Source organism: Novipirellula artificiosorum (genome assembly GCF_007860135.1).
In the GTDB taxonomy this organism is placed as follows: domain Bacteria; phylum Planctomycetota; class Planctomycetia; order Pirellulales; family Pirellulaceae; genus Novipirellula_A; species Novipirellula_A artificiosorum.
In genome coordinates, this window is sequence record NZ_SJPV01000006.1 from 173,015 (window position 1) to 288,357 (window position 115,343).

A 115,343-nucleotide genomic window follows, 5' to 3' on the forward strand; every position below is an offset into this window, starting at 1 on the left:
CCAATCGCTGGGACTGTTTTTTTAGTTTTTCCACTTCTTCGCGTCGAACGAAAAATCCATCGGCTTGCAGCATTTCGCCTGTGGCTTGATCACCGAAACCGGGTGACAGTGACATCAACTGATAGCCAAGCTGCTGCATCGATTCGATCGCTTGTTGCCAGGTTTCCGCACCTTGGTAAAGAGGACGCATGGACAGTTCCATCTGTATGGCCACCACCCGGTCGAGACAGCCCGATGCACCTGCGATGACCTGATGCTCATGGCCCTGCACATCAAGCTTCAAATAGCAGCGATCGCCCGCTTTCCAGTACTGGTCATACAGGCCGTCAAGTCGCCGCACTTCGACCTCGCAGGTATCGACATAGGCGGCACTTGGCGCCGCATTGACGTGAGCGTCCAGCATCGGCTGCAGCGAGCTGCTCTGTGAATTGCCGGCAACATTGAGTGTGGCGGTCGTGTTTTCAGCCCCTAAGGCAATCGGCTCCACTTGCCAATCCCCGAAACTCCATCGGTTTAGTTTTAGCTTTTCAAATGCAGACGGTAGCGGCTCAAACGAAACAATCCGGCCGCGGTAGCCTGTGCGAATCAGTTCACGGGCGTATTGGCCTTTGTTTGCACCGACATCCAAGACCAAGTTGATGCCGTATCGCTGCATCAAGCTGGAAAAACCGCTGGCCCTCGACATCCGGTTACGGACGCGAAGATAGGCATTGCGGATCGGTACTTTGGCAAAATAGATGTCGGCCATTTGAAGGCATCCTCGGTTTCGACGGTTTTGTTGAGCTGGGGACGAGAATAGCCCGAAAGACAGGTCCACGGAAAGAGAGATATTTTGCTGTCATTTTCCGGCCTTTTTGCAGGTGGCCGATTGGTTTCAAGGGGATCAACAACCACCGTCGACTGCTGCTACAATTCGTGCGATCCGTCTTAATTCCACGACCTCCTCCAACAATCTCGTCAACACTGTGAACGAATCGGTTGCCAAACGCATGACGGAATTGCGGGAAAAAATCCGCAGACTCGACCATTTGTACTACCTGGAAGCCAAGCCGGAAGTGTCGGATCTGGAGTATGACCGACTGCTCGAGCAGCTCAGGCAACTCGAAATCGAACATCCCCATTTGGCCTCTGCGGATTCGCCAACGCAGCGCATTGGGGACGCCCCCGTCCCTCATTTGGTTCAGGTGCCCCACGCGGTCCCGATGCTATCGATTGACAATACCTATAGCCGCGAGGAGTTGAAGGCCTACTTTGATCGGACCGAGAAAGCACTTGGCGGGCCAACCGAGTGGGTCATGGAATACAAGATCGATGGCGTCGCCGCGTCGATTCGATATGAAAACGGCACACTTGCGGTCGCGTTAACCCGCGGCAACGGTCAAGTCGGTGACGACATTACCCACAACGTCCGCACGATCCGCGACCTACCGCTACGATTGCTCGGAAACGACCCACCAGCCGTCTTGGAGGTTCGCGGTGAGGTGTACATGACCAACGCCGATTTGGCCGATTTGAATCTGCGTCAATCCGAAGCGGGATCCGAAGCGTACAAGAACACGCGAAATGTGACGGCAGGTACGATTCGGTTGCTTGATCCGGCCATCGCGGCGCAGCGCAATCTGAAGTTCTTTTGTCATGGTGTGGGTGAAACGGATGGCCTGAACGTCCAAGACCATATCGGATTCCTGCGTGCAGTTCGCAAATGGGGCATCCCTCCAACGCCCGAAGTTCAGCTGCTGAAGAACTCAGCGGATGCTTTGAAAGCGGTTGCCGTCCTCGAAGAAGCGATGCCCGATTTGCCGTTTGAGGTTGACGGGATCGTTTTCAAAGTGAATCGATTTGATCAGCGCGACGAACTTGGTATTCGCAGCAAGAGCCCTCGATGGTTGATTGCGTACAAGTTCGAGCGATATGAAGCGACGACGGTCTTGGAATCGATCAGCGTTCAGGTTGGAAAGACGGGAACGATTACTCCGGTTGCTCATTTGCAACCCGTTGAAATTGCCGAGACGACGGTTTCGCGGGCATCACTCCATAACGCCGACGAGATTGAACGTTTGGATGTCCGCGAGGGCGACGTGGTGGTGGTTGAGAAAGCGGGTAAGATCATCCCCAAGGTCGTGCGTGTTGAGAAGCACGAACGGAAACAGGAGTTGCCGCCATTTGAGTTTCCAACCCATTGCCCTGAGTGTGGAACCGAATTGGTTCGTGACGAAGGAGGCGTCTACATTCGCTGCCCCAGTCCAACCTGTCCGGCTCAGCTGCGTCAACGGTTGATCTACTTTGGCAGTCGCCCTGGAATGGAGATTGATGGACTCGGCGAAGAGTTTGTGGATCTCTTGATGGGTCGCGATGTTGTTTCGAGCTATGCCGATTTGTATCGGCTGACGGTCGACCAGATTGCCAAGCTCCATTGGCTGAAACCGCGGAAAGGGAAAGACGGCACCCTGATCGACGTGCAAGTCGGCAACAAGAATGCCGAGAACTTGATCGCCGGAATCGAAGCAAGTCGGTCGCGGGGGCTGGCACGAGTGTTATCGTCGATCTCGATCCGTCATGTCGGCCCACGCGTGGCGCAGTTAATCACTCGCCAATATCCGACACTGGCAAAGCTGCGCAGCGCATCCGCAGCGGATTTGGCAGCGATTCACGAGATTGGTGACGCGATCGCGAACAGTCTGTACGAGTTCTTGCACAGCGATTATGGAGCTGCCGTGCTCGACGCATTGGATGATGCAAACGTCGACCTGACGCAGCCGAATACCGATCCCGAGCAAGGCGAAGGCCCTTTGGCGGGAAAAACGCTTGTCGTTACCGGCACGTTAGCTCACTATAAAAGGGACGAAATCAAATCCCTGATTGAAAAACTCGGTGGTCGGGCGGCAAGTACCGTCAGCAAGAATACGGATTTTGTGGTGGCGGGCGAAAAGGCTGGAAGCAAGCTAGCAAAGGCAGAGAAATTGGGAGTAACCGTATTGACCGAAGAGGAATTCAAAGCCCTTCTGGAACGGGAAGGATGAGGAACGGAATCGTTGCGAAACATCTCATTCGGTCACAACCTGGAAGGTTGAACTCCAATACCCCATGACGGATCTGTCGAAAAAGAACGATGCGCCCTCACCCGATGACCTCGGGTTCGATCATGCTGCGATCAAGGTCAAGACGTTCCCGCAAATCCCGGGAGTCTATTTGATGAAGGACGCCGCAGGACGAGTCATCTATGTTGGCAAAGCCAAGAACCTGCGCAGTCGGGCCAGCAGCTACTTTCTCAAAGCTGCAGCGGAAGACCAGCGAACCGCTCCGTGGGTAGGCGAAATTGCCGACATCGATTATGTCGAATGCGACAGCGAAGTCGATGCATTGTTGATGGAATCGCGACTGATCAAAGACATTCAACCCAAACACAACAAGGATTTGAAAGACGACAAGACATTCCCTTACTTGATGATCACGACACGAGACGAGTTTCCACGGGTTGAGGTAACGCGTGAACCGCGTGAAAAGGGCGTGAAGCTTTACGGACCCTTTCCAAGTGCTGGTTCGCTGCGAGGTGCCATTCAGGTGCTTCAGCGGATCTTTAAGTTCCGTACCTGCACCCTCGACATCAGCGAATCCGATGAACGTTGGAAGTGGTTTCGCCCCTGTTTGTTGGCGAGCATCCATCAATGCACGGCACCGTGCAATTTCCGTATCGGCAAAGAAGACTACCGTCGAGACATTCGCCGCTTGCAGACCTTCATGGAAGGTGGCAAGAAACGGCTACTCAAAGAAATGCATGACGAGATGATTTCGGCCAGCAAATCACTCGAGTTCGAGCGTGCCGCAGTGCTGCGTGATGAGATTGGGATGCTCGAGCGATTAGAAGACCGCGGTGAATTGGACACTCATGTTCAGCCCGAGGTTTTTTACATCGATCCCCAAAAGGGACTGACGGGACTTCGCAAAGTGCTTGGGCTGGCTGAAACACCACGGATCATTGAAGGGATGGACATTGCACATTTAGGCGGTGGTGAAACGGTCGCCAGCTTGGTTCAATTCATTGATGGGTTGCCCTTCAAACCGGGCTATCGGCGGTTTCGGATTCAAAACGTGGATGGAATCGATGATTTCCGCAGTATGTACGAAGTCGTTTCCCGTCGTTTTCGGCGACTCTCAGACGAGGGGGATTCGTTTCCGGATATCTTGTTGATCGACGGTGGCAAGGGCCAATTGAATGCCGCCATGGCAGCATTTCGCGACCAAGACATCTCTCCGCCGACGGTCATTTCCCTGGCGAAACGAGACGAAGAAATTTTTCGACCTGGCGAATCCGAACCGATTCGGTTGAGCAAGAGTGCCTATGCGCTTCGTTTGCTGCAATACGTCCGCGACGAGTCCCACCGCTTTGCCCAGCATTATCACCATCTTTTGCGTTCAAAATCGAGTTTTAAGTAGTCTAATCGATGCCACGAGGCGAGCCTTTTGCGTGGCAAACGTGTCGTCTTAGCAGCGTCTGGGAAACGAGCCACGGTGGCCGTGCCGCCCTACGATTTTGGTCGCGGACGACTATAATCAGTTTGACTCCCCTTTCCCTATCTGATTCGGAGACACCCCACAAAATCGTGCGAGAACAAAATAAACTTCGTGGTGATTCGCCAGAGCGAAGCATCTTGGCTCGGCTGATTATGCCTGACCAAACGGTCGAGGCCGATCCGCTGGAGGAACTTCATGGGCTGGCCATCACCGCAGGGACGCAAGTTGTTGATGAACTGGTTCAGCGGCGATCGACTCCTGAGTCTTCCACCTTCTTTGGAAAAGGGAAAGTCGAAGAGCTTCGCTTGATGGTCGAGCGGCACGATGCGGACGTGGTCATTTTCGATAACGATCTTTCGCCGGCTCAAGTGCGAAACTTGGAAAAAGCGACGGGTGTCAAGGTGCTCGTCCGCACCGAATTGATCCTCGATATTTTTGCTGCGGGCGCGAGGACTCACGAATCGCGGCTGGCGATCGAATTGGCTCAACTCGAGTATTCTCTGCCACGCTTGAAACGGATGTGGACCCACCTGTCACGCCAAGCGATGGGCGTTGGAATGCGTGGCCCGGGGGAAAAACAGTTGGAAGTGGACCGCCGATTGGCTCAGAAACGGATTTTCGACTTGAAGCAGGAGCTCGGCAAGGTCGAACGTCGGCGCGAACAACAAGTCGCCGCGCGAAACGAAGCGCCAACGGTCTCGATTGTTGGCTACACCAATGCGGGCAAGAGCACGCTGATGAATGCGTTGACGGAAGCCAACGTGCTGGCGAAAGACAAGTTGTTTGCGACACTCGATACACGGACTCGTCGCTGGCAATTGCCCGGATGGGGCGTGGTCCTGCTTAGCGATACCGTTGGGTTCATTCGTGATTTGCCTCACTCGTTGGTTGCCAGTTTTAAGTCAACCCTTGAAGAAACTCGTCAGGCCGACTTGCTGCTACACGTTGCCGACGCAAGCAGTCCGACGGTGTTTGAACAGATTAGCGCTGTTTACAGCGTGCTAAAAGAGCTGGAAATCGAAGAAAAGAACACGCTGCTGGTGCTCAACAAGATTGACGCCATCCAGAATCCCGCCGTGCTCAATCGCGTCTTGGATCGATACCCCAATGCGATTCCCGTCAGCGCCATGAGTAAAAAGGGTATCGGGTTACTCGAGGAGGCCGTGGGCGAAGCACTCGGCCGCGAGTTCTACGACATTGAAGTCGATGTTCATCCAGGCGATGGAAAGCTGTTGGCCTATTTGTCGGCCAAAGGCGAAGTCTTGTCGCGAGAATATGGGGAAGAGAAGGTCACGGTCCATTTGCGGATTCCCGCAGGAGCCATGGGAGTGGTTCGCCGCGGCGCCGTGGAGATCCGCCCGGCCCCCGGTTCACATCATGCCTGCGACGAATTGTCGCTCGAGACCTCCTCGGTTTCGGGAACGGCCCAATAAGGTGTCGGCACTCGTATTCCGACTCAGCTTGAATTGTGGGTAGGCGTTCGAAGTAGGGCCGGTTCCCACCGGCCAAATCACTTGAGAGTGTGGCAGGTAGGAATCGGCCCTTCCCGAAAATTGAGCTGCGGCGGAATACGAGGCCTACCAGCGTGTTGGTCACCCAATCGGCGAAGCCAATCGTGTATCATGCGTTCTTGTTTGTCAGGATGTCCATCCTGACCAGGGTGCGGAGGACGGCCGAAACGACGGACGTACGCTTCTGCGCCGCCCTTCGCGAATCATCTACGAAAGATCGTGCTCATGATGCCCCTCCGTGAATCCAACCCAACGCGGTCGCTTTGGCGAACAGGACCGTTCGGGAATCCACTGGTCCGGATGCTTCCCTTTGCATTGATGTTGATCCCGTTTGTTTCTCGGGTCATGGTGGCAGCCGAATCCCCAGAGCGTCCCAACATCGTCTACATCCTATCCGATGACATGGGATTCTCGGATATTGGTCCGTATGGAGGCGAAATCGAAACGCCTCATTTGGCGACCTTAGCTGAAAGCGGTCTCCGGTTCACGCAGTTCTACAACACCGCTCGCTGCTGTCCAACTCGAGCGAGTTTGATAACGGGTCTGTACCCTCACCAAGCGGGTGTCGGTCACATGATGGAAGATCGTGGCGTGGATGGATATCGCGGCAACTTGAATCGCAATTGTGTCACGATTCCCGAAGCTCTGAAATCCGCGGATTATCAGTCCTACATGGCAGGAAAATGGCACGTCACTTCTGTCACGCGTCCGCAATCCGAAGCCGACAAATACAATTGGCCCATGCAACGCGGCTTCGATCGATTCTACGGAACGATTCATGGCGCCGGCAGCTTTTTTGATCCCAATACACTGACTCGCAACAACCAATACATCTCGCCCTTTGCAGATCCCGAGTACCCGCCCAGCCAATGGCCCGGTGAAACCTATTACTACACCGACGCCATTGCGGATCATGCGTCGCGTTTTATCAAAGACCATCACATGCAAGCCGGCGACAAGCCATTCTTTCTATATGTCGCCTTCACCGCAGCCCACTGGCCCATGCATGCTCTTCCAAACGACATCGCCAAATACGAAGGACGCTACGACGCAGGCTATGATGCGATCCGCGATGCTCGCTATCAACGCATGATCGAGATGGGATTGATTGATCGCAACAGCACCGTGAATTGGCCCATTTCGCAAAAGTGGAAAGAGACGGACTTTTGGGATTGGGACAAACGAAACATGGAGGTCTACGCGGCAATGATCGATTGCATGGATCGCGGGATCGGCCGAATCGTGGAATCCCTCAAATCGACTGGCCAATACGACAACACGTTGATCTGCTTCTTGCAAGACAATGGTGGCTGCGCCGAAGGGTACGGCCGAGGTGGCAAAGGGGGGCCGCGAGCCGACCAGCCTTCGTTACCGGTCCAAGCAGCAGGGTTTTTGCAACCCGACATGACCCCCAAGCAGTCTCGTGACGGGTATCCGATGCGAACCGGCAAGGGGTCGATGGCTGGCCCAGCGGACACGGCGATTGGTTACGGACGCGGTTGGGCAACGGTTTCGAACACACCTTTCCGCGAATACAAACATTGGACGCATGAAGGGGGCATCTCGACGCCGCTGATCGCCGTTTGGCCGAACAAGATCAAACGTCATGGCGAATTGGAATCGACGCCTGGCCATTTGATCGACTTGATGGCGACCGCGGTTGACGTCGCAGGTGTGGAGTACCCGAAAACCTATCATGACGGCAAATCCATTAAGCCGATGGAAGGCGAAAGCTTGGTGCCGCTGTTCGAAGGGAAACCGCTGCAACGCGAAGCGATCTACTGGGAACATGAAGGAAACCGCGCCATCCGCATCGGTGACTACAAATTGGTCGCGATGGGAGCCAAAGGCGAATGGGAACTTTATGACATTGCCAAGGACCGTAGCGAACAGCACGACTTGAGTGACGAAATGCCAGAGCGAGTCTCAAAGATGGCCAAACAATGGCAAGCCTATGCCGAACGAGCCAATGTGTTACCGCTCAATCCCAAGAAAGGAAAATAGTCTCGTGAAGGAAGGAACGAATCGATCGCGGATCGACAGACCGGTTGGCTTTCTATTCGCAGTGTGTTTGCTAGGGATCTGCCCCGTCAACGCGTCAGCGACAGAAGATTGGGTCGAAATGCTCAGTGGCGTGAAAGCCAAAGGCAAAGTCACAAGCATTCGGCAAGCGGAAAAGGAATTCGACTTTGAAGTGACCCTCGGCAACCAAACTCGTGTCAATACGTTTGCGTTTTCGCAAGTGCATGCGGTCACGATTGACGGGAAACGCCATGTGCTGACGGAGAAGCACGCGGTGCGTGGTGAAACTCGCGTCATTCGCTCGGAATCGGAATTATTGGCATTGATCGATTCAGCCGGTCGCACGCCCCCGGATTGGTTTGCGTCAACGCCCTTGGACTATCCCAACACACTCGATGTATCTTGGCCAATGCGGCCACCGAATCGCCAGTGGAACAATCAAGCCAATGTTGGCCAATATTTGTGGGACATCATCTATCCGAATCCTTCGCGATGGAGATCAGGCACACGACTGGTTCACCATGAGATGACGTTGCACAAGCATTCGCCCGAGCTTCTGGCGCGCGACATGCAAACCTTGGGACGAATGTATTTTCAGCTTTTCCAAGACTACCCGCGGGCGGCGTTTTGGCTTCGTCAACTCCATCCACTGCCGAACAACAATCTAAAGATCGAGTTGGCTGAGTGTTATTGGCGACTCGGTTGTGAGTCGATGGCGATGGAACTGCTCGCGGCCTCTCCGCTTCCCGTTCAAGCAATCAAACTGCTTGGTGACATGGGACAAACGGATCGAGCGATCCAATTGGGCAAGTCGGCACTGTCAACATCACAAGCTCACGCGGCGTGCATGTTGGCGGGGGATGCTTGTCGGCAGGCGGGGCGGTACCCGGACGCGATTCAGTTTTACGAGCAAGTCCTGAGTTTGCCGCACTTTCGAAATCCTGCGGTGACCGATCGATTCCACAGTCGTGCCAAAGACAGTATCGAGGCGATTCGGTTGGTTGACCAAGCGGACGTTCGCAACGTCGCTGATGGCACCTATCGCGACAGCAGCATTGGCTACACAGGTCCCGTCGACGTCGAAGTGGTCGTTTCGGACCATCGAATCGACGACATTCGTGTTACCCGCCATACCGAAAAACAGTTCTATGCAGCGTTGACGGACACGCCCAAGCAGATCCTCGCAAAGCAATCGGTCCAAGGGATTGACGGGACGACCGGTGCAACGATTACCTCACAGGCGATCGTTAATGCGACCGCAAAGGCATTGGCCAAAGGGAATCCAAAGTGAACCGAAGGAATCGAACGATTCGGCTGAATTGGTTTCTTCCCGCTTTGCGAAAACGACGTGCTGGCCGCTCGAATCCTTGCACATGGTTGCCGACGGAAAACGCAAAACGTTTTCTTCCAGCATCTTGGTTCTCGGACACCGAGCGTGGGCGAGCGGGAAAAATTCGTCAATGGCTTCGGCGCCTTGGCCCCACTGTGGCAGCGTCTCCTGCGCGTCGCGTGACACAAGCCGCTTGCTTTTTGCTTTTTCTGTTTTTGTTCTTCTACGTCTGCTGGCCCTACGATGCAAAACTACAAACATCAGGCCGGCACTCGACCCACTGGACTCTTTCGGAACTCAACGCCGATGGTACGGTGACATGGCAGCGCGAAGAAATCCCTTCCTGGCTACGAGAGACGAAGGACTTGGTTTATGTGATCGATGGCGCCGCAGCCAATGATCAACAGGGATTTCTTGGTGGCTTCACGAAGGGAAATCTGATTGAAAACGGACTCACCCTTCAGCCCCTTGAAGCCTTGTCAGCCGACCGGTTGAGTCAGATGTTGGTAAGCCCAGGACCTTGGACGCTTGCCGAAACGTCTCCTGTCGCTTGGCCGTCACATTACGCCGACCACCTCCATCAAAAAGAGCGTTTGCCGGCCGAGTTGTTTCTGTCGATCGATCCGCTGGTTAGCCTCTCCACCGCGATCGCGTCGCGCAGTTGGGTCGGGTCGTTGGCTTGTGCCGCAATTCTGTTGGTGATTTGCATCTTCATTCCTCGCGGTTTCTGTGGTTACCTCTGTCCACTCGGTACGTTGATCGATCTATTTGATTGGTCCGTCGGTTCGCGTCTTTCCCGGTTTCGGATCGAAGCGGACGGATGGTGGGTTCACATCAAGTACTACCTGCTTCTTGGGACGCTCCTCTGTGCCGTGTTTGGCGTCCTTGTGTCGGGTTATGTTGCAGCGATTCCTGTGATCACGCGAGGCATGCTGTTGTTGGGCGACCCGCTACAAACGGGAACCCTGCGTGGTTGGCATCAGGTCCCAGCGATTCATGGGGGCCACCTCCTTTCCATCGCGTTGTTTTTCGGTGTCTTTGCGCTGGGATTCCTGCGGCCACGCTTTTGGTGCAAATACGTTTGCCCCAGCGGGGCCGTCTTCTCCCTTGGCAATCTCGTTCGGCTGACCGAGCGGAAGGTGGAATCGAGTTGCATTCACTGTGACAAGTGCGTTGAGATCTGTCCGTTTGACGCAATCAAGCCTGACTTCACGACTCGCACGACGGATTGCACCCTCTGTCAGAGCTGTGGTGGGGTGTGCCCGGTTCACGCAATCAAGTTTGTGGCACGCGGTGATGAGACCCAATTAAAGCTGGCGAATGATCCAGCGACGAATGAAACCGCGATCGGACGACGGGGCTTTCTTTCACTGGCAGCCGGAACTACCGCGGCCGCGGTGGGCAGTGGAATCCTTGTCCATTCGATCGGAAGCGGCGGTTCTACCTTGGCTGGTTTGGCGGAACCGCGACCGGTTCGCCCACCTGGCAGCGTGCCCGAAGCAGAGTTTCTGCAAATGTGCATTCGCTGCGGTGAGTGTTTTAAGGCATGCCCGAATCATGTCTTACAGCTCGAAGGGTTCGAGCAAGGGCTCGCGGGGCTATGGGCCCCCTTGGTGAATGCGGATTGGGCAGGTTGCGAATCAAGCTGCAATGCCTGCGGCCAAGTCTGTCCCACGGGGGCGATCCGTGCTTTACCCATCGAAGAAAAACGGGTGGCAAGGATGGGGCTAGCGATTGTCAACGAATCGACCTGCCTGCCCATCGCCGGCATTGCCGCATGTCAATTGTGCGTCGATGAGTGCAACGCGGCCGGCTATCAGGCCATTGAGTTTACCCAAGTGCACACACAAGTCGACGACTTGGGTATGCCGATCGAAGGCAGCGGTTTCCTTGCCCCCGTTGTGTTAGCAGACCAATGCGTTGGATGCGGATTGTGCCAAACTCGGTGTCACGTCATCAACGTCAAACAAGCGGGCGTCTTGAAGAAATCGGCGATCGTGATCGCGGCAGGCGAAGGACGAGAAGATCGCTTGATCTCGGGGTCGTATCGGGAAAAACGCGACCAGGAAAGGACGCAACGTCAACGACGGGTTCAGGACGACGCCGGCGATTTTTTTGTGCCGTCTGACGAGTCGGAGAAACAAGAATCCGCCTCGCCGCAACCAGCCATCGATTTGGATGACCCGTTCGGATTAGGGCATCCCTCATCCTAGCCTAGGCTGGCGAGAGGCTTTGCGGCGCCACGCTATGGTTCTTCACCATCACCACTTCGCTGTAATCCGAATTAAAAACCATATCATCCATGTAGCTGGTGATCAGCATCATCCCACGGCATTGTTCGAGCTCGAACGATTCCGGCGTTCCCGGTGCCGGGTTGAAACGCGCGATGCGGCCTGGACCGTCATGGGAAACAGAGATTCGCGTATCCGCTTTGCCTACGGAGACCTTTAGGTGAACGAACCGTTTGCGAAAGGCTGGTGATTCAGCTTGCTCGGTCAATGCTTGTCGGCAAGCAGGATCGCCTGCGATGTACCCTGCAATTCGTGGATCCTCATCTTTCAATTCTAAATTTCCGTAGCTGATGGCATTGAACAGCGCACTGGCAACCGCCATTCCCACGCGGACCCGTTGAGTGGGATTCATTTCGTTGGCCGCGACGAGCGCCTCGATCACAAACTGAGAGGCGGGAGTGATCGCATCGAGTGTGTTCCCCAGCTTGTAGTAGAACTCGGGTGAACGCATTTGAGCTGCGAACGGTTCGTAAAATTGGTCGCTTCGTGCAAACGAGACCGTACGTCGAACCACGGGATTGAGTAGAACGTTGAGTGAGTTTTTTGGCACAAAGTTAGCGGCACCGAGCGCCAACGCGTCAACCGCCAAATCCTCGCTCCCGCGCGCCGTGACAACGACCGCGGGCAATTTCGGATAGTTTTCAACAATCGCTTGAACCAGCTCAAGTCCGTTCATCTCAGGCATCCGCAAATCCGTGACGACGACATCCGGCATGGCTTCAGCAATCAAGGCCATGCCCCGGCGTCCGTCTTCGGCACAACGTACCTCGTGAGCATCCTCTTCAAGCAACGTTTGCATCAGCATCATGTGAGTCGGGCTGTCTTCGCAGAGCAAGACACTAGCCATAGGAGCACTCTTTGTTTGAAATGAACCATCAATAAGAAAAAAACGGTGACCCCATGACGAAGAGGTCGTCCGGTTTTTAAGTTGTGACGAATACAGTGTTTAGGTATCCAACCACCCCTGCCCGCGCAGCGGGAGGGGTCGAGCGCAGCGAGGGGGAGGGCCGGTATGGAAACCGTGCTGGAATTTCATGCTGTCATCGCAGCCCGTTTTCCCTCTCCCTCGCTTAGGCTTGACCTCTCCCAGAGGGAGAGGTAAATCCTGTATGTCTTTTTCAATCAACAACTTAAAAACCGGACGACCTCCGAAAGGGAGGGGGCCATAAGTCTAAATTCTAACCCAAACGGGACCAGCGGGGGGAGTCATGCCCGCCAAAGCGATTCGATCAAGCGTTCCCATCAACCGTTTCTTGACGCAGCAGCTCGACGCACTCGCACCATTCGCTTGCCGTTCGCCTGAGTTGATCGACCTGGTTCGCAGTGATCGATTCCGGTGAATCCGCGTTCGCTTCGATGGTCGCGGCCAACGCGACGTCCTCATCAGGGGCGATGTAGCGCAGACAGGATTTGAGCGTATGGGCAGCGATCCGCAATGATTTGGTATTCCCGCTGGCCACGGCTTGTTCGAGATTGCGAACCAACATCGGAACCTCCTGCAGAAACGCGTCACACAGCGAGACCAGTGTGTCGGGCTGGTTTCCCGCATTGCGGCTGAGCTGATCTCGCCAGGAGGGGTCGCCCCGTCGTTGATCGTCCATCGATTTCTCCTTTTTCAAATTTCGCAAACGAACCTGTATTCTCTTTGCCAATCAAGCATCCCGCAAGCCGATGCCGATAATCCTCAAAGCCGTGTCGTTCGCTAATACAACCTGTCGTTGTGAACGACTGTCGACCCTACCACAGGGGCACTGCGACCTGATAACCCATCCAACCCTCATGACTGGCCCCTTTCGCTAATCGTTAAGGCTTCGTTGACCCGCGTTTTTTGACTGTGGCAAAACGTATCGTACCTTCAAAGTAGAAAGAGTGAGCGGATCGTAGTTCGTTCCGCTGCCAGCGTGAAAGCGTTTCCTGTGTTGGGATCGCCGGAATGGCTGGTCAGTTTCGCTCCTTCGACAAAGGCATACCGCTTGAGAAGGCGGGGCGCAAAGCCACGGGTCCGTGAGTGAATGGTGTTCGTTCTTCGTAGCGAGCACGGTTGCTTCAGGAAAGCCGAGCTGCCGGGGTGAACGAGGAGTCGAGAGCTTACGGGTTTTTTCGACGAATGGTTTACCAAGGAGCGTTAAACGAACGTCGGAGACGAGACTGCCCTTCGTTAGGGTCGTTTCACGTCGAATCGATCTTTACTTAGTTGTCGTCGTTGTGGGTCCCCCACCTAGACGATCCACATCTCACTCGCGAGGAGAGAGACATGAAGAGTTTTGCTGAAGGTATTGTTAACTTCCTGAAAGAAGAAGATGGCCCAACTGCGGTTGAATACGCTGTCATGCTTGCTTTGATCGTTGTCGTTTGCTTGGCAGCAGTTGGTACCATCGGTACGAACTCGAAAGCCAAGTTCGAAGAAGTCGGCACGGCAATCGGCGGTGGATCCTGATCCATTGCCGCTACTTCGGTAGTGGCCTGACCAACAGAATTCCACGCAGACTCTGGCATCGATCGCGCCCGCGGTCGGTGCCAGCTGCTTGGGTTCGCTTGTTTGATACGTGCCTGACGGCAAACACGCGGGATGCCAACCGACAAGCGGTGCTTGCATCTTCAAGAAATTACAAAATGTCCCGGATTGAGAGAGACGGGAGAACCTACCTATGAATTACCCACTGATTCCAGCCGACGCAGCAGCTTACGCTTGGCAACTTTCCTGTTGTTTCGTCACGTTGCTGTTTGCAATGTTCAGCTGGATGGTTGGCCCTCGCTAGTTGAAGCGAGGCATAAAACCGGTTTCCAAATCCAGCCACGCTCCTCGTGGCGCGACAGCAACCTAGCGAAGATCACCCGCTGACCCGCGGTTGCACTCCGATCGAATCGGCTCGCTCACCAAAGACCTTTACCGCACACCTTCACAGCAAACATTCTCGGGGAAGAACGACACATGGATACTCTGTTTCACGGCATGGCCGAACACTGGACGGTTTGGTTTGTTACCGTCGTTTTGATCATCGCTGCAGTGATTGATGGCGCGATTCTAAAGGTGCCAAACTGGTTAACGTTCCCCTTTATCCTCTGCGGCTGGGTTCACTGGACCCTGCAATCCGGGATTCACGGATTCGGTTTCAGCCTACTCGGCACCTTTGTTGGCATGATGTTGTTGTTGGTGCTCCGAAATGTCGGTGGCATGGGCGGCGGCGACGTGAAACTGCTCGCCGGCGTGGGCGCTTGGCTCGGAGCGATCGTCACGTTGTGGGCCTTCGCAGCGACTGCGATCGTCGGCGGGGTGATGGCGTTGTTTATGATTCTCGCCAGTGGCCAGTGGCACAAGCATTACGCGATGGCCCACCAGATCTTGCACGAATGGAAGACGGTTCGTAGCCCGTCGAAACTCTCCAAGATTGCTCGAGAGCGAAAACCGACCATGAAACTGCTGCCCTATGGGATTCCCATGGCCATCGGTTCGATTGCCTACTTCGCGATCGCCGGAATGCTGGTTTAGCAAAGCTTGTTGCTGGCTCTAGTGGACCGTCAAGGTTAAAACTGCGAGTTGGGACGTAGTGGGCTTCGCCAGAAGTCCCGAAGAACATTTGAGTGACGGATTTCTGGCGAAATCCACTACCCTAAAACTTAATGCTGACGGTCCACTAGCAACCGGCGACTGACTCAAGGGGTGTGTGATGCACCCCTTTTTCTGTGTGAAGAGACACCGTCTGGGGCAACCTGGTAGTCCGGGTCGTTCTAACGGGTTACAGCGGTCGTAACTCGCCGATCGTGCGGGTTGCAGCGGTGCCACTGTCTGCACCGAAAACCCCTATGAATCGGAACGATCCAACCGCGCTGAATCGAGCGTTGTTGTCTCCCTTCCGCCGTAGCGAACTGATCCCCACCATGGGACGTCTGAATTAGCCATGCGAAACAAATCACTCATTCTGTTACTCGCCATCGTATGCGGGACCGTTGCAGCCATCGGCATTAGTCAATGGATGCAGGCCCGAAATACGGGAGGTGGTTCAGCGCCGACGATCGAGATCTTTGTTGCCGCCAAGGCAATTGAGTTGGGCGAGGAAATTACGCCCGAAAAAATCCGTCTGGAACCGTGGCCAGCCGATCGGATTCCTGAGGGATCCGTCGGTGACTTGAAGACGCTCGAAGGCAAGTTTGCAAGACAAAAATTCTATGCTGGCGAAGCGGTCATGCCGGTCAAGTTAATGGACACCAACTCCGCAACGATCCCGAAAGGTTTCAGCGTGGTAGCAATGAAAGCGGACGTCGAGAATAGCATTTCCAACTTGGTCCAACCGGGTGACCGAGTCAACGTCATGGCTTACTTTACAAAAAGCGAACTGATTCCGCGAACCACGACCAAAACGGTCCTCAACGGCGTGCGGATTTTTGCGATTGACGGAAACACCGATCGAATCGTTGACGAGAATGAACGTCCCACAACGGCTCGCACCATCCAATTGCTGATCCATAGTGGTGACGTGGATGCATGGATCTCGGCGAATGAACTTGGAAAAATCCGTCTTAGCCTTGGCAATCCTGGTGACTATGACGCTGCGGTGGAGCAAGAAGGTCCCAGCGAAGCCGGCCAGGAATTCATGACGTGGTTGGCCGACTATCAAGCCGCTCAAGAAGCAAATCGCAATGCCGTTCAAGAACCCGTTGCACCGCAATCGCCCATCACTCCCGTCTCGAAGAAAAAGAAAAAAGATGGCTTCAAGATGATCAAAATGGTCGAAGGCCGCATGATTGAATACTGGATCGCCGAAAACGAGTTGCCGGTGATCTTGAACGATACCGGGGCGAAAGAGCAAACCGCCGCCGACGAGGAGTTGTCGGAAGAGAACCAACCACAACCCAACGGTCCGGCCGCCGGGCAGCCGATGACGCCGCCGGACTACCGCTACCTGAACGGTGAAGACAGCCCCTTCTTTCAGCCACCCGCTGAAGGCATGAGCTCGCCCAACGGATACTAGAATTCCTTAGAGAGAAACTGTAGCAATACCTGATCTCTCGCCCTTTTGAACCTGAACTGTTACCCGCAACGGCCTGATGAATCTCGGCAAAGCACGGATGCTTTGGCTTGGCTCAACATGGATAGGCCCTCGCAAGGATGCTTTCGCGATGGAAACGAACCGACTGACAGCCAAATTCGCTGCATCTTCGATGCTCGCATTTTGCTTTTTGGTGTCCAGCCCGCTGACAACGACCAACGGTGCTGAACCGGTCCGGTTGACGTCAAGTGAATCGACGGCGAGTCACAGCATCTCACAGTCGGTCGAACGGCTCGAAATGTTGGTCAAGAGTAGCCGTATCTTGACACTTGAAGAACGAATCCCCAAGTTTCAAGTACACAATGAAGAAGTGATTGGTGCGACACCGGTTTCGCAAAACCAAATTCAAGTCTTCGCAAAGACCCCCGGGACCACTCAGCTGAACCTGTGGGATACCAATGACAAGCTCTATACCGTCGATGTAACGGTCACGGCCGACGCGAGGGAAGTCGAAGGTATCTTGGCATCACAATTGCCTTATGCCTCGTTGAAAGTGATGCCAGTCAATGCCAGTGCGATCATTTCAGGTACGGTCACCAGCGTCGATGACGTCGATCGTGCCGTGGCAATCGTCGAACAGTTCTATCCAACCGTGGTCAACAACATTAAGGTCGTCGGTGTCCAGCAGGTGCTGCTGCACACCAAGATCATGGAAGTTTCGCGGACCAAGTTGCGCGATCTCGGTGTCGACTTGACCGTGCTCAGTAACGGCAATTTGTTGATGAACGCACCCGCAAACCTGGCCGATGTTCCCGCTTCGGCATTTGATGGTGTCGGAGCAGCGCGGCTGTTTGAAATCGCTTCCAAAACGGATGGGGCCAACGCACGAATCATGACGGGCAATTTTGATGCATTGATCAAGGCGCTTCGCCAAGATGACTTGCTAAAACTACTCGCCGAACCCACTGTCGTTGCAACCCATGGTCGTCCAGCAAGATTCATCGTGGGTGGGAAGGTCCCCTACATCGTTCCGACGGGGAATGGTGCCGTGACGGTGAACTATGAAGAGTATGGAACAGCCGTTGATTTTCTGCCGTTCGTGGTTGGCCCGGGTCGAATTCGATTGGAAGTCCGCCCGGAAGTTAGCGAAGTCGATACCGCTCGATCGATCATCCGTGACGGAACGCAAGTCTATGCGTTCACGCATCGCTACGTCGAAACCGCAGTGGAAATGCAAGCGGGGCAAACCTTCGCGATTGCGGGTCTGCTACAAAGCCGGACGGAATCGAAACGCCGAGCCACTCCGTTCTTTGGCGAACTGCCGTACATCGGATCCTTGTTCCGACGAGTGGAAGAACGACGCAACGACATCGAATTGCTCGTCACGGTCACTCCCGAAGTCGTCGCAGCCATGGATCCCTTTGAGGTGCCTTGTGGCGGACCGGGTTTGAGTACGGGCAATCCAACCGATTGCGAATTCTACGGCAAAGGATTCATCGAAGTGCCTAACTTGAAGGGCGATGGTACCTGCAACACTTTGAGTCAAGGCGGGTATTGTGCCGATCCGAATCAGGCCGGCTATCCAAGCCAAGGTGGCTACCCACAAGGTTACGATCAACAAGTGCTCGGCGGTCCTCTCTATCCCCCCGGAGCCATTGTCCCCGGAGCCGAACCGATGATTGTCGGCGATGGCGTCACCGTCGTGGCTCCGCAGAACTAGCTAAGCCGGACCGACCGTTTCGAATCGGTCCGATCCAAGCTGATTCTTCATGAATTCAACATCGGTAATAGAATTGCTATGAGTAACGTACTGAGAATTGCCCTCGTCGATCCCAACGACGCAACCCGAGAATCCTTGAAGGGGATGCTCGTGGGGTTAGACACAGTGTGGCTCGAGGCCGACTGTTCCCGCTACGAGTTCTATCCCGACATCATTGAGCAGACCGCGCCGGATGTCGGAGTCGTTGCCCTCGACGCGAATCCCGATAAAGCGATTGAGTTGATTCAGCGGTTGGCATCCGTTGCTCCTGAAACGGCGCTGCTTGCCGTCAGCGAGAATACCGATGGTCATCAGATCTTGAGAACCATTCGCGCGGGGGCCCGTGAATTCCTGACACTCCCGCTGACCCGTGAAGAGTTGGCCAGCACACTTGATCGAATCAGCCACCTCAAATACGGCAGCAGCGAAGGGGGAGCTCGAGTCTGCGAAGTGATTGCGGTTGCGGGTGCGACCGGAGGTGTCGGAACGACCAGCACGGCCGTCAATCTTGGCTGCGTGTTGGCTTCCGATCCACAAAACAGTGTCGCGCTGTTAGACCTTGATTTGGCGCTCGGTGACGCGGACGTGTTTCTCGATTCGATCCCGGACTATACCCTCGCCGATGTCGTCCAAAATGTTTCGCGGCTTGACATTCAGTTACTCAAGCGATCACTGACAAAACACACCAGCGGCTTGTACTTGCTGCCACGACCGGTGGAACTGCATGACACAGAGTCGATCAACGCCGAGAGCATTCGCAAGGTTATCGGCTTGCTCAAGGCGTCGTTCACCCACCTCGTCATCGACTTGTCGAAGACGTACAGCCAAGTGGATTTGGCCGCAATGGAAAATGCGACGCGAGTCTTGTTGGTCACGCAGTTGGATTTGCCCTGTCTGCGCAATGTGGTCCGGTTGATGATGAGTTTCGAAGAGCTGGATAACCTGCACGAAAAAGTCGAAATCGTCGTCAACCGCGCGGGCTTAGATTCGGGTCAGATTAGCTTAAAGAAAGCCAAGGAAACGCTCGGACGAGAGGTTTTTGCCTTGTTGCCAAACGATTATCGCACGATGGTCGAGGTTCGCAACAACGGTGTTCCGCTGATCACGCAGGCCCCCAAGGCTGCGATCACTCAGGCGATCCGCGACTTGGCTGCGAAACTGCAAGACCAGTTGGTGGTGCCAGACGAGAGTGAAGCCAGCCCTGAGAAAGCGGCGACAAGCAAGTGGAAAAAGTTTTGGCCAGGCACGGCGAAAGCAAAGTAGGGCCGCGAAAACGTTTTCCGAAGCTGCGGATAGGCTGTTAACGATTTTCAATCCAGTTCAGTAGCGTCCGTACCATCACTCCGGTTGCTCCGGCGTCACGGTGTGGTTTTGCTGAGTCGGCAAACGCGGGGCCCGCAATGTCGATGTGCACCCAAGGCGTGTCTCCGACAAACTGTTGCAGGAACTTGGCCGCCGTGATCGCGCCACCCCAGCGGCCTTCGCCAACGTTCTTGATGTCGGCAACCTTACTCTTGACCTTCTCGTCGTAAAGATCAAACATCGGCAATTGCCAGACAGGTTCCCCCTCCGATTGCGCTGCGGCCGAAAGCTGATCGCAAATCGATTGTTCGTTGGTCATCAAACCAGCAACTTCGGTCCCCAACGCAACCATGCAGGCCCCCGTGAGCGTTGCCAAATCGACCATCGCCGAAGGGGAAAACTGAACGGCGACATCAAGGGTGTCGGCCAAGACCACGCGCCCTTCGGCATCGGTGTTCAGAATCTCAATCGTGGTTCCCTTTCTGGTTTCAATCACATCGCCAAGTTTATAGCTATCGCCGCTGACCATATTCTCCGCCAACCCGCAGAGACCGATCACGTTGCGTTTGACCCCCAGTCGAGCAATTGCACTCATCACGCCCAACACCGTCGCGGCTCCCGCCATATCACATTTCATATCCGCCATGGACTCACTTGGCTTCAGTGACAGGCCACCACTGTCGAATGTGACTCCTTTGCCAACCAAGGCAATCGGCGGTTCGCTACCACCGCCATGATGCCGAAGGAGGACCAATCGCGGCGGCCGACTCGACCCCGATCCCACCGCCAGGATCGCGCGACACCCTTCCGCTTCCAATCTTGTTTCATCCCACACTTCAACCGACAAACCGACGTCGGCGGCGAGAGCCGTTGCGGCATTCGCAAAACTCTCGGGATAGAGTCTCGACGGCGGTTCGTTGACCCATCGACGTGTCTGCACCATCGAATCCCCCACGATCTTGCCACGCCGAATCGCCTCCTCGTCCAGCCCAGAGAACGCAAGGGTTTTCGGTACCAAGGCTTTGGGATCGGATTGATAGATCGCTTGGTTCTCGCAGGCGTTCAGCGCCCCGGCAACCAAGGCATCATGAGCGGAAGCATCAAAACACTCGGCCATCGCAAACTCGATTCGCCGCTGCAACGGATCGGCGAGAGCCCGTACCGCGGTCGCAGTCAGATCAAATGCATGCGATCGGGTCAGGTCCGCGAGCTTGCCAACTCCCACCATCAGTATGATGGGGGCCCCTGCGGAGAATGGGGAGACCAGCTTGTTGACTTCGCCGCATTTCGCATTGACCAACCCCCGTTCAACGAGCCGGTCGATCCAGCCGTCACCCCAGGCGTTGATTTCATGGAGCGTCGCCGTCCGATCTTCACCCTCGGCAAGACCAACGACCAACACGTCGGCGGACGACTCGGTAATCGATAACTCGAATCGCTCGATGCCGGGGGAAGGAAGGGGAGAGCTTTCAAGCATAGGATCGCAATCGTTCGAACCAGTGGAGCGGAAGTAAAAACGGGGTGGTTAGTCTAAGCCGCCAACGCCGGTTATCCTAGAGCGTTGCCGAAACGAAGCATAAAGCCCCTCCGAGAGTAAACTTTTGAAACACCGAAGCACCCGAGACGTGGTCGACGACTTGCGAGCCGCTGGCCGTTTGATCGAGGTCGATGACCCGGTGGATCCCAATCTCGAAATCGCTGAAATCCAACGCCGCGTGTACGCCAACGGTGGGCCGGCGGTCTTGTTCCGCAACGTCCATGGGACCCGTTTTCCGATGGCGGCCAACCTGTTTGGATCGCTCGAACAGGCCCGGTTTTTGTTTCGGCATACCTTAGAAGCGGTTCGTCGTTTGATTGAGATCAAAGTGGATCCCTCGGCGCTGCCGAAGCGTCCGTTTCGCTACGCCGCTCTGCCTTTGACGGCGCTGCACACCTTGCCGGCAAAAACGTCTCGCGGACCGGTGAAAACGCACTCCTGCAGTCTTTCCGACTTGCCAAGGCTGAAAAGTTGGCCCAAGGATGGCGGGGGATTCATCACCCTCCCCCAAGTGCTCAGTTGCGATCCAGTAGCGCCCGACGATTTGATGCGAACCAACTTGGGGATGTACCGAATTCAATTGTCAGGAAATGAATATGCGACGAACCAACAAGTAGGCCTGCACTACCAATTGCAGCGAGGCATCGGCGTTCATCATCGTTCGGCACTCAATCGTGGTGACAAGGTTCGGGTTGCCATCACGGTGGGCGGGGCCCCCGCGATGACCGTTGCGGCGGTCATGCCGTTGCCAGAAGGTCTTACCGAATTGATCTTTGCTGGCGCGCTTGCCGGACGACGCATTCGCATGATTCGTGGGGACCATGCACCGCTGTATGCCGATGCCGATTTCGCGATTCTTGGCAGCATTGACCCCCACCAAACCATGCCCGAGGGTCCGTTTGGCGACCACTTGGGTTACTACAGCCTGCAACACCCGGCTCCGGTCATGACGGTGGACCAGGTCTGGCATCGTGACGGCGCGATCTGGCCCTTCACGGTCGTCGGTCGACCGCCCCAAGAAGACACCACCTTTGGCCAACTGATCCACGAGCTCACCGACCCGATCATCCCCGACGTGATCCCAGGAGTGAAGGCCGTTCATGCCGTCGACGCTGCCGGCGTGCATCCCTTGTTGCTGGCGATCGGCAGCGAACGGTACATGCCGTTCCTGAATGCCTCGGAACCACAGGAGTTGCTGATTCAAGCCAACGCGATTTTGGGTAATGGTCAATTGTCGCTCGCCAAGTATCTGTGGATCACCGACGACCCCGACGGCAAGCTGGACATTCACGATGTCCAGCGGTTCTTGCAGCAGATGCTCCGGCGAGTCGATTGGCGTCGCGACTTGCATTTCTATACCAAGACCACGATCGACACGCTTGATTACAGCGGCACAGGATGGAACCGTGGCTCGAAAGTGGCGATCGCAGCATGTGGTCCAGCGATCCGAGAGCTCCCCTCACAGCTTCCAAGCGAGTATTCCCTGCCGGACGGGTTTGCCCAGCCGCGAGTGGTTTTTTCGGGCGTGTTGGCGGTCCAATCTCCCCGATTTGCCACTGACGAAAACCGTGCTGACATCGAACGGTTGGCCCATTGGATGCACCAAGATGATCGGCTCAATGAGTTTCCACTGGTCACGTTGGTCGACGACAGCCGTTTTGCCGCCGCGAACTTGGGCAATTGGCTGTGGACGACGTTCACTCGAAGCAATCCCGCGACCGACATTGAGGGTGTTCGGTCGGCGGTCGTTGACAAGCATTGGGGCTGCCACGGCCCGTTGCTGATCGATGCAAGAGTGAAACCTTGGCACGCACCCCCGTTGATCGAAGATGCTGCAACGACCGCGAAAGTCGATGCCCGCGCGACAAGAGGGGGACCGCTAGCAAAATACCTGTAGCCGCTGGCGGTATTCAGGCAGCTCAGGCTGCTTTCGAAAGTTGCAGCGTGACGCCTGTCGCTCGGGTTCGAGGGGATTTTCGATTATTCGTCTTTCTCCCAGCGATGCTCTTCCCCTAGACTGCCTGCTCGAAGGACTCGAGAGAATCAACCGAACCAGCGGGAGTTTACGGCATGGAAGCCGGATCAAAATTACGTCGTTGTCTGTTCGCAGTCACCATAGGGGTGCTGGGGACTTGGTTGGCTGGATCATCGGATGCCGCCGACTTTCGAACCCGAAATTTCATTATCCAGGCGCCCAACGCACAGCTTGCTCGCGCGGTTGGCGATGCGGCCGAGCGATACCGCAGCGATTTGGCCTCCTACTGGCTCGGCAATCCGCTGCCACCGTGGCCGACGCCCTGTCCGGTCCGCGTGGTCGCCGGTGCGAACTTGGCTGCCCAAGGGGTAACGACCTACAACCGCTCGCCGGTTCGCGATTTTCAAATGGAGGTCGTCGGCACGCCAGAACGCATTCTCGACAGCGTATTGCCACACGAAGTGACTCACACGATCTTGGCCACCCATTTTGGTCAACCGTTGCCTCGATGGGCCGATGAGGGAATTTGTACCACGGTCGAACATCGCTCCGAAAAACAGAAGCACGAGACCAAGCTGCGAGAATTTCTGCGAACGCAACGCGGAATTCCCATGAACAAGCTGTTCCTCTTGACCGAGTACCCTGGCGACGTGTTGCCAATGTATGCCCAAGGCTATTCGGTGTGCAGCTTTCTGATCGATCAGCAAGGGCCGCGTTCGTTTATCAACTTCTTGCATGATTACGTGCAGCACCGATCTTGGACCGCAAATATCCGCAAGCACTACGGGTACGAATCGCTCGCGGAGCTCCAAGACTATTGGCTTTCTTGGGTTGCCGCCGGCAGCGGTCCTTCGGCCCAATTTGCCAAGAACAACCAGAATCTCGCTTCGGATCCGAGCAAGGTTGCCTTGGCATCGGCCAATCCGGTCGTCCAGGCTCAACATCAGACGCCAGCCGAAGCGATCACTCGGTCGGTTGACGGCCCAGCGACGGCCTTGGCAAGCGCTCAGCCAACGGGATGGTACTTGCGGCAAAAAATGGGGGTTGCTGACGCTCCCGCGGGGACTCCTCCGGCAGCTGCTTCCGAGCCAGTGGCTTCAGGTCGCTTGGCATCGGAGGACCGACTCATGCCTCCATCGGTCCGCAACAGCACGCTGTATTCGGCCGCTCAGCCACAGCAGGAGCAATCGATGAGCCGGTCCGGAATCGCGTTTCGACCGGCCGTGGCGGAAAACGCAAAGGAAAATGCGACTGCCGTGAAACCGACGATTGATGCTGCCGATCTCCAATCGATCCGAATCGATGCGTTGCAGGGCCAAGCGGATCGGTGGTATCAAAAAAAGACCATTTGGCGATAGTTTTCCCTCCATTTGCTCACGATTTTTTCTCTGCGGGAATCCAAGAACCCTGTTTCTTGCGACTACCGCAATGCCGTCGAACATGCTATTTTCTTCAGTTCGAAGGTCCGCCGAGCGGATCGCCCCGACCACAAGCGGCTTGCTTCGGTCGTTGTTCCCCCATCTGAAATGACGTCAGGATTCATGGCTAAACCACAACATAAACTGAAAAAAGCGAATCACGGGCAGCGCCCCGCCAGTGCAAAAGCACGCAAGGCCAAACGCAAAAAGATCAAGACCTAATCCCCTTTCCGTTAGCACGAATCTGTGACGAAAAGCGACTTCATTTTCGATCTTGACCGCTTGGATTTCGAGAATCCCATCGCGGATACCGAGGCGATCCATAGGCTCATTCCGCAACGCTTTGAGATGGCGCAGGTCACCGCTATCCTGGCCGAGGATGTCGATCGCTTGGCGTGTGTTGGCTACAAGGATGTGACCGAAGACGAGTTTTGGATTCGCGGCCATATGCCCGGAATGCCGATCATGCCTGGTGTGATCCAGCTCGAGGCGGTGGCCCAGTTGGCGAGCTACTTTGCTCAACGGCACGATCTGCTGGGAACCGAAATGGTTGGCTTTGGTGGCCTCGATGAGGTCCGTTTTCGCGGCATTGTCAATCCAGGCGATTGTTTGATCTTGATGATCGAATTGATCAAGCTGCGCCGTGGAAGGATGATTGTGGCCCGATTCCAAGGAGCCGTCGACAATAAGTTGGTGATCGACGGGGTTTTGCGTGGCATCCCCATTCCGGTCGAGATGGTCAAGCAACAATTGGATCGCCGTCCCTAGGCTGAGCGTGCGATGCATCGCAACGCTCACTCGCGAACGATTTCGCTACGCTTTCCGCGAAACCACGGGGCTTTTTCGCTGCGGATAGAGCTCGCGACACAGCCCACATTTCATGCCATCGCAGCCTCGTGCGGTACAGTGTTCGCGGCCGTAGTAGATGATTTGAAGATGGAGATCGTTCCAGCATGCTTGCGGGAATAGCTTTTTCAAGTCTTGCTCGGTTTCGACGACGTTCTTTCCACGGGTCAATCCCCACCGCTGAGCAAGTCGATGAATATGGGTATCAACCGGAAATGCAGGCACACCGAACGCTTGAGCCATTACGACGCTGGCGGTCTTGTGTCCCACACCGGCAAGCGATTCGAGTTGTTCAAGGGTCCTCGGAACCTGACCGCCATGCTCATCGACCAGACGCTGCGAAAGCCGAGTCAGGTTCTTGGATTTCGAGTTGGATAGCCCAATCGGCCGAATGATTCGTAAGATTTCTTGCTCGCCAAGCTCCACCATTTGCTCCGCCGTCGCTGCGGCAGCAAACAATTCCGGCGTCACCTCATTCACCTTCTTGTCGGTGCACTGAGCGCTCAACAAAACCGCCACCAGCAAAGTAAACTCATCGGTGTGGTCCAGCGGGATCGGCGGATGAGGATACAATTCCCCAAGCCGCCGCAACACAAGATCGGCACGCTGCTGTTTGTTCACGGTTTTCGTGGTCCCATTCGCGAAGGCGTTCAATTAGCCCCGTGTCCTGGCGGGGCCCGTTCTGCAACGGACCCCGTTATCGTAGCGGACCCCGTTATCGTAGCGGACCCCGTTATCGTAGCGGACCCCGTTATCGTAGCGGACCCCGTTATCGTAGCGGACCCCGTTATCGTAGCGGACCCCGTTATCGTAGCGGACCCCGTCCCTCTGTCGATTCGGTGTGTCGAAAACCGTTTCCCAGATCCGTGATTGCTTGTCATACTTGGCTCATGAACCCAACTCCGAGACTGCCAGCCAGCCGATCCATTGAACTTCTTGCTCCAGCGGGTGATTGGGAATGTGCGCGTGCTGCCGTCGAGAACGGAGCCGATGCAATCTACTTTGGGCTCGATTGTGGCTTCAATGCTCGCGTGCGAGCTAAGAATTTTGGTCTTCCCGACCTTCCCGATCTAATGAGTTGGCTCCGCACGCGAGGTGTTCGCGGCTATGTAACGATGAACACGTTGGCATTCCCGTCGGAATTGCCCCCCCTTATCGGAGTGATTGAATCGGTCGCAGCTTCGGGGGTCGATGCCGTGTTGATTCAAGACTTTGGCGTCGCCAGGATCGTCCATGCGATCTGCCCCGAGCTCGAGATTCATGCGTCGACTCAAATGAGTCTTTCGAGTGCCGAAACCATCGAAGTCGCTTCCGACTTGGGGTTGTCGCGTGTGGTGCTGGCACGCGAGCTTTCGATCGCCGAAATCCGAAAGATCACGGCAGCGACCCACATGCCCGTGGAGTGCTTCATTCACGGCGCGTTGTGCGTCGCGTACAGTGGTCAGTGCTTGACGAGCGAATCACTTGGCGGTCGTAGCGCCAATCGTGGGCATTGTGCCCAAGCGTGTCGGTTGCCGTACGAACTTGTCGTGGATGGTGAAGACCGCGACCTCGGTGAAGTTCGCTATCTACTCAGCCCTCAAGACTTAGCGGGCTATGCCGCGATTCCCGACATGATCGATGCCGGGGTGGCTTCACTCAAAATCGAAGGTCGCTTGAAGACCGCAGAGTACGTCGCAAATATCACAGGTCACTACCGCACCGCGATTGATGATGCGATTCAGACCGGTGCGGTGCACGTCGACGATGTGGCACGCCGTGAGATGGAGTTGTCGTTTTCACGTGGCTTTTCTCCCGGTTGGATTGAGGGCAACGATCATAAACGACTTGTGCCCGGTGACCACAGCGCCAAACGAGGCATTCGACTGGGGGCGATTCTCGATTGCAAGTCCGACCGAATACTTGTTCACGTTGATGCTCCGGTAACACTTGGCGATGGATTGGCCATTGAAGTCCAGCAGGGAGAATTTCAAGGCGGCCGGATCTATTCGCTTGAAACGGGTCGTGGCCAACGATTCGATTCGGTCGAAGCTGACACCGACGTATGGATTGGATTTGGACGCGGTGAAATCGAGTGGCAACGGGTTCAGCGTGGTGATCTGGTTTTCAAAAACGATGATCCAAAGCTAAACCGTCGTTTGCGTCAGAGTTTCGCTGGCGAAGACCCGCAAAGTCGTCAACCGATCGACATGGTGATCGGTGCGGAGGCAGGAAAGACGCTGCAGCTCTCGGCGACGACAAGCGGTGGGATCACCGTTAGCGTCTCGGGCGACCAAGTGCTCGAAAAGGCGAACAAGCATCCTGCCAATGCAGCGAGGCTGCGAGAAAAAATGGAGCGACTCGGTGGGACCTCCTTTGAACTTCGCTCGCTCAAAGCAACAATCACAGGCGAACCGATGGTGCCGGCCAGTTTGCTGAATCAACTGCGACGGACTTTAACCGATGCGTTGACCCTGCGGCTGAGGCAACCGCCGGTTCGGACGATCGACGCCGAAGCGGGGCGTGTTTTGCTCGCCCCCCTGCCACGGTCGGTCGACGAAGTGATAACGCCATCCAAACCTCAGTTGGTTGTGCTGTGCCGAACGCTTGAGCAAATAGAGGCGGTCGCCTCTAGCGATGTCGATTGGATCTATACCGACCTGCATGATGTTCGCCACTATCGAGATGCAGTACAGATCGCGCACCAACACCATGCCAAGATTGGCATTGCGAACGTTCGGATTCAGAAACCAGGCGAAATGGGACTTTTGCGTGTCCTCCGGCGACTCGATGCGGATTGCTTTCTGGTTCGAAACTTGGCAGCGGTTGGCTACCTCAAAACACTTGGTAAACCGCTGGTGGCCGATTTCTCACTCAACACGGCTAACCATCGCTCGGCCGAGTGGTTGATGGACCTTGGTGTGCAGCGAGTGACCGCGTCGTATGACCTGAATCGTGATCAACTGATGGACTTGGTCGACTCAGCCCGGCCGACAGATTTGGAAATCGTGATCCACCAGCACATGCCCATGTTCCACATGGAGCATTGCGTTTTCTGTAGCGTGCTGTCGCCCGGCACCAACAAGACGAATTGTGGGCGCCCCTGTGATCGCCACGTCGTGACACTGCGAGATCGTGTCGGGGCGGAGCATCCGCTGCAAGCCGACGTCGCCTGTCGCAACACCCTGTACAATGCAACCGCGCAAAGCGGATCCGAGATCGTCGCCGATTTAATTCGCAAAGGCATTCGCTGGTTTCGCGTCGAGTTGCTCGAACAAAACGCGAAGGAATCGCAACAAACGATCGCGACCTACCGGCAACTGCTTGCGGGCGAATTGTCGGGCAGCGAAGTTTGGCGAAGATTGCAAGCAACCAACCGCCTCGGCGTGACCCGTGGAACCCTTGAATCAAAGCGGAATCCGCTTGCGATACTCTAAAACCGATGTTTCAAAAACGGTGAAGGGTGTCGTGTGACCGAACTGTGGTGATTTACAACGGATCAACTTTCAATAAATTGGATGGCTTCATGCTCAGCAGTACTGAGAATCAATCACAAACCCATGCAGCTGATTTGCTCGCCAAGCCTCCATCCCCTCACAAGTCTCGATTGATGAGCAAGACCATCAAAAGTCACTCCAAAGCGTCGCCAAAGGCTCACTCCACGATCCCTGTCGCACCCGATGCGGCGCTTCGTCAATGGTTGATACGAATCATTGTGCTGCTTGGCTTGGTGATCGTGTCGCTAGTGTTCGCGATGGCGTTGGGGATTTTTGATCGTGGAGGCGTTCAGATCGAAAGCCCAACGCTGCGAGCCATCCCTGATCGCTACGACGAGCAGCGGGTATTCGGTTACTTGGTCGATCTCTGCGAAATCGGTCCACGAGCCTCCGGTTCAACGGGGATGGAAAAACAACAAGCGATGCTAACCCAGTTTTTTCGCAATTGCGGCGCGGCGGTTCAGATGCAAACGTTTGAAATTCGCCATCCCCAAGATGGCTCGAACGTCGAACTTGGAAACCTGATGGCGCGATGGAATCCAGCGCAGCAGAACCGTTATCTGTTCTGCGCCCATTACGACACACGTCCGTTCCCAGATCAAGACCGTCGAAATCCAAGAGGAGTGTTTGTGGGGGCAAATGATGGAGCAAGCGGGACCGCAGCACTGATGGAATTGGCGAACCAGTTCGATGATTTGCCAACTGAGATCGGAGTCGACATCGTCCTCTTCGACGGCGAAGAATTTGTTTTTGAACAGGGACGAGATGACTACTTTCTGGGCTCGACTTTCTTCGCTGAGAAAATCGCTGCCGAAACCGATGAAAGTCCCTACGCCGCTGGAATCCTGCTCGATATGATTGGCGACAAGGAGCTGAAGATTTACTATGAAACCAACAGTCTGAAATACGCTCGCGATGTCGCCGTTGGAGTCTGGCGAGTCGCCAAGAAACTTGGGGTCCGAGCGTTTGTGGATCGGCCACGACACACCATCCAGGACGACCACCTTCCGTTGAACCAAATCGCCAAAATCCCTACCATCGACCTGATCGATTTTGATTACCCTCGCCCAGGGTTCGGAGCACCGGCCTATTGGCACACCGAGCAAGACATCCCCGAAAATTGCAGCGGAAAATCGATGGCTGCGGTCGTCTGGGTGCTCCACCAATGGCTGCTCGAGCAGCGATAGCATTGTCGAGACGGCGACATTTGATCACGGCCTTCCACTCGAATGCACCGTGGTTACACCTGATGGTTCCAGGGCATTTTGCTCAACAACATTCCCATGCCACAGGTGTTCGATAGACCTGCGAAGGTGAGCCCTGCACCCACAAAGATAAAAATCCCCGCGAAGTAGGAGTGAACCGTCAACGCCAAAACTGCACCGGCAAGAATCAGCGAGCCGGCAACGATTCGAACTTGGCGGTCTAACGAAATCGTCCGTCGGGTTGTCGACGTTTCACATTTTTCGGTATTCATGTTCGGTAGTATAGCGACACCCCCTCGATCTTCGTAGCCATGTCACTCGACTTGAAATGCGTCCGACGACCGGGAATCATACCTGCGGTCCTACCGGTTGTGGGGCTCCATCCGCCAAAACCATGGCGGGTGGGCTTTTCAAAAAATTATTAACTCGATATATCACTAGGATACGATATATAGGCCTGCGGGCCTCGGCGCGGGACGATTTGATCCGCTAGCAACCTCTTCGATTTAGGAATCAGCAAAATGGCAGTAAACAAGAGTGACCCTCGGACGATTGTGGTTGTTGGCGGAGTCGCAGGCGGCGCGTCAGCGGCAACCCGCGCTCGGCGCATGAACGAGCAGGCAGAGATCATTTTGCTGGAAAAGGATCGCGATGTTTCTTTTGCCAATTGTGGACTTCCCTATCACATCGGTGGGGAGATCGCGGATCGTTCGGCGTTGGTGGTCGCGTCGGCCGAATTTCTTCGGCGTCGCTTTCGGCTGGACGTTCGGACGCAACACGAGGTCATCGCGATCGATCGGTCCGAGAAGAAGGTGGAAGTGCGGCGAGCGGATACGGGTGAGTCGCTGTCGATCCCTTATGACAAGTTGATTCTCGCGCCTGGGGCATCCCCCCTTCACCCCCCGATTCCAGGTGCCGACGCCTCGAACGTCTTGACGCTTCGTAATCTCGACGACATGGACCGGATCAAAGCGATCGTCGATGCGGACTCGACCCGCCGAACGGTTGTGGTCGGCGCTGGATATGTTGGCCTCGAAATGGTCGAGCAATTGGTGGAACGAAGCATCGAGGTGTCGCTTGTTGAACTGCAACGGCAAGTTCTGCCGCTGCTTGACCCTGAAATGGCCGAACCGATCGCGGCAGAGGCCAGCGGAAAGGGGGTGCAGCTTTTTCTTGGCCGTGGGGTTTCCGAGATCGTCACCGATGAAAATGCGAGGGCAGTCGCGGTCATCCTGGGCGATGGCACGCGCATCGATACTGATTTAGTTGTGTTAGGGATCGGCGTTCGTCCGAACGTGAAGTTGGCAGTCGACGCTGGATTGGAACTTGGCGAAACCGGCGGGATCTTGACCAACGAGTTCATGCAGACGAGTGATCCCGAGATCTACGCCGTGGGCGATGCTTGTGAATACGTTTACGGCCCAACCGGAAAACGGATGCGAATTGCTCTTGCCGGCCCTGCCAATCGTGCCGGTCGCTTGGCCGGTCAACATGCGGCTACCGACCACAGCGATCCGATGCCGCCGGTTCAGGGGACTTCGGTGGTACGCGTGTTTGAGTGCAGCGCCGCCAGCACGGGGATGACGCGTGGTTTCGCAAAACGGTTTGGAATCGCCGCCAACAGCGTCACGATCATCGCCAAGCATCACGCTGGCTATTTCCCAGGTGCGGAAATGATGACCTTGAAATTGGTGTACGATCCTGAAACCGAAAAAATCCTTGGCGCCCAAGCCGTCGGTGGCGAAGGAGTCGACAAGCGAATCGACGTCATTGCAACCGCGATGCAATTTGGCGGTACGGTTCGGCAATTGGCAGGAGTCGATCTGTGTTACGCTCCGCCGTTTGGTTCGGCCAAGGATCCGGTGCATATGGCAGCCTTTGCGGCCTGCAACCAATTGGACCAAATCACAGAATTTGATGAGTTCGATGCGGACCTCACCGGCAAACAGGTCGTCGATGTTCGGACCCTTGGCGAAGTCGAAAAATCGCCTTTGGTCGAGGTCAGCAGCGTCATCCACATTCCGGTCGACGAGTTGCGTGATCGAATCTTGGAATTGGATTCTGCGATCGAAACCGTGGTCACCTGTGCGGTCGGAGTTCGCGGACACATCGCGGCGAGAATTCTGAAGCAAAGTGGATTCAATGTATCCAATCTGTCGGGCGGTGCAACCATTCGCAACCGCGCCATGAAAGAGTAGCTAGCCGAAAACCTTCTGCAAGATCACGACGTCGACCCAACGATCTTCCATCCGTCCAATGGCGCGTTGGGTGCCCACAAGCTCGTAGCCATGCCGGTAATGGAACGCGAGACTGCGTTGGTTGTTGGCGATGATTCGTGCCACCGCGTGGTGCAGGTTGCAGGTCACGCAGTGCCGATGAATCCGCTGTTGCAGTTGATCGGCAATCCCGCGACCTGCGACTTCCGCGATCATGTAGATCGCCGTTTCGCAACTGAAGCGGTACCCGTATCGTTCGCTGTAGCGACGCGCACAGGCCCAACCGACGATTTTGTCGTTCGTTTCCGCCACATACCATCCGTCGGGTGCTGATGCATTGATCCGGGTGCTGATCGCGCTGACCGTCTGGTGCGCACCATCAAACGTGGCTCCGCCCAGATCGACGTAGTGGTTGTAGATCGCAGCAACTTGCTCAGCGTCACGAGAGGTTGCTTTACGAATGGCGACGTTCGACTCGGAGGATTGCATCGCTGGAAGCCTTGCTCGTCAGGTGGTGAGAATGGAAAGGCCGTTTTGCTGGCACAGCCACGCGATCGCGCCGCGAATGCTTGCTTGATGCTCTTCATCGATCAGCCCATCGTGGCTAAGGCCGCGAAGAGGAACCAGTCGCTGAGGACCGCCATACACGGCGCGGATCCGTTGCTGCATCTCCGGTGGAACTAACGTATCACGCTCGCTTTGCAGGAATACCGCCGGCACGTGAACACGGGGTGCGGTGTGCAGTGCGTTCATCGAGGACGCCAATTGATCGACCACCGGATCGATCAGCCGACCGAGCGGATAGGCTGCAGCAACGCGGCGCACCACCTGATCAATCGGAGGCGGGTTTCGCAGCATCAATCCTGCGGGTGGCTGCTCCGCCACGGCGGCGACATGAAGCGCCGTGACGCAGCCGAGACTATTTCCACACAGCCAAATCGGCGGCAACGCATTGCGGTATCGCTCGGTAACTTGTTGGTAGAAATCGACGCTGGCATCGGCGATCCCTCCCAAGGTCGCACGACCGGCACTGCGACCATATCCGGGCGGGTTCCAAGTCCAAACGTGAACGCGGCGACGGTCCAACGATTCCGCAGGGAACGGCGTCGACCGCTCTGCACGACCGGCCGTTCCTGGGAACTTCAAGATCAGCAAATCCGCGGACTCGGTGGAATCGTCACGATGCGGGCCAAGAGGGCGATGCAAAAACGTTTCCAAGGGACCGCCACTCGTTGACAACATCACACGTTCTTGGGCACCGTGATCGACCCAATCACGCGTCGGCCGCAACACAAGTCGGTCGAGCAGGTAGCTTCGGAATCGATGGATTGGTCGATGCAACATGGCATTCCCAGGCGGTTGTCAATGAACGCGTTGTCCAGGCTTCGCGCCTTCGTCGACGCCAAGAATGAAAACCTCGGCACCGCCAGGGCCGGATGCAGCGACCATCCCTTCGCTCAGCCCAAATCGCATTTTGCGAGGTTTCAAATTGGCAACCATCACGACCAATCGACCAATCAGCTCCTCGGGTGGATAGGCAGCCTTGATTCCCGCAAACACTTGTCGACGTTCGGTCCCGCCAAGGCTGAGCGTCAGCTTGAGCAACTTATTCGCCTCAGGAACCTGCTCGGCATTCAGCACTCGAGCCACACGCAGGTCGACTTTCGCAAACTCTTCGATCGTGATTTCTTCCGCCAAAGGTTCCTCCTTGAGCGGCCCATCGCTATCCTCAAACGTCGGCAAATTTGCGGATGCCGCGTCGGCCGCGGCCAATTCCTTACTTTCTTCAATCATCTTTTCGATATCCTCGGGTTGAACTCGGTCCATCATTCGCTTGAATTTCGCCACCGGGGTTCCAAGTAGCGGTGTTTTACTCTGATCCCACGACGTGATCGGTTGTCCCAGTAGTTCGCCGCACTGGGTCGCCAGATCGGGTAACACGGGAGCAAGGTAGATCGCCAATTGGCGAAACAGGTTCAGTGCAATCGTGCAGACATCTCGCAATTCGTCAACGCGCTGGGGATCCTTTTTCATCTCCCACGGTTTGGAATGCTCGACGAAGGGGTTGGCGGCATCGGCGAGTTCCATGATCCGCCGCATCGCCCGGCTGAAGTCACACGCTTCGTAGGCCGCGGCAATTTCATCCCCCATTTGCGCGGCGGCCTCAAACATGCCATCGTCATCTGGATAGGTTTTCGACAAACCGGTCGCGTTGGCAAATTTACCGACACGGCTAGCCAAGTTCACCACCTTGCCAACCAGATCACTGTTGATTTTGTCTGTAAACTCTTCGATCCCAAGATCCAAATCTTCCACTCGAGGCGTCAATTTCGTCGCATAGAAGTAGCGCAGGTACGAGGGCTGGGAATGCTTCAGATACGTTTCCGCTGAGACCAGGGTACCGGTCGACTTGCTCATTTTCTCACCAGCAACGGTCAAGAAGCCGTGGATCCGCACTTTCGTCGGCAAGCTAAAGCCGGCGCTCTTCAGCATGCCCGGCCAAAACAACGTGTGAAAGTAAGTGATGTCCTTACCGATAAAGTGGTGGATCTCGCACTGATCGCTATTCCACCAATCTTCGAGCTTCTCACCGTTTGCATCGCACCACTGCTGGGTGCTGGCGATGTATCCAATCGGTGCGTCGAACCAGACGTACCAAAAATTGCCGGGCGAATCGGGAATCTCGAAACCAAAGTAGGGCCCCGGTCGGCTGATGTCCCAATCTCGCAACTCGTCGGCCAGAAAATGTCCCTTCAGATAATTTGCGGTTTCGCTTTGCAACGCATCACTGCTGTCGATCCATTCGGCAAGGAACGCATGTAGCTTCTCGAGTTCGACAAACAGATGGATCGCTTCGCGAAGTTCCGGCGTTGCACCACTGAGCGTGCTCTTGGGATCGACCAGATCGGTGGGGCTGTAGGTGTGCCCGCAAACACAATTGTCACCCGGTTGGTCGGCGCGTCCACATTTGGGACACGTTCCGCGAACGAAACGGTCGGCCAAGAACGTCTTGGCTTCGGGATCATAGAGCTGCTGAACCGGTCGCTCCGCGATCAAGTCGTTTTGCCGCAGCGATTCCCAGACCTTCGCGCAAACGGCCCGGTTTTCATCACTGTGGGTGCTGCCATAGTTGTCAAATTCGATCCCAAAGCCGGCGAAGTCCTGCTGATGCGATTTGCTCATCGCGGCGATCAGCTCTTCTTCGCTCCGCCCCTCTTTCCTCGCGCGAATCATGATCGCGGTGCCGTGCGTGTCATCCGCACAGATGTAGAGACAGCGGTTGCCCCGCAGTTTCTGGAATCGGACCCAAATGTCGGTTTGAATGTACTCGACCAAATGGCCGATGTGGATCGGACCGTTCGCGTACGGCAGAGCGCTGGTGACGAGAATTCGACGTGTCATCAAGGTCTTCGGGGAAAAATCGAAAAGGTGTTGGTAAAGTGGCTCGTTTTGGTGGGCTCGATTGTAGTGATGTTGCAGGTTTTCGGCGATCCCCGCAGCAGCCGGACCCGGCCGCGGGTCACAAAATCCGCTTGGGTGGCACCACGGCGTTCGACGTTAGCAGCCCACCGACGAGGCACATCGCGATCAAAACCGTGTGAAAGCCAAACTCGACGCCCTCGATCGTTTGATGGTCCAACAGCGCGCTGAGCGAGCGGTATCCGAACGCACCGGGTACCAAGACGATCATGGCCGGCGTCAACGCAATCAAAGCGGGGCGATTGCGAAGTCGAGCGTACAGATTGCTGCCGCAACCGACCGCAAGTGCTGCAGCAAACGATGCAACCTCCACGCCGTAGTACGGCAACACACTTCGGCTGACCAGGATGCCCAACATGGCGACGGCAACGATCACCGGCCACTGAGCCATGCGAGCCTGGAACACGATCGCGAACGCGATCGGGACCACAATCAATGCGATCCATTGCCACCAAACGGGTGTATCCGCTGGATGCTCTGGCAACACTCGCCAATTCGGCGCAAAACGCCAGGCAATGGCGACGCCAAGAAACAGCGTCATGAGCGACACCAGTGCTCCCGCCAAGCGAGCTACGCCAGCCGAAAGGTGGCCTACCGCCAACTCCGTCAAGGCGACCGTCAAACTCAAACCGGGGATCAACACAATCAAGCCCGCAAGCGTGACCAGCCGATCATCAAGCGGAACGATGAACCGAGCAATCGCCAACGAGACGACGGCCGCGACAAAACCCGCAACCGGTTGCAGCAAGCTGCGTTGGCGGCCCAATCCGCTTTGCACCCGTTCGATTCCCGCGACGCACAACCCAATCAATAACGCTGCGACGAGTTCGACGAGCGAACCGTGAAACAGCACCGCTAACGCAGCACAGCTGGCCGCGCAGGCTGCTGCGTACACCACAAAGGGATACGGCGGCGCGGACTGGTCGATCTGCTGAAGCTGATCCTTGGCTTGTTCGATGGAAATCTCTTTCCGTTCCAGCCGTTCAAGAACCTCGTCGGCTCGAAACAGCTTGTCGACATGCACTTCCCCCGAATCGACTCGACGTACCACCGTCGTCTCTTCGTCCGCATCCTTCATCGAAATGACGAGCGCTGTCGGCGTGTACAAGAACACCGACTCAATGCCGAGTGATGACGCGACCTTACACATCACTCGCTCAAGTCGATGCGATGGAGTTCCATAGCGATGCAGCAGCATCGCCGCGTCGAGTAGAAATGCTTTGGCGGCGGTGAGTTTCCCCGTTTCAGTCTCGCACAATTCGGACCGCCACATCATTCGAGAAGCGAGGAGAGGTCAAGGTCTTGTCACCACCCGGATGAGCAAATCGTTCGTCCTTGTCGATCTCTCCGGTCTTCGTGTTGACCCACTCCGCGCGGAACGAACCTTCCGGCAGCTCTACCACGACCTTCGCCTTGATATCCTCTTGTAGCAATGCATCCAGGTCTTTTGGCTTCGATGGGAGCGGAACGTGCAGGTAGACCGCATACGCCTTGTCATGCTGCACCAACGCTTGCGTGGTGAGTTTCGGCGTCACCTTCTTGATCCACGATGGGTTGGGTGTCATCTCGACAAAGTCAAACGAGGACAGAAATCGTTTCAAAATCCCAAGTTGTTGTCGCAACTCGACGCTGCCGCCCCCCGGTGATGTGTAATCGCGAAGCGTTCCGCTTGGGTGCTTGGCTGTAAACGAATAGTCCAGGTTGTTGTAGAGCGCGCCTCCGGCGAGCAGGAAATCCCAAGCTTCCGTCCGATACAGCACGTCGGCTTGGCCGCGGAAGCCGGTTTCGTTTTCGCCAATCACTTTGTTCAGTGCAGCGTTCATTGACACGGTGTCCGGCGGCACGCAGTAGTGGAAATTGAAAATCGAAACACCGGCGTGTGGGTTCTCTACCTTCTTACGACCATTGGCAACGTTCAAGGAGATCAAGTGTTTTTTGGGGAAGCCTTTCTCCGTTGCTTGGATCGTGTCGACGATTCGATTTTGCCACTCCATCGTCACACCACCAAAGTAAGGCTCATTGCAAACTTCGTAGTAGAGGTTGCCGAAATCCCGAAGCTCGGTGACGACCCATTTTGTGAATGCCACTTGCACGTCCGTTATCGCTGGGTGCTTCAGCGCATAGGCCTCCTCACGTGGGAAATCCCCAATGCCATTGACGTTGTTGGCGGCGTTCATCGGGCTGATCTTCCAAAGGTCATCGTTGTACAACGGACAAAACAACGTCAACTCCACCACGATGCCGCGCTGATCGGCCGCCGCCATCAATTCCTTCAATCGTTTGCTCCACGCCGGATTGAATTTTGTCAGGTCAAACTTGTTGCCGCCATCCACACCACCGGCAATCTCGCTTCGAGCCCAAGGGCAGTTGAAGCCTTCGGTCGACGGAGCCAACGGGTTATCGGTAATTCCAAACGCTTTGGCGTTTTCGCGATAGACACCGGAAAAGACGCGAGTGTGGTTGAGGCCGTGTTTTGCAAGCTCATCAAAATAGACCCCAAAATCGAAGTCGAGGTTCAGTAACGCTCCATAATGCTCCCCGGAGGTGATTAAGAATGCTGGCTCACCCTGATAAGAAAAATAGTGGGGATTGGCATCGCTCAGTGAGATAGGATCCGCTGCCTTGGTGTCAGCAAACAGTATGGCAACCAACACGAAGCAAAGGCCAGGACGAAGAGAATACATGGCGAGGACTCCAGGAGGGGAAAGACGATCGCGGGCGAAACACCAGCAACCGACTCGAAGCAGGCAGAGCGCACTTTATCGCATCACTCTAGCGGTCACAAGTAAGTCGCGGCTGTGCCATGGACCGACTGCTGTTTCGATTTCACGCCTGCCAGTGGAACGTCCTCGGAAGCATGCCGGGTTCTCCTAATCACAGCCGTTGAGGTAAACGTATAGGGATTCGATCACGCGGACAGCCGCGCAAGCTCTCCCTAACCCACCGTGACCCCATGTCTTCAGCAAACCGATACTACGCGGCGGCATGCCAACTGGATTTGCCCAACCCCAAGCATCGCGATCAGATCCGCTCACGCGTCGACCGGATGCTGGAAATGATCGACCATGCCGTGGTGGGGTACGAACCGTTTTTTGATGTTCGCTTGGTGGTCTTCCCAGAGTTTGCTCACGCCGCCCCGATCTATCCGTCCGCCGAGGAGTTGCTTGACCGGTTGGCAGTTCCCCTTCCGAATGACCATACCGATCGCTACCAGAAGAAAGCAAAAGAGCGAGGCATCTACATTCAAACAGGCACGTTCCTCGAGTCGGACGTAAAATGGCCCGGGCATGTGTTCAACACCACCTGTCTGATCGGACCCGATGGGATCTTGTCAAAGTACCGCAAAGTGCATCCTTGGTTGCCATGGGAAGTTCACACCAGTCCGCATGATTTGTTGCCAACCTATGACGAGCCGATGTTTCCGGTGGTGGAGACCGAAATTGGAAAGATCGGAGCCGCGATTTGCTATGATTGGCTTTTCCCAGAGGCGATTCGCGAGTTGGCACTTGCCGGGGCCGAGGTGCTCGTTCGGGTTTCCGCCTACATGGACCCCTGGGGTACGGCAGAACCGCTGGATTGGTGGACCTCGATCAATCGGGTTCGAGCGATTGAGAATCTGGCTTATGTGGTGGCCTGCAACCAAGCAGCCAGTTTGAAGAACTACCCGCCTTTCAGTTGGCCGGGCGGCAGCATGATGGTCGACTTTGACGGTCGAATTCTTGCACAAGCCAATCCGGGGCCAGGCGAGCAGATCACCGTCGGGCCGATCGATTTGGATGCGCTTCGCCATGAACGCCAGCGACGACGCGGGCACAACCTGCTTCAGCACCTGCGGCCGGAAGCGTATCGGTTGGGCGCGTTTCGTCCCTAAGCGGCGCCGTTCCCTAGCGGCAGCCTGCGGCAAAATGAAGCAATCCACATCACTGGCGGCGAAAACCGTCTTTTGTCGCCAACCAAATGAACTAAACTAGCGTATCGAAACTCATCACGCGGTTTGCGCCGTGATGTGCCTGTTGTGTGAGCAAGAATGCAAGTGGATGGAATCACCTCGCGGCGGGGAACATCGCACGGCGCCAATTCAATCATGGCAGTGCTTAGCCAGGAAAGGCTGCGGCCCATTGTCGCAGCCGTTATGCCGCACCACGCTTGCCCAAATGCCTGTTTCATTGAATCTCGCCCCCCTGCCGCTAGTCGTATGTTAAGTGAACCATGAAACGGATGCCTGTTGACCGTTTGTTGCTGCGTCCATTCACTCGATGGACACGTGCCGGTGCTGCTGCTTTCGTTGTGCTCGGCTGGCTGCCGTTTTGCCTTGCGGTTGACGATCCCGCGCCGCGAAACCCTCTGCGGCCAAGGCAGCCGTTGCCCGCTGAGATTTCCATCGGTCACCCCATCGTTTTCACCCTGTTACCGATCGGCGTCGGATTGGACGCTCCGAGCGAAACCCCTCAGCCGATTCCCGGCGATGCGGGCAAGATTGTGTTGCGAAATCCCGAGGGACAGCTGCAGATCTTGACGGCAGATTTCGAAAGCGCGTGTGATCCGTCGGTTTCGGCGGATGGGCAAAGGCTGCTGTTTGCTGGCCGCGTCCGCGACAAGGATCCTTGGAACATCTTTGAGCTAACCCTTGCCACCCAGGCTGTCCGGCAAATCACCCACCGGGCTAGCGATTGCCGCAGCCCATGCTACCAATCCACTTTGTTCACCTTGGATTCACCGGAACCTTGGTACCAAATCACCTTTCTTAGCAGTGAGCCGGAGGAATGCAACGATGACGGATCTTCACCGGCCGCACATCTGTATTCGTGCAAGTTGGATGGGACGACCATTCGGCGATTGACCTTCAACTTGTCGAGCGACCTTGATCCGTGGTTGATGTCCGATGGCCGGCTGTTGCACGCCAGTTGGCAGCGAGCCCGATTGGATCACGGAAACTCGGGTTACATGGGCTTGTTCGCGGTCAATATCGATGGAATCGATTTCTCGCGTTACGGCCAACAGGCGGGCAAGCGTTTCAAACGGATGCCATGCGTCGGTGATCACGGATTGGTTCTGTTTGTGGAATCGGATGATCGAAGACGCGACGGTTCGGGGTGCTTGGGATCCGTCACCGAGCGACGACCGCTACACAGTTACCAGTCGCTGACGACACCTGCCGATGGCCGGTATCACTCGCCATCACCGCTACCGGGCGGAAAGTTTTTGGTTTCGCACCGTGCCGCGGGCGATTCCACTTCGAGCTACGGCATCTACCGCTACGATCCGAACCAAGGTCGTCGCGAACGACTCGTCGATGATCCGGCCGTTCATGAAGTGCAAGCTCGCGTGATCCGGCCCTCCCAGCGGGCCGATGGACGAAGCACCGTGGTTGACGATCTGGATCCGATTGGAGGCTTGTATTGCCTCAATGTCGGAATCAACGATCTTGAGCATCCGGAGCTGCTCTTTCCCCAATCGGCAAAACGACTTCGAGTGCTCGAGGGCGTTCCGCCGCAGCAGGACAAAAACGACCCTGACGCCAACGTCGTGCAGCTAGCTCGACGGCGTATCTTGGGTGAAACGGATTTGGCGAAGGATGGTTCGTTTAAGGTCGAAATCCCCGCGAACACCGCCATTGAATTGCAACTGCTTGGCCAGGATGGCATGGCCCTTCGGAGTTGCGGTTGGATCTGGTCCAAGAACCACGAATCCCGTGGCTGCATTGGATGCCATGAAGATGGTGAACTGACGCCGGAAAACGGTCTTGTCGACGGAGTCGCGGCAGCGGCGGTTTCCATGACCGCGCCCGCAAAGGACCGCCCCGCAATTCGCTTTCGGCTGGACATTGCTCCTCTCTTGCAAACGAGTTGCACCCCTTGTCATTCGGACCAGGGGGCTTTGCCACGATTAAGCGTCGACGACATTCAAGACGATGCATCGTTGCGATCGCTGTACCAGACCTTACTAAAACGCGACCCAGCGACCGATCATTTCCAGTACATTCAACCTGGCAAGGCGAGAACCAGTCCGCTGGTGTGGCACTTGCTAGGCCGAAACACCTCGCAGCCTTGGGATGCTGCTACCCAGGACGCGATCGTCAAGCCCATGAATCCGCCGGATAGCGCGTCGCAAATCAATAGAAAATCGCTCACGGATCAAGAGGTCCAGCAAATCATCCTTTGGATTGATTTGGGAGCCTGCTGGGATCACCCCGACCCCTAAACCATGAGAGACAAATTGAATCGAACCCGCTACGTCAAAATCAATCTCATCGTACTTGTCGCGAGTTGGCTGATGACGACTGCGCAGGCAGCCGATTTGCCGACCTTCCATGACGCAACCGACGAGGCGGGGATCGTTTGCAAGCACAGTTTCGGCGACTTCGAACTTGACAACATTGTCGAAGGCACTGGCGCGGGGGCAATGTTCTTCGACTATGACAATGACGGATGGCTCGACATCTATCTGCCCAATGGATCTTGGCTATCCGAAGTCAACGACAACCGCGGTCGTTCGCTACGCGGCAAGCTTAAGAATCATTTGTATCGAAACAAACGAGATGGCACGTTCGAAGATGTGACCGATCGCGCAGGCGTTGGCGATGAAAGCTATAGCTTGGGCTGCTCTGCCGCGGATTTTGACGATGACGGGGATCAAGATCTGTATGTGCTGAACTATAACGAGAACGTCTTCTATCAAAACAACGGCGACGGGACCTTTACCGACATCTCCGTGGCTTCGGGGCTGAATGTCGCTTCGTGGAGCCTCTGTGCGCCATGGTTCGACTACGACAGCGACGGTGACTTGGATGTGTTCGTCGCCAACTACTTGCAGTATGACGGTGGAAAGTTCCGTTCGTTCTACGCCGCAGCCGGCTATCCTGGACCGCTCAGCTACCCGGGCAGCAGCGACATGCTGTTTGAAAACAATGGGGATGGCACGTTTACGGATGTTTCGGTAAAGGCCGGCGTGTCAAACCCCGACGGACGCGGGATGAGTGCTGCGATTAGCGATCTCGACGGCGATGGGCGACTGGATATCTATGTCGCCAATGATGCGATGGAAAATTACTACTATCGCAACCAAGGCGATGGCACGTTCGCCAACGAAGGACTGTTCCGAGGGCTGGCGTTTGGCGAAGGGGGCCAGGGCGTCTCGTCGATGGGGCCAACCATCGGAGACGTCGATCGTGATTCCAAACCTGATATTTACATTCCCGACATGGGCTACGGTTGCTTGCTGATGAACCGGGGGAGCATGTTTGAAGACTTCACCTCGCAAGGCAACTTGGCCATCGTCTGCGGCCAATACACCGGATGGGGCGGCGTGCTGACCGACTATGACAACGATGGTTACTTGGATATTTTTGTGGCCAACGGAAACGCGCATCATGAGTACTCCGAAGAGGACGTTCTGATGCACAACGATGGCACGGGACGCTTTGTCGATGTGGCTCTGCAATCCGGAGATTACTTCCACCAAAAATATGTGGGCCGGGGGGCGACCTTCGGTGACTATGACAACGACGGTGACATGGATTTGTTGGTGGTCAATGTCAACGATCGACCCCGGCTGTTGCGAAACGATGGCGGCAACACAAGACATTGGTTGAGAGTGACACCGATGCGTGCCGGCGGAAAATCCTATGCATTCGGAGCGACCGTGGTCGTGGAAACCGATTGGATCAAGCAGGTTGCAACGATGATGCCCGTCAATGGCTATCTGTCGCAAGGAGATCCACGTCTGCTGTTCGGACTCGCTGACACGGAAACCGTCAAACGCGTGGAGGTGATTTGGCCCGACGGAACGAAAACGGAGCAAACCAACTTGAAGAGCAACCAAAGTTTGGTGATCACGCAAGACTCGGAATCGGGCCAGTAGGGAAAACCATGTCAACGCGAATCACGACTCCGACTTCTTTGTTGATCTTGATCTGGGGTGTTGCCGCCCTCAGCAGCGCGAACGGCCAAGACAAGCATCCCGTTTACGTCGGCGGCGCGGTCTGTGCCGAGTGCCATTCCGGACCCTCGATGGGCCATCAGTTCAGCAAGTGGTTGCAGAGTAAACACGCGCAGGCTTACGCATCGTTGGCGAAGCCCGAAGCACGTGAAATCACTGAATTGTCGGGAATCCCGATCGAACCGCAAAAATCAACGCTCTGTTTGGGCTGTCATACCACTGGCGTTCGTGCCGAAGATTGGGAGAAGGATCCCACGTTTGTCGCCGAAGATGGAATTCAATGCGAACGATGCCATGGTCCAGGCAGCGAGTATGCCAACATGGACACCATGACCGATCGTCGAGCGGCGCGGGAAGCGGGATTGATGATGCCCAGCGGTAACGACTGCATGGGCTGTCATCGTGCGAAGGGATCACACGATGCAGTGCTTGGCCCCAACCACTTCGATCTTGCGCAAGCCTTGCAAGACATTCACCACCCGACACCTGACGATTGGACGGTCGAAGCATCGATGCCGACACCCGATTTCGATCATGCCTCGGTCGATGCCATGCTAACCGGCTCGGTCACGTGTGCCAAATGCCACGAAGGCCCCGACCAGGGGCAGCAGTTTAGCAAGTGGACCCTAAGCGGCCATGCGCGCAGTTACGCAACGCTCAGCACCCCACGCGCCTACGAAATTGCCGCCGAAAAGGGAATCGACAACCCGCAAGAAAACGAAGATTGCTTGAGCTGCCACACGACCGCGTTCCATACACCCGCCTCCGGTGCACTCGACAGCTTTCGCCTAAGTGAGGGAGTCGGCTGCGAAGCATGCCACGGAGCGGGAAGCGAACATGTCGAGCTTGCAGCAAGTGCGACCTCGGACGACTCGATCCTTCCCCGATTACCCAAGGCTACCGAGCAATCCTGTCGGGTATGTCACGCCGGAGCCCACGGGAAAACCTTTGATTTCCAGACGGCACTCAACAAAATCGCTCATCCCAAGACACCCGAAGCATCTAGGCAACCGATTCGCTACAAGACGCCGCTCAACATGGCGATCAGTCCCAGCGGCGAGGAGTTGTATGTGGCCTGCGAGGCGTCGGACACGGTGATCGTGATTGACACTGAAACCCAAAAAAGAGTTGCTGAAATCGCGGTAGGGGGGCAACCCCATGATGTCACCTTCGCGCCCAGTGGAGCCACCGCGTATGTCAGCAATCGCTTGGAGGATTCGGTCAGTGAAATTGACGTTCGAACACGTACCGTTTGCTCAACCTTTCCCGTTGGTGACGAGCCCCATGGTTTGTTGACCGACCGCGAGGGTCAAACGCTGTTTGTTTTGAATACCTCCTCAGGTACGGTATCGGTCGTCGACACCCAAACCCGTACGATTGAGAAAACTTTGGCGGCAAGTCGCAATCCATGGTCCTTGGCACTTTCACCGGATGGCAGCCACGTCGCGATCACGAACAACTTGTCTCGGTTCGTGCCGTTTCGTCATCCGTCTCAATCCGAGGTCACGCGCATTCACACCGCGACACATCAGATCGACCAACGGGACACCGTGGTCGGAGCAAACCTGATGATGGGAATCGATTGGCACCCCAGCGGTCGTTTCGCCCTGGCAACCAACAATCGCAGCAAAAACCTCGTTCCCATGACTCGACTGCTGCAAGGTTGGACCTTAACCAATGGATTGGCCATCATTTGGGCCGATGGGCGTATCGACCAAGTGCTGTTGGATGAACCGAACCTGTGTTTTCCCGACCCCACAGATGTCGCAATCACTCCCGATGGGAAATGGGCGCTGGTCACCAGCAGCGGTTCCGACCGCGTGGCGGTGGTCGATATCCATCGAATGATCGAGATGCTCGAGAACGCGTCCGACGACGAGCGCGAGCACGTCTTCCCCAACCACCTTGGCAAACCGACCGAGTTTGTTGTCGCCAGTATCCCCACCGGAATCAGCCCCCGCGGCGTCGTGGTCTCGGCCGATGGCAGCACCGCATACGTGGCCAATTGTTTGGACGATTCCGTGACGGTGATCGATGTCGCGTCGCGCACCGCGACGGCAACGATTGATCTGGGGGGCCCAAAACAGATCACGCTGGCGCGAAAAGGAGAACGGCTCTTTCACAGTGCGGACATTACGTTTCATCGTCAGTTTTCTTGTCACTCGTGTCATCCCGACGGCCATGTGGACGGGGTCACCTATGACATCGAACCCGATGGCATCGGCATCAGTCCCGTGGACAACCGGACCTTGCGAGGCATTCTTGATACCGCGCCGTTCAAGTGGGAAGGCACGAACCCCAGTTTAAAACGCCAATGCGGCCCCCGTTTGTCGGTCTTCTTCACGCGTATCGAGCCCTTCACACCCGAGCAGTTGGAGGCGTTGGACTATTACATTTGCACCATCCCGCGTCCTCCAAACCGTTACCGTCCCCTGGGAGCACCGCTGACCGAAGCCCAGCGCCGCGGGAAGGGGGTCTTCGAGCGTGAGAAGCGAGCCAATGGTAGCCCGATCCCCAAGGACCGCCGCTGTGTCACGTGTCACTTCCCACCGCTGTACACCGACCGAAGTTTGCACAACGTCGGGACGCAGATGCCATCGGATCGCGATGCGGAGTTTGACACGCCTCACTTGAACAATATTTACGATTCAGCGCCTTACCTGCACAATGGAATCGCGCCGACATTGGAAGAGATCTGGACGCGGTACAATCCGCATGACCAACACGGCGTCACCAATGATCTGACCAAAGATCAATTGAACGATTTGATCGAGTATCTCAATACGTTATAGGCACACCCCGGTTCCTCTTTGGAGTTTTTTATGGCGACTTTATCGGAGACGCTTCCTGGTCTTAAAGCGATGGCGTGTTTGGCGGTTGCGTTGCTGATGCATCCAGTAGCGAGTGAAGGTCAGGTCGCGGTGGGTGCCGATCCCAACCCGGTCGCGACACCCTCCGACCCGGGGATGCCCTACGTCTATACGAATTGGAAGCACTTGACGGTTGCCGAGGGGCTTCCCAACGATCATGTATTTGCTGTGAAAGCGACCGATTCAAAAGTTTGGATCGGAACCGAAAATGGACTGGCATGTTACGATAAGAAGACTCAACAGATTCAAAGCTGGCAGGAGGAAGAGGGTTTGCCTTGGCGTGTTGTTTCCGCTCTGGAAATTGATCCAAGCACAGGCGATCTTTGGATTGGACTGTTTGGTGGCGGGCTGGCACGTTTCAGCGGCGGCCATTTTGAGCATTGGAACCAATTGAACAGCGGCTTGGTGAACGATGTCGTGTACGGAGTAGCGATCGAAAATGGTAACGTCTGGGCGGCTACCACCGCCGGGGCCAGTCGCTACAACACCGAAACCGGGCAATGGACGATCTTTAACGAGAAGAACGCTCCGATGGAAGAGATTTGGAACTACGGCGTTTCGACCGGAAATGGCAAGGTCTATCTTGGCGTTTGGGGGAGCGGTGTGTTGGAATATGATCTCGCCACCGAACAATGGAAGGACTACTTGGATCCCGACGGTGAAATGGAAATCGACCTCTATCGTGATGACGGCATCGTCCATGTGATCACCACCGGAACCAGTAGCGCGGACGGGATCTTATGGGTCTCGACCTATTTTGGTATGTCCCGTTACGACGGACGCAATTGGCGTGGCTATTATGCCCACGAAACCGGATTGCCGAGTGATTTTGGCAATGCCGTCAAAGGACGTAGTGCCAACGAAGCTTGGTATGCGACCGACCGCGGCGTCGGAGTCGTCACCGATTTCGCCACGGACACCTGGGTGACCTACACGCAAGACCCTGCCACGCACGGTGGCAAAGCCGTGGTCAAGCGAGGGAGTGAAGTCGTGGCCGAGATCTCGCTCGATCGCTGTTTGCCGCACAATTACACGCTGTGTGTTGACTTCAATGGCAACGACGCCTGGGTTGGAACCTCCAAGGGTCTGGCATGGGCGGTCGGCGACGACTATTACGTAGGACTTAAGAAAACGGCGAAAGAAAGCAAATGAGAAACCTCCTTTTTCCAATCCTTGTCTTGCTCCTTCCTGCTTTGGGAATCACCGCCGAACCGGAGTCGAGTCCACCAAGTTGGCAACCGCCGATCCCGGTCAGCGAGCACACGATGGAAGTGTTGCGGGCGATCAACGAAGTTGATGCGTATGCCACTCCCAACCTGGGACTCAAACAGGACGCGTCGTATGCGGAAACGCCAAGCGATGTCTCACCCTTTCGCCATGTCCAAGCGTTTAAGCAGCATTTTCTCGAACAGTTGCAATACACCGGGCCTGGGCGTTCCAAGCCAGAGCCAGAGCATGTGGACAGCGTCAAGATAGGCTTCATCGGACCGATTGAAGCGACGGTCTCTGTCGCAACCGGTGGTCGCAGCCACGAAGAAGCCCTCGGTCAGATGATGCTACAAGGAGCGCAAATCGCTATCGATCATGCAAACGCCGCCGGTGGTTACTTGCGCCGTGATGTTCCATTTGAATTAGTGGTCCACAATGACAACGGTTTGTGGGGTGCTTCCGGAAACGAATTGGTCGACATGGCGTACAAGGAAAACGTCTGGGCGGCCCTCGGAACGATCGATGGTGCGAACACCCATATCGCCATTCGGGTTGCCTTGAAAGCAGAGTTGCCAATGATGAATTCGGGCGATACCGATCCAACGTTCATCGAGACGAATATTCCCTGGGTATTTCGCTGCATCAGCGATGACCGACAAATGAGCTATTTGTTGGTGGATTACCTGTATCGGAAACTGAACTTCGACCGAATCGGAATCATTCGGGCGAGCAACCGCTACGGCCGATTTGGAGTGCGTGAGATCCGTGACAGCAGCCGGCGATTGGGCAAACCGATCGTACTGGAGATGGCTTACCCGGTCGGCGGTAAAGATTTTTCGTTGCAACTTGAACGGCTCAAACAAGCCGGTGCCCAGGCCGTCGTCCATTGGGGCGATGCCGGCGACGGCGCCCGAATCCTGAACCAAATGCGAGAGAGGGGCATGGATCAACCCTACTACGCATGCGACCGCTGTGTCGCGGATGAGTTTGTCAAGATTGCTGGCGACAACGCCGAGGGAGTCACTTGCTTGTATCCTTGGAATCCGAATCGTGATGATGCCCAACTCGCGAAGTTCCGCGAGGATTTCCGGGCACGGTTCGACGAAGACCCCGACACCTATTCGGCCCACGGCTACGACGGCATGTCGATGTTGCTCTGGGCCACTCAAGTCGCGGGTTTAAACCGCGCCAAAATCCGCGATGTTCTGGCCTACCGCGATTACGCTCACGAACCCTGGCAAGGCGTGACGGGCGAGATCAAACTTAGCGCGGTTCTCGACGACGTGGGGGAGGTGTTCTTGGCCAAGCGAGAAAATGGCAAATGGAATTTTCTGAGCCGTGACGACCTTGATCTGCCTCGTGGCTACACGCCCGCCCGAGACCGGTCGGCTGGGGAAGACGAGTGATCCGAATCCCGTTTGCCTGCCTGCTGCTGTTCGGTACGGCGATCTCCGGTTTGGCTCAGACCACGGAAACCTCGCCGTTTTTTCGACTCCGCGATACGGTGTCACATTACGCTGGACCGGGACGCGAGGCGGAAGCTCCGCAGGTGGATTTCGTCACCCTCGCGTTCTTTGGCCCCTTCGAAGATCCCCCTTCGGGTGAACCCGAACGCTCGGATCTCGATCCGTGGCGGGCGGCGCAAATGGCGGTCGAGGACGCGAACGACCAAGGCGGCTATCAAGGCATCCCCTTTCAGTTGCACCCCATTTGGTCTGAGAACCCCTGGGGCACCGGCGTCGCCGAGCTGACACAACTCGTTTACCGTGAACCCGTCTGGGGCATCATTGGCGGCAACGATGGGGCGTCGACGCATTTGGCCGAACAGGTGGTTGCCAAGGCCCGTCTGACGCTCGTCAGCCCGACGGCATCGGACAAAACAATCAACCTGGCGAACGTGCCATGGATGTTTTCCTGTTTGCCCCATGATGCGAAAGTTGCCGAACCGTTGGTCGTTGAGATCCAACATCTGGCTGCCGAAAAGCCGTGGGTGCTGGTCTCAGCCACCGACCACGATTCTCAGTTGTTGACCGTGGAGCTAAAAAAACAACTGGACGCCAAGCACCTCGTGCCCTCGTATCATTTTCAATGCGCCACCGATTCAAACGTCGACACGAAGCTGGTTCAGGAAGTCAGAAACCAGCAGCCCGTTTTGGTTGTCGTGATCGCCGACGCGGTGCGCAGTAGCGAACTCGTCGGTCAACTTCGTGAGATCGGGTACAAGGGTGCCCTCGTCGGCGGTCCCGCCATGGGACGGCGAATGTGTCGCATCGAACCTGGTCAGCGAGGTCCTCTTGCTTACCCCAAGCCGGTTGAACCCACCGCTCAGTGGACGGCATTTGAAAATCGCTTCGAGAATCGATTTAGCCACAAACCCGATTGGGCTGCTGCGGCAAGCTATGATGCGACCGTTCTACTGATCGATGCAATTCGCAGCAGCGGACTCAACCGAGCTCGCATCCGCGACGGCGTGGCCGGGTTGTCACCGTGGCGTGGGATCACGGGAACCATTGTCTGGGATGGGCTGGGCAGCAACCACCGGGACGTTACCCTCAAACGCCCAACGCAATAAGTGCAGCGGTAACAGAGCACCCGTGCATTTTTAGAACGGACGCTTGACCCGAACCATGCGAATGGCTCCGCTATCGCAGTTTCTTAATCCCGATGCGGTTTGAATCATTAGTGACCCATCGTCGGCAATGCCACGGCAATTGCCTTGGCAATCGTCACCGGATTCGCGAAAGCTGATTTGCTTTCCCGTTAGCATGCAGCGATTACGAAACTCAGTCAAAATGATCATCGGCGACTGTCGTAATTGCTCGGTCGCTTCGGTCAGGTTCTGGATCATCGCCTCGAGCACCTCGAATCGCGACATGCGTCGTCCTGTTGCACCATACAGCGACTGGGGGGGCGCGGTTTCGTCAAGCACAGGAAAGGCGGGGGATTCATTGACATTCACGCCCACACCCATCACCAAACGATTCGAAAAAGCTTGGCTGGTTTCGATCAGAATGCCCGCGACTTTTCCACCAGCCAAATAGACATCGTTGGGCCACTTCAACCTCGACTTCGCCGGTGCAAACAGAAACTCGATACCGCGAGCAATCGCAACTCCGGCAGCAAGCGACAGCAGTCGAGAATGCGGCTCGCTGACCGAGTCAAAATCGATCACAAGCGAAAACGTCAACGCATCTTCACCCGTTAACCACGAATTCCCTTGGCGACCGCGTCCGCTGGTTTGTCGATCCGCAAGATAAAGACGCGGGAGCCACTCTTCGGCAAGGGGTTGGTCCCGCAAATCGGCGAGCGCATCGGAATTGGTCGATTTTGACTCCTCGCGATAGCACGCCGATCGACAAAAACGCTCGTCAATCAAGCGTTCCATGACGGAGCGTCCAACGGGATCCACATTGCCAACGGTTTCGATCATCACAGAAACAGGGGTAGGAGAAACGCGAACAACACCAATACGATGACGATCACTTGCCAAGGTTTCAATTTGGATGAGACCCTCTTGTCATCTGAAAACTCATCGGCGACAAACGCTTCGTAGTCGAAGTCGTCCTCCGAGTGATCGTCCTCAGCATACGGGCTAGCGAACCCGTCGGTGTCCTGTCGCCATCCGTCGGCGTCGCTGCTGCCACAGTGCGGACACGCTTTGGCTCGGGCGGGAACGTCGCCCCCGCAGTGGGGACAGGAAAAAAAGTCATCGTTCATGGAGTGCTGCCGATGCGACAAGGATTGGATTTCCCGCCTTGGCCGGCGGAACGGGCGCCTGGTTTGGCGTCCCAGCACCCGACTATACCAGCACGCAGGAACGGACTAAATTGCTGGCAACATGAACAATCAAATTTTTCAGCTGAATGAGGATGTCGCCGTGGTCATCGGTGGCACGGGTGAACTGGGTGGCATGATGGCCGAGTCGCTTGGCTCGTTTGGAGCCAAAGTCGCCGTTGTTGGACGCAATGCCGACCGCGGTACCGCTCGGGCCAAAGCGATTACCGACGCGGGTGGCGAGGCTCGGTTCTTCGCTGCGGAAGGTTTGGACGCCGACTCACTCGCCGAAGCACGCGACGCCATCAAGGCCTGGGCCGGATCCTCCGCATCGGTGCTGGTCAATGCCGCCGGCGGCAATCGCCCCGACGCAACGATCTCGCCGGGAGGCGACATCTGCAAATTACCGTTGGAGGCATGGCGCGACGTTCTTGATCTGAACCTGGTCGGCGGAGCGTTGCTACCGAGCCAAGTTTTCGCCCCTGATATGATCGAGGCAGGCGTGGGCAGCATCATCAACATCGCATCCATGTCGGGCATGATTCCGCTTTCTCGCGTGGTCGCCTACTCGGCTGCCAAAGCCGCTGTGATCAATCTAACGTTGTGGCTTGCTCGTGAATGGGCGACGACCGGTGTCCGGGTCAATGCGATCAGTCCAGGGTTCTTCCCCGCCGAACAAAACCGCAAATTGCTGTTCAACGAAGACGGCAGTTATACCGAGCGAGGTGCCCAGATTATCGGTCACACGCCGATGGCTCGGTTTGGAAGACCCGATGAATTGGCCGGGGCCGTTGTCTGGCTCGCCAGCCGCCACGCTTCGTCCTTCGTGACCGGAAAAAACATCACGATCGATGGCGGATTCGCCTCGGTCACGATCTGATCGCCCACGTCGCCCTTAGCGGCGCTGCTCGGGCACCAAGCGGTCCAGCATCTCCTTGGGCGGCATCAGATCCAACATCAATCGATACTCATCATCATCGATCTGCTGGTAACGCTGCAGCAGACTACGAGGATCTTCGTTTCGCCAGGGTGATTTCCGCTTGACGGTTTCTCCGGCCCAATAACGTAGCGTTTCCGATTCCATAAACGGATTGCGAGGGTCGCCAGCGATCAAATCAAGCGTCTCATGATCCTCGTCGGGCAACCACCATTTGATCATATCCAATTCGTTCGCATTCAGAGGCGCGGGTCGATCGGCCATGCCGCGGATGAAGCCCCCCCCCCAACGACCGGATCGGCCGCCATCGGTCATCACCATCGCATTGATCGCGATCATCTCAACTTGCTCGGGCGTCGCACCTTTTGAAAAACGCTCCATGAACTTTTTCAACTTAGGATCGTCCATTCTCAACCGTTCGTCGAGAATGCGATGCAGCGTGTAGTCAATTCGCTCAATCGTTTCATCCGACAAGATTTCGCCGGATCGACGCGACAAATCCAATTGGGTCTTGTCCATCGCGATGCGAATCGCTTCCCGCCGCTCATCAAGATTATTCGACTCGATCTTGTCACGTAGATCGCTCGGCAACGTTTCTCGCCACACCGCATACGCTTGCATGGTCTCGAGCAAACGATCCGAATCCGGTTGGTCCGCCGCCTCCGACGCGGTCGCGCGCAGCCGTTCTTGATCTTCCGGTTTGAGCCTTTCAAAGCGATTCCATCGGTACCCCAATTGAGCTCGGTCCGCGAGTGGCATTTCCGCGATGACCGATTCACGTTGGTCCATCGGGAGGTTCGCCACCAACGGCTTGGGGGTCTGCAGATCACCGATTTCTCGCATCAAGGCGATCGTCTTGGCCCACGATTCGTTGATCGCTAAACCTCGCATCAACTGCAAGTCGTTTCCGTAATAGTAGGCATCCAAATTTTCAGCAATCGCTAAATCCGCAAGCTGGGCACGGTACTGATGGCTCCGAACCATGCCAATCACCACTGCGGTCACCAAGATGCTGGCGAGACTGATCGCCGTGACGGCCATTGGCCAGCGAATCGGCCACAGCGAGCGATGTTGCGTCTGCTGCGGTTTGACCAAGTCGGCAACCACCAACTCCATCGTCGATTCCACCAGTTTTTCATTTGGAGTTGACCCGGCAAGGTCATCCAAATAATCCCAACCCCGTTGCAGTTCTTGAAGTCGCCGGCGAAGCGCTTCATCTTCAAGCAAGCGTTCCTCCAAACCCCCACGCAACTGGTTATCCAGTTCGCCATCCACGTAGGCGACAAGCAGCTCATCGTCGGGGTCAAGCGGAGCGTTGTCGGACAACAATTCAGCACTCATACTCTCCCCTCTTTCGGAAGCACACCCGATTCAATGTAAGGCTGCAACGCCTCTTTCAAGTTCACTCGCGCACGACTGAGCAGCGACTTGACTGCTTTGGGGCTGAGCTCCATCGATTCAGCGATCTCGGCATAGCTCATGTTTTCAAAACGTGACAGCATCAGCGCCATCCGCTGCCGTTCGCTCAACGACAACACCGCCGTCCGTACAATCTTGGCCCGCTCGTCTCCTTCCGCCAATCGATTCGGCATCAAGCCACTCGCGTCCAGCGCCGTTGACGCTAACATCTGAGCATTGCTGGGGGTCTCGAAGCCGCGAGGTACGTCGACCTCGTTCACTTCGCGCCGACGCGAAGCCGATCGGCTCGAGTTTCGAGCGACATTCCCAGCGATCGTGAACAGCCACGTCGAGAATTTGGCGCCGGCCTCGTAACGCTTTCTCGCACGGTAGACACGCAAGAACGTTTCTTGAGTCAAATCCTCAGCCAAGTCATGACTTGGGCCAATGGTATGCATCAACCGCACCAACCTCGCTTCGTAACGCCGCACCAACTCTTCAAAAGCACCTGCGTCGTCGTCACGAACGCGCAGCATCAAACGAACGTCCGGATCGGACTGTTGATAGCGTTTTGCGGTTGAGTCGCTAACAGCCAAGCAATTGTTTTCGCAAACGAGGGAAAGTGCGACCGATGTCTTCGGCTTCTTGTTTCTTCCAGTGTAACCACCACACGCCGCAAACACATCGCGACGCTTCCGTAGGAGTAAACCCGACATCCCTGCCAAGGTTTCGCGAGACCACGATGCTATTGCACCGGAAAACCACGTTTCCTTAGCAGTGCGCTCGTATCGACATCACGACCGCGGAATCGGCGGAACCCTTCTGCGGGGTCGATCGTATCACCCACGCTCATCACATTGTCATGCAGGCTTTTCGCAATCGCAGGATCGTAGTAGGTCCCCGCTTCTTCAAAAACCTCGGCTGCGTCTGCGGTTAAGGCATCCGACCACAAATAGCTGTAGTACCCGGCGGAATACGAATCGCTGCTAAAAATGTGCGAAAAATGAGGCGTTCGATGGCGCATCGGCAATTCTTCGGGCATCCCAATTTCCGCCAACGTGTCACGTTCAAACTGATCCGGATCGATCTTGTCTTGATCGGTCGTATGCAATTTCATGTCGACAATCGCACTGGCCAAATACTCGACGGTATCGAAACCCTGGTTGAACTTTGATGCTTTCTTGATCTTTTCCAACAACTCCGCCGGCATCGGTGCTCCGGTTTCGTAGTGCACGCAATACTTGCGGAGCACTTCGGGGGTATCGAGCCAATGTTCCATCAATTGCGAAGGAAATTCGACGTAGTCGCGTGCCACACTCGTGCCGGCCTGCGACGGGTAGTTCACCTTGGAATTCAATCCATGCAGCGCGTGCCCGAACTCATGGAACAACGTCACCGCATCATCCCAAGAAATCAAAACCGGCTTACCTTCCGCTCCCTTGATGAAGTTCGAGTTGTTCGACACGATCGGTGTGATCGGTTCATCGATGTTCTCTTGCAGGCGATATGCATTCATCCACGCACCGCTCCGTTTACCCTCGCGAGCGTAAGGATCCAAGTACCACAGCCCGACCCGGTTGCCCTCTTGATCGTCGACTCGCCAGACGCGCACGTCCGGATGAAAGACAGGGACGTCGGTCACTTGCGTGAACTGCATCCCATACAGCTCGCCCGCGGCCCACATCATCGCTTCACGCAATTTCTCGAGCTGCATGTAGGGTTTCACTTCGTTGAAATCCAAATCGTATTTTGCCTTGCGAACCTTTTCGGCATAGTACCGATAATCCCACGGGGCGATTTTGAGGTTCACGCCCTCCTGGTCCGCGATCGCTTGCATGTCGGCGACCTCTTCGCGGACGCGAGCGACCGCTTTGGGCCAGACCTTCATCATCAGATCCATGGTCGCTTCTGGACTCTTAGCCATGGTCGATTCGAGTCGGCGTTGGGCATGGTTTTCATAACCGAGCAATTTTGCTCGCGCGTCCCGCAAACTCAAGATTTCTGAAATGATCGCGTTGTTGTCATGTTCGTCACCGTTATCGCAGCGATTGTAATAATTCCGCCAAACCTGCTCGCGCAGTTCCCGGTTGTCGGCATAGGTCAAGAAGGGGTCCATCGACGATCGTGTGTTCGTCACCGCCCATTGCTCGGGCTTGCCACGATCCGTCGCCGCGGACTTCATCGCCGTCGTGACACTTTCGGGTAATCCCGCCAGGTCTGCTTCGTTTTCGACCCACGTGACAAAACCTTTTTCGTCCTCAAGTACATTTTGGCTGAAATCGGTAAACAATCGGGCCAAACGTGTGTTGATTTGCGACAACTTGGCCTTGTCGCTTTGGCTCAGCTTGGCGCCTTGCCGGACGAACGTCTTGTAGAGGTCATCGACCAGTCGTTTTTGAGCGACGGTGAACGAATCCATCGCGTCGCTTTGGTAGATCGTTTCGATCCGTTTGAACAACGCGCTGTTCTGATAGATGCTATCGCGATATTCGGATAATTGAGGTGCAACGGTCCGTTCGAGGTCGGGGATCGGCCCCACGTTCAAGTTCGATGCGTGCACGTCGAACAACGTCTCGAGTCGCTGCAGCGTCTTGCCCGATTTTTCGAGTGCGACGATCGTGTTCTCAAACGTCGCTGGGTCGGACTGGTCCGCGATTCCGGTGATCTCATCCTTCGCTTCGGCGATCGCAATGTCAAACGCACCGAGAAACTCGTCGGTGCGGACCAAATTCCACGGCGGGACGCCGCCATAAGGACCGGTCCACGGCTTGAGCATTGGCGAAGTCTTTTCTTGGTTCACGACAGTCTCAGTGGATTCGGCTTGAGAAAAACAGGGGAGCAACGAAACGGTAGCAATCAGCCCCAAACGGAGCGTCTTGCCAAGGGTTTGATGGGATCTTCGGGCGGTCGAACAAGATGCAGTCACGATCGATTCCTTTATTTTTTGATCAGGGAGGGATTCGCCCCAGGGAGGATTCGTTTCCCCGAAACGCGATCAAACGCGTCGGGAGTGAGTTGGTCTTCACCAGGAAATGAGTCTTCGGTTTGCCGCTGCCACTCGCCCAGTGCATTTTGCATCGCCTCCAGCGTTGAGCGGTACTGTGGTTCTTCGGCCAAATTGGCGATACAGTTCGGATCAGAAGCGATCTTGTACAAAAACTCGGTCGGACGAGGTGTTTCGAAGCACCCCTTTTGGGACTCCGTCAGCTTGCCTTCGGCATGTAGTTGCTGCATTGCGGCGTAGGTCGGGCTGTTGACGGCATCCGCCGGTGGAGTGCCTGGGGTATTCGGCAACCAGTTGCGGACGTAGCAAAATTCTTTACCCAATACGCCGCGCTCGAAGGCTCGGTAATCATGCCAATTATGCTCCGCAAACGCATAACGCCGAATTTCGGCTGTTGAGTTTGCTAGCAGCCCCGCGAAGCTGCTGCCCTGAAAGTTGTCGGGAACCGGCACCCCAGCCAGTTCCAGTACGGTCGGCCCAATGTCAATCGAACTGACCACGCTGTCGCAGGTGGTCCCTGCCTTCGCACGACCGGGAAAACGGACAATCAGCGGCGTTCGCACCCCAGGAACGTGGACGCGAGTTTTGCAGTGTGGGAAAGGCCGACCGTTGTCACTGAGCACCAAGACGAAGGTGTCGTCCGCGATGCCCTGTGCATCGAGTTCCTGGAGCACCCTGCCGATGTGCTCGTCGAAACGTCCGATTTCGTCATAGTAAAGCGCCATGTCGTCACGAACTTCATCCGTATCAGGAAAGAATGGGGGCACGACGACATCCTCGCGTGAGTGAGGCGGATCGATCGCGCCTGGTTTGTAGCCCCGATGCGGATCCAAATGGGCAGCCCAGAGGAAGAAGGGCTTCTCCGTCGGACGGTTTCGCAATGCATGGACCCATGCGTCCCCCATCTTTTCCGGCGACGACGCTTGTTGGTAATCGACTTGATCGGTCACAAAATCTCCCAAATGCCACTTACCAACCGCAGCGGTCCAGTAGCCTGATTGCGACAGCGGCTTGGTCATCATGATTTGAGTCGCTGGCAGCGGCAAGTGAAGTTCGCCCGCGCCGGTCGCATGCGGGTACCGACTCGTCATGATCGAGGAACGACTCGGACTGCATGACGAACAAGTCAAGAACGCTCGGTCAAACCGCATGCCTTGCTCGGCAAGCCGATCGATGTTTTTTGTTCGAATCGACGGGTGGCCGTAGGCACCACTATCGTCCCATGCCATGTCGTCGGCGATGAAGATCACGAAATTAGGACGGTCAGTCGCTTCCGTGACGTTGGCGTCAAGTGACACGCAGCCAAGCATCAGGAGCAGCCAAAAAACAGAAAGATTTCGCATGATGATCATTCGATAAAAAGGATCCGGTGGCGTTGAAGCCGCACAGTATACAATTCTTCGTGCTAAGATGTTGTTTCATTTTTGCACCACGGGTGTTGAATCTCCAGCCCCAAATCCCCAACCCCACCACACCGATGACCGCCTCAAAACCCTTGTTTTTCGCGTCGATCCTCTGTCTGCTGCTCGTTTCGGGACTCATCGATCGACGACCGGCGACTGCGGAACCCCCGACCTATGACGTCGTCGTTTACGGCGGCACCTCAGCCGGCGTGATCGCGGCCGTACAAGCCAAGAAGATGGACAAGTCCGTGGTCCTCGTTGGACCTGACCGACATCTCGGCGGACTCACCAGCGGCGGGCTCGGATGGACCGACACCGGCAACAAGGGCGTGATCGGGGGACTCGCTCGCGATTTTTACCACCGGATTTGGCAAAAATACCAGCGACCGGAAAACTGGCCCCACCAAACACTCGACGAGTACGGCAACCGCGGCCAAGGCAACCGAGCGATCGACGGCAAGAACCGCACGATGTGGATCTTTGAGCCGCATCTCGCTGAACAGGTCTTCGAGGACTACGTTGAGGAATTTCAGATCCCCGTCCACCGGGAACAATGGCTCGACCGCGAATCCGGTGTGGTCAAAACCGATGGAAAGATCTCGTCGATCCGAATGCTCAGCGGAGAAACCTACGCCGGTAAGATGTTCATCGACGCCACGTACGAAGGCGACTTGATGGCAGCCGCCGGCGTCCAATATGCGACGGGCCGCGAAGCGGGTGACGTCTACGATGAAAAATATGGGGGCGTGCAAACCGGAGTCCTCCATCACCACCATCACTTCGATATCCTCGATCGTCCCGTCAGCCCCTATCGCGTGCCCGGGGATCCAACCAGCGGCGTACTGCCTCGGATCAGTACGGAACCCCCAGGCGAAAAACTCGCTGGCGACCATCGGATCCAAGCCTATTGTTTTCGCATGTGCTTGACCAATCATGATCCTAACCGCGTCCCGTTTGCGAAGCCCGATGGCTATGACGCATCTCAGTACGAATTATTAGCGAGAATCTATCAGGCAGGTTTCGATGAAACCTTCGACAAGTTTGACCCGATCCCCAATCACAAAACCGACACCAACAATCACGGTCCCTTCAGCACCGACAACATCGGCTACAACTACGATTACCCCGACGCGAGTTACGAGCGACGGGAAGAGATCCTCCGCGAACACGAAACGTATCAGAAGGGATGGCTGTACTTTTTGTGTACGGATCCACGCGTCCCCGACGACGTGCGGACGGAAATGCAAACTTGGGGTCTGGCCAAAGATGAGTTCATCGACAATGGCCATTGGCCTCATCAGCTGTACATCCGCGAAGCGCGGCGGATGGTTGGCATGTACGTGATGACAGAGAACGAACTGCTGAAACGGCGTCCGACGCCAAATTCGGTTGGCATGGGATCCTATGCAATGGATTCGCATAATGTGCAGCGATACATTACACCGGAGGGGTACGTGCAAAACGAGGGGGACATCGGCGTCAGCACGAAAGGTCCCTACGAGATTTCCTATGGTTCGCTCGTGCCAAAGCGAGAGGACTGCACGAACTTGCTCGTCCCGGTTTGTGTCTCCAGTTCGCATATCGCGTTCGGTTCGATCCGGATGGAACCGGTCTTCATGATTTTGGGCCAAAGTGCGGCCACGTCCGCCGTACAGGCAATCGACGAAGAGATTGCCGTGCAAGACGTCCGCTATTCAAAACTCCGCGAACGACTTGAGGCCGACGGCCAAGTGTTGACGTATGAACCAAAGAGTGCTGGGAAATAGCCGATTCAGCAAGGATCCAGCACGCAATCGGCTAAAGCCTACCACTCCAACGAATCATCCGGGTTATTCGTTCTCTGCTTTCAGCTTCGCGGACTGTTCAGCCGCCCTGCGGTGCCACTTGGTCGCTTCTTCCAAATCCCCCACACCCGCGAAGGCTTCGGCGACGGTGGTGTAGGCTTCGGACAATAACTGTGGATCTTGTTGATTCTTCGCTTCACGAAACCGTTTGGTAAACGCATCCATTTTCTCTCGCACCTCAGGCAACGCGCAGATCCGCCTACCCTCGCGAGTTGAACAACCAAAAACCACTCCAGCCAATTTGTCCCATTCCCCCAGTCGCTCGGTACCGCTCGGTTGCAATCGAAGGGTGACTTCGGCGGTCTGATCCAAATTGGACTCGATCTTGACCGATCGTCGACCAAGAAAGACCGGCAATTCATAGACTTCGCTGATCACCGTCAAGCTCTCTTCGCCGAACGGTAGTTGCAGCGTCACCTGGCCACTCCCATCGGTCGTTCCTTGAAACGGAGGCGGGTACGTATCGTCGAGCGAACCTTGGTAGTCGTGAGTCTGCACGAGGATTTCACTTCGAGCCAAATACCCGGCATAGACCTGCGATCCGTCATTCCACCATTGGACATTAGGCCAAGATGCCACATCGACTCCCGCCACAGGCTCTTCATCTTCGTCCACGGTGGTTACCTGCCAATCGACCATCGGCTTCATCGCGATCTCAACCGCCTCGCCACTGCGGAATACTTGAGGGCGATTGAAAAAATCCTTTTCCGGGTCGGGCGGATCCGTCACCTCGGACGGCGCCTTGCCCGATTTAGCAATGAACCCGTCGCAAATCGCAATGGCCTGGATCGGTTCGCCGTCCGGCCATCCATCGATCGTGAACGTTCCATCCTCATGCACAGGGACCCAGGTCGTCCATTGGACGCGATCTTGGTCCGCATCCGCCGGCGAAAGCGTCCACAAGACAACACGACCTTGTCGGACCGGTCGCGGAACCACATCGCTGAATTTACCTTCAATGCGTTGGGCCGGCGCGAGCGGGATCTCGATCTTGTGCTCTTCGCCAACCGCAAGATCGAAATCGGTCCGTTTACTAAAATGCGTGGCTTTGTCGTTTTCGATCCGAACGACCAACACACTGTTGCGACCTTCTTGCATCGGAGGAATGCGAAGTCCACCCTTCGCCAATCGCTCAACCTTCGTATCACTGCTCCATGATCGACTGTCGGACCAGATCGCGAACAGATTCTCTGTGTCAGCCGGCTTGCCATCGAGGGTAACCTGCATCACCAGCGGCACGCCCAATTTCAGTTCGATTTCGTAGGGCGTGGACGTTTCAAGTGGCACATCGATGTGGATCGCATCGGGAAACGCAAATTCGGGATGGTTGGCAAAGACCGAAACGCCGATCGTACGCGTCCGTTCGGCAGCATCGCGATAGAACGGATACTCGACCGTTGCCAAACCTTCCGTGTCGGTGGTGACCACCGTAGGATCCAACTCCGATCGATCGTCGCTATCGTCTCGCCACCATCCGTGACCTTGCGAGCTGCGCAGTGCCCAGGGCGTCACCTGCACACCCGATACGGGACGACCCTCAGGCCCCACCACACGGACGGGCAGCTTTTTGATGAGTTGACCGCCCGACAAAGCGGCGATCGCAGCTTCATCGAACTTCCCATCGGGTGCATCGGCGTGACTTGCCGATCCGAGCAAGACACAGGATGCAAAGACCACGACGGAAATCCCGACCACGATGGGCCAGCCAAGAGCAGGAAACGCGACCTGTTTTGTCATCGATGGAGCACTCCAGACGGATAAAGATGGACCGTTGCGAAGACTCTAATGCAGTGGCAGGTCCGATTTGTCTATCAATCTACACAAATCGGCCAAGAACATGTCGAAGCCGATCGTCACCCCACATTCAGCCAAGAATCAACATTCTCGATCGTCCATGGACCTCGTTGTTCGCGGCTTCGCATGGCGTTGGCTTCCGGGTCGTTCACAAATGCCTCCTGTGCCGGGTCCCATTGCAATTTTCGCCCCAGCATCATCGCAATATTCCCAAGATGAGCGACCGTGATCGTGCGGTGGCCAATTTCCGCCGGTGCATAGGCCTGACGCCCCTCTTTGATCGCATCGGTGAATTCCATGTGCTCCCCACCGCTGCCGTCGGTTCTCGGGCGACGAAGCGTCTGTTCCGCGTTCAAAGCCGTATCAAGGAGCTCTGGCTTATCCGATTGCATCGGACCACGCCAACCGCGAGTCAACAGCCACCCCTTCGTCCCTTCGAACTTGAGCCCTGGTGCGTCTGTAAACAACTCTGTCGTCAACCCCGATGGATAACGATAGTGGACCTTAAACGTTTCCGCCGTATTCCAGATGCCATCGCGAGGCGGAAATACGCCGGCGCCTTCCATTTCCACCGGCCCGGTCAATTCATTGCCGGTTGCCCAGTGCGCCAGATCGATCATGTGGGCACCCCAATCGGTAATGATGCCACCCGAATAAGCCAGGTTCCAGCGAAAATTATAATGGACCCGAGACGCGTAATAAGGCATTTCCGGTGCTTGGCCTTGCCACATCTCGTAGTCAAGTTGCGGCGGTGGCGTCCCAAGCGTTGGGTCCATCTCTTTGCGTTGGCGATTGCTTGGCGGAAGCAGGATTTTGACGTGTTTGATCTCACCAAAGACTCCGGCTTTGACCAATTCGACCATGCGGATGTAGGACTCAACCGATCGGTTCTCCGACGCGGTCTGAAAAACCTTTCCGGACGCTTTGGCCGCATCTGCCAAAATCCGCCCCTCGGCAATCGTGAGCGAAAGGGGCTTCTCGCAAATCACATGCTTGCCTGATTTCAGCGCCATCAACGCTGGGATGACGTGCCAATGGTCGGGCGTGGCAACATCGACCGCATCGATATCTTTGCGATTGATCAGATCCCGAAAATCGGCGTAGGTGTCGCAGCGATAGTCCCCACCCGACTCCTTCGAATAGTGGGCGTTAACCTTTGCGGCGGCGGTCTTGACGCGTGACGAATCGACATCGCAAACCGCAACCACTTGTTGGTCCTTGTTGGCAAACATGCGATCGAGATTCCACCCCGATCCGTGATCGCCGCTGCCGACCAGCCCCATGGTGATCCGCTCACTCGGTGCCGTATGGCCATCACGGCCGAGCGCTGAAGCAGGAATGACGACGGGAGCGATGGCCGCCGTCGCAAGTGACTTGAGGAACCGACGGCGCGGTGTCCGGTGGGCGTTGGCTTGGCGATGGAGATTGAGTGAGTTGGATTTGGACATCATGATGAATCTCAGGATAAAAGGTGGGGGGATAGGAAGCGGTTGCGAATCCAAGAAACCGCTGCATGGTTTGAGGCGGTCGAACCGGCCGAGGGCTCAATCGAGAGGGCGGATCCAAAAATTTCGGATCCCGACCGGGCAACCGTGTCCTTGGATATGAAGTGGCATTTTCTCGGCGTGCGGTGTGATTGGCCGCGCGGTCTTGTGTAGCGTCGGTCCTTTGATCTGGGTTCGATCCTGAATCAAGACACCGTTGTGCAGCACGGTGATTTCCGGCAAGGAAACCACTTCACCCTGTTGAAACACAGGAGCATGGAAAACCACATCAAAGCTTTGCCATTCCCCGGGTTTCCGGCACACGTTCACCAACGGTGGCGTTTGCGCATAGATCGCGCCGGCCGAACCATCCGCGTAGATTTTGCACGAATAGGAATCGAAGATTTGTAGCTCGTATTGATCCATCAAGAACAAACCACTGTTTCCCATATTGCCGGTACGATCGGCCAACGTTTCCGGCGTCCGCCATTCAAGATGCAATTGGCACGAACCAAACGCTTGCTTCGTCAACAACGAATCGCCACCGATCACGATCACTCCGTTTTCGACGACCGCATCGTTTTCCTCAAACGCATCAAGCGAAGTTCCATCGAACAAAACAACCGCATCCGAGGGTGCCGGCGTCCCCAAGGATCCGTCCGAGTTCGGTGGCAACACCCGCGGAGGTTGCGGTTGGTTCGGATCATGGACGCGATACGTTGCCGCAGGATAAAACTTCGTTGCGGGATAAAACGGCGTATCGTTGTACCCCGGGTACTCGTACTTGAAACGTCCCGGTTCCTCGCCAAAGGCGTCGTGGGTCAGGATCAGCATCGCAAAAAAAACACCGCAACGCATGAAGCGATCACTCAGTTTGATGTCCAACGTAGCCAGCCTTGTCTCTCGTAGTTGATGTAGCAACCAAGCCGATAGGATAACGCATTGGTGAGCGAATTACAGCAATGCAGCCGGCTCGGACCAAGGCAACACTGTTTTTTATGCTTGGGTGTGCCGAAGCATCGCCCTACCGACTCGTTTTACGAACCGCCACCTCGAATGGGATTGCGGGTAGATACCCATAATCGGTGCGGCGTGGCTTGGGTTCGGGTTCCTGCTCCGTCGGTTTCGGCGTTTCTTCCTTGTAGACGCTGAAAATCAAGTTCCCTCTTAGACCGGGCTCGATCTCTTCTTCCTCCGTCGTGATCTTGATTCCAAAGGCTCCCGAGGGATCGGTCAGAATCGACGCAGAAAGCCCCGCTGGCGGTTCGCTCAGTTCGACATGGAAATCGTCGGGCTTGATGTTTTGGGAAGCGGGAATCGCCTTCAGCAGATAGTCGCCACCTCGCGGTAGTTGCAGGCTCGCACGTGGCATCGCGACAGAGAACGGCAGCTTGGCCCCCGGTCGTCCATTGACGATCACATTCCAATTCTCAACCGTGACCAAGTGATACCAGATAAAGGCCTGCATCATGTTCTCGGCTGGGATCGCGGGGCGAACGATTTCGCTTCGACTGCGACTCCGACGACGTGCGACGCCTTCCATTTCTAAGGCGACCGGTGCCTCGGATGCATCTTTAGGAACGGTTAACGTCATCCGAATTTTGTCTACCGATCCAGGGATCAAGCTGCCGCCCAGTAAAAACCCCTCAGGGGCGTTGATCAAACGCATGGCGATGTCTTCGGCAAACCCATCTCTTCGCATGACGAACACCGTGATGGGAACGACTTGGCCAGCACGCGCGATGATGCTGGCGGGTACCACTCGGAGCTCAAAATCAGCTTGCGGAGCTCGCAGACTCAACCGATAGCTGAAGTCCGGGCCTCCTTTGCGTTGTGCATCACTTAGGTGCAAAAAGTAGTTGCTTCCTGCCGGTAGGGCAACCGACAAGTGAGAGTCCGCATGGTGGGTTTGCAAGGCTTGTGTGATGTCTTTGTGGTCATCATTGAACGCAATCTCCTGGCCTGTTTCGTCCGTAATTCGCAAGATCGAGTCGACCGGCGATCCGAGTCGGCGAGCGTGGACTTCGGCCACCAAGCGGCCGCCGCCAGCGATTCGAAAGATGTCTTCGTCGCCCGCTTGATCGATGCGTCCATTCACCGTAACCGGTGTCTTGATCGTTTGTGCATTCTCGTAGTTGTCGTTGGGTTCCTCGTCAAAGACCTCCTGCCAATAGTCGATCTGAACGGGGAAACGGATCGAGACGCCGCTGGATTGCTGCGATGTGTACCAACGCGTCGGCCGATATTGTTTCCGAGACATCGTTTTGATTGGCAGTTGAGTATCGGTCAGGTTCCATCCGTTGAGCAGCAGCGTGACCTCGGAATCGACCGAAGCGCCAAGCGGAAAGACACTGGTCACAAAGGGAATCTCACCGAGCGTGATGCGGTACACAAAGTCTTCACGACCTCGATACAGCGTGTCGCGGATTTCGATCGTGTAGCGGTCGTCGCGAGGAACCTCAAAGTACAACACAGGGTCTTGGCGATAGTGAAAGGAATCGGCATAGCTGACTTCATTTCCCGCTGAATCGGTCAACCGTACGATGGCTTGAAACCAACCGGGAACGGCATCCGCCAAGAAGGGAATCACATCGCGAGCCGCCACATCGATGACCAACTTGGATCCCTTCGTCGCTTCAAATGCAAACCGGTCGGTGTCGCCGGGCATGATTTGACCATTGATCACAACCGGCAAGGCGTCGACCGCATCATCCGCGTCGAAAACACGATCATTCGGTTCGTTTTCCTTCACCTCATGCCAACGACCAATGTGCAACCATATGGGGTTCGAGATTGCACCGTCCGTAAGAAATCGCAACTCGCGTTTTCCTGGTTCAGCTTGCTTTGCGACGACCAACCGAAGGGTCACTTGTTCTTCCAGTTGCTCATTGGGCTGGCGTTTGGGATCGCGATCACGTTGACGATAGATCTCCATTTCTTTTCGTTGCTCTTCGGTCACACCGGCCGCTTCCATGACCTCCTCATCGGTCGGCTCACCGATTTGGCCTGCCGCTTCCCGCTCGGCAATCAAGGCCTCTTTCGTTTCCTGAATCTTCATTCTCAAGTTGGTGTATTCACCCCGGCTGAGGGGGCGATACCAACCGATGATTTCGATGTCGACGTCCTCCCCTTCCAAATAGATTTCGGTGGCGTCTTTCAGGTGTTGGCCGCCCACGACAATCTCGGACTCGGTCCCGCGCTGGCAGCCGGCGGGGAACGCGTAGGCAAGATGGGGATCCCGACCGCGACGCTGTGCCGTCGCAGGTGCAGCGTTCAGAAGCAGCAACAGTGCAACGGACAGAGGGGTAAGGAAGGGGGAGGGATACGTTCGTGTCATTTTTAAAGATGGGGTTTGCTATCGTTAGAGCTCAGCCTTGAGCCCCATGTCGTGGACGGAGGCTGCTGCATTCGTTCTCGGCCGGTCTTCTCGTTTGCTTTTGACGCTCTTGTCTCGAAGCGGTGGCTCACGAATTGCTGTTTCATCGAACTACGTGATCTCGGTTAGTCGGCCACCGCTTTCCATGCCTTCGTCTTCGCCTGGGGTTGCCCGAACGAATTCGCCCATGGGGTGTGGTAAGCTGGCTTCGGGGTCGATCCCCAACAACTCGTACATCGTTCCGATCAAATCACCGGGATAGACGGGGCGATCTTTTACTTTTTCGCCTTGGGCATTTGACGATCCAACGATCTGGCCGCCCTTGAATCCGCCGCCGGCGACGAGTGTCGAGAAAACCGATCCAAAATGATGACGGCCACCATTCCAAGGCGATTCGTTTGCCACCTTGGGGGAACGACCGAATTCACCGATGCACCACACGATCGTACTCTCGAGTAAGCCGCGGTCGGCCAGGTCGGCGATCAACGTTCCTAAGCCACGGTCAAGTTCCGGCAGCTTGCGCCGCATCGTTTGGAAATGCTCTTTGTGAGTGTCCCAACCACCGTGATTGATGGTCACAAACTTGGCTCCTTTCTCGACCAATCGTCGTGCCGCCAAGCACGATTGGCCAAACTTCGTTCGGCCGTAACGCGTTCGCATTTCGTCGGGTTCTTCGGCCAAGTTAAACACCATGCCGGCGTCACCGAGCATCAGGTCGTAGGCCTGACTCCGAGACGATTCGGCCAATGCCAAATCGGGGAGTTCGCCAATGGCACGATGGAGCGAATTCAGTTCCGCGAGTAACTCACGCCGTTGCAACTGTTGATTCTCGGACAAGTCAGCCGCCACGATGCCTTCGACGGCAAATCGACTTGCATTGGGATCACCGCCGGTGGCGAACGGCTTGTACTTAATTCCCATGAAACCGGCTTCTGAGAACCTCCCTTGTGGCTGGGTCAGCACAATGTAGGGTGGAATCAGGTTTTCGGGACCTGCGGTTTTGGTTTCCGGGAACCCCTTGAAGGCACAAACGACGGCGCCGGCCGCCGGGTAAACAAGCCGACCGGGCATCCGTCCGGTTTGCGTCAAGTAAGAAGCCGTCTCGTGGCCAAATTGTCCGTGCGTCATGCTTCGGATCAAGGAGTACTTGTCAGCGCACTTCCCAAGCTCTGGCAACAATTCGCCAATCTGAATGCCTGGCACGTTCGTCTGGCAGGTGCCACTCAGGGGGCCGGTGTAGTCACTTCCTGCCTCTGGTTTCGGATCAAACGTGTCGGTGTGCGGCGGTCCGCCGGCGAGCCAAATCTGGATCACCGCTTTTGCTTTTGCCTCGGGGAACTTCTTGGTCGCCGCATCACCCGAAGCGATGGCGAAGTCCTTGGCTTGCATTCGCGATGCCAGAGCCAATCCCGCAGAGCTAAGCACGCCCGCGTGGAGCGTTTGACGACGACTAAGAGTGGGTCCCCAATTCAGAGCAGGATGCGAATGGGTCATGATGGGTTACTCCAAAAGCGACGAAGCGAAGGTCGCGGTGACATTCGGGTGATAAGGGTTTGATCGACGGTGCAAGGAAAACGTTCCCTAATGGCGGAACAAAAACTCGTCGGTATTGACGAGTGCCCATGCCAAATCACGAGTGCCCTCGTGGGAGCGGCAAAGCTCTTCTGCGGTCATTCGCTCCGTCTCGGTCGGTCTGCGCGACAAAATCGCAAGGTAAAGGATCTCCGCTGTCTGTGTTGAATTGATCGCTTGACGGAGTAGCTCCTTGATCCCAGGACCCTGTTTGAGCTTGTCGCGAATATGGTTCGAGTTGAGCAGGTGCAACGCTTGACCGGCGGTCAGTCGATTGTTTCGTTCAAGTTCCATCCCCGTATCGCGAGCAGGACGCCCAAAGGTCTCTAAGAAACTGCTGGTGATGCTGCCGTCGGGAAGTGCAATCGCTCGTTGATGATCGGGCAAGAAGGTGAAAGGCTCTGGAATGATGCTCATGTACACTTCGGTCGTTCCGGTGATTTGACAGATCGCATCAATCAAGACTTCGGCATCGAGGCGTCGCGGGTGGTAATGAGCAAAATGCACTCCCGCGTCCGGATCCTCCGTTGCTGGAATACAGGACAACTGGTAGGTGCTTGAATTGAGGATTTCTCGAAACAGGTGTTTGAGGTCAAAATCAGCCGCAATCAGGTCGTCTGCAAGATGATTCAACAGTTCAAGGTTCGACGCGGGATTCTCTGGCCCGACGTCGTCAGGCGGGTCTACAATGCCGCGTCCGAGTAGCCAAAACCAAACACGGTTTGCAATGGCTCGAGCGAACCAAGGATTCTTTTCATGAACCAACCAGCTCGCGAAAACGCGTCGAGGATCTTCACCCGCCGGGATGATCGCTTTCACGCCGTTGGGGTAGACGGCCGCGACCGGATCATTCGGGGATGCCGTCTCACCGCGTCGGGCATCATAGAAAACGATTTCTTCTTTCCATTCCCCCGTCGGTTTGTAGCCCACTTTGCTAAAAAAACCGCTCATCCCTTCCAGCCGTTCGGTAGGCCATTTTTCGGCTCGTTCACACAAGAACGTCAAGGCTACCGTTTGAGCAATCGCGATGGGCTCTTTGCTTTGCATCGCACGATAGAAGTTGACTTGCGGCGTTCGGAAATTGCTGCCCGAGGCAGTCAGCAATTCAAATGCGAACTCATCGTAACGACGATTGGTCTTGACCGATTCATGAATCCAATGGTGATAGGCCTGTGCTGCATTCGGCCAAAGATTGATCGGAAACTCAGCTTTGACTCTAAGAATGTCACACCACTTCATCGTGATGTAGTCGACGTACTCGTCTCGTTGGAGCACGGCGTCGATCAGTTTGGCACGCTTGCGTTCATCACGGTCGTCAAGAAACCTTGTCGTTTCGTCTACGGTTGGCAGCGTGCCGAGCAGATCAATGTAAACACGGCGCAGGAAGGTTTCGTCGCTGCAAAGTTTCGCAGGCTCGATTCCTCGCTCGATCAGGTTGCGGAAAACCAAATCGTCAATGGAGTTGTGAGCATGAACGGGCGACTCGCTCTCGAAGGGTCGATCGGTCCACTCGGTATCGAACGTTTCCAGATCGTGCATGGTGTCTGGCAAATCGAGCGCAAGCGATTGACCGGAGTGAGAAGCTGGCACGTCCGGTCGGACCAAAGCGTCCTCGCGAAGCCGGCGGTCGCGGCGATCACGCTCGACAGCAGCGACCGGTGACGCCTTTTCCGCAGTAGCGGACCCAGTGGTGGGCGACGAAACCTCGGATCCCGATTCGGCGACGACCCAAACCACCAATCCGAACATCACGACGGATGAACCGAACATCAGCACCACGAGCCAGGTTGGTTTTTTGCGCCGCTTACGTTTGACGCTCCGCCGGGGCGCAGGACTAGCCGACTTCGTTTGGGTGTCAATGTTGGGCGGTGCGACTACATGACCGGACATCATGCACCTGAGTATAAAATGACGAGACGGCTATTTGATTTTAGCAAAGGCGACGCCTTCGATTTCGACAAGCAATTCGGGACGACACACATCCGCAAACGCGTAGATCGTTGGCAGAGCACCAAACCGACGCTCGCAAACAGCCCGACATTTTTCGAAGTCTTCGGGCCGTTTGACGTAGACTCGCACCTTGGCCAAGTCGGATAACTCAGCACCGACGCCGGACAAACCGTGTCGTTCACAGTTCGTTGGACTGATCAATTGTTCGATGTTGTCGATGGTCTGCTCGGTCTGTTTTTCAATGTCGTCAAGGTGGACGCTTTCGCTGTCCAAAATGCTGGCGGTACCGGAAACCCAGATCGTTGCATACTCGCCGATCATCACAGCCATCGCACGAGCGAACTTGGGGCTCTTCACGGAAAAGCTCTTCGCGTATTCAAAAGCGGAGGTCTGTTGAGGGTTTTCTAGAGAGATCAGCCGAACGTCCTTTCGATCGGTCTGTAGCGCCATCCCGCTAAGGGTCAATCCTCCGCCGGTCATGCCGATCCCCGTGCTGGCAGGATAAACCACATGTCCCTGGTCAGAAACGGTCATTCGTCCCTCTGCCTGCAACTGATCAAAGAAATCGGTTCGCGACCGATTCAATTCGCGGTAGCGTTCGATGCCTTGTTCCGGATCGGTGATGTTGCCCTGATACAACCAAACTCGCGGAACGTCCTTGAACGTTGCATTCACCCTCCCAAGCCGAGTGACCAATTGTTCGAAAACGCTCGTGGTTTCATCGAAGGCGCCCGAAACACCCGCCAGCGGACAGATCCCACCCAGGTAGATCCAACGCAGGTTGTGATAATCAATCGTAACAACATCGGGTAGCGGGAATTGCACTTTGACGTCATCGCCTCCCAACGCCCAGGCTTCGATCGCAAGTGCTTGACCACCACAAGGGGGTTGGACGATGAAGCTCGTCGCTGGCACACAGTCGCCAAAGTAGGCTGCAAACAATTTTGCGAACGCGGGAATCTCTTCTGCAGAGCGAACAAACACGGTTTGCATCGTGACCGTCATCGGTACCGATTGCTGTTTCAAGATCACCCGTATCGTCGAAATCGCTTCCCACGCCTGGTCCACGGCGCTGCCACTTGCCTGAGGCGTGACCATCAACGCCACCCGGCAGACCCCATCCAAATGGATCACCGTGTGCTGTTGATCGCTCAGCAAGCAGGCTGGCATCTTGTTTTCGCTGGCCAATGCTTCCAACTGACATCCTCCACTGCATCCTTCGCTCGTGAGCATCTGTTTCATCGGTTGCATGCGATGACAAATGGAAGCATCCGGCGAATTGCAAACGACCGCTTCCGCCCCCGCTGGGCTCGGTTGCGAACCCGCCGTCGCCGTGCGTTGGATGGATTCGTTCATCGGTTTCCTCTGTCGATTCGATTGAAAGTGGTGGGAGCTTCAAAAAGGTACGGGTCGTTTGGTTACGGCGTTGGCTGTTTACGGACGCGCGCGACTGGATCCGCCAGATCCCGCGGTCGTTGCCGAACGAGGAGGGGCCATTGCTTTGCAAAACGTTTCGGCGGTTGGAAAGCTAGCAATCACATCGGCAATCGTCGTGCAGCGAAACGTTTCCTCGATCCTTGCCATTGCGTCATCAATGCAGCGGTGCATGGGGCACAAACCAGACAGATGGGATTCGATGTCCACAGGGCAGGTTTCGATTCGTTCGAGCGGATCGATCGCGTTAATCACGTCCAATGCGGTCAGTACCGTCGGGTCACGACGCAACAAAAAACCGCCTTGGCTGCCACGTCGGGCACTGAGAATCCCCGCCTTGGTCAGTTCCTGTAGCACCTTGATCAGGTAACCAGGGGCCGCTTTGATGCCTTCGGCGATGTCCTTGACCTTCTGAGGCTCGTCCGGACGCTGGGCGATCCAGATTACGGCTCGTAGCCCGTAATCGCATGCCTCTGAGAGTAGTTTCATCGCACAAACGCTCCTTAGTGATTATTAAATAGTCTAATTACACCCCAAAACAATTCAAGTGTGCATTAAAGCACGAAACGACGCATTCCTTTAAAAAGCCACCGCTTCTGACCGGTTTTGTTTGCCTGGGTGGTCCGATCCGCGGCGGTGCGATGGAACTTGGAGAGGTCGTCGTTTTCTTCGAAAATGGCGTCGCGCGTGCTGATTTTTTGTGAAGAAAACGGAGGTGTCGATCGGGTGTAAGCCCGTTCAATTGCCGCGCACGTTAAGCCTGGTAAACCTTGCGGGGCATCGCGCAACGCATCAAGCGATTGCTCAGATTGGACCGATTCAAACAGCCATGCCGGTGACACCGGCGTTTGATGGCGTTCCGTTGTAGAGTTCGCCTTTAACGTGCATCCGAACGACTCGGGTTCAGGGATATATGCGATCGACTATCCTCTCTCGCCCGGCAATCGGCCCATTGATGTTTGTCAGCGTCGTGATTTCGCTTTCAAGCCTCATGCAGCCTTTGGCCGCTCAAACGCCGCGACCGTCCGGCACCACCAGCTCGAACCGGCAAACGCCGACCGTCCTGGCGATTCGCCGTGCGTCGCCCGCCGTGGTCAACATTCATGGCCAAAAAACGGTTCGAGCCACTGCGGCTGGAATGGCCGGAGCCACGGGGCCCGATTCGTTCCGGCAAGTCAACGGCATGGGGACGGGCGTGATCATTGACCCCCGCGGTTATGTGATCACGAACTACCATGTGGTCGAAGATGTGGATGAAATCCTCGTCACGCTCGATGACGGATCGACCACAACCGCAGATTTGGTGTCCGCACGGGTCCGAAATGACTTGGCCTTGATCAAGGTCAGTGTCAATCGCGAGCTGCCAACGATCCCGCGCGGCACCAGCAGCGACTTGATGGTCGGCGAGAGTGTCATCGCCATCGGCAATGCCTTTGGTTATGTCCACACCAGCACCGAAGGGATCATCAGCGCATTGCATCGCGATGTTCCGGTGAACGAGACGCAAGAGTACAGCGATCTGATTCAGATCAGCGCGGGGATTAACCCGGGGAACTCAGGCGGCCCGCTGCTGAACATTGATGGCGAAATTATCGGTATCAATGTGGCGGTTCGTGTCGGTGCTCAACAGATCGCGTTTGCGATTCCTGTTGATCAGGTCGTGGAGATCGTTACCGAAATGATCGACGACCACAACGAACAACGTCTACTGACGGGACTGCGAACGAACGGCGGACCCCGCGATGGCGACGGCGTGACCGTTGCCCATGTCTCCGCTAGCAGCCCCGCCGCACGGGATGGGCTGAAGCCGGGAGACCGCGTGGTCCGCGTTGGTTCGCGGCCCATCGATGATCGGCTCGACTTCGCATTGGCGTTGCTTGGAGTGACTCCCGGCGAGCCCTTAGAATTGGCCGTCGAACGCAGCGGTCGTCAAGTTGACGTTGCCATGCAATTCGATGCCGCTCCCCGGCAAGCCTCCGCGGCAACGGTCGAAGAACTCGCCTGGTCAGCGATCGGCATTCAGGCACGCCCGGTGGCGGAATCGACAATCCGCCGACTGAATGCTCGGATGCGGACCAGCTATCGAGGCGGTTTGTACATCACGGCAGTGCGACCCGGGTCTCCGGCAGACCAACAGAGCATTGTCCCGGGAGATGTGATGATCGGGATTCACGGCTGGCAGACATCCAACCTTGCCGACCTCGCCGAGATCTTTGATCACCCTGACATGCAGCGTGGCCCACGAGCCAAGTTCTTTATTGTTCGCCAAGAACAAACGTTGTTCGGCCACATGCAGCTAGCGGCTCAATCCGGAGTCAAGCGGCGATAGAGACCTTTCAGGGGTCGCGGTCGAAACGGCCGCGGCCAAGCTGATGGAGTCACAGCGCGCACGTCCCGGGGCAATCTTGCTTGTAGCGACCCGCAATCGCTCGCAAGCTTGCCGACCCAGCCGGGACGAACGCGCGCCATTGCAGGATCGCCGCATGAGACGATCCTGCCATCGATCCGACTGGCTGAGTCGTGGCAATCGGTTACAATGCCGCCAAGAAATCGCGCCCATAGCTCAGCTGGATAGAGCAACGGACTTCTAATCCGTAGGTCGTAGGTTCGAATCCTACTGGGCGTGCTAAATTTCTCACGAAAGCTACACCTGCCACTACACCCGATGCCTTGCTACCGGTAAATTGGAGGTAGGTGAACCAATGAAAAAGCCTCGTCAGTGCGGGTAACACTGCGAGGCCGATCAAGACTGCTTTCGAGGAGCAATCATGACAAAGGCAAGTGTAGCATCCACACGTCCGAAAGCGAAGGCAAACAAACCTGCCAAGCCTCGCAAGGACTTCCCTCTCTTTCCGCACGCTAGCGGACAATGGGCCAAAAAAGTTCTTGGCCAGATGCACTATTTCGGAGTGTGGGCCGATCCCGTCGCAGCTGAAAAAGAGTGGGAGCGTCAAAAGCTAGCTTTACTTGAAGGCCGAGATCCCGACGAAGCGATCTATGGCGAAACGGTGGGGTGGCTCTGCAATGCTTTCGTGGAATCGAAGGCTCTGCAAAAAGAACGCAGCGAATTGAGCGAGCGATCATTCAAAGACTACCGCAGAGTGGCTAAGGAAATCGCTACCCACTTTGGTAAAGGCCGACGACTTGATTCAATTCGCCCCAGCGACTTTGAACGGTATCGCAATTCGTTTCCCGACACATGGGGACCGACAACGATCAACAGCCAATTGCGGTTGGTCCGTGTGCTGTTCAAGTACGCGAACGACATCGAAGTCACAAAACGACCGATCCGTTACAGCATCGGACTGAAGGCCGTTCCAAAGTCTACGGTGCGCAAGCACCAAGCCACCCAGGACGCTAAGGAATACACCGCAGACGAAGTGTGGCGTTTGTATCACGAATCGCCGCAACCGATGCGAGCGTTCATTTTGTTGGGACTGAACGCAGCCTATGGCACGATGGACATTGCACGACTGCGAATCGACGACATCGACTTTAAGAACCACTGGCTTGGCGTGATGCGAGGCAAGACGGGAATCGCTCGAGGTTGTTGGTTGTGGCCGGAAACGCTCACAGCACTGCGAGAAGCGATTGACGCTAAACCGTACACCACAAGACCGAGTTTGGAGCCGTTGGCGTTCATCACGACGCACCGACGACCGTGGGCCGAAGATGGAAGCACATCGCACCCTTTGACGATGGCGTTCAACAAATTGAAGAAAGCCGCCGAGATAGACAAGCCAGGTGTTGGCCATTATGCGCTGCGTCACACGTTCGCAACCGTCGCCAGTGGTGCGAGGGATCAGCAGGCCGTCGATTACGTGATGGGCCACATCGACAACACGATGGCAGGCAACTACCGCGAAGGAATCGACCCGAAGCGAGTGAAGGCGGTCTGTCAGTTTGTGCGGAGGTGGTTCCTCGCAGGGAAGCCGAAAGGGGGTGCGAAATGAGCAAGAAAAAGTTTGTTTCACTTCGTACAGTTTTGCCGCCAGCAGAACAACAAGCCAGAGTTGAGGCGTTATTTCAGTCGGATGAATGGCTTCGCATCAAGGCGATGGCAGAGGACCATAAACGACGATACAAGCGACTTGGCGACGGCGATGATTCAATTCATCGGACATTGATTGAACTAGCTCAGGCGTTGAATTTGAGCGTCAACGAAGTCGAGAAAATGAATCCCAATGAGCTAGACCAGTATACCGATGCGATCCTACGCAGGCGAGGCGTGAAGTCGGACATCATCGACACTCAAGATGCAAGAAAACTTCTTGGCACCACCTCAAACAAAAGTCTAAAGCGTTGGGCCGATGAAGCTGGCGTGAAATCGGTAAGCCGTGGACGTTGGAGGCGATCCGACATCTTAAAAATCAAGTCGAATCGTGAAACGTAGGAAACGCAAAAAGTTTCATTCGTTTCATTCGTTTCACAACTTGGCTTTGAACCTTCTACATCGTTTTGAACCCGCTAAGAATTAAACCGTTGCCACATGGCAGCGGTTTTTTTGTTGGTACACGGAGCAAACACGATGGAAGCAAAAAACGTCCCACAGACGGCAAAGGAATTTGGCTGTGGAATTGACCACGTTCGCAAGTTGATTGACGCAGGCGAATTGCAAGCCGTCAACATCGGACTTGGAAAGCAACGATCGAGATGGGTGATCCCTTGCGAGGAAATCGAAGCGTTCAAACGACGCAGAGCAAGCCAGCGACCGATCACACGTAGCCGAAAGGCACCCCCCACAGTCACGCGAGATTGGCTGAGTGATTGAAAGAAAAAAAGCTCCCGCACAAACGGTCATGGGGGTGACCAGTTGTGGGGAGCAATCGTTTTTTACCGCCGACGGCAAATCGGCGATTTATCTTAACCTGACAGGGGATGACAGGATGAGCTTTTATTATGCCACAGAAACCGAAGAAGTCAATTGATTTTACTGCGATCAAGCAGGCCGCCGAGGGACGATGGGGCGACATCATCTCCGCGCTAACACCGCTTCCCCGCGATGTGTTGACCAAGAGAGGCGACGATCACCCTTGCCCAGTATGCGACGGCAAGACGGTTATATGGCCGGCAGATGACGCCGAGACTACGGGCTCCATTGCTTGCCGGAATTGTACCGGCAACAAGCCGACGGGCGACGGGATCGGAACCGTGGCCGCGTTTAATGGAATCACGCAAGGCGAAGCCGCAAAGTTAGTGGCCGGCTATCTTGGAATCGCAGGCGAGCAAAGCAATCCGCCCGAGCGTGACATCATCGCGGAGGTATGCCGCGACAAGCGGATGCCGATTGATGCGTTCAAGCAATTCAATCCCACAATCGAGAAACGTGGTCGAAACAAAAATCCCGTTGCTCGAGTTCCGGTTTACAACGAATCGGGCGTGGTTCATTCCTACTACGATTTTGCACCAGGGCACAAAGGCTGGTTCGCTCGAGGCGGTGGCATGGCCGGGATGTTCTTCCCAGGACGATTGCCGAAACCAGGCGAGACGTGGCACATCGTGGAAGGATGCAAGGACGCAGCCGCGTTAATCGGTCTGGGATTCAATGCCGCAGGATTGCCGACATCGTTTCTCGCCGACAAGTACGCTCAACTTTTCCAAGGTGTCAATGTCGTCATCGTTCCCGACTTGGATAACGCAGGCCAGAACGGAGCACAGCGTACAGGCGGCAATCTCAAAGGTATCGCGGCATCGGTTCGCATTGCACGATTGCCCGGTGAGATGGTCGAAAAGCATGGTGAGGATGTTCGCGACGTTCTACGCCGCACAGGCGGCGACAAGTCGGTGCGTGATGCAATCGCGGCAGCCGAGCCGTGGGCGCCAAGAGATGGCGAGCACGACCCCAAGGATGGACGACCCGAGGTGCTTGTCACTTTGAACTATGGATGGTGTGTCGATCAAGTCACGACGACGCTAGGAAAACTCGGTTGGTCAACGCCTTGGATTCCACAGACGAAGCGTGAACGGTTGAAACTGTATCAACGATGCGGTGTATTGGTGCACGTCGTCACAGAGGACGACCCCACCGAAATTTCGGGACACGTCACCATGCCGGCAGGCACGCCAAGAATCAGGCCGTTGCCGATGGGACAGCTACCCTTGCGGATTGCCGATGCTTGCCAACTTGTGGTTGAAAAGGTGACCGATGAAGGAATCGAAATAGCGGCGACACCACCACCGAGGTGGTTGATCGAAGGCGTTTTTACTCGCGGCGAATATGGCCGCGACGTTCCTACGCTCACAGGCATCATTGCCGCACCGACTTTGCGAGCCGATGGCACAATCTTACAGGCCACAGGATACGACGCGAAAACGGGATTGCTTCACGTTCCAGGCGATAAGTTTGAAAAGGTGCCCGAGAAACCAAGTCAAACGGATGCACAACGAGCCGCGAAGGAATTGCTCGAGGTGGTAGCGGATTTTGAATGGTGCGACGACGCCGACAAGTCGGCATGGTTGGCATTGGTGTTAAGTCAAATTGGACGTTCCGCTATTTCTGGTTGCGTTCCGATGTTCGCGATAACGGCGACCACCCGAGGCAGCGGAAAGAGTTTGCTTTCCGATGCTTCAAGTGTTATCGCGTTCGGACGACCAGCGGCGAGGAAACCGTACAGCCGCGACGATGAGGAACAACGCAAGGCAATCACAGCGACGGCGATTGAAGCATTGCAAGCGGTATTACTCGACAACGTGGACAAGGAGCTAGGTGGTGCGGCACTGGATGCAGCATTGACCGCGACGACGTGGAGTGACCGCGTACTCGGTTCAAGTAAGACCACCGGCGACTTGCCGTTGAGAACGATATGGTCAGCAACCGGGAACAATCTTCGCTTCGGAACCGACTTGGCCCGGCGAGTCTTGCCGATCCGACTACAACCGACGGTTGAGAATCCCGAGGAACGTACCGACTTTGAACATGCCGACTTGCTTGGTTGGGTGCGTGAGAACCGTCCCAGGTTGGCCGTGGCCGCGTTGACAATCTTGCGAGCGTATTTCGTCGCAGGACGACCACAACAGCCAGGCGGTGCGTGGGGAAGCTACGAGGCATGGTCAGCACTGGTTCGCGGTGCGATTGTCTGGACCGGGCTTGCCGATCCGTTGGCGACACGGGAAACCGCCAAGGCTGACGATTCATCGGGTTCGATTGTTCGCGGTCTGGTTGGAGGATTGCTCGAGGTTGACCAACACGGCGACGGGATGACGGTTCGCGAAATTGTGAAGGAGCTGAACCGCGATGATAACGCCGACCGATTCCCAACACTTCGCGATGCGGTGGCCGAAGTCGCGACGACCAGGGGCACAATCGACCAAAGGCGGTTGGGGTATGCCTTGCGGAAGTATCGCGGCAGAATCGCCAACGGATGGCAAATTGTCGCCGAATCTGGCCATGGTGGTATTTTGCGGTGGTTAGCTAAACCCGTTCGGACTGAAAATGGTTGTGATGGTGGGGATGGTGGGGATAAAAACCCCAGGCCTTACGTACGAGAGGTGTGTGTGTCGCACCCACACACACATAGCACACACAAAGAACACACACATGGTTCGGTTGGAAACTCCGGGGAAACATGCCAACCATCCCAACCATCCCCACCCTCTTCAAAAAATCCGCTTCCCTGCCCGAGATGTGGTGGGGATATGGAGCCCGCCGAGATTGTTGTCAACGGTTATCGAAACTACGACTGCACCACGCCGTCATGCGGCCACGTCAAACCCGTAAAGGTCCAAGCCGAAGGACAGGAGGCGAAAGCATGAGATCACGAGAACGATGCCAGTGCGGTCGCGGCAGAATGATGACGTACAGCACGAAGACTCGAGGCTCCAGGCGAATCAGCTATCTCAAGTGCAATGCGTGCGGACGCACCGGAAAAGAGGTTGCCAGCGTCGATGATGTTGGTCGATCAATCTTCGTTACCACGCCTGGTACAAACAGGACTAACCATAGTTGTGGCATTGGCGAAAATGGAAGCACGCAACCCGCGAGGACACCGTGACTTCACGAGAACACTTTGAGCAAATCCGAATGGCCGCAGAATGTCGTTTGGCCGAAACGCTCCGAGCGAAATGTGAAGCAAAACAAACTTTAGCACCAGAGGACAATACCGTGCGAACGATTCGAGAGCAGCAAAGATACGATGAGATCGCGGCCGAAGCCGAGCAGGAAGAACTTCGCAAGGCGCAGCAACGGCTTGCCGAGATTCGCGAGGCTACCGAAAAGAAGGTAGCGCCGAAGATCAAGAAGGCAGCCAGGCAGCGTGCGGCACAACAGCGCAACGCACGGATCAACGAACTGCTTGGAAAAAAACGGTGAAGTATTACGTCGAGAATCAAGCCGGAATTCAATTTGTCGTTTCCGCCGAGACATCGGTTGAAGCGATCATGAAAATCTGGGTCTTGCAAATTCGCAACGTGCCACGGACTACGCCACCAGCGATTGAAACGGAATATGCCGTCCACCTTGGACAGCGGGAACATGCGGTGCTCGTATCGAGTGCAGCGGCATGGTGGCGACTGCCACATGAGTATCGCCAATTGATTCACGATTGGATTCGAGACACCGCACATCCGGACGATTACGAACAGTTTTTCAACAACCTTGTCGATATTGAGAGAAACAGATGACAGCGACGAAAGCAAAACCGAAGCCGAAGCCAGCGAACGAATCCCAATCCTTCATAGCAGGCATCGCCGCCGATCACGAAGAAAACATTCGTGAGGCGGACCAGTTGCTACGTGAGCTCGTGATTGCAAATCGTGCAGCAAACTATAAGGAAATGATTTACTTTCGTGAGCGTGGTTGGGATGAAAGCCGCGTCAAGAGCGAGCGTCGGCGAATGCACAATGTCATTCGTGACGAAGCGATTGCCGGCGACTTGGCAACACGTAAGGCAAGCCAGGTCGAAGCGAAGAAGTCCGGCGAAGTCCTCGCTTCGGAAGGTCCGAAGCTTGACGCACAAATTGACGCCTTGCAGAAGCAACGGGACGCACTCGAGCGTGATGCTAGACTTGCGAAAAAGCGTGTTACCGATCAAACCGAAGCGGTCGTGCGATTGCGAGAACTTGCACCCGAGCACGTTCGAGAGTCTGCTAACGAGCAGCGACGATTGGTCAAGAGCAGTCTTGGTAAAACGCTAGGCGAAAAGAAGATTCGGCTAAACGAACTGGATTGCTGTTTGGATCCAGGCAAGTATGGCGACGACGTTAAGAAGTATTTGGAACAGGTCAAGCGTTCGGTTCCCGGTGCGGTCATTGAACGAAACATTCACGGTCGCCGTGAGTTGCAATTCTCGGCGGATTGGATGGACATCGAGAAGCACTTGCGAGAAGAAAAGCGAGAGCTTGAACCAGAGATTGCAAAACTTGAATCAGAATTGTCGGCAGCGTTGCAGGCAATCGAAGAATCCCTTGATTACTATGCAGGAACTTAGAACATGGCACTATCATCACTAGACGCAATCGTGGTCGCCGACGAAGCCGTTGACGATTCATCGGCTCGCTATCGTAGGCTATGCAGCTTGTATGGCGAGAAGCGAGGACGAGCATTGTCAAGGATTGTACTGGGGTTACCAGCGTCGCCAGGCTACGCACCACCGGACGCCGAGCAGATATTGGCAGCCGTTGCCGATGCGATTCTTGAAAGGTAACGATTCTGGCGAGCACGATGGTACTTACAACTCCCTATCGTGTTCGTCAGTGGGGGCGTGCTTGGCTGTTGCTTCAGGCCGAGCACGTTAGGGGGTCGTGGGTTCTGAATCTACCCACGATCCCCGTTTTGATATTCCGTGCGTGGTTGGCGCAACACAGCCACGCACGTTGGGGAACCGCGTCATGTGCCATGACTTTCCACGTGGCGTGGTTCCTGTTTTTACCCCCCCCCCAGGAGGGATTATCGGGTCCTAATGGCGGTTTCAGTCCTACTGCGGTGGAAAAAATCCCATTTCTATTCAAATATAGTCCGGCGTTTTGCTGTAACTAAAACATTTTTCCAGCGGAGGGGATAAAAATGGACGACGAGAAACGCCACTGGCCCATCACACAGGCCGACCGCCTCCAGACCGTTGTGGCATTGGGAATCATCATTCAGAGCGACGATTGGCCCTTGGCACTGCGGGCGACGAGGTTGCTTCTCCAGATGGAACAGCAAAACACCCTCTTTGATGACCATGCCGAAAAGCGAATCAAAGCCGAACTTGCCGAGCTGCTTGGATGAGGTCGAAGGAACGACATCCCACCCAGCTACTCACGTTGACCGAGTGCGGCGAAATCGCTGGCGTTTCGCGGACGACGATCGCCCGATGGCTTGACGACGGTCTCCTCGAACACGTTCAAATGCCAGGGTCGCGTTGGTGCTACGCCGTATGCTTTCGCTTACGTCGGCGGATACCGCTGGCGACTAGGCCGAGTGCACCGAAGCCGAAGATGGCGAGGGAGGTGGGTTCGGGGACAGTACCAGTAGGCGCGGTAAGATTTGGAGACTTGGCACCGGATGCAAATTCCAGTGTGTACCCGTTTTCCTCCGGGGTTGTACCGTCCTCCAATAGAACAGAGGTCAGCTTGAGCGTATGGGGGAATGTGAACCGGGTAAAACCAGATCCGCCGCCGGATGCAGTATTTAATATGCTGACCCACATAGAAATGGAGCTTTGCGAATTTCCTAATGTATCGGTTTTATGCTCAACAGTAAGCGAAGTATACGTTGCATCAGGTAGAAGGTCCCACCCGATAAAACCTCCAACTCCGGCGCTAAGCTGAATCCATCCATTGCCCCCACCTACGAAAAAGGGGTCGGTCCCTGCATACCCTTGCGAAACAGTTGAATGAGTGAAGGCCCCTGTGAGATCATAGGTGTAAAAAAGTTTAGTGTCTGCGATGGGCCCCTCACCCGATTTCCGAAGCGTGGCGATTTCCGTCGCCTGAAGATAATACTCAAATTCCACGTTACTGCTGCTATATTCAACGCTGCTATCGAGAGCCACATCGATGTCGAATCCGAGCGACAATCCTCCGTATTTGATCACCGCGTCAATCTCTGCTCTGGAATTGGAAGTTACAACCGCCGTCGGATGCCACGAAGAATCCAGACTTGCCCCAATTTCAGTCTCAGAATCGATGAGTGTAGAGATAGTCCCATAAAATTCGCTCATACTAAACTCTCTGTCGGGATCCCTAACATATATCCCAAAACTATCATAGTATCCGGGCTTTTCATAGTTAGCAAATATTCTGCCGTCTAAGAAACCCGAAACGATGGCTCCGGCAAAACAGGGCTGCGAGATGCCTGCCACAACTGTTATGAAAGCAGCCAAAAATAGAGATTGACTCTTCATTAGTGTATTCCAGTGTTTGATTAAGAGTGTTCCGAAAATTGAATTGCGTTTAAAACACGTCGCGATGTGTTACGCGACTTCAATTGGAACCTTCAGCAAGCAGATCGGTATTGGACTTGAAATCACGAACCGTCGCTGATTGACAAACCACTGAACCAGAATGGTTTGAGACGAATGCCAGTCAGAGATACCAGCAAGAACCAGCGGCGTATTATCGACGCCACCACTCGACTGGCAACTCATGCCAGAGGTCTGCTGGAAAGCATCAACAAGCTTGGAATCGTCGTCAGGATTCGTTATTGGCAGGCTGCTCGCATCGATATTCGCGAACGAGTCCACCTCAAACGGAGAAGTCATAATCCCCGCTGATGCATTGCCTGCACTAGCGACCAACGTCGCTAAGCAGACTATCACGATTGAAGTGGACCTCTTCATTTCATGAGTCGGTTTGTTGTTAGGCTACGAAAACCACATATGTAGACCCGCTGCAATCCGTATTCCCAAACCCCCTATCAGAAAGGCACTGCGACAATAGGTCACTCCTTGGCCGGCAGTTTCACGATTGTTTCTGCTATTTCCTTCACGGAAAAATATTTGGCTTCCGTTCGACGTTGGCAATGGATTCGGGGAAGGTGCGGTTGCGCACGTTTCATCGTGCGAATGAGCACGGGTGCACGCATGCGGGGAGGTGGATGCCAAATAAGGCTAAATCAATTTAGCCTTATCCTTGTCGCAGCGTCGCACGCAGTAGGTGAGGTGGATAGGCAATCTGTTGACCACGTGGTCAACGCTCATTCGCCAACAAACGAGGGGAGAAGAAGACCCATGGTCTGACCATGGGTTTAATCCAAGCACAATCGCAGCCTACCGCAAAGGGAGAAGAAAACCCTAAAGCTGCTTTAGGGTTTACTGGACCAACAATCGCAGCCTACCGCAAGCTGGCGGATAACCCCGTATCTGCTACGGGGTTTACCAAACCTCTTGACTTCGCCAAGCCGATCCGCAACCGCACTCATAACTGGGTGCGGTTTTTCGTTGGTGCAAACGTATCGTTTATCCGTGGGTATTCCGTTCGATTGTCCAGGAAAACACAAAAAACTACACCTACACCCGACTACACCCGCAGCGTCGTTTTCGTCTCTTTTATCGCTTAGCCAGATTGCGTTTCACCCCGCAAAACACGGTGTTTTCGCACCTCTCAGCATAGCGGTTTACCCACTTCTAATCCGTAGGTCGTAGGTTCGAATCCTACTGGGCGTGCCTTGCCATCCTTGCGTGATTTGCGGTGTTTCCGCGGCTCAATCGAGCGGTGCCCCCGTCATGCGGGAACCGGATCGAGCGTTTCGGTTCGTGGCGCCATGGCGACACCGCCGGTCATGGCGGCGATACCCACCGGTCGGTTCCCCTTGCTTGACGACTCCGCTTCCATCGCGTGCTTCTCCGGTTTTCTAACCTTCGTCCCACCCTAGAGCTTGCGTGATGTCCCAGATGAGAAATTGGAGTGAGCTGAAATCAGCGTGACGTGCGATGATCAACGAGACAACACCCACGAGGCCGAACAGTAACGCTGCAAAATACCGCTGACGAATCCAAGACCTCGCGGCCAGCAACTGCGATGCGACCAAAAGTATCGAACACAAACCAAGCAGACATGCAATGATACTGTCTGCTACAGGTGAACTGCGTCTGTCCCATCGGTTGGAAAGTTCACGAAACTCTTCCAGTGCCAAGATAAGCAAAATCCCCCAAAACAAGGCAAACAGTACCGACAACAGGCAGGGGATAACTTGCCAGCGAAAGGTTTGTTTGACTTCTTCCTTGTCTTGCGTCGACGACTTCCTTGGGTGCGCATGAGAAGTTGGCTGGTACGGATTCTCAGTTCCCATGGACAAACACTCGTGATCGGAGAACTTGGCTATTGCCGGAAGGACCATCGAGCATCACCATGAAGGGACTCATTCACTTTGGTTTCCCATTCGGTACCAAGGACTGAAACTTGCATGGGCGAAACATCTACGAGTTGGTCGATAAACCAATGCTTCCTTTCGAGGACGGTGCTGTGAAATGGCGAAGCGGTTGCACGGTTTTCGCCGCAGAGGGTTGCATTGTATTGCCACGGCGGTCCGAGGCACAAATTTCCCCAGCCAAGAAAACAGGACCATTCGCCTGGTTGCGACGATCCGCCACGGTGCATCGACAAAAAGGAGCACACACAAGGCGATTTCAATGTCGCTTCCATGTGTCCAAAACACCCCGCGCGTTAAATGAGATCGACACCCTTTCCGTGAGCCGCGAGGCGATAGCCGCGGGTGTTCGTGCAACAGGACCGACGGCTAGCGCCTTGTCGCTCACGTTTCAACTGCCCACGAGCAGATCGTTGTTCTACCTGTTTGATTTTGGTGACGCTTGGCGGAACTACGGTTGCCAAGGCTCGGGGCCGTCGCCTTTCCTTTGAAGGAATTTCGCATCGACCGTTTGATACCAGCCATGCAAACGCTCTCGCATTTCGTTAACCCGTTCCGGATGCTGGGCGGCGAGGTCGTTTCGTTCGGCTAGGTCTTCCTTCAAATTGTACAGATGAACTCGGCCGTCTTCGTAGCGTTCCACCAACTTGAAGTCGCCTTCGCGAACCGCTCCACCTGGGAAGCCGCCCTGGTTGCTGTAGTGAGGGTAGTGCCAAAACAGTGAACGATTCGGCAGCGCATCCCCCTTCAGCAGCGGTAAGAGATCCACACCGTCAACCTCTTGCGCAAGCTTCACCCCCGCTGCGGAAGCGATCGTCGGCAGCAGGTCGATCGAACAGATCGGCTGTGAACTCAGCGTGCCGGGTTTTGTCATGCCGGGGTAGCGAATGATCCACGGTTCGCGAATGCCACCTTCGTAAACCCAACCCTTGCCACCGCGTAGCGGCAAGTTGCTCGTCGGTGAACCTTCGCTGGTCGAAAGGCCGCCGTTGTCCGAGGTGAAAATCACGATCGTCTCGTCGGCGACACCCGATGCTTCGAGTTGCCCGAGCACCTTGCCAACCGCTTCGTCCATGGCCTCGACCATCGCGGCATAGACCGCGTGCTTTTGCAACGTGCGGACCTGACGTGGCTTGTCGCCAAAGACTTGCTCTTCGTCCCCAAACTCAGCCCCCTCGATGGTGGCCGCTTTGGCTTTGTACTTCTCTACAAGGTCGGCGCGGCCCATCAGCGGAGTGTGCACCGAGTAAAAGGCGAGGTAGGCAAAAAAAGGCTTGTCGTGGTTATCGTCAATGAACTTGGCTGTTTCTCGCGCGAGGCGATCGGGAAGGTGATCCCCTTCCGGGCTCTCCTCCGCCATCTGAGGATTTTTGAACGGGGCGAAGTACCGATTTCCCGTGTACGGGCCACCTTTGCTATAGCCACCGATGTTGATGTCGAAACCACGATTCTGCGGGTAGTACTCCTCCGTTTCTCCGAGATGCCATTTTCCGGCGAAAAACGTCGCATAGCCTTTTGACTTCAACACTTGGGCAAGCGTCGTCTCATCGAGCGGCATGTTGTTGTTTAGTGGTGCGGGATCGAACTTACCGCTCCGCGCGCCACTGAAGAAATTCGTGGCATCGACTCGCGATGGATACCGACCGGTCATCAGGCTGAACCGCGTCGGTGAACAAACCGGATTCGCTGCATAGCCATCGGTAAAACGCATGCCGGAATCGGCTAGCGCATCGACATGGGGTGTTTCGTAAAACGACTTCGGATTATTGGCACCAATATCCATGTAGCCCAAATCATCGACAAGAAAAACAACGACGTTGGGTGGTCTGAATTCGACGGCGTTCGCAACAACCGTGCAGCAGGAAAACAACGCGATAACAAGGAGCAACCTTGCTCCAAAGTGCCCTACAGGAAAGGGGTGTCGAGGGGAAGTATGATGAAGCATGAGGAGTTTCTCGTGTTGGAATGGTGAATGCCTTAAGCATCGCGTGAACAACAGGTGACGACTTTGGTAGTGGACGAGGCCACGAGTCCCGCGTTGCAGGACTCGTGGCCTCGTCCACTACGTTCGTTATTGATCCCGCGATGCTAATCTACTACAAAAACAACTCTGACGCGTTGGCCATCGTTACCTGTCGCGACCGCCAAAGGAACGGTCGATGCGTCCCGTCAGCCCTGCCCAAACGGGCGGTTCTTAATTGCCATGTTGGAAGTAGACTTCCTCGTAAGGTTGGACCACGACGAATCCGTTGCCTTGGAAACGCAGTTGCACGGATTCACCCGAGCCTCGGCCGAGGAAGGTCTTGAATTGCAAATCGGTTTTCAATTCCGGTTCCAAGTTTCCGGACCACAACACGGTCGCGTTGGGATCGGTGATGACCGGTTGCGACGGCGTCACCGGCAGCGTCATGGGGTCATAGTGCGTGGTAACAGCGACCATCCCTGTCCCTTGCAACCGAACATTGAACAATCCGCCCGCCAAGACTGCGGTCATCCGTTTCATCATCTTGATGTTGTAATCGAGCGACATCTCAAACGCCAACAAGTCGTTACCGTTGACGCAGATCGCTTCGTCTTGGAGTTGTAGGACCGTGATCTTCTTACCGGCATCGGCACAGAACACGGAGCCTTGACCTGAAACTTTCGTTAACGCCGTGCCTTCACCCGAGACCGCTTTTTTCAGCAGGTTTCCGATTCCCCGCGATAAAACCCCTTCACGCTCAAACTTGACCTGGCCGGTGTACGCCACCATGGCACCCATCTTGATCCAAACTTCACCGTTGAGATTGATGTCCAGCATTCGTTCCGATTCAAGCTCAAAGAGCCCCTGACCTAAATCGCGATCCTTTGTTTTTTCCAAGAATGCTTCGAGCGAGTACCGGTTCTCCATCATTTTTTCCCTCGTGCTTCACCTAGACCTGGCGAGAAGTGAACGACGAGCCTCCCCCAGGAAGAGGCATCGCCTATGAACCGTGATTGTAGCCGATCCCGACCGTCTCGCTCACCTTAAAGGTCCAGGCATGCTGGCAAGGCATTTTCGAGGGGTTGAGTTTCGGCATCGTGATGACGAGGTCCTCGCCTGCTTGTTGCCACGAAAGATCGCCAACACCCAGCAGCGACACGACCGCATCCGGACTGGCTTTGATTCCTTTCAAGACAAGTTTTTCATCGGGTAGCAAACCAGCAATCGCGTAGAGTGTTTTGCCCTTGCGCGTGTAAACGACCTCTTTCCGAGCGACCCCTTGTTGCTCTCCCTTCAAAAAGGTCGTTACGTCATATTTGACTCGGAAGTTGCCGGTTTTGAGCTGCGGTTGTTCACCATCGGTCCATTGGCACGTTTGTGCATGAGGAGTAGTCCCGTAAATGGCTTCGCCGTTGACCTCAAGCCAATCGCCAATTTCGGCCAACCGCTGCTCCATCAAAGGCGGGATCCGTCCGTCAGCGGTAGGGCCGATGTCAAGCAAGAAGTTTCCGCCACGCGAGACGATATCGACGAGCATCAGAACCAGCGTTTCCGTGGAATTGTAGTCTTCGAATCGTTCGGTGCGGCTGTAGCCAAAGGAATGGGCCATCCCGCGGTTCTCTTCCCAAGGTTTCTCACCGTTGGGCAAGCCCGCGCCATACTCTGTCGTGTAGTAACCGCCATGTTTGTGACGATCGCCTTTGCCCCAGCGATCATTGATGACCACCTCGTCTTTGCAGGGAGATTCATTGAACAACCAAGTGAGCATTTCCGCCGATTTCCACTTCGCAGCGGGATGATCCCATTCACCATCAGAAAAGACGACCGCCGGTTGGTACTTCTCGACAACGTCTTTGAACTGAGGAATCAGATGCTGGTCGACGAAAACGTCGACGTCCGCCTTGTAGAGTGGGTTGTACCATTCATAGAGCGAGTAATAGATCCCCATTTTGACATCGGTTTTGCGAACAGCATCGGTCAGTTCGCCAAGCAAATCCCGGCCGGGTCCCGAGTTGGTGCTACTCCACGGTCGTCCCCACGATTTGTCCGCTTCGGCGCTCGGCCACAAACAATAGCCATCGTGATGCTTTGAGGTCAGCACAACATACTTTGCCCCAGACTGCTCGAACGCCTCTGCCCACTGTTGGGGGTCGAACATCTCACAGGTAAACAGGGGGACGAAATCGGGGTAGGTAAAGCGTTCGCCATAGACGCGATCATGAAACGTCTTGACGAGCGAGTGGGCGCCTCGTTTCGGGTTTGCTAGATCGTTCCAATACCATTCGGAATAAGCGCCAACTTTTGAAAAGGCAGGGACCGAGTAGGGGCCCCAATGAATGAAGATGCCGAATTTCGCATCTTTCCACCACTGGGGCGTGTCGCGGTTGTCAATCGCTTGCCAAAGGGACTCTTCTTGTTTCGCTGCCTGGTCGGTATCGACCGATGCATCTTGCTGAGCCGATGCGACGGAGAACCATGAAACAGAAAGCATCAGGATGAGGACGATTCGCGACAAGGGATTGCCTTTTTTTGATTGGACCAAAACGGAGTTGCGGCAGGTAACGAACGATAACAGCGTAATCAATATGAGGAAAAAGGGCAGCCCTGTTCCTGTTGGCTCTCAACTTGAAAGCGGCCGACTATCGGGCTGGCTCACCCCTGACGATCACTTCCGCGATCGCGAGCGATCCGTTCCCAACCAACTCGATTCGAACTTTGCTACCGCTCAAGCGTCCCGGCTCTAAGATCGTCGGATCGCCGGTTGGCATCGGGATCGTTTTTTGCCATGCAACTGAACCTTGGGCGTCCAGGATCGAAACCACGACCGTTTGCTGTTCAGAGGTATCGAGATCGGTGCGGCCGAACAGGTCAATCTGCTCGATGACACAGGATCGCGTCAGGTCGACTTGCCACCAGGGGTGATCCTCGACCGCGGTCATCGATGTTTGCTCCATCAAGCCGTTGCCTTCCGTGACGCCGTCGAGTGCGATTTCGGCTCTTGGGTAGGCTCGCTTGTCGCGAATGAAATCGTGCGTGCTTGATTGAGCTGCGGGGCAGTGAAACGCCAAGTTGTTTCCGACCTCGTACTGAAATCCCCAGTTCGATCCCGCTTCGGTGAGCGGTGGCAGTGGGGTCCACTGCTTGGCTGCGTCGGTCAAACGCTGCACCGCATCGTCCGGCAACCGACCTCCGGAATTGGGAGAAACATTCAGCACATAAACGGAATGGTGCGAGTTGTAGCTGTCAAGCTGTTTGAGGATATAATCGACGCTCTTTCGGACACCGTAGTCCTCGTTGTTGTCCCACCACCAACCCCGTTGCAGCGTGTCGGAAGCTGCCGTAGGCCGCAGGTAATCGGGATGAAACGGATAGCGTCGTCCGGCCGCATCAGCGAAGGGCACATCCGCGTGAGCAAGGTTTGATTCATAGGTGTGGTTGACGATCAAACAATCGGGTTGGATCGCTTTGACCGTTTGATAAAGCTCCGCATACGGCACATCGTCGAAATCGGGAGTGGTGGGCCACGTCGACCATCCATCGAAATTCATGTAATCAATGGGCCCATAATTGGTCAGCAGTTCGCGGAGCTGAACTTTTAGGAACTCGATTTCCTCGCGAGTCACCTCGCCATTCTCGACGCCATGGTGGTAATCAAGAATCGAATAATACAACCCAATTTTGAGTCCACGTTTACGAAATGCGTCGGTGAATTCTTTGACGACATCGGTCTTCACGTTCGACGATGCCACGTCGTAATCGGTCGCTTGGCTATCCCACAAGCAAAAACCGCCATGGTGTTTCGTCGTCAACCAACCGCCAGCCATTTTGCTGTCGATACAAACCTGCGCCCACTGGTCACAGTCCAACCCGGTAGGACTCCAAAGCGTCGCTGGATCATCACCATAGGCTCGTCCCTGCGGTTCGTCGCTTGCGATGTTTTTGAACGTACACATGTTGTAGTGAAAGTAAGCGTGGTATCGCGTGTTGACAAAATCGAGCAACGACTCACGCGACAACTTAGGCGACGATGCACGATGCGGCTTCGTGTCGGTATCCACACTCCGTTTCAGCGGAGGTGTAAACTCACCAAGCCGTTTTTCCGTGGCGATCGCGAGGTTATCCAAATAGACATGGTGGTCGTGACTGGCGGGGGTCTTGCCACCCCGGTAATAGTCCACCCAATAGCTTTCAATCTTCAGCTTGTCCGTATTACGCCACAAATAGTCCGACTTTTCAAAAACGGGTTCGCCATCGATCCATGCTCTCGCAATCCCATCCGCTTTTCCGGGCGTGTTCAGCTTCAAGTACTGTTCGACACAATACCAATTTCCCGGTTTGATGGGTTTGTTGAACTTCAGCGTCGTTCCATACTTGTAATCGCCGGTTTTCACTTCATAGGAATAGAACCCGAGGTGTATTTGTTGGGAGTCGTTATCAGCGTCACAGGCACCCCGACACGACCAGCCCTTGGTTCCATCGGAATTCGGTCTTCCTCCCCAGCCCTCGACGTCATAAGTGCCGTCGAATCCAGGGTTTTTCCCTCGGTAACCTTCGCTGCCGTCTCGGCCGACGAAGTCCTCGGCAAAGCAGGTGTAGAACCGGACGTAAAGCTCTTCGGGTTCGTAACCGAGGTGTTTCTTAAAGAGCAACTTGCCGCTGGCTCCATAGTGCTCCCCCTTTCGGATCTCCACTTCCAAACAACGCCCATCCCAATCGCTCGTCAAGTGCTCCGACAAGTTTGAATCAACCAATCGAACGTTTTTTCGATGACCAAAGCCGCTCCAATCCTCGGACCAATCGTCCGTCTCGAAATTGCAGAAGTAGACAAGGTCGTCGCGGCCGACGAGGCCCCGCTCCAGATTGAGGGTTTCGTCCGTTTGGGCATGGAGCTGGACGTGCCCGAGGGCAGCGAGCACAACGAAGACGGAAAGAACTTGCTGAAAGAACATGATGCCTATCTCTTTGAACCTAGGTCGTGTATTCCGAGTTGAAGCGAACATAGTCGGTCGTCAGGTCACTTGACCAATACACGGCTTCGCCGTTTCCACCACCAACGCAAAGATCAAGGTTAACCTGCGGATGCTCTTTCATGGTGGCACTTAATGACGCAGCATCGAATTTGAGTGGCGTGCCATTTTCGTAAATCAATTCTTCGCAAACGCGAAGCGATACCTTTGCCGGTTCAATCGGTTCACCGGCGTATCCCGCGGCCGAAACCATGCGTCCCCAATTGGGATCGCCGCCGGTGATCGCGGTCTTCACTAACGGACTGGCCGCAACGGTTTTCGCAATCGTTTCCGCCGAGGCATCGTTCGTCGCGCCTGTGACGCGAATCTGCATCACATGGGTCGCTCCCTCGCCATCCTCGACCAACTGCTTGGCTAACTGGATCGCCAATTCGGTCAGCTCTTGTTCGAAAAGACAAAGCGAATCACCTTGCAGCGGTGTTCCTGTGCCGCTCGCCAGCAGCAACAAGGTATCGTTCGTGCTGGTGTGGCCATCCACACTGACACGATTGTAGCTCACGCGTGCAACCCTGCGTAGCATCGCATTCGCTTCCTTGGGTTCGATCGATGCGTCGGTGCAAATGACCGACAGCATCGTTGCCATGTTGGGCGCGATCATTCCAGCTCCCTTGGCCATCGCCGCAATGCGGATGGATTCGCCACCGAGTTCCAGTTCACGCGATTCGGTTTTGCGATCCTTGTCCGTTGTGCGGATCGCTTCGGCAGCTGCGAAAAAGGCCTCTTCGCGATCGGCCAACTCAGCCACCGCGTGTTCAATTCCCGATTTCACTTTTTCCATCGGCAGCAGTTTGCCGATCACCCCCGTGCTCATCACAAGCACGTCGGTTTCATCGCACCCGACGAGTGAGGCAACATGGGCGCACATCGCTTTTGCGTCCGCGTCACCTTGGCTGCCTGTACACGCATTCGCATTGCCGCTGTTGGTGACGACGGCACGAACGGTTGACGAGGGGGTCCGAGACCGACACAGGACCACCGGTGCGGCAACGATCTGGTTTGTCGTGTAAACCCCGGCTGCCACCAGTGGACGATCGGATACAATAAGTGAGACGTCTGGCTTGCCGCTTGCTTTGATGCCGCAGGTGACCCCCGCGAACCGAAAACCAGCGGGAAGGTAGATTGACGATTTCGACACAGAATGCCTCTTCAGCAGAACACCAAGAACAGAAACACGAACCGAAAACAGCGAATTGACTTTGGAAAACAATAAGGGGAATCAAGCCCCGCAGCAAGCGACCGAGCCACTCGGCGACGACGTTTTGGTTTGCATGCGGCTGTCAAAGCGGTACGGCGACTTCGACGCATTGACGGACTGTACGGTTCGGGTTCATCGTGGCGATATTTTTGGTTTGCTCGGACCCAATGGTGCTGGCAAAACCACACTCATCCGGCTATTGCTCGGCTACTTGCACCCCACCGGCGGCCAGTGCCGAGTGTTGGGGGTTGATCCCGTGGCCGATTCGGTCGCGGTGCGGCAACACGTTACGTACCTTCCGGGTGACGCGAGGCTGCCCCGCCACATGCGGGGTGACGGAGTGTTGAAGTTCTTTGCCGAGATGCATCCGTTGGGTGACTTGGATCGTAGCCGTGAAGTCGCCGAAAGTCTGGAATTGAACACCAAGACCCGTGTGGCCTTCATGTCCACGGGGATGAGACAGAAACTCGCCCTCTCCGTCGTGCTGGGCCCCCAAACTCCACTGTTGATCCTCGACGAACCGACGGCAAACTTGGACCCAACGGTGCGAGCGACGGTGCTGCGGTTTGTCGTCGAAGCTCGTGATGCGGGCAGGACGGTGATGTTGTCGTCGCATGTGTTGAGCGAAATCGAAGACACCTGCAATCGAGTCGCTTTCTTGCGACATGGCCGGTTAGCCCACCAATTATTGATGAGTGACTTGTTCCAACGTCACCGGATGACGGCAATCACGTCGGACGAGCCGATCGACGTGCCGAGTTCCTTAACCGATCAAGTGAGCCTCCACACGCACCGCACTTCGTCGGGAAACACACGGGTTCAAATCGACACGGCCGGTGACCTGGGGCCGATTTTGACGTGGATCGATTCGTTGCGTTTAAAGAATATTCGGTTTGAGCCGTTTGGGCTTCGAACGGTCTATGACGCCGTGCATGATGGCGAAACGTTCGATTGCAGTGATTTCGATGGCAATGATGCTGCGATCGAAACCGCGGAGGTGTCGTCGTGATCCATCGTGTCTTGTTGAAAAAGTACATTGGCCAATCGTCGTTGTTATTCCTGTCCTGCGGGGCGGCACTGTTCGCGTTCGCATGGATCCGCGTGTGGGTCGTCAGCTTGTTGGACATGGGGCAGTTTCAAACGATCTTGGAACAATTTCGTGAATTCGAAAAGTTCGCGCCGATCGAATTCGATTCGTTGTTCACCTACACCGGTCGAGTCGGGATGACGTTCGATGAACCGATCGTGATTCTTTGCATCGTGATCTGGTGCATTTCTCGTGGTAGTGACGTGGTCAGCGGCGAGCTCGGCCGAGGAACTCTCGAAATGGTGTTGTCTCAACCAATCAGCCGCACGCAATTGTTGCTTTCGCATGCAACGGTGTCGATTTTGGGCTTGGCTCTGTTGAGTTTGTTGGTTTGGGCTGGCGTGGGGGCTGGTGTCTATGCAACCAGCGTCGAGGAAACGGTACCCCCACCGACGGTGCGGATACCTATCATTGGAATTGACATCCCTTTAACGGTCGACCAACCTCAGACGCAAACGCTTGAGCTCCGAGATCGAGTGGACGTGCAGACGTATGCTGCATCGACGTTCCATTTGTTCTCGTTCGGCTACTTTGTTTTGGGGCTGGCGACTTTCTTCAGCAGCATTGACCGTTACCGCTGGAGAACGGTCGGAGCCACTGTGGCTTTCTATATTTTACAAATGGTGATGTTTGGGCTTGGCAAGGCAGCCGAATCGCTGAGCTATCTGTTGTCGATGACGTTCTTCAGTTGTTACAAGCCACAGAAGATGACCTCGATCGTGACGAAGGAGGGGCTCGCGGCGCCATGGACCCTGACGCATCCGCTGCTCGACATGACGCTGCCGCCGTTGGTCTATCCGTTGATTCTGTTGGGGCTTGGCACCACATGCTACGTCGGCGCGGTGGTCTGTTTCAACAAGCGAGACTTGCCAGCGCCGTTGTAGCGGTGCCGGAACCTATTCCGCTTGCTCGGCCTTTGGGGCAACCGCAGCCGTAACCTCCGTGACGGGCGAGGGGGCGTTCCCATCCAGTTCCACGGTTAGCGTCGCACCCGATTTCACGACGAGGGGAATCGTGTATTCCATTTGCGAGGTCATGAATGCGGCTGCATCGGTTTTCTCATTCACTTCCACACACAAGATCCGCAGTTTGTAAACTCCAGCCGGGATACCGGTAAACTCGTAGCGCGTGCTGTTATCCGTTGATTGAGGGCGAAAGGTCCCGTCGATTCCGCTCAAGGTGAGTTCGTCAATCAAGTACAACGCTGGATCAAACTTACCATGAATCGTCCCCCCCGCGACCGTTTGGACGATCAAGTTGCGTCGTTCGTTCGGACTCAAATCTTCCAAGCTCGTTTGGCGGCCCCTTGCCACGTCTTGGCCCCAGTACGCCAACTCGATGTCCTTGCCCGGTTGGACCTGGTTGAAAACGAAGCGGCCATCGAGGTCGGTCTTTCCTAGCAGCAACTGCCGAACAAGGCCTCGTTTGTCGGGGCGTCCCGATTCAATCATTTGCCAATTGAAGGGAAATCGGTTTCGAGGGGACGGGCGCTGGTCAGCGACAATCAACCGCAACTCGATCCCCGCTAACCCCGTTCCCGCTTCATCCACCACCCTGCCTGCGATCGAGAACGTGTTGCGGTGGCCGATCGGGTCAGTCGTGGTTTCATTTGCCTGGGGCTCCGCTGCATGCGTCTCGCGGGACGAACTCAGGTTGGCGGCGAGTATCGCAGCGACCGTGATCATGCAGAGCAGTTTCGAAGTGCCTACGATTCGCCTGCGCTGCGTCTGGGGCCAAGAGGCATCGAGGATCTGCAACATGCGAATTCTGAGTCGCGGCATCCGAGCCCTCGCCATCACGTTGTTCTCAAATGAGCTCAGCGGCGGTTTCCCCTTGATCGACATCGGTCACCCTTATCGCTACGGCACGTAACGCTACGAACTGTAACACATGGGTCCGTGACGTCAAGATCGAGAACTCGATGGGCAGGGGGGGCTGATCCCGGTAGGGATAGCCGTGGGCTGAGCGCAAGCGATGCCCACGGACAACGGTCACGCCAAGCCGATCCTGGCGGGATCGCAGAGGGCAGACGGAGGTTCTGCGACCGCTCCGCGGTCGGTGTGTGTGGGGGGCGCCTCCGTGTCCGGGGGTGTTCGCTCCGCTCAAACCCCCGGCTACCCCCTGCGACCACTCGCGTGGTCGGCGTCTAGACGCCGGGCTATTCCGCTTCGGTTTCCGCAGCTGGTTCTGTAACTGCGGCCTTTTCAGCCGCTACTTCAGTCACCTTTTCTGTGGCTTTCGCCTCGGCTTCCTGCTTGGCTTGTTTGGCGGCTTCTTTCAAAGCCTGTTCGGCTTTCATCTTGGCCTGCTCGGCTTCCTGCTTGGCCTGCTCGGCTTCCTGCTTGGCCTCTCGTGCCTCCTTTGCCTTTCGTTCTTTTTCCTTTTGCTCGCGTGCGGCTTTCTTCTGGGCCGCCTTTTTCTGTTGCTCGATTTTCTCCTGCTCTTGCTTTTTCAGTGCATCCAGCTCTTCCTGGGTTGGGAAGATCGGGAATTCACCGCTCGACAAACCTCGGTCGACAATCCAGATGTTTCGAAAACGAACCGGATCGCCATGATCTTGAATCAGCGTTGGCAGCAGCGTGGGGGCTTCGTCTTTTCCGTGACCGGTTTGCGATGGCAGTTCGATGTTGTCTTGCACCTTCACCCCGTTCACCCAACTGGTGACATGCGCACCGCGAATCTTCGTGCCGTCGGCTGCCCAGCGGGGAGCGGTGAATTGGATGTCATAGGTTTGCCACGCGAGTGGTGGGAGCGCCATATTGAAGTCGGGCGTGCGGAAGCGATAGAGCGAGCCAAGGCCATTGAAGACCGGCAGCGTTGCGAACGAATCAAGGATCTGGCACTCGTAGCGGCTCTGCAGGTAAATGCCGCTATTGCCGCGTGACTGGCCATCGGCCTCGGGCATGTAGGGCAATCGAAACTCAAGGTGCAGGTTGAAGTCTTGGAGCATCGGTTTGATCGTGGCGCCTTGGGTGAGCAGCCCCGCTTCATTCATTTGAGCGGCGGTGAACTGATCCGTTGACGAGCCATCGAATAGGACCATCGCATCCTTGGGTGGCGGTGCTCCCATCGAGGGGCTCTGACGAACAACGCGTGCCAAAACGCCGATTCGGTTTCCTTTGCGATCGACCACGATACAGCCGTCTTTCTCAACCACAATCACATAGGGGCCACCCGACAGGATGACGAATTCGTCGCTGCGGCGACCGATCAATTGCAGCGGCTCCCCTGAGGCTTCACTCTTTGTGTTTTCCCCCGGCAGTCCTCCGTTGTAATGAATCGCTTCAAACGAGTCCTTGCCAAAAGGACGGATTTGAATTGCGATCCGTTGCGGTTCAGCATCCTCTAACTTGATCTCACCAGCGAACTCGCCCATCAAGGGAAAGCTAGGCTCGTTTTCCGGTGCTTCGGTGTAGACCGTTCCCTTGCCGGTGGGTTCTTGCGCTGAGCTTTCAGCGGTGAACACCGACGGCAAGACGAACGAGAGGGTGAAACAGGACGCGGTGACGAGAGAACGGCACAAGGATCGGTTCATGGTCGAGGCAGGGATTGGAGTTTGGGGGGATGGGTAGCGACACTGCAGGGGCAACGGCTTGGTCGTCGCCGTAGCGGCTGGGCAACGTGCGGGAAATAAGTGAGCGGAATGGCGTTAGCCAACGGTGAACGAGGACAGGGTTCTCTAGCACAAAACCGGCGGCTAGCGCCTTGCCGCTCACACGTGGAAATCCGACAGCGATTTCTCGCAGTATGCGAGAACAGCACGCCGGAGCGTGATCTTCCGCAAGGAACCAGATTAATTCGCATCGGGCGCCGATGCTACGGTAGTCGATGGAATTATGAGTTCAAAACACGACACAGGACGGTAAAATGTGATGGACGGTTATCCCCTGCGTCATTTCGGCGCGGTATCATGATCGCCACGTCTTCAACCCCCTCCTTTGCACTCTCCCACGAAATCATGACGAAACCCGCCTTGCTTGCCGTCTCATTCGGCTGTCTCGCTTCCCTGTTCGCACAAGCCGCCGATCCGCCCAATATTGTCTTTATCTTTACGGATGATCACTGCGAGCAGGCTCTCAGTGCCTATGATCCGGCTCGGGTCACGACGCCGAATTTGGACCGGATTGCGGCGGACGGGATGCGATTCGATCGCTGCTACGTGACCAACTCGATTTGCGGACCCTCGCGAGCGGTCATCCAAACTGGCAAGTACAGCCATTTGAACGGATTTCGCACCAATCGTGGTCGATTCAACGGGGATCAGCAAACGTTTCCCAAGTTGCTCAAAGCGAATGGGTACCAAACGGCCATCGTTGGAAAATGGCATCTTGGCAGCACCCCCCAAGGCTACGACTATTACGATGTCCTGAAAGGCCAAGGCCCCTACTACAATCCGCCGATGATCACGGCGGGGGACGATGGAAATCCGGTCACCCGTCGTCATACCGGCTACACGACCGAGATCATCACCGACAAATCGCTTGCGTGGCTCAAAGAAAAACGTGACCCGAACAAACCCTTCATGTTGATGTGCCAACACAAGGCGCCCCATCGAAATTGGATGCCAGCACCCAAGTACCTCAACTGGCTGGATGATGTGACGATTCCGGAACCCGAAACCCTCTGGGATGACTATTCCGGCCGTACCCAATCGGCGTCACGACAGGCGATGACCGTCAAGGAGCATCTGACATCGAATGACCTAAAGTTGACCGGTCATTCGTCGATGAATCCCGATCAGATCAAGGTTTGGGACGCGGCTTACCGTGCAAAGAACGAAGCGTACTTGAAGAACCGCGAGAACATGACCGAGAAGGAAATCATCCAGTGGAAGTACCAGCGCTATGTAAAAGACTACCTTCGCTGTGTCAAAAGCGTCGACGACAGTGTCGGTGCAGTGCTCGACTACTTGGAGGAAGCCGGATTGGCTGACAACACCGTCGTGATCTACAGCAGTGACCAAGGGTGGTACTTGGGCGAACATGGTTGGTTTGACAAGCGGTGGATGTACGAAGAATCGTTCAAAACTCCACTGCTGATGCGCTGGCCAGGCGTCGTGAAGCCAGGCACAACGAATAACGACATGGTCTCGAATCTCGATTTCGCAGAAACGTTTTTGAGTATCGCGGGCGTCGAGATTCCGGCCGACATGCAAGGCCGCAGTTTGGTCCCGATTGCCAAGGGTCAAACGCCGAGCGATTGGCGTCAATCGTTCTACTACCACTACTACGAGAACCCAGGTGCGCATAACGTTGCGAGACACTTTGGAGTCACGAACGGGCGACACAAGTTGATCCATTTCTATGCACTCGAGGGAGAATCACTGGACGATTGGGAACTGTTCGATTTGGACAAAGATCCCAACGAGCTCCACAGTGTTTATGGCGATCCTGCGTACGCGAGCATCCAATCGTCGCTGCTCGAGGAATTGCATCGACTTCAACAAGAGTATGCCGTTGGCGACGACCGCTAAGCCAAAGAGGCCGACGCGAATCTTGGCGATTCAGCACGATGCAGCCGACCCCCCCGGTGCGGTGTCCGAGGTCGCCCGGGAACTTGGCTGTCCGATGGAGGTGCTGCGGATGGACCGTGGTGACGCGATCCCTGCGCAAAGTGACGCCGATGTGTTGATGTCCTTCGGCGGAGGCATTAGCTTGACCGATCCCGATTTCGTCCGCCCCGAATGGGTCGAAACGGAGCAGTCGCTGATGCGATGGTTTGTCCAAAGCGGCCGAAAGGTGCTTGGAATTTGCCAAGGGGCTCAGGTATTGGCCCTTTCGCTCGGAGCCGAAGTGCGGCGCAATCGCGGCCCCGAAGTGGGCTGGCATCCGGTTCGCCGTGTCGGCCGGCAAACGGGGGCCGCCAGCGTGTTGCCGGATCAATTCACTGCCTTGCATTGGCACCGTGATACGTTCGATCTTCCCCACGGTGCCACCCGGTTGTTTGCATCGGACGCCACAGAAAACCAAGGTTTTGCGGTCGGCGACCGTGTCTTCGGTTTTCAATTTCATTTGGAGGCGACTCCGCGGACGATCGAGATTTTCCTGGCCGTCTCGCCACTTTGCCGATCGCCATCGCTGTTTGTGCAATCCGAGCAGCAAATCACCGAGGGCGCTGCGGTGCATTTGCCGACGCAGCGAGCTTGGTTGGTTCAGTTTCTTGCGCATTTTTTGTCGGATCAAGACAAACCGTCCGCTCCGAAGTAAACTTCGAGCGTGCCCAACCTCCACTTTCTCTCTCATGAGTTTTTATGTTTGTTCGTCGATTCTTCTGCCTGGCGCTGATCGTGATTGCGGTGCCTTCCTTTGCAGAGCACGTCGCGTGGCCTGAATTCCGCGGACCTACTGGGGATGGCAAAGTCGCCGAGGCTCACTTACCGATTGCGATTGACAAAACGGTTGTCCAGTGGCAGACGCCGATTCATGGAAAAGGATGGTCCTCGCCGGTGGTTTGGGAGGATCAAATTTGGCTCACGACGGCAACCGAAGACGGCAAGAGGATGTCCGTCGTTTGTGTGGACCGCCACAGCGGGAAGATCCTTCACGATCGCGTCTTGATCGAAAACGAAGATCCATCGTTTTGCCATCCGATGAATAGCTACGCGACGCCAACGCCCGCGATTGAAGCCGGTCGCGTTTATGTCCATTTTGGTCGTTATTTAACAGCCTGTCTGGACACAAAGGACGCCAGTTTGATTTGGCAGCGACGCGGTTTCCAATGTGATCATTATCGCGGGCCTGCTTCGTCACCGATTCTGCATGACGGTAAACTTTTCGTTGCCTACGATGGCGTCGATGTCCAGTACGTTGTCGCGTTTGACAAGCAAACGGGCCAAACCGTTTGGCAAACCCAACGTGACATTGACTATGGAACGGACGTGGGTGATCAGATGAAAGCGTATGGAACTGCCGAAGTGATTCAAGTCGAGGGTCGCGACATGCTGGTCTACCCGAGTGCGGTGGCAACGATTGCCTATGATCCGGCCAACGGGGATGCGATTTGGACGGTCTACCACGGTGGGATGAACGCTTCGGCGCGGCCCCTCTACGCGGGTGGGCTCGTTTTGATCACCAATGGATCGGGCGGAATGGTCGCCGTGAAACCCGATGGATTGGGTGACATCACGGGGTCGGGCGTTGTCTGGACGAGCAAGCAAAGCGTTCCCAAAAAGGCATCGCCGATTGTCTTGGAAGATCTTGTCTTCATGGTCAGCGACGAAGGGATCCTGACCTGTCGCGACTTAGCAACGGGTAAGGTGATTTGGAAAGAGCGACTCACAGGAACCTATGCGGCATCGCCTCTGTTTGCAGACGGTCGGATTTATTTCTTCGGCATCGAGGGTGATATTCTGACACTCGATCCGGGAGAAACGTACAAGCCACTTGCCCAAACCAAGCTTGGCGACGGTTTTATGGCATCGCCAGCGGTGGTGGAAGACCAGATGATTCTGCGCAGCAAATCCATGCTGTACTCGATCGAGTCCCCGAATCGCTAAATCAGCTTCTTCTTTGCGATCACAACATCCGAAGCGACGGAGCGATCTAGCTGAAAACCGCGGTGCACAAAGATGTCGATCATCCGTTTGTTCATCGGTGACATCTCGGCGATGACTTGGTGGATATTCCAACGATCGCATAGGTCGAGGCAGTAGTCGGTCAAGATCGCGCCCAAGCCTTGGCCTTGCCATAGGTCGCTAACTAAAACGGCATATTCAGCTTCACGATGATCGACATCGGCAATCAGTCGCCCCACGCCAACAAACGTCGGTTCGCCCTCCTTTTCAATTTCCGCCACAATCGCAATTTCGCGATCATAGTCGGTAAAGCAAAAACGCGTTGCCATCTCGTGTGTGGTTGCTTTGAACATGTATCGAAAACGCATTTGGATGGTTTCGGGCGAACAAGAGGCAACCAAATTGCACCAGAGTGGTTCGTCTTCGGGCTTGATGGGGCGCAATCGCATCCTCGTGCCATCCTCCAAAGTGATGTCCTTCATGAACTCCGAGGGGTAAGGTCGAATCGCAAGGTGTGAGTAAGCCGTGGCAGGCGTGACGGCCGGAGTCGTGTCCAGGAAAATTCGAGCATCAAGAGCGATGGCGTCGTCGGGGGTGACGAACAGGGGATTGATATCGATTTCTGCGATCTCGGGATGGTTTGCGACCAAGTAGCTGATTCGCATCAACATGTTGACCAACCGATCCAGGTCAACGGGAGGTTTGCCACGGAACTCTTGCAACATCGGCCAGGCACGCAAGCTTTGTAGCATTCGGCGGGCCAACGTCTCGCTAAGTGGAGGAAGTTCGAATGCGTTGTCTTGCAAGAGTTCTGCCATCGTCCCCCCTGCACCCACCATCAAGACGCTTCCAAAGACGGGATCCCGTTTCGCACCAACGATTAGTTCCCGTCCATAGGGTTTGGCGTACATCTTTTGGATCGTGACCCCGTTGATTCGAGCCTCGGGACACTTCCTTTTCGCTCGCGTGGTGATCGTGCCAAAGGCTTCGATCACCTCCTCTCGATTGGCTAGATTCAGCATGACACCGCCAACATCACTTTTGTGGGTGATCTCAGGAGAGTGGATCTTCATCACAACGGGATAGCCCACTTGTTCCGCCAGATCGACCGCGTCCTCTTTGGAGCCGGCAACAAAGGTCTTGGTCGTTGGGATCTGATAGGCTTCAAGCAATGATTTCGAAGCGACTTCCGATAGGGTGCGCTTGCCGTCACTTTGTTGGCCCTCGCTTTGTAGGTTCACAAAGTCCGATTGCACTCGATCGCGGTCGATGTCAAAGCGGATCGGGATCGAGCGGGGCGTTTCGTAAAGGTACTCGCGATTTCGCGCATATTGGACCAAATACATGAATGCCGAGACAGCCTTTTCAGGGGTGGCATAAGACGGGACACCGGCGAGATTCAAGCAATCAATGCCCGCGCGGACGCGAGCCCCCCCCATCCAAGCGGTCAACACGGGTTTGTGGGATCGCTTGGCCACTTGGATCACTTGTTTGGCGGATTCCGTCGGGTCGGTCATCGCTTGGGGCGACAGCACCACCAAGACGCCATCGACGTTCTTGTCAGCTAAGACCTGCTGCACTGCATCGCCAAATCGTTGCGGCGGAGCATCACCGAGAATATCAACGGGATTACCGTGCGACCACGCAGCGGGCAAACTTTGATTCAATTCCTGCATCGTCAATTCGGACAAGGTGGCGAGAGTGCCTTGACGTTGAAGCAGTGCGTCGGTTGCCATCACCCCGGGCCCACCTGCGTTGGTCACAATCGCCAATCGCGGTCCTTTGGGCTGTTTTTGTCTCGCCAGCAGTCCCGCGCAATCGAACAACGAGTCCATCTCTTGCACCCGAACAATTCCGGCACGTGAGAATGCGGCTTCGTAAACGCTATCGACACCCATCATGGCGCCCGTGTGCGACGATGCGGCGAGAGCGGATTCAGCAAACCTTCCTGCTTTGTACGCGATGATCGGTTTGCTACGCGTGAACGCTCGGGATGCCGACATGAACTGCCGAGCGTTGGTGATCGATTCCACGTAAAGGATGATGGAATCGGTCCAACGGTCCATCGAGAAATAGTCGATCAAGTCGGCAATCCCCACGTCGAGCATGTTACCGACCGAAACAAAATGCGAAAAACCGATTTGCTCTTCCAACGCCCAATCCAGCACCGCGGTGCACAAGGCACCCGACTGGGAAATGAACGCGACACGCCCTTTCAGCGGCGAATCACTCGCAAAGCTGGCGTTCAACCCCGAATGGGGTGACATGATGCCCAAGCAATTCGGACCGATGATTCGCATCCCTTCGTATCGCTTCTTAACACGAAGGATCTCTTGTTCCAATTCGATACCTCGCGAGCCCACTTCGCGGAAACCGGCCGACAGAATCACCAATCCTCGAATTCCCGCTTCCCCGCAACGGCCGACGACATCGGGGACCGAACCCGCAGCCGTGCAGATAACGGCTAAATCTGCGGGTGAGGGTAAGTCCGCAACCGACGCGTGACACGCAACCCCTTCGATTTGATCGAATCGCGGATTGATCGGGTAGATCTGCCCCGAGTAACCGCCCCCGAGCAAGTTCTTGATGACGGTATTGCCGACGCTCAATTTACGCTGACTTGCCCCAAGAATCGCCACACTCTTGGCGGAAAAAATCTTATCCAGATTGCGAATGGGCATTGTCTTTCTTTTCAATACATTCGAATACTCAGCAGTCCCTCAGCGTGTTGTTTTAGACCTGTGGATCGACGATTGCAAGTTCCCGCTTTTAAACGAGCGAATCCGCGATGGTCCGTGCGACGGCTACGGGATCGACCGGTTCGGTTAGTTGGATCGGTCGCAACTCTGTGAACGAGCGAAACCAGGTCTCCTGGCGTTTGGCGAGTTGCCGAGTGTGGGTGGCGATGTCCTCCCTCGCCTGTTTGAACTCCGTCTCTGGCACACCACTACGTTGATGTTCGCAGCATTCGATCAACTCACGATACCCGACCGCCTGCGCCGCGGTTTTCGAAAGGGCGCGGTTGCTCTGCAGCAATCCATTGACTTCGTCCACCAAACCCTCTTCAAACATCTGATCAACCCGCCGATTGATCCGCTGGTGCAACGTCTTGCGATCCCATCGCATCCAAAACACGTTGCAACTGGACGCGTCTGTTGATTGGTCAAATTGGACTTGGCGATGGCTCAGCGGCTTGCCCGTGTGGTGAGCGACTTCCAAAGCGCGGATCATCCGCCGCGCATCACGTGGTCCGATGCGATGGGCGGCAAGCGGGTCGACTTGCAGCAGGCGTTGGCGGAGCGCTTCGACGCCATGTTTTGCTAAGTCTTGTTCGACCGCACTACGAAACGTCTCATCGGCAGGCGGCCCCGGATCGAAACCTCGCAAGACGCCTTTCAAGAACATCGGCGTCCCGCCGACAAAAATCGCCGGTTTGCCCTGTTGTTGGAGCCGATCGACCACCGCGTGAGCCGCTTTTAAGTAACAAGCGACGCTAAAGGATTCGTTTGGGTCGACCAGATCGATCAAGTGGTGTGGGACTCGCGATCGATCGGCCGCCGACGGCTTCGCGGTTCCGATATCCATCTGTCGGTAGACCGCGATCGAATCGAGTGACAGGATCTCACCTCCGATTTGCGATGCCAACTCCATTCCAATCGAGCTCTTACCGGATGCCGTGGGCCCCGTGATTACAATGACGCGGTCCACCAAAGGCGCGAATGTGCGGATTGCGTCGTCCATCCGGTTCTTCATGACCTATCAATACAACAAGGGTGCCACATCATTTCGAGAAAACATTGTAAACCGACGCAAGGATTCTGGAATAGCGTGGTAAAATTGAGGATCGCGATGACTCCCTCCCTATCAAGTACCAGAGACGATGGGTTTAACCTATTTTAAACGACTTCGTATGGAACTCGATTTGACGGCGTCTCTGCCGAGCGACCGTTCGCTCCCAGCGGGTTACGAACTGGTTCCATTTCATGAAGACTTGGTGCGAGATCATGCAACGGCGAAGTATCGCAGCTTTCGTGAAGAACTTGATGCGAACGTGTTTCCCTGCTTGGCTCGTCGCGATGGTTGTCTTCGGCTGATGCGAGAGATCTCTGGACGGATCGGTTTTGTGCCCGAGGCGACGTGGTTGATTCGCTATCGCAGCGGCGGATCCAGCCGCAGCGAACCGATCGGCACGATTCAAGGAATTGTCTTTGATGATTGGGGGGCCATTCAGAATGTGGGCATCGCTCCGGGGCATCGCTGCAAAGGGCTCGGCGCGATTTTGCTGATGCGTGCTGCCAAAGGATTTCGATCAACCGGCTTAACGAGGATGCACTTGGAAGTCACGACCGACAACACCGCAGCCGTTCGTTTGTACGAGCGGTTGGGATTTCGGCAAGCTAAGGTGGTTTACAAAGCGGCAGACGTTGCTGGTGTCTAGCCCGGACGATTCGTTGGAGTGGTAGGCTTTAGCCGATTGCGTGCTGGATCCTTGCTGGATCGGCTAAAGCCTACAACTCCAACCTGCGCAGTCTGTTTTTTCTCCATCGGTGTAAGCTAATTGCATACAAAGTGTTACCGGGAATAGGTTTCGACGGATGCATAACACGGAGCGAGCGGATGGAGGGCGAGCGGTGCAAGGCGAGAGCGGTCGCTCGCGAACACGATTGTCTTGCGTCAACCGTTCTGCGTCAACGAGAAGTTCGCCTGCTCACCTCGGGAGGACCGAGCTATCGCTGACCACCTTCACTGGCGGTGAACTCCGCAAAGACTGGCAAATGGCTGGTGACGACTTCGGCCTCTGCCAAGCTCAAATTGTAGACCCGTAAGAAGTCGATGACACCGCCGCGTCCAACATACTCGCTGCACGTGGTCGTATCGATCACGATGTTGCTGGTTTGGTACCTGCCGAAGATATCGGTTGGGACGCTGCGGACGGCGGCTTGCACTTGGTCCCCTGCAATCGTGGGAACCAGGTAAGCATCGTCCGCTTGGAAAAGCCCAGCCAGAACCACATCGTCTTCACCACGCCCGTCGCTGCGGATGCCCTTTGCAATCGCGGGCAATAGAGCCACCTCGGTGGGAGCATTCCCCAAGTCGACGCGGATGTTCACGAGCGAGAAGGTCCATGCTTGGTCAGCTGGCAACTGCGCGGTTTGAAACCAAGCCACCAGCGGATCGAAACTCATTTCGTTCTGCGGATCCGCGACGGTGTAGACCTGAGATCGGTCAACACGGACTCGAGTGGTATCGAACAGGATCGCGAGTTGTTCCTGTCGTCCGGTGGGTCCACTGAGATCGCCGGCGACATAATCGTAGCGTCGCCCCGATTGATTGATTTCGTCAACCAAGCGTGGAATCAGGTCACGCTCGATTGCCGCAATTTGCTGCAATGCCACGATATCAAATTGATGCACCATGCGAACGATATTTGTTCGCGAGACGGGATTCGCCAGTTTTGTCGGTCCAAAACCGTCGAGCGCCCAAGACGCGATCCGCAAATTGGGCAGTCGTTTGCTTGGTCGGACGCTCGGTGAAACCCCTAAATTGGACGGGCTTGCCGTCGAAACGGTCGTCATCGACTGTTTGGCCAGGGTGAACGGATTGTCGTCCTCGGGACTTTGCGGTGAGGCGGAAAAGGAGCTGGGATCACTAAAAAAACCGGAACCATCGGAAAAATCAGCGAGTTCGATTGAGGAATCACCTAGGCTTTTGGGCGTGACCGTGACGCCATCGAGCCCGTGAATCTGGTAGTGCCGCGAAAAATACCAGCCTCCGCCCACTAGCAATAGCACGACCGCAGCGACCTGGATCGGATTGCCTCGGTTCGGATTGCCGTGATCGGATTCGGACATGGTATTGAACGAAACTGTCTAGGAACGTGTTTTAAGCAGGGGCGAGAGTGGGCCCGTTCTCTGGCATCGAACCGAACCGACTCGCGACATCAGCCGCAATGCCCAAATTCAATTGGCTCCCTGGCAGACGCTTCGCCTCAGCAGCGTAACGCGTCCATTTGGAACGCCCGGCACCAGCCGTAGGGGACTTGCAAGTCCTTTTTTACGCATAACCCTTCACCCTGCCAAAAAACCATTCGCTGTTTCGGCGGGGCACTGACAAAGTGCCGCGACGGGCGGTACGATTGGTAGGAGTTCCGTTTCCTCTTTCTAGCGAGCCGAAGACCATCGTGAGCGAGCCGATCAACGTCGATGTCCCTACTGTTGGTGAATCCATTAGCGAAGTCCAAATTGGTCAATGGCTAAAAGCCGAAGGCGATTGGGTCAATGAAGGCGAGGACCTCGTTGAGATCGAAACCGAGAAGGCATCGGTTCAGATCCCTGCCCCCGCCTCGGGGATCTTGGAACGAATCGACAAAGCCAGCGAAGCGTTCGCGACAATCGGTGAAACGATCGCGGTCATCCAAACTGGACAGAAACCGCCTGGGACTGCCAAGCAGAGCGATGCGTCGGATCCGTCGTTGCAGTCCCCGCAGGCCGGTTCAGGATCCGCAAATGCGTCATCCGATGCGTTGGTGATGCCAGCCGCCCAGCGGTTGCTGGACGAACAGGGTTTGACGGCAGGACAAGTTCCCGCGTCGGGTCCGGGTGGGAGATTGCTGAAAGAGGACGTTTTGGCATTTGTGCGTCAACGCAGCGACTCAACCGGTGTTTCCGCACCGAAAACCGCACCCCCATCCGCCAAACCCGTCGCAGTGGCGACAGCGGTTCCTGCGCGAGCGACGGCGACCACGTCGTTGGTTTCGGAGTCGAATCCGAATCGTAGCGAAGAAATCAAACCGCTGAGCATGTTGCGTCGCACGATCGCAGCGCGTCTGGTGGAAGCACAGCAAACCGCCGCTTTGTTGACCACGTTCAACGAAATTGACATGCAGCCCACGATGGCGATTCGCAACAAATACAAGGACGCGTTTGCCGAGCGACATGGTGTCAAATTAGGTTTTATGTCCTTTTTTGCCAAAGCGGCTGTCGACGCGCTACGACGTTTTCCCGCGGTGAACGCTGAGATTCGCGACGACAACGTTGTCTACCGACACTATCAAGATATCGGCATTGCGATCGGTGGTGGTAAGGGGTTGGTGGTTCCTGTTTTACGCAACGTCGAACGAATGTCGTTCGCAGGTATCGAAACCGCCATCAGTGACTTTGCGAAGCTGGCGGGGGAAAACCGCTTGCAACCCTCCGATTTGATGGGTGGGACCTTTACGATTAGTAATGGTGGTATCTATGGATCACTGCTGAGTACACCCATCGTCAACCCGCCCCAAAGCGGCATCCTCGGCTTGCACTCGATCCAAGATCGGCCGATCGCGGTCGATGGTGAGGTGGTCATTCGGCCGATGATGTACATCGCGCTGACTTACGATCACCGAATTGTCGACGGCCGCGAGGCGGTTGGCTTCTTGCGGGTCATCAAAGAGGTGATCGAAGATCCAGCACGGTTGTTCTTGGAACTTTAAGTAGTCCGCGAAGCTTCCGGGCGCACTGTGAATGCGACGGAAATTCTTGTCGGACGGGGAAGTCATGTGACTTCGACTACCGAGTGCGGTTCGGAGTGCTAGAATAGGACCCGTCATCAGCCGTTTGTGAGCTAACCGTGGTGCGCTGTCCGGGCGGATTCGCCGCGCTACGGGGCCCCTTTTGCAATTCCCTTGTTCCTTGAAGGTTGGATCCCATGAAAATGTCTGCTCGCGTATCACTCTCCTTGCTGCTTGGCGTTATGCTCACGTCACTCGGTTGTATCGAAGGCAAAACGACCTCCGAAACCGCAGAATCCACGACTGCCGGGGTGACCGCCGAAGACGCGACACCGCGAGAAACGATCGACAAGAAGACGCAAAAGGTGCTGAACTTGAAGGAAGCACTCGCCCACGGTGGGGTTTTGGCATCAACCAAGATCGAAGAAACCAACCCGCTGATGCAGAGTGCCGCGGCCTATCGGACCACGGTTGCAAAGGTCGGCGCGATGGCGGTCAAACACGCGATTGATATTCGAAATGCGCAGAGTATCAATGACCCGAAACCGCTGACGCATGACCAGTTCATGACGGAAATCGTCAAAAAGGGCCAGCCGGACGGGATCCAATTTGCCATGCTCCCGTACTACCAAGAATATGCTTGGGACGAAGACGGCCAACAGTTGGTTGTTGTCGATTTCCCCGCTCGCAAAGAAGAACGCGAAAAACAACGGTAACGTCCATGTCCAGGATTGCAGGTGTCTTACGGTTCAGCCTACTGTTTTTTGCTCTTTCGCCCATCGTGTTTGCGGAGCGACCGATAACGGTTGCCCCCGAATTGTTGTGGAAGATCCAGCAGCGGGCGGATCTCGAGTACCTTGCCGGTGAGGAACTTCGCGGTCGTGGAGTCGATGACGATTCCATCGACGTGGCGGCGAAATACATCGCCAATCGGTTTCGCGAAGCCGGTCTGAAAACCGATCTGTTTCAGGACCAGCCATTTCAGAAGCTTGAAATTCCGGTCGGAGCGAGAGCAGGCGAATTCGCAAACAACCAGGTGCGTCTACAGATCACCCCGGCGTCGCAGGAACCGCAAGGATCGAACGAGCAGAGACAACCAGTGCTTGACGTCGTCGAAACCCTCGGGGAGGGGATGAACCCCTTGGCGATCGGCTCGGTGGCGGGCGACTATCGAGGCGAAGTGGTGTTTGTCGGATATGGCATCACAGCGCCCAAACTCGGGTACGACGATTACGCGAACGTCGATGCAGAAGGCAAAGCGGTGATCCTGCTGAGGAAGGAACCCGGCATGATGGATCCCGACAGCCCGTTTGATGGCACCAAGACGACCCAGCATGCTTTCTATCAAACCAAAGTCGAAAATGCGATCAAGCATGGGGCCGCTGCGGTTTTGTTTGTCAACGATCCAGGCAGCATTGCAGCAAGCATCGTGATGGCGGAAGATCAGATACGACGGGAAACCGTTCGTCGCGACGCCATGCGAAAACAACTCGAGGAGCTCCCTGGTGAGGCGATCCATCTTCGCGAAACGCTTCGCAAGCGGATCGAGAGCATCGGCCCGATCATGGAGGGTCTAAGTCAGGAATTGGAGCAATGCCGGCGAGGTGTTTTAGCCACGACCGAGGCAGGTGGGTTTCCCGTCAAAATCAGCCGCAGCGGTATCAAGAACGACAAGAATAAACTGGCGATTCCGGTGCTCTCGATTGCCCGTGACACCATCGACTTGTTGTTGAGCCGGTCGCTTCAGCGTTCCCTTGTGGAAATCGAAAACACCATCGACCAGTCCTATCAGCCTCGGAGCACCCTATTGAGCGGTGTGGTCGTCGATCTTCGTGTGGAACTGAAACCGGCCAATGCGAGTACCTCGAACGTTGTCGGCGAGATCCCTGGTCGTGGTGATTTGGCGAGCGAATCGATCGTGCTCGGGGCTCATTACGATCACGTTGGCATGGGAGGCTATGGTTCCTTGGCCCCTGGAACGGTGGCCATCCACAACGGTGCTGACGACAATGCCAGTGGCACGGTGACGGTGATGGCCGCGGCTGGCTTGCTATCAAAACGGCTGCAAGGGATCGAATCGCACCGGCGTGTTGTGATGATTGCATTCACTGGCGAAGAGCGAGGTCTACTCGGCAGCCGTCACTACGTGGATCATCCCCGCTTTCCGCTCGATTCGACCGTGACGATGATCAATTTGGACATGGTGGGGCGGTTGCGCGACAACGAGCTGACGATTTATGGGACCGGCAGTGGCGAGGGGCTGGATCGCTTGGTGGAGAATGTGAATCGCCAGTACCAATTCGATATCAATCCAGTGCAAACGGGATACGGTCCGAGTGACCACCAGTCGTTTTATCAGGCTGGGATTCCGGTTCTGTTTTTTTTTACGGGATTACATAACGACTATCATCGACCAAGCGACGATTTTGACAAAATCGATTACGGCGGTCTAACCCGGATAACCGATATGGTTTGTGATGTCACGTTTCAGTTGGCGACGCGTGCGGATCGACCGACGTACGCCGAAACGGACAAACGGGTACGGATTCGGCGGCAACGCATGGCTTTTCTTGGCGTTTCGCTTGAGGACAAACCAGATGGCGTCGTGGTCTCCTCCTTGACTCCCGACGGCCCCGCGGAGCGGGCCGGAATGAATTCGGGTGATGCGCTGGACCGGCTCGGAAACAAGGTGGTGCAGACGAAAGCGGAAGTGATTGAGGCGTTGCGAACCTACTCACCGGGTGATTCGGTAACGCTGCATGTGACCCGTGAAAGTCAGAAACTTGCAATCAACCTACGATTGGAATCTCGGCCCACTCCCTAGCAGGGATAGAGAACAAGTGCTTTGCCCCATCAAACTTCTGTATTTTTTCTTGCTGGCCCCAAAGAACTTGGCAAATCAGTCTTTACGCCTGAAGGAACTGGTGACACAATCCCGGTCGATACAGTTCCCCCAGGGACTCCTGGAGGAAATCGACGCAAGTGTCTCGGTGATCGCGATGGAAGCGACCCACAACGAGTAGTTTGCACGAGCGTCGAGAGAAACACAGCGCACCTACAACGCAAGGAGAGCGGACGTGCGATTTATCTGCAAAGCGGCCATTTTCGTGGCCATCGTTAGCATGACAACCGTAGGGTCCAACGAGGCTTCGGCTCAGGGAGCTTCGGCTCAAGGAGTTTCAGCGTCCAGCGGGCACCGTGTTGCGGTCGTTGATGTCGCCTTCATCTTTAAGAACCATGCTGCCATCAAGGCTCAGGTGGAAGCGGTTGAACGTGACCTAAAAAACTACGACGCGCAATTGCAAGTCAAGCGTGAAGAGTTGAAACAGGCTGCGGAAAAGCTGAAGTCGTACAAGGTGGGATCACCGGAGTACACGGCGCTCGAAGAGCAAGTTGCGACGATGGAATCGAAGCTGCGCCTCAACATGGCTCATAAGCGAAAAGAGCTAGCGGATGCGGAAGCCCGAATCTACTACGAGAATTACCAGCGAATCTCGGCGGCTGTCAAACGATTGGCGGAGTACCACAAGATCAATTTGGTTCTTCGCTACAACAGCGAAGAGATGGACCTGGAAAAAGGCGAATCGGTCATCCGTGGCGTCATGAAGAACATTGTCTTTCACGATGCAGGGATCGACATGACCGTTGGCGTGATGAAGCTCTTGGATCAACAAGCGGCTGAAGAGAACATCGCAACGGGCGGTCCAACCACGGCCCCCGCAACGCAAAGCCGATAATCGTTCGGGCCGCAGCGCCCGACCATGGTTATCAAGATTCAATCGTCATCACGCAACGTCGTGTTGACATGGCTACCCACGGGTCGGTGCTTCACGCCATTGTGTTTCACCGATCGGTGCATCCATTAAACAAGACTGTCACAAGGAAGTGACGGTATATTCGGAAGGGAGACCGAGCGTGACCCCTTCACGCAACGAACACACTATCGCCGTCTCGTGTGAGGTCCGCGGCCGAGGCTATTGGAGCGGACAGGACGTCCGCGTCGTCATGAATCCAGCTCCGGCGGGCACCGGAATCTGCTTGATCCGTTCCGACTTACCGTCGGCACCCTGTTGTCCGGCAACGGTTGAGCATCGTCATGATGCCAACCTGCGAACCATTCTGCAGTTGGGCGACGCTCGGTTTGAAATGATCGAGCATCTGATGGCTGCCTTGGTTGGACTGGAAATCGACAACTGTTTTGTCGAAATCGATGCCGAGGAGTTGCCGGGGCTTGATGGCAGCAGTGCCGCCTTTGTCGAGTCTTTGCGGCACGCGGGGCTGATCATCCAATCGCACCCGAAACGACGGCTGGTTGTTCGCCAACGCGTCTACGTGTCATGCGATTCCAGCTGGATCGAAGTCACGCCGAGCGCCGATGCGTCGGTCTCGTATGAGTACCGACTTAGCTTTGACGATTCGACACCGATCAAGCCGCAAAGCCACTCGTTAAAGATGAGTCCACACCGATTCATTCGCGAAGTCGCTTCGGCAAGAACGTTTATCACCGAAGAGCAGGCCCAAATCCTGCGAAGCCAAGGCATTGCATCGCATGTCACGAATCAAGACTTGCTGATCCTCAATGAAAACGGGCCGGTCGACAATCGGCTTCGATACTCCAATGAATGCGCCCGACACAAGTTGCTCGACATGATCGGCGACTTCGCATTGGCGGGCGTTGAATTCGTAGGAAATATTGTTTCTTACCGTGGCGGACACAATCTCAACGGCCGAATGGCTCAGCAACTCGCGGAGCTGGCGGCACAACAAATTCCACTTACCACTTCGGCGGATCAGACTCGCAAAGCTGCGTAGCAAACGTAGTATTCCGCGAGCAATCGAACTGCCAAACAAACCGAAAGACCTTGGAGCCGAATGAATGGGTACGATGATTGCGCAAACTGCGGTGGTCGATCCTCGGGCAAAGATTGGAACAAACGTTCGCATCGGGCATTTCTGTGTGATTGGTCCAGATGTCAAAGTCGGCGACGATTGTTTGATCGAAGATCATGTGGTGTTGACGGGGGATTCTACCCTGGGAGAAGAAAATCATGTCTTCCCGGGAACCGTGATTGGGGCCGACCCACAAGACACGAGCTACAAGGGCACGCCGACTCGAGTCGTGATTGGCGATGGGAATGTGTTCCGCGAGTATTGCACGGTGAATCGCGCCACGGAAAAAGAAGAAGGTGTCACACGCATCGGTAACAACAACTACTTCATGGCATCGGCACATGTTGCACATGACTGTCTGCTGGGTGACCGCAATATCTTGGCCAACAACGTGATGCTGGGTGGCCACGCTCATCTCGGCAACGACATCACGATCGCTGGCGCCGCGGGCATCTCACATTTTGCTTCGGTGGGCTCACTCAGTTTTGTCAGTGCGATGAGCCGCGTGTTGCACGATGTGCCTCCCTACATGATTGTCGATGGCCAACCCGCGAAACCTCGCGCGGTCAACTCGATCGGCCTAAAACGTCACGGTTTTTCCAAAGAAGACACCGCAGCGTTGACCAAGGCGTTTCGATTGTTGTATCGATCGTACGTCGGCTTCGAATCTGCCAAAGAACAACTGTTAACGACAGGCCCCATTCGTCCTGTCCTACGCGAACTATTTGATTTTTTAGAATACTCTGTTGGCGGCCAAAAGGGCCGTGGACGCGATCGAAGGAGAAAAGCAGCGTGACCAATCTACAAATCGCCGTTATCGGCGCCGGCCATCTTGGACGAATCCATACGAAACTGTTGCAGCAAGTCGACGGCGTCGACGTGGTCGCGGTCAGCGATCCCAATGAACAGGCTCGCGAAACGATCGAGAAACAATTCGGTGTTCCAACCTACGCTGACTATCGCGACTGCATCCCCAAAATCGATGCCGCAGTCGTCGCCGCCCCGACGGATCTGCACGCTGAAATTGCAACCGACC

The 115,343-nt window shown here is 55.6% G+C and carries 90 protein-coding genes, 1 tRNA gene and 1 riboswitch (2 of these 92 running past the window's edge); of the genes, 53 read left to right on the forward strand and 38 right to left on the reverse strand.

Translation table 11 applies throughout. The features are described 5' to 3' along the window. Positions 1-748: the 5' portion of an FkbM family methyltransferase gene (locus Poly41_RS17550; RefSeq protein ID WP_146528025.1), read on the reverse strand. It extends 8 nt beyond the left edge of the window; only the first 748 of its 756 coding nucleotides appear in the window; its start codon is at positions 746-748; the stop codon falls past the left edge of the window. 241 nt (positions 749-989) lie between these two features. Here Poly41_RS17550 and ligA point away from each other — a divergent pair, with 241 nt between their 5' ends. The 6 genes from ligA to Poly41_RS17580 all read left to right on the forward strand — a co-directional run bounded on the left by ligA (position 990) and on the right by Poly41_RS17580 (position 11,588). Next, complete coding sequence (ligA, locus tag Poly41_RS17555) at positions 990-3,020, forward strand: NAD-dependent DNA ligase LigA (protein ID WP_231615769.1); 2,031 nt, start codon at positions 990-992, stop codon at positions 3,018-3,020. A gap of 64 nt (positions 3,021-3,084) precedes the next feature. Further along, complete coding sequence (locus Poly41_RS17560) at positions 3,085-4,434, forward strand: excinuclease ABC subunit UvrC (protein ID WP_146528027.1); 1,350 nt, start codon at positions 3,085-3,087, stop codon at positions 4,432-4,434. Between the two features lie 167 nt (positions 4,435-4,601). Further along, positions 4,602-5,945, forward strand: coding sequence for a GTPase HflX (gene hflX / locus Poly41_RS17565; protein ID WP_231615740.1), 1,344 nt, complete (start codon positions 4,602-4,604; stop codon positions 5,943-5,945). Between the two features lie 303 nt (positions 5,946-6,248). After that, on the forward strand, positions 6,249-8,027 hold the full coding sequence (locus Poly41_RS17570) for an arylsulfatase (protein ID WP_231615741.1): 1,779 nt from the start codon (positions 6,249-6,251) through the stop codon (positions 8,025-8,027). Positions 8,028-8,031: 4 nt separating this feature from the next. After that, positions 8,032-9,336, forward strand: coding sequence for an FMN-binding protein (locus tag Poly41_RS17575; RefSeq protein ID WP_197231408.1), 1,305 nt, complete (start codon positions 8,032-8,034; stop codon positions 9,334-9,336). A 194-nt stretch (positions 9,337-9,530) separates the two neighbouring features. After that, a complete protein-coding gene (locus Poly41_RS17580; RefSeq protein ID WP_231615742.1) occupies positions 9,531-11,588 on the forward strand; it encodes a 4Fe-4S dicluster domain-containing protein in 2,058 nt (685 codons plus the stop codon). Between the two features lies 1 nt (position 11,589). On the opposite strand, the gene Poly41_RS17585 is transcribed toward Poly41_RS17580, so the two are convergent. Then, positions 11,590-12,513 (reverse strand): response regulator, encoded by a 924-nt coding sequence (locus Poly41_RS17585; RefSeq protein WP_146528029.1) that lies wholly within the window; start codon positions 12,511-12,513, stop codon positions 11,590-11,592. Between the two features lie 382 nt (positions 12,514-12,895). Continuing rightward, a complete protein-coding gene (locus tag Poly41_RS17590; RefSeq protein WP_146528030.1) occupies positions 12,896-13,267 on the reverse strand; it encodes an Hpt domain-containing protein in 372 nt (123 codons plus the stop codon). 352 nt (positions 13,268-13,619) lie between these two features. Next, positions 13,620-13,734, forward strand: a riboswitch (cyclic di-GMP riboswitch). A gap of 186 nt (positions 13,735-13,920) precedes the next feature. Here Poly41_RS17590 and Poly41_RS17595 point away from each other — a divergent pair. The 5 genes from Poly41_RS17595 to Poly41_RS17615 all read left to right on the forward strand — a co-directional run bounded on the left by Poly41_RS17595 (position 13,921) and on the right by Poly41_RS17615 (position 19,676). Then, entirely contained in the window at positions 13,921-14,103 is a 183-nt protein-coding gene (locus tag Poly41_RS17595; protein ID WP_146528031.1) for a Flp family type IVb pilin, read from the forward strand. 495 nt (positions 14,104-14,598) lie between these two features. Next, positions 14,599-15,156 carry an A24 family peptidase gene (locus Poly41_RS17600; RefSeq protein WP_146528032.1) on the forward strand — a complete coding sequence of 186 codons (558 nt, stop codon included), beginning with the start codon at positions 14,599-14,601 and terminating at the stop codon, positions 15,154-15,156. 409 nt (positions 15,157-15,565) lie between these two features. Continuing rightward, entirely contained in the window at positions 15,566-16,636 is a 1,071-nt protein-coding gene (gene cpaB, locus Poly41_RS17605; protein ID WP_146528033.1) for a Flp pilus assembly protein CpaB, read from the forward strand. A gap of 148 nt (positions 16,637-16,784) precedes the next feature. After that, complete coding sequence (locus tag Poly41_RS17610) at positions 16,785-18,374, forward strand: type II and III secretion system protein family protein (RefSeq protein ID WP_146528034.1); 1,590 nt, start codon at positions 16,785-16,787, stop codon at positions 18,372-18,374. A gap of 78 nt (positions 18,375-18,452) precedes the next feature. Beyond that, positions 18,453-19,676 (forward strand): nucleotide-binding protein, encoded by a 1,224-nt coding sequence (locus Poly41_RS17615; RefSeq protein ID WP_146528035.1) that lies wholly within the window; start codon positions 18,453-18,455, stop codon positions 19,674-19,676. A 37-nt stretch (positions 19,677-19,713) separates the two neighbouring features. On the opposite strand, the gene Poly41_RS17620 is transcribed toward Poly41_RS17615, so the two are convergent. Then, entirely contained in the window at positions 19,714-21,192 is a 1,479-nt protein-coding gene (locus tag Poly41_RS17620) for a leucyl aminopeptidase (RefSeq protein WP_146528036.1), read from the reverse strand. Positions 21,193-21,316: 124 nt separating this feature from the next. Between Poly41_RS17620 and Poly41_RS17625 the strand changes: the two genes are divergently transcribed. From Poly41_RS17625 to Poly41_RS17640, 4 genes are all read left to right on the forward strand, one after another. Next, positions 21,317-23,149 carry a UbiD family decarboxylase gene (locus tag Poly41_RS17625; protein WP_146528037.1) on the forward strand — a complete coding sequence of 611 codons (1,833 nt, stop codon included), beginning with the start codon at positions 21,317-21,319 and terminating at the stop codon, positions 23,147-23,149. A 173-nt stretch (positions 23,150-23,322) separates the two neighbouring features. Further along, positions 23,323-24,585, forward strand: a complete 1,263-nt coding sequence (locus tag Poly41_RS17630; protein WP_146528038.1) for a M1 family metallopeptidase — start codon at positions 23,323-23,325, stop codon at positions 24,583-24,585. Positions 24,586-24,768: 183 nt separating this feature from the next. Beyond that, the gene (locus tag Poly41_RS35725) at positions 24,769-24,867 is read left to right on the forward strand and encodes a 50S ribosomal protein bL37 (RefSeq protein ID WP_390621450.1); all 99 of its coding nucleotides are present in this window, start codon (positions 24,769-24,771) and stop codon (positions 24,865-24,867) included. A 24-nt stretch (positions 24,868-24,891) separates the two neighbouring features. Next, positions 24,892-25,413: a 3-hydroxyacyl-ACP dehydratase FabZ family protein gene (locus tag Poly41_RS17640; RefSeq protein WP_146528040.1), complete on the forward strand. Its 522-nt coding sequence runs from the start codon at positions 24,892-24,894 to the stop codon at positions 25,411-25,413. Between the two features lie 45 nt (positions 25,414-25,458). Here the strand turns inward: Poly41_RS17640 and nth are convergent, their stop codons facing one another. Then, positions 25,459-26,112, reverse strand: coding sequence for an endonuclease III (gene nth / locus Poly41_RS17645; protein WP_146528041.1), 654 nt, complete (start codon positions 26,110-26,112; stop codon positions 25,459-25,461). 269 nt (positions 26,113-26,381) lie between these two features. Between nth and Poly41_RS17650 the strand changes: the two genes are divergently transcribed. Both Poly41_RS17650 and Poly41_RS17655 read left to right on the forward strand, forming a co-directional pair. Further along, positions 26,382-28,907 carry a U32 family peptidase gene (locus Poly41_RS17650; protein ID WP_146528042.1) on the forward strand — a complete coding sequence of 842 codons (2,526 nt, stop codon included), beginning with the start codon at positions 26,382-26,384 and terminating at the stop codon, positions 28,905-28,907. An 89-nt stretch (positions 28,908-28,996) separates the two neighbouring features. After that, positions 28,997-30,154 (forward strand): M28 family peptidase, encoded by a 1,158-nt coding sequence (locus tag Poly41_RS17655; RefSeq protein ID WP_390621446.1) that lies wholly within the window; start codon positions 28,997-28,999, stop codon positions 30,152-30,154. Positions 30,155-30,207: 53 nt separating this feature from the next. On the opposite strand, the gene Poly41_RS17660 is transcribed toward Poly41_RS17655, so the two are convergent. After that, a complete protein-coding gene (locus tag Poly41_RS17660; protein ID WP_146528043.1) occupies positions 30,208-30,444 on the reverse strand; it encodes a YgaP family membrane protein in 237 nt (78 codons plus the stop codon). Between the two features lie 249 nt (positions 30,445-30,693). Between Poly41_RS17660 and Poly41_RS17665 the strand changes: the two genes are divergently transcribed. Next, positions 30,694-32,370, forward strand: coding sequence for an FAD-dependent oxidoreductase (locus tag Poly41_RS17665; protein ID WP_146528044.1), 1,677 nt, complete (start codon positions 30,694-30,696; stop codon positions 32,368-32,370). Here the strand turns inward: Poly41_RS17665 and Poly41_RS17670 are convergent, their stop codons facing one another. From Poly41_RS17670 to Poly41_RS17690, 5 genes are all read right to left on the reverse strand, one after another. Then, positions 32,371-32,877 (reverse strand): GNAT family N-acetyltransferase, encoded by a 507-nt coding sequence (locus Poly41_RS17670; RefSeq protein WP_146528045.1) that lies wholly within the window; start codon positions 32,875-32,877, stop codon positions 32,371-32,373. 18 nt (positions 32,878-32,895) lie between these two features. Beyond that, positions 32,896-33,732: an alpha/beta hydrolase gene (locus Poly41_RS17675; protein ID WP_146528046.1), complete on the reverse strand. Its 837-nt coding sequence runs from the start codon at positions 33,730-33,732 to the stop codon at positions 32,896-32,898. Between the two features lie 18 nt (positions 33,733-33,750). Further along, complete coding sequence (gene metG, locus Poly41_RS17680; RefSeq protein ID WP_146528047.1) at positions 33,751-35,790, reverse strand: methionine--tRNA ligase; 2,040 nt, start codon at positions 35,788-35,790, stop codon at positions 33,751-33,753. Positions 35,791-35,908: 118 nt separating this feature from the next. Next, positions 35,909-37,144, reverse strand: a complete 1,236-nt coding sequence (locus Poly41_RS17685; RefSeq protein ID WP_146528048.1) for a threonine/serine exporter family protein — start codon at positions 37,142-37,144, stop codon at positions 35,909-35,911. Then, positions 37,113-38,552 (reverse strand): cellulase family glycosylhydrolase, encoded by a 1,440-nt coding sequence (locus Poly41_RS17690; RefSeq protein ID WP_146528049.1) that lies wholly within the window; start codon positions 38,550-38,552, stop codon positions 37,113-37,115. The genes Poly41_RS17685 and Poly41_RS17690 overlap by 32 nt, the downstream gene beginning before the upstream one ends. A 269-nt stretch (positions 38,553-38,821) precedes the next feature. On the opposite strand from Poly41_RS17690, the gene Poly41_RS17695 reads away from it, so the two are divergent. From Poly41_RS17695 to Poly41_RS17725, 7 genes are all read left to right on the forward strand, one after another. Beyond that, entirely contained in the window at positions 38,822-39,739 is a 918-nt protein-coding gene (locus tag Poly41_RS17695) for a nitrilase-related carbon-nitrogen hydrolase (RefSeq protein WP_146528050.1), read from the forward strand. A gap of 338 nt (positions 39,740-40,077) precedes the next feature. Next, complete coding sequence (locus Poly41_RS17700; RefSeq protein ID WP_146528051.1) at positions 40,078-42,069, forward strand: HzsA-related protein; 1,992 nt, start codon at positions 40,078-40,080, stop codon at positions 42,067-42,069. Between the two features lie 3 nt (positions 42,070-42,072). After that, positions 42,073-43,728, forward strand: a complete 1,656-nt coding sequence (locus Poly41_RS17705; RefSeq protein WP_146528052.1) for a CRTAC1 family protein — start codon at positions 42,073-42,075, stop codon at positions 43,726-43,728. A gap of 8 nt (positions 43,729-43,736) precedes the next feature. Then, positions 43,737-46,598 carry a multiheme c-type cytochrome gene (locus tag Poly41_RS17710; protein ID WP_146528053.1) on the forward strand — a complete coding sequence of 954 codons (2,862 nt, stop codon included), beginning with the start codon at positions 43,737-43,739 and terminating at the stop codon, positions 46,596-46,598. 30 nt (positions 46,599-46,628) lie between these two features. After that, on the forward strand, positions 46,629-47,828 hold the full coding sequence (locus Poly41_RS17715) for a ligand-binding sensor domain-containing protein (protein ID WP_146528054.1): 1,200 nt from the start codon (positions 46,629-46,631) through the stop codon (positions 47,826-47,828). After that, a complete protein-coding gene (locus tag Poly41_RS17720) occupies positions 47,825-49,291 on the forward strand; it encodes an ABC transporter substrate-binding protein (RefSeq protein ID WP_146528055.1) in 1,467 nt (488 codons plus the stop codon). Before Poly41_RS17715 ends, Poly41_RS17720 begins: the two co-directional genes overlap by 4 nt. After that, complete coding sequence (locus tag Poly41_RS17725; protein ID WP_146528056.1) at positions 49,288-50,457, forward strand: ABC transporter substrate-binding protein; 1,170 nt, start codon at positions 49,288-49,290, stop codon at positions 50,455-50,457. Before Poly41_RS17720 ends, Poly41_RS17725 begins: the two co-directional genes overlap by 4 nt. Positions 50,458-50,487: 30 nt before the next feature. On the opposite strand, the gene Poly41_RS17730 is transcribed toward Poly41_RS17725, so the two are convergent. Next, the gene (locus tag Poly41_RS17730) at positions 50,488-51,315 is read right to left on the reverse strand and encodes a biotin--[acetyl-CoA-carboxylase] ligase (RefSeq protein ID WP_146528057.1); all 828 of its coding nucleotides are present in this window, start codon (positions 51,313-51,315) and stop codon (positions 50,488-50,490) included. Beyond that, positions 51,315-51,602 (reverse strand): zinc ribbon domain-containing protein, encoded by a 288-nt coding sequence (locus Poly41_RS17735; protein WP_146528058.1) that lies wholly within the window; start codon positions 51,600-51,602, stop codon positions 51,315-51,317. The genes Poly41_RS17730 and Poly41_RS17735 overlap by 1 nt, the downstream gene beginning before the upstream one ends. Before the next feature lie 121 nt (positions 51,603-51,723). Here Poly41_RS17735 and Poly41_RS17740 point away from each other — a divergent pair, with 121 nt between their 5' ends. After that, positions 51,724-52,539 carry an SDR family oxidoreductase gene (locus Poly41_RS17740; RefSeq protein WP_146528059.1) on the forward strand — a complete coding sequence of 272 codons (816 nt, stop codon included), beginning with the start codon at positions 51,724-51,726 and terminating at the stop codon, positions 52,537-52,539. 15 nt (positions 52,540-52,554) lie between these two features. On the opposite strand, the gene Poly41_RS17745 is transcribed toward Poly41_RS17740, so the two are convergent. The 4 genes from Poly41_RS17745 to Poly41_RS17760 form a co-directional block, all read right to left on the reverse strand. Beyond that, positions 52,555-53,937 carry an anti-sigma factor family protein gene (locus Poly41_RS17745; protein WP_146528060.1) on the reverse strand — a complete coding sequence of 461 codons (1,383 nt, stop codon included), beginning with the start codon at positions 53,935-53,937 and terminating at the stop codon, positions 52,555-52,557. Then, a complete protein-coding gene (locus tag Poly41_RS17750) occupies positions 53,934-54,530 on the reverse strand; it encodes an RNA polymerase sigma factor (RefSeq protein ID WP_146528260.1) in 597 nt (198 codons plus the stop codon). Before Poly41_RS17750 ends, Poly41_RS17745 begins: the two co-directional genes overlap by 4 nt. A 209-nt stretch (positions 54,531-54,739) precedes the next feature. Continuing rightward, positions 54,740-56,770: a M3 family metallopeptidase gene (locus tag Poly41_RS17755; RefSeq protein WP_146528261.1), complete on the reverse strand. Its 2,031-nt coding sequence runs from the start codon at positions 56,768-56,770 to the stop codon at positions 54,740-54,742. Positions 56,771-56,931: 161 nt separating this feature from the next. Beyond that, complete coding sequence (locus tag Poly41_RS17760) at positions 56,932-58,341, reverse strand: sulfatase family protein (protein WP_231615744.1); 1,410 nt, start codon at positions 58,339-58,341, stop codon at positions 56,932-56,934. Positions 58,342-58,475: 134 nt separating this feature from the next. Between Poly41_RS17760 and Poly41_RS17765 the strand changes: the two genes are divergently transcribed. Then, entirely contained in the window at positions 58,476-60,167 is a 1,692-nt protein-coding gene (locus Poly41_RS17765) for an FAD-dependent oxidoreductase (RefSeq protein WP_146528061.1), read from the forward strand. A 63-nt stretch (positions 60,168-60,230) separates the two neighbouring features. Here the strand turns inward: Poly41_RS17765 and Poly41_RS17770 are convergent, their stop codons facing one another. From Poly41_RS17770 to Poly41_RS17805, 8 genes are all read right to left on the reverse strand, one after another. Beyond that, positions 60,231-61,982: a hypothetical protein gene (locus tag Poly41_RS17770; protein WP_146528062.1), complete on the reverse strand. Its 1,752-nt coding sequence runs from the start codon at positions 61,980-61,982 to the stop codon at positions 60,231-60,233. 116 nt (positions 61,983-62,098) lie between these two features. Beyond that, positions 62,099-63,490 (reverse strand): Gfo/Idh/MocA family protein, encoded by a 1,392-nt coding sequence (locus Poly41_RS17775; RefSeq protein WP_146528063.1) that lies wholly within the window; start codon positions 63,488-63,490, stop codon positions 62,099-62,101. A 93-nt stretch (positions 63,491-63,583) separates the two neighbouring features. After that, entirely contained in the window at positions 63,584-64,408 is an 825-nt protein-coding gene (locus Poly41_RS17780; protein WP_146528064.1) for a 3-keto-disaccharide hydrolase, read from the reverse strand. Between the two features lie 139 nt (positions 64,409-64,547). Beyond that, positions 64,548-66,860, reverse strand: coding sequence for a peptidase (locus Poly41_RS17785; RefSeq protein ID WP_146528065.1), 2,313 nt, complete (start codon positions 66,858-66,860; stop codon positions 64,548-64,550). Between the two features lie 150 nt (positions 66,861-67,010). Then, the gene (locus Poly41_RS17790) at positions 67,011-68,393 is read right to left on the reverse strand and encodes a DUF1501 domain-containing protein (protein WP_146528066.1); all 1,383 of its coding nucleotides are present in this window, start codon (positions 68,391-68,393) and stop codon (positions 67,011-67,013) included. A gap of 87 nt (positions 68,394-68,480) precedes the next feature. After that, complete coding sequence (locus Poly41_RS17795; protein ID WP_231615745.1) at positions 68,481-70,241, reverse strand: DUF1553 domain-containing protein; 1,761 nt, start codon at positions 70,239-70,241, stop codon at positions 68,481-68,483. 150 nt (positions 70,242-70,391) lie between these two features. Continuing rightward, entirely contained in the window at positions 70,392-71,777 is a 1,386-nt protein-coding gene (locus Poly41_RS17800; protein WP_146528068.1) for a RidA family protein, read from the reverse strand. A gap of 78 nt (positions 71,778-71,855) precedes the next feature. Next, positions 71,856-72,344, reverse strand: coding sequence for an RrF2 family transcriptional regulator (locus tag Poly41_RS17805; protein ID WP_146528069.1), 489 nt, complete (start codon positions 72,342-72,344; stop codon positions 71,856-71,858). A gap of 424 nt (positions 72,345-72,768) precedes the next feature. Between Poly41_RS17805 and Poly41_RS17810 the strand changes: the two genes are divergently transcribed. The 12 genes from Poly41_RS17810 to Poly41_RS17860 all read left to right on the forward strand — a co-directional run bounded on the left by Poly41_RS17810 (position 72,769) and on the right by Poly41_RS17860 (position 82,062). Further along, on the forward strand, positions 72,769-74,184 hold the full coding sequence (locus Poly41_RS17810; RefSeq protein WP_231615746.1) for a trypsin-like peptidase domain-containing protein: 1,416 nt from the start codon (positions 72,769-72,771) through the stop codon (positions 74,182-74,184). A gap of 223 nt (positions 74,185-74,407) precedes the next feature. Next, positions 74,408-74,481 (forward strand) — tRNA-Arg (locus Poly41_RS17815). 142 nt (positions 74,482-74,623) lie between these two features. Beyond that, positions 74,624-75,808 (forward strand): tyrosine-type recombinase/integrase, encoded by a 1,185-nt coding sequence (locus Poly41_RS17820; RefSeq protein ID WP_146528070.1) that lies wholly within the window; start codon positions 74,624-74,626, stop codon positions 75,806-75,808. Then, entirely contained in the window at positions 75,805-76,248 is a 444-nt protein-coding gene (locus Poly41_RS17825) for a hypothetical protein (protein WP_146528071.1), read from the forward strand. Before Poly41_RS17820 ends, Poly41_RS17825 begins: the two co-directional genes overlap by 4 nt. Positions 76,249-76,383: 135 nt before the next feature. Continuing rightward, positions 76,384-76,626, forward strand: coding sequence for a helix-turn-helix domain-containing protein (locus Poly41_RS17830; RefSeq protein WP_197231409.1), 243 nt, complete (start codon positions 76,384-76,386; stop codon positions 76,624-76,626). After that, positions 76,619-76,783, forward strand: a complete 165-nt coding sequence (locus tag Poly41_RS34170) for a hypothetical protein (protein WP_197231410.1) — start codon at positions 76,619-76,621, stop codon at positions 76,781-76,783. The genes Poly41_RS17830 and Poly41_RS34170 overlap by 8 nt, the downstream gene beginning before the upstream one ends. Then, a complete protein-coding gene (locus tag Poly41_RS17835; protein WP_146528073.1) occupies positions 76,755-79,607 on the forward strand; it encodes a toprim domain-containing protein in 2,853 nt (950 codons plus the stop codon). The genes Poly41_RS34170 and Poly41_RS17835 overlap by 29 nt, the downstream gene beginning before the upstream one ends. A 235-nt stretch (positions 79,608-79,842) precedes the next feature. Further along, positions 79,843-80,163 (forward strand): hypothetical protein, encoded by a 321-nt coding sequence (locus Poly41_RS34955; protein ID WP_231615747.1) that lies wholly within the window; start codon positions 79,843-79,845, stop codon positions 80,161-80,163. Next, a complete protein-coding gene (locus Poly41_RS17845; RefSeq protein WP_146528075.1) occupies positions 80,160-80,474 on the forward strand; it encodes a hypothetical protein in 315 nt (104 codons plus the stop codon). Before Poly41_RS34955 ends, Poly41_RS17845 begins: the two co-directional genes overlap by 4 nt. Further along, entirely contained in the window at positions 80,471-81,280 is an 810-nt protein-coding gene (locus Poly41_RS17850) for a hypothetical protein (protein ID WP_146528076.1), read from the forward strand. The genes Poly41_RS17845 and Poly41_RS17850 overlap by 4 nt, the downstream gene beginning before the upstream one ends. A 3-nt stretch (positions 81,281-81,283) precedes the next feature. Beyond that, entirely contained in the window at positions 81,284-81,496 is a 213-nt protein-coding gene (locus Poly41_RS17855; RefSeq protein WP_146528077.1) for a hypothetical protein, read from the forward strand. A gap of 359 nt (positions 81,497-81,855) precedes the next feature. After that, positions 81,856-82,062, forward strand: coding sequence for a hypothetical protein (locus Poly41_RS17860; protein WP_146528078.1), 207 nt, complete (start codon positions 81,856-81,858; stop codon positions 82,060-82,062). A gap of 139 nt (positions 82,063-82,201) precedes the next feature. Here the strand turns inward: Poly41_RS17860 and Poly41_RS17865 are convergent, their stop codons facing one another. Together Poly41_RS17865 and Poly41_RS17870 are read right to left on the reverse strand one after the other, a co-directional pair. After that, the gene (locus tag Poly41_RS17865; RefSeq protein WP_146528079.1) at positions 82,202-83,179 is read right to left on the reverse strand and encodes a PEP-CTERM sorting domain-containing protein; all 978 of its coding nucleotides are present in this window, start codon (positions 83,177-83,179) and stop codon (positions 82,202-82,204) included. A gap of 69 nt (positions 83,180-83,248) precedes the next feature. After that, on the reverse strand, positions 83,249-83,593 hold the full coding sequence (locus tag Poly41_RS17870) for a hypothetical protein (protein ID WP_231615748.1): 345 nt from the start codon (positions 83,591-83,593) through the stop codon (positions 83,249-83,251). Between the two features lie 422 nt (positions 83,594-84,015). Here Poly41_RS17870 and Poly41_RS17875 point away from each other — a divergent pair, with 422 nt between their 5' ends. Beyond that, positions 84,016-84,333, forward strand: coding sequence for a hypothetical protein (locus tag Poly41_RS17875; RefSeq protein WP_146528081.1), 318 nt, complete (start codon positions 84,016-84,018; stop codon positions 84,331-84,333). A gap of 294 nt (positions 84,334-84,627) precedes the next feature. Here the strand turns inward: Poly41_RS17875 and Poly41_RS17880 are convergent, their stop codons facing one another. The 6 genes from Poly41_RS17880 to argJ form a co-directional block, all read right to left on the reverse strand. Then, positions 84,628-85,065, reverse strand: coding sequence for a hypothetical protein (locus tag Poly41_RS17880; protein ID WP_146528082.1), 438 nt, complete (start codon positions 85,063-85,065; stop codon positions 84,628-84,630). Between the two features lie 529 nt (positions 85,066-85,594). Continuing rightward, on the reverse strand, positions 85,595-87,088 hold the full coding sequence (locus Poly41_RS17885) for a sulfatase (protein ID WP_146528083.1): 1,494 nt from the start codon (positions 87,086-87,088) through the stop codon (positions 85,595-85,597). Positions 87,089-87,337: 249 nt separating this feature from the next. Beyond that, positions 87,338-88,036, reverse strand: coding sequence for an AIM24 family protein (locus Poly41_RS17890; protein ID WP_146528084.1), 699 nt, complete (start codon positions 88,034-88,036; stop codon positions 87,338-87,340). Between the two features lie 70 nt (positions 88,037-88,106). Beyond that, positions 88,107-89,621 carry an alpha-L-fucosidase gene (locus Poly41_RS17895; RefSeq protein ID WP_231615749.1) on the reverse strand — a complete coding sequence of 505 codons (1,515 nt, stop codon included), beginning with the start codon at positions 89,619-89,621 and terminating at the stop codon, positions 88,107-88,109. Positions 89,622-89,745: 124 nt separating this feature from the next. Then, positions 89,746-92,055 (reverse strand): alpha-L-fucosidase, encoded by a 2,310-nt coding sequence (locus Poly41_RS34175; RefSeq protein WP_197231411.1) that lies wholly within the window; start codon positions 92,053-92,055, stop codon positions 89,746-89,748. Between the two features lie 19 nt (positions 92,056-92,074). Further along, on the reverse strand, positions 92,075-93,268 hold the full coding sequence (gene argJ, locus Poly41_RS17905) for a bifunctional glutamate N-acetyltransferase/amino-acid acetyltransferase ArgJ (protein ID WP_231615750.1): 1,194 nt from the start codon (positions 93,266-93,268) through the stop codon (positions 92,075-92,077). Positions 93,269-93,401: 133 nt separating this feature from the next. On the opposite strand from argJ, the gene Poly41_RS17910 reads away from it, so the two are divergent. Further along, complete coding sequence (locus tag Poly41_RS17910; RefSeq protein ID WP_146528267.1) at positions 93,402-94,337, forward strand: ABC transporter ATP-binding protein; 936 nt, start codon at positions 93,402-93,404, stop codon at positions 94,335-94,337. Further along, entirely contained in the window at positions 94,334-95,299 is a 966-nt protein-coding gene (locus Poly41_RS17915) for an ABC transporter permease subunit (protein ID WP_146528085.1), read from the forward strand. Before Poly41_RS17910 ends, Poly41_RS17915 begins: the two co-directional genes overlap by 4 nt. A 12-nt stretch (positions 95,300-95,311) precedes the next feature. Here the strand turns inward: Poly41_RS17915 and Poly41_RS17920 are convergent, their stop codons facing one another. Beyond that, positions 95,312-96,175, reverse strand: coding sequence for a hypothetical protein (locus tag Poly41_RS17920; protein ID WP_197231412.1), 864 nt, complete (start codon positions 96,173-96,175; stop codon positions 95,312-95,314). A gap of 398 nt (positions 96,176-96,573) precedes the next feature. After that, complete coding sequence (locus Poly41_RS17925; RefSeq protein ID WP_146528087.1) at positions 96,574-97,950, reverse strand: 3-keto-disaccharide hydrolase; 1,377 nt, start codon at positions 97,948-97,950, stop codon at positions 96,574-96,576. Between the two features lie 423 nt (positions 97,951-98,373). Between Poly41_RS17925 and Poly41_RS17930 the strand changes: the two genes are divergently transcribed. From Poly41_RS17930 to Poly41_RS17940, 3 genes are read left to right on the forward strand one after another with little or no spacing between them, the layout of a single operon-like run. Continuing rightward, the gene (locus tag Poly41_RS17930) at positions 98,374-99,888 is read left to right on the forward strand and encodes a sulfatase family protein (RefSeq protein WP_146528088.1); all 1,515 of its coding nucleotides are present in this window, start codon (positions 98,374-98,376) and stop codon (positions 99,886-99,888) included. Beyond that, complete coding sequence (locus Poly41_RS17935) at positions 99,872-100,621, forward strand: type 1 glutamine amidotransferase (protein ID WP_197231413.1); 750 nt, start codon at positions 99,872-99,874, stop codon at positions 100,619-100,621. Before Poly41_RS17930 ends, Poly41_RS17935 begins: the two co-directional genes overlap by 17 nt. A gap of 44 nt (positions 100,622-100,665) precedes the next feature. Beyond that, a complete protein-coding gene (locus tag Poly41_RS17940) occupies positions 100,666-101,910 on the forward strand; it encodes a PQQ-like beta-propeller repeat protein (protein ID WP_146528090.1) in 1,245 nt (414 codons plus the stop codon). Here the strand turns inward: Poly41_RS17940 and Poly41_RS17945 are convergent. Both Poly41_RS17945 and miaA read right to left on the reverse strand, forming a co-directional pair. Beyond that, positions 101,907-104,609 (reverse strand): bifunctional acetate--CoA ligase family protein/GNAT family N-acetyltransferase, encoded by a 2,703-nt coding sequence (locus tag Poly41_RS17945; RefSeq protein WP_146528091.1) that lies wholly within the window; start codon positions 104,607-104,609, stop codon positions 101,907-101,909. The genes Poly41_RS17940 and Poly41_RS17945 overlap by 4 nt on opposite strands. Before the next feature lie 88 nt (positions 104,610-104,697). Next, entirely contained in the window at positions 104,698-105,669 is a 972-nt protein-coding gene (gene miaA, locus Poly41_RS17950) for a tRNA (adenosine(37)-N6)-dimethylallyltransferase MiaA (protein WP_146528092.1), read from the reverse strand. A gap of 139 nt (positions 105,670-105,808) precedes the next feature. On the opposite strand from miaA, the gene Poly41_RS17955 reads away from it, so the two are divergent. Continuing rightward, positions 105,809-106,366 (forward strand): GNAT family N-acetyltransferase, encoded by a 558-nt coding sequence (locus tag Poly41_RS17955; RefSeq protein WP_146528093.1) that lies wholly within the window; start codon positions 105,809-105,811, stop codon positions 106,364-106,366. Between the two features lie 289 nt (positions 106,367-106,655). Here the strand turns inward: Poly41_RS17955 and Poly41_RS17960 are convergent, their stop codons facing one another. Continuing rightward, entirely contained in the window at positions 106,656-107,780 is a 1,125-nt protein-coding gene (locus Poly41_RS17960; RefSeq protein WP_146528094.1) for an exonuclease/endonuclease/phosphatase family protein, read from the reverse strand. 329 nt (positions 107,781-108,109) lie between these two features. On the opposite strand from Poly41_RS17960, the gene odhB reads away from it, so the two are divergent. The 7 genes from odhB to Poly41_RS17995 all read left to right on the forward strand — a co-directional run. Beyond that, on the forward strand, positions 108,110-109,399 hold the full coding sequence (gene odhB / locus Poly41_RS17965; RefSeq protein WP_146528095.1) for a 2-oxoglutarate dehydrogenase complex dihydrolipoyllysine-residue succinyltransferase: 1,290 nt from the start codon (positions 108,110-108,112) through the stop codon (positions 109,397-109,399). Positions 109,400-109,614: 215 nt separating this feature from the next. Next, the gene (locus Poly41_RS17970) at positions 109,615-110,133 is read left to right on the forward strand and encodes a hypothetical protein (protein ID WP_146528096.1); all 519 of its coding nucleotides are present in this window, start codon (positions 109,615-109,617) and stop codon (positions 110,131-110,133) included. A gap of 5 nt (positions 110,134-110,138) precedes the next feature. Further along, positions 110,139-112,241 carry a M28 family peptidase gene (locus tag Poly41_RS17975; RefSeq protein ID WP_146528097.1) on the forward strand — a complete coding sequence of 701 codons (2,103 nt, stop codon included), beginning with the start codon at positions 110,139-110,141 and terminating at the stop codon, positions 112,239-112,241. A gap of 253 nt (positions 112,242-112,494) precedes the next feature. Continuing rightward, entirely contained in the window at positions 112,495-113,154 is a 660-nt protein-coding gene (locus Poly41_RS17980; RefSeq protein WP_231615751.1) for an OmpH family outer membrane protein, read from the forward strand. A gap of 178 nt (positions 113,155-113,332) precedes the next feature. After that, entirely contained in the window at positions 113,333-114,229 is an 897-nt protein-coding gene (gene lpxC, locus Poly41_RS17985; protein WP_146528098.1) for a UDP-3-O-acyl-N-acetylglucosamine deacetylase, read from the forward strand. A gap of 73 nt (positions 114,230-114,302) precedes the next feature. Next, positions 114,303-115,103, forward strand: a complete 801-nt coding sequence (lpxA, locus tag Poly41_RS17990; RefSeq protein WP_231615752.1) for an acyl-ACP--UDP-N-acetylglucosamine O-acyltransferase — start codon at positions 114,303-114,305, stop codon at positions 115,101-115,103. Beyond that, on the forward strand, positions 115,100-115,343 hold the 5' end (the start) of the coding sequence (locus Poly41_RS17995) for a Gfo/Idh/MocA family oxidoreductase (protein ID WP_146528100.1). 854 nt of this gene lie beyond the right edge of the window; 244 of the gene's 1,098 nt are visible here — the first part of the coding sequence; its start codon is at positions 115,100-115,102; its stop codon lies off the right edge, out of view. Before lpxA ends, Poly41_RS17995 begins: the two co-directional genes overlap by 4 nt.

Coding starts and splice junctions, on each gene's coding strand:
- Poly41_RS17975 (WP_146528097.1), top strand. CDS start 110,139: ATGTCCAGGATTGCAGGTGTCTTACGGTTCAGCCTACTGTTTTTTGCT.
- lpxA (WP_231615752.1), top strand. CDS start 114,303: ATGATTGCGCAAACTGCGGTGGTCGATCCTCGGGCAAAGATTGGAACA.
- Poly41_RS17750 (WP_146528260.1), bottom strand. CDS start 54,530: ATGCTGCGCGTTCGTGACGACGACGCAGGTGCTTTTGAAGAGTTGGTG.
- Poly41_RS34175 (WP_197231411.1), bottom strand. CDS start 92,055: ATGTTCTTTCAGCAAGTTCTTTCCGTCTTCGTTGTGCTCGCTGCCCTC.
- Poly41_RS17685 (WP_146528048.1), bottom strand. CDS start 37,144: ATGATGTGGCGGTCCGAATTGTGCGAGACTGAAACGGGGAAACTCACC.
- Poly41_RS17810 (WP_231615746.1), top strand. CDS start 72,769: ATGCGATCGACTATCCTCTCTCGCCCGGCAATCGGCCCATTGATGTTT.
- Poly41_RS17825 (WP_146528071.1), top strand. CDS start 75,805: ATGAGCAAGAAAAAGTTTGTTTCACTTCGTACAGTTTTGCCGCCAGCA.
- Poly41_RS17670 (WP_146528045.1), bottom strand. CDS start 32,877: ATGCAATCCTCCGAGTCGAACGTCGCCATTCGTAAAGCAACCTCTCGT.
- Poly41_RS17770 (WP_146528062.1), bottom strand. CDS start 61,982: ATGACAAAACAGGTCGCGTTTCCTGCTCTTGGCTGGCCCATCGTGGTC.
- Poly41_RS17795 (WP_231615745.1), bottom strand. CDS start 70,241: ATGTTCGGTTCATCCGTCGTGATGTTCGGATTGGTGGTTTGGGTCGTC.
- Poly41_RS17940 (WP_146528090.1), top strand. CDS start 100,666: ATGTTTGTTCGTCGATTCTTCTGCCTGGCGCTGATCGTGATTGCGGTG.
- Poly41_RS17885 (WP_146528083.1), bottom strand. CDS start 87,088: ATGCTTCATCATACTTCCCCTCGACACCCCTTTCCTGTAGGGCACTTT.
- Poly41_RS17820 (WP_146528070.1), top strand. CDS start 74,624: ATGACAAAGGCAAGTGTAGCATCCACACGTCCGAAAGCGAAGGCAAAC.
- Poly41_RS17590 (WP_146528030.1), bottom strand. CDS start 13,267: ATGGACGATCAACGACGGGGCGACCCCTCCTGGCGAGATCAGCTCAGC.
- Poly41_RS17585 (WP_146528029.1), bottom strand. CDS start 12,513: ATGGCTAGTGTCTTGCTCTGCGAAGACAGCCCGACTCACATGATGCTG.
- Poly41_RS17715 (WP_146528054.1), top strand. CDS start 46,629: ATGGCGACTTTATCGGAGACGCTTCCTGGTCTTAAAGCGATGGCGTGT.
- Poly41_RS17805 (WP_146528069.1), bottom strand. CDS start 72,344: ATGAAACTACTCTCAGAGGCATGCGATTACGGGCTACGAGCCGTAATC.
- Poly41_RS17860 (WP_146528078.1), top strand. CDS start 81,856: ATGGACGACGAGAAACGCCACTGGCCCATCACACAGGCCGACCGCCTC.
- Poly41_RS17880 (WP_146528082.1), bottom strand. CDS start 85,065: ATGGGAACTGAGAATCCGTACCAGCCAACTTCTCATGCGCACCCAAGG.
- Poly41_RS17610 (WP_146528034.1), top strand. CDS start 16,785: ATGGAAACGAACCGACTGACAGCCAAATTCGCTGCATCTTCGATGCTC.
- Poly41_RS17740 (WP_146528059.1), top strand. CDS start 51,724: ATGAACAATCAAATTTTTCAGCTGAATGAGGATGTCGCCGTGGTCATC.
- Poly41_RS17875 (WP_146528081.1), top strand. CDS start 84,016: ATGGGTTTAATCCAAGCACAATCGCAGCCTACCGCAAAGGGAGAAGAA.
- Poly41_RS17765 (WP_146528061.1), top strand. CDS start 58,476: ATGACCGCCTCAAAACCCTTGTTTTTCGCGTCGATCCTCTGTCTGCTG.
- Poly41_RS17570 (WP_231615741.1), top strand. CDS start 6,249: ATGATGCCCCTCCGTGAATCCAACCCAACGCGGTCGCTTTGGCGAACA.
- Poly41_RS17745 (WP_146528060.1), bottom strand. CDS start 53,937: ATGAGTGCTGAATTGTTGTCCGACAACGCTCCGCTTGACCCCGACGAT.
- Poly41_RS17600 (WP_146528032.1), top strand. CDS start 14,599: ATGGATACTCTGTTTCACGGCATGGCCGAACACTGGACGGTTTGGTTT.
- Poly41_RS17785 (WP_146528065.1), bottom strand. CDS start 66,860: ATGACACGAACGTATCCCTCCCCCTTCCTTACCCCTCTGTCCGTTGCA.
- Poly41_RS17855 (WP_146528077.1), top strand. CDS start 81,284: ATGGCACTATCATCACTAGACGCAATCGTGGTCGCCGACGAAGCCGTT.
- Poly41_RS17720 (WP_146528055.1), top strand. CDS start 47,825: ATGAGAAACCTCCTTTTTCCAATCCTTGTCTTGCTCCTTCCTGCTTTG.
- Poly41_RS17970 (WP_146528096.1), top strand. CDS start 109,615: ATGAAAATGTCTGCTCGCGTATCACTCTCCTTGCTGCTTGGCGTTATG.
- Poly41_RS17620 (WP_146528036.1), bottom strand. CDS start 21,192: ATGCTTGAAAGCTCTCCCCTTCCTTCCCCCGGCATCGAGCGATTCGAG.
- Poly41_RS17665 (WP_146528044.1), top strand. CDS start 30,694: ATGGCAGTAAACAAGAGTGACCCTCGGACGATTGTGGTTGTTGGCGGA.
- miaA (WP_146528092.1), bottom strand. CDS start 105,669: ATGGACGACGCAATCCGCACATTCGCGCCTTTGGTGGACCGCGTCATT.
- Poly41_RS17830 (WP_197231409.1), top strand. CDS start 76,384: ATGGAAGCAAAAAACGTCCCACAGACGGCAAAGGAATTTGGCTGTGGA.
- Poly41_RS17730 (WP_146528057.1), bottom strand. CDS start 51,315: ATGATCGAAACCGTTGGCAATGTGGATCCCGTTGGACGCTCCGTCATG.
- Poly41_RS17920 (WP_197231412.1), bottom strand. CDS start 96,175: ATGTTGCAGATCCTCGATGCCTCTTGGCCCCAGACGCAGCGCAGGCGA.
- Poly41_RS17705 (WP_146528052.1), top strand. CDS start 42,073: ATGAGAGACAAATTGAATCGAACCCGCTACGTCAAAATCAATCTCATC.
- ligA (WP_231615769.1), top strand. CDS start 990: ATGACGGAATTGCGGGAAAAAATCCGCAGACTCGACCATTTGTACTAC.
- Poly41_RS17650 (WP_146528042.1), top strand. CDS start 26,382: ATGAACCCAACTCCGAGACTGCCAGCCAGCCGATCCATTGAACTTCTT.
- Poly41_RS17930 (WP_146528088.1), top strand. CDS start 98,374: ATGACGAAACCCGCCTTGCTTGCCGTCTCATTCGGCTGTCTCGCTTCC.
- cpaB (WP_146528033.1), top strand. CDS start 15,566: ATGCGAAACAAATCACTCATTCTGTTACTCGCCATCGTATGCGGGACC.
- Poly41_RS17695 (WP_146528050.1), top strand. CDS start 38,822: ATGTCTTCAGCAAACCGATACTACGCGGCGGCATGCCAACTGGATTTG.
- Poly41_RS17945 (WP_146528091.1), bottom strand. CDS start 104,609: ATGCCCATTCGCAATCTGGATAAGATTTTTTCCGCCAAGAGTGTGGCG.
- metG (WP_146528047.1), bottom strand. CDS start 35,790: ATGACACGTCGAATTCTCGTCACCAGCGCTCTGCCGTACGCGAACGGT.
- Poly41_RS17910 (WP_146528267.1), top strand. CDS start 93,402: ATGCGGCTGTCAAAGCGGTACGGCGACTTCGACGCATTGACGGACTGT.
- Poly41_RS17690 (WP_146528049.1), bottom strand. CDS start 38,552: ATGTATTCTCTTCGTCCTGGCCTTTGCTTCGTGTTGGTTGCCATACTG.
- Poly41_RS17760 (WP_231615744.1), bottom strand. CDS start 58,341: ATGCGAAATCTTTCTGTTTTTTGGCTGCTCCTGATGCTTGGCTGCGTG.
- Poly41_RS17655 (WP_390621446.1), top strand. CDS start 28,997: ATGCTCAGCAGTACTGAGAATCAATCACAAACCCATGCAGCTGATTTG.
- Poly41_RS17890 (WP_146528084.1), bottom strand. CDS start 88,036: ATGATGGAGAACCGGTACTCGCTCGAAGCATTCTTGGAAAAAACAAAG.
- Poly41_RS17960 (WP_146528094.1), bottom strand. CDS start 107,780: ATGTCCGAATCCGATCACGGCAATCCGAACCGAGGCAATCCGATCCAG.
- Poly41_RS17755 (WP_146528261.1), bottom strand. CDS start 56,770: ATGCTCAAGCCGTGGACCGGTCCTTATGGCGGCGTCCCGCCGTGGAAT.
- Poly41_RS17790 (WP_146528066.1), bottom strand. CDS start 68,393: ATGACCCATTCGCATCCTGCTCTGAATTGGGGACCCACTCTTAGTCGT.
- Poly41_RS17630 (WP_146528038.1), top strand. CDS start 23,323: ATGGAAGCCGGATCAAAATTACGTCGTTGTCTGTTCGCAGTCACCATA.
- Poly41_RS17710 (WP_146528053.1), top strand. CDS start 43,737: ATGTCAACGCGAATCACGACTCCGACTTCTTTGTTGATCTTGATCTGG.
- Poly41_RS17775 (WP_146528063.1), bottom strand. CDS start 63,490: ATGATGTCCAAATCCAACTCACTCAATCTCCATCGCCAAGCCAACGCC.
- Poly41_RS17660 (WP_146528043.1), bottom strand. CDS start 30,444: ATGAATACCGAAAAATGTGAAACGTCGACAACCCGACGGACGATTTCG.
- Poly41_RS17700 (WP_146528051.1), top strand. CDS start 40,078: ATGAAACGGATGCCTGTTGACCGTTTGTTGCTGCGTCCATTCACTCGA.
- Poly41_RS17850 (WP_146528076.1), top strand. CDS start 80,471: ATGACAGCGACGAAAGCAAAACCGAAGCCGAAGCCAGCGAACGAATCC.
- Poly41_RS17735 (WP_146528058.1), bottom strand. CDS start 51,602: ATGAACGATGACTTTTTTTCCTGTCCCCACTGCGGGGGCGACGTTCCC.
- Poly41_RS17595 (WP_146528031.1), top strand. CDS start 13,921: ATGAAGAGTTTTGCTGAAGGTATTGTTAACTTCCTGAAAGAAGAAGAT.
- Poly41_RS17865 (WP_146528079.1), bottom strand. CDS start 83,179: ATGAAGAGTCAATCTCTATTTTTGGCTGCTTTCATAACAGTTGTGGCA.
- Poly41_RS17560 (WP_146528027.1), top strand. CDS start 3,085: ATGACGGATCTGTCGAAAAAGAACGATGCGCCCTCACCCGATGACCTC.
- Poly41_RS17955 (WP_146528093.1), top strand. CDS start 105,809: ATGGGTTTAACCTATTTTAAACGACTTCGTATGGAACTCGATTTGACG.
- Poly41_RS17835 (WP_146528073.1), top strand. CDS start 76,755: ATGCCACAGAAACCGAAGAAGTCAATTGATTTTACTGCGATCAAGCAG.
- Poly41_RS17800 (WP_146528068.1), bottom strand. CDS start 71,777: ATGAACGAATCCATCCAACGCACGGCGACGGCGGGTTCGCAACCGAGC.
- Poly41_RS17615 (WP_146528035.1), top strand. CDS start 18,453: ATGAGTAACGTACTGAGAATTGCCCTCGTCGATCCCAACGACGCAACC.
- Poly41_RS17675 (WP_146528046.1), bottom strand. CDS start 33,732: ATGTTGCATCGACCAATCCATCGATTCCGAAGCTACCTGCTCGACCGA.
- Poly41_RS35725 (WP_390621450.1), top strand. CDS start 24,769: ATGGCTAAACCACAACATAAACTGAAAAAAGCGAATCACGGGCAGCGC.
- Poly41_RS17925 (WP_146528087.1), bottom strand. CDS start 97,950: ATGAACCGATCCTTGTGCCGTTCTCTCGTCACCGCGTCCTGTTTCACC.